Source organism: Clostridium sp. AF34-13, from assembly GCF_003477845.1.
In the GTDB taxonomy this organism is placed as follows: Bacteria; Bacillota; Clostridia; order Lachnospirales; family Lachnospiraceae; genus Butyribacter; species Butyribacter intestini.
Genome location: NZ_QUEB01000010.1, coordinates 57672 through 143953, shown reverse-complemented (window position 1 = coordinate 143953; position 86282 = coordinate 57672). Strand labels below are relative to the sequence as shown.

Genomic DNA, 86282 nt, shown 5'->3' with positions numbered 1-86282 from the left:
CTTTTGTCTATTTTATACAAAGAGATTTTTTTGATGATAAATCTTGTTCTTTTTATTATTGATTATCTTCTCATTTTCAATTTGAAAAGCATACGATAAGAGGACTGGAAAAGATGAAGATATTTATGACCGTAACATTTATAATACAACTTACATTAGCAAAAGCAAAAATAGAGTCAGGGATAACCAATGGACTTGCAAGATACACTGCATAATGTGAAAATAACATATATAAACAGCAGCCACAGCGAAAATAATTCACAATAAAAAAGGCTTGCAGACTTTGTATCTGCAAACCTTTTTATTTTTATTTATATTTTCCTGCAATATCAATTCTGGTAAGTGCCTTTTTAAGTGCAAGCTCCGCACGAAGCATATCTACGGCAGGTTCGCCGCTCTTAAGCCTGCGCTCTGCTCTTGTCTTTGCTTCATTTGCCCTGTTTACATCTATCTCGTCAGGCCACTCGCAGGATTCGGCAAGGATCGTTACCTTGTCTTTTGTGATTTTTACAAATCCGTCATGAAGTGCCGCTTCTTTGTCACCGTCTGACTTCTTTATGCGAAGCACACCCGGTTCAAGAATAGCCGTAAGCGGAATGTGTCCGGCGAGTACACCGATTTCACCCTCCGTTGTCTTCATTTCCACCATATCGATGTCTCCGTCAAAGAAAACTCTGGTAGGTGATATAATCTGAAGATTAAACTTCTTTTCAGCCATAATACACCTCCCGAACTATTTAGAATTCATTCTCTCAACAACTTCATCTATAGTTCCTGCATTGAGGAAAAGATTTTCAGGTATATCATCATGTTTTCCTTCAAGGATTTCCTGAAATCCTCTTATAGTTTCTGCTACAGGTACATATTTACCGGGAAGTCCGGTAAACTGCTCTGCTACATGGAATGGCTGAGAAAGGAATCTCTGAATCTTTCTTGCTCTGTTTACGACAATCTTGTCGTCCTCTGAAAGTTCGTCCATACCTAGGATTGCAATAATATCTTGTAATTCTTTGTATTTCTGTAATATTTCCTGTACTCCACGGGCAACTTTGTAATGCTCCTCACCGACAATATGCGGATCAAGTATGCGCGATGTTGATTCAAGCGGATCTACCGCAGGGTAAATTCCAAGCTCAACGATTGAACGCGAAAGTACCGTTGTGGCATCAAGATGTGTGAATGTGTTTGCCGGAGCCGGATCAGTAAGGTCATCGGCAGGTACATATACCGCCTGAACTGATGTGATGGAACCTTTCTTTGTAGATGTGATACGCTCCTGCAAAGCACCCATCTCCGTCTGAAGTGTAGGCTGATAACCTACGGCACTAGGCATACGGCCGAGAAGTGCTGAAACTTCTGAACCAGCCTGTGTGAAACGGAAAATGTTGTCGATAAACAAAAGTACATCTTTTCCCGATCTGTCTCGGAAATTTTCTGCCATCGTAAGTCCCGTAAGAGCAACTCTCATACGCGCTCCAGGTGGCTCGTTCATCTGACCGAATACCATTGTTGTCTTGTCGATAACCCCTGACTCGATCATTTCGTAATAGAGATCATTTCCCTCTCTTGTACGCTCTCCTACACCGGTGAATACTGAATATCCACCATGCTCCTGAGCGATATTTGTGATAAGCTCCTGTATAAGTACAGTCTTACCAACTCCTGCACCACCGAAAAGACCGATTTTTCCACCTTTCTGATATGGGCAGAGAAGGTCAACGACTTTGATTCCTGTCTCAAGGATTTCTGTCTGTGTTGACTGCTCCTCAAAAGCAGGTGCTTTTCTGTGAATAGGGTCATATTCAACACCTTCCGGTGTCGGTTTTTCATCTATAGGATTGCCAAGTACATTGAACATTCGTCCAAGTGTCTTTTCACCGACCGGAACTGATATAGGACCACCGGTAGCAATAGCTTCCATTCCTCGTACCAGTCCGTCTGTCGGACCCATGGCAATACAGCGAACAGTATCATCACCAAGATGCTGCGCTACTTCTACTACAAGTTCTTCACTGTCTTTGAGAGGAACTTTGATAGCGTCATTGATTTCAGGAAGTTTTCCTTCTGAAAATCTGACATCGAGAACGGCACCGATGATCTGTGTAAGTTTACCTGTATTTAATTCTGCCATCTCTTTTTCCCTTCTTAAAATTTATTATCTTTCGGACAATATCCAATATTTATTTAGATTTTGACCGAAAAGTTTTGCAGTTTTTTCAGCAATATTTTTTAAATCAGTTATTTATATATAATTTGACAGATAAGTTTGAACGCTAAAGTCAAATTTACAAATAATCAACAACCATAATCAATCAACTTGACATAATTTAAGAAATAGCCGATGCACCTGCAATAATCTCCGTAAGCTCCTGAGTGATAGATGCCTGTCTTGCTCTGTTATATTTAAGTGACAGGTCACTTATCATGTCCTCCGCATTACTTGTCGCTGAATCCATCGCCTGCATACGGGCACCGTTTTCGCTGGCGTGTGCCTCCACAAGTCCTCCATATATAAGACTGTTTATATATTTTGGAATTATGGCATCGAGTGCCTCCTCAGGTTCCGGCTCATAATTCATAAGCGTAAGCTTGTCTAACGGACTCTGGTCTTCTTCCTGCTCAGATACTATATCCTCTGCATCAATAGGAAGAAGTTTCATAAGTGTTGGAATCTGAACAACAGTATTTTTAAAGATAGTGTAGGCGATATAAATCTCACCTATCTCACCCTTGACAAACTTGCCAAGTACATCTTTTCCAATGCCTGTCGCATCACTGTAAAGCGGCTCGTTCATAGCCTCCGAATAATCGCCTGCTATCTCGTAGCCCTGACGCATAAGGGTATCTCTGCCCTTTGTTCCAACAGCATATATAAGTGTATTTTCTTTTTTAAAGCGTTCATCATGTGTCACAAGTTTTACTACATTTGAATTGTAACCGCCTGCAAGTCCCCTGTTTGATGTAATAACAATAACAGCCTTTTTGTCTGACTCGCTTTTCTTTAAAAACGGATGTGACAACTGGCCTGACCTTGCTATCATATCGGCAACAGTCTCATACATCGTATCAAAATACGGCTTTGACAACTCTGCTCCGACTTTCGCCTTTTGCAGTTTTACAGATGATACAAGCTTCATAGCCTTTGTAATCTGCCCTGTACTCTGGACACTTTCCTTACGCCTTTTTATATCTCTCATTGAGGCCATATTATCACACCTCTCTATCTGTTCTTAACGAACTCTGCCTTGAATTTTTCGATTGCCTGAACAAATCTTTCTTCCATATCTTTTGAAAGTTCACCGGTCTCTTTTATCGTACCCGGAACTTCAGGATACTTCTCATCGATGAACTGTAAAAGACCTTTTTCAAAGTCGGCAATATCTTCAAGTTCAATATCTATGAGATATTTATGTGTTGCCGCATAAATACTGATAAATTCATGCTCAACAGACATAGGATTGTAGTTGTCCTGTTTTAATACCTCACGGATTCTCTCTCCCTGTGCAAGCTGTGCTTTTGTCTCAGGGTCAAGGTCTGAACTAAACTGCGAGAATGCTGCAAGTTCTCTGTACTGAGCAAGCTCGATACGGATAGAACCTGAAATCTTCTTCATGGCTTTTATCTGTGCAGCTCCACCTACTCGTGAAACTGAAAGACCGGCATTTACGGCAGGACGGAAACCTGAGTTGAACATCTCTGTCTCAAGATATATCTGTCCGTCTGTTATTGAGATAACATTTGTAGGAATGTATGCTGATACATCACCTGCCTGTGTCTCAATGATAGGAAGTGCTGTAAGTGAACCTCCTCCAAGCTTGTCTGAAAGGCGTGCTGCTCTCTCAAGAAGTCTTGAGTGAAGATAGAATACATCGCCCGGATATGCCTCTCGTCCAGGTGGACGCTTTAAGAGCAATGCAAGTGTACGGTATGCTGCTGCGTGCTTTGTAAGGTCATCATAGATTACAAGTACATCCTCGCCATTTTCCATCCATTCTTCACCGATGGCACATCCTGAATATGGTGCAATATACTGTAATGGTGCAAGTTCGCTGGCTGTTGATGCAACTACTGTCGTATAGTCCATCGCACCGAACTCTTCAAGTTTATTTACAAGTGCCGCAACTGTTGATGCTTTCTGACCTATGGCAACATAAATACACTTAACACCCTGACCTTTCTGATTGATGATGGTATCAATGGCTATCGCCGTCTTACCTGTCTGGCGGTCGCCTATGATAAGCTCACGCTGTCCTCTTCCGATAGGAACCATCGAGTCAATCGCCTTGATACCTGTCTGAAGCGGTGTATCTACCGATTTTCTTGAGATAACACCTGATGCAACTCTCTCAATCGGTCTTGTTTTTGTTGTCTTTATCGGACCTTTGCCATCTATAGGCTGTCCGAGAGAATTTACTACTCGTCCGAGCATTTCATCACCAACCGGCACCTCGACAACTCGTCCTGTAGTCTTTACTATATCGCCCTCGTTGATATTTTTATGGTCACCTAAGAGTACGGCTCCGACATTGTCTTCCTCAAGGTTTAAAACCATGCCGTAAATTTCATTTGGAAATTCCAGCAACTCGCCCTCCATAGCCTTTGCAAGACCATGAATACGCGTAATACCATCGGCAACCTGTATAACAGTACCCGTATCTGCGACTTCAAATTTGGTACTGTACTGTTTAATCTGTTCTTTGATAACCGAACTGATTTCTTCAGGTTTCAAATTCATGATACTCTCGCACCTTCTTTCGATTTAATTTAGTTTGACAAACGGACTTTTGACAATTCTCTTGCCATAGTCTCAAGTTTTGTCTTTACGCTGCTGTCCACGATCCTGTCACCGATGCGTATAACCATACCGCCTATAAGTGACTCATCCACACTGTACTTTGCAATTATCTTTTTGTACTGTGTAGTTGTAAGCAGCTTGTCTTCAACCGCCTTTTTCTGTGCTTCACTAAGCTCTACGGCGGATTTAATCTCAGCAGTTCCTATTTTTTCTGCTTCATGTACTCTCTCAACAAAATAGTTCAAGATTTCTTCTATCTTTGAAAATCTTCCCTTTTCCACGATGACCGTAAGGAAACCGACCATATCATCAGACACTTTGTCTTTGAAAGCACTTTCTATCATGGCTTTCTTTTCTTCAACGGGAATTCTAGGATAGCCTATTATCTTTATATACTCTTCGTTTTCTTTCAGCACATCAAGTACAGCTTCCACTTCCTCGAGATGGCTTTCAAGCTTATCTTCCTCAGCCGCCACCTCAAAAAGTGCGTCACCGTAAGTTTTGGATATTAGCTTAGCCATGTCTCTTCACCCATCTCTTCCAATGTATCTGCGATAAGCTGTGACTGTTTTTCTTCATCAAGAGAAGATGCCACTATCTTTTCAGCCATAACTGTTGCAACAGATACCATTTCTTTCTTAACATCATCCTTAACCTTAGACTTTTCAAGTTCTATGTCATGATTTGCCCTGTCAACAATCCTTGCAGCTTCTGCCTTAGCCTCGTCCACTATCTCGTTTTCTCTCTTGACAGCGTTCTTTCTCGTCTGGCTCAAAATCTGTTCTGCTTCTTTATCAACAGCCTTAAGTTTTTCATCATATTCTGCCTTAAATTCAATGGCATCCTGTTTTTCTTTTGCTGCTTTTTCAAGCTGTTCTTTTATATATGCCTGTCTCTTTTCAAGAAGATCCCTTGCAGGATTGAAAAGAAGATGTGACAAAAGAAGAAACATTGCGAACATTGCAAGTATTGTGATAGCCGAATCCACAAGAAGCTGTGGGTCAAGACCAAATATATAATCTCCAAGTCCGTCACCTGCTAAAGCAACCTTTACCAAACCATTCACTTTACAGCCTCCTTTCTATTTTAACTCTTTCCAGTTCCTTCGCTTTCCCGAAAAAACTCCCTTCTTGAACTATCGTTCAAGAAGTATCCTTCGCTTTCAGCTCAGTCTATTTAAGTTTGCCATAAAGAGGGTTAGCAAATAAGAGAATAAGGGCAACTACGAGTCCGTAAAGACCTGTTGTCTCTGCTACCGCCTGTCCTAAAAGCATTGTTGACATGATGTCACCTTTTGCTCCCGGATTGCGTCCTACTGCTGATGCACCATAACCTGCTGCGATACCCTGACCTACACCAGGTCCGATACCTGCGATAACTGCAAGACCTGCACCGATTGCAGAGCCCATTAAAACTAAACCTTCGTTTGTAATATTCATTGTTCTTCCTCCTCAAAATAAATATAATAATTGTTATGCGTCTTCTCCTATCGCATCTGCGACAAAGCACATAGTCAGCATACAGAATACATATGTCTGAATGCATCCTGAGAATACATCAAGATATACATGCAATGCTGCCGGCCATACCAAAGTAAGCACTTTTGGCAACAAACCATAGATAAGTCCCATCATTACGGTACCTGACAGGATGTTTCCGAAAAGTCGGAGAGACATCGATACAGGTGTTGAAAATTCACTGATAAGATTCATTGGGAAAAATAAGAAAATCGGTTCAAACAAACCTTTTATCTTGCCCATCTTCTGGTACTTAAATCCATTGTACTGAATCATCACCCATGTAATAACGGCGAGCGGAAATGTCACACCAAAATCCGCTGTCGGCGGTCTTAAGCCTAACAATCCTGATAAGTTGCATGTAAGTATAAACAAAAACAAGGCACTTACATAATTTCTAAACTTCACGGCATTTCTAGCTCCCATTGAGCTTGCAACCATTCCATCAAGTTTTTCAACTATCAGTTCGACCACATTTAAAAACGGACCGGGTGCTTCTTTGGGATCTGCTTTCTTAATCGCATGGTTTGCAAACAAGGCAAAAACAAGCAGAAATGCCATGACGATTATCATTGATATATGCGTCGTCGTAAGATAGACTTCGTGTCCGAGAAACATAAATTTCTTGTCAGTATATCCTCTGATAAAGAAGTCTACTTCACCGCCTGCCAGCAGTGCCTTACTGTTTACCCATGACATATTTAAGATGTCACTTCCCACATTCTCATCCTCCTTCTTTATTTTTTATGACTATCTTAGTCATTACAACTATAGTCATGAAAATATATTTTTATGTTCAATGCACAACTCAACACCTTTTATCATAAATTCACGCAATTTTTTTGCATATAATGCTGAATACCTATGCATTTTATATCACGCAGGCAAATGAACAAAAATAACAAATATACTCTCATCACCATAGTTTCTTATATGTCAGTTCTCATCCCACTCTTTTGACACTGGCAATAAAACGGTGCACATACGGCTGCATATAAGCAGTCATCTTCACACCCATAAGCCCTAATACAACACCTATAGGATGCACATAACTGTACCATATCATCGACACCATAAGAACTGCCACCATTATAAATGTTCTCTGAAATGCAGATTTTAATGTATGTTTTCTTGCATTTTCCGGGTCCATGTCAAGTGCTATGTCAAGATGTTTATACATATGGTATATTATCCCTGCTGCCGCAAATGCCCCAGCCAGAACACCACAAACAGCCGCTGGTTTGTTTTCTGCTATAAAAGCAAGCATAACCAAAACCGGCAGCGACCATATAAACACTCCTATAATCATTTCTTTTAAAATCTTTTTCGCTTCTCGCATATTTTTATTTTTCTACCTTTTCCTATCTCTATTCCAGCTTCCATCTATATTTATCATTATATTCATTAACACTCTGTATTGCAAAACTTTTGTTTCACATATTTATATTTAGCTCAAAAATTCTGTCGTGTCTTATGTTCCGGATACCTCTTTTTCTTGCCCTCCATAACATCTGAAAAATCCTCGTCCGGATGTGTATTTCTATAATTTTTCAAATCTTCCATATATTGAAGCTTTTCATTTTCTTTCTTTTTATCTGATGCATAAAATGATTTTGTAACCATATATACACTTCTAAATCCCGAGCCAATGCCAAGCACAAGCAAAATAGGGAATATAATATCTATACCCGTCAGCCTGTTCAACCACACACCTAAAGCTCCGCACAAGAAAATCGGAACCATCATAACTATTCCTAACTGCGTAACCATCATCATGCTTTTTAAAACTTTTCGACTATCTTCTTTCAAAATCTTCCTCCATAATCTACATATCAAGCCTTGGCATTAGTTGGGTCAAAATAAATTTTGACCCCAACATCATAATATATCTATATATCTCTTATATTATTTCTACATATGTTTTATTATAAGTTATCATTAGACAAAAGTCCACCCACAAGGTAAATTTTATCACTTAATCGGTAACAGTTCAGCCATAAAAAGATAATTGGCAATACAATGAGCTTGTTCATTGTATTGTTAAGTAGCTTTTTATGGTAGAATAGCCTTTCATTTCTGAAATGAGGGCAAAGCCCTCGCGAGCACGCTCAGATGGAACAAATTTATTTGTTCCATCCTCACTTTGCTTTCGCGTAAATAAACAAAAGCTGCAAAGCAGCGACTGACAGCTCGCTGGCAGGTTTATGAATGTAAGAAATGCAAGGCTGAACTGTTACCTTAATCGTAACAGTTCAGCCCTGAAAAGAGAATTCATCTCTGAAATCAAGCCAACACCCCTATGACCTTGCTCGGATTACCTTTTACTTCTCGAACTCAGTCATATGCTCCCTGAATCTCAACGGAAGATTTCCCGTTTGCAATTTTTTATTTTCTCTCTCCTTGACAGCTATATTTTCAAAAAATACTTTCCATAAGTCTGAGTATTCCTCTTCCGTCTCATTCAGTTCTTTAAGCCGTTGTTCCTCATTCTCACTTAATAGTCTTACTTCCCACTTTCCTCCTGCTTCATGGAAAACTGCCTTGTGATGCCTTGCATCATATATAATAAACCACTCACTGTTAAACCTGTCCGCAAAATGATTTGCTAAATGTGCCACAATATCGTGTTTTGGCTCTATCACACTTAAAAGAAGCGGTGGTTTGTGTATAACTTCCTTAAATCTCAACACCTCAATATACCGATACGCTTCATTTTGGACACTGCGTACAAGCGTAAACATATCCGCAACCTCCTGAAACTGAACCGCCATGACAACCTTTGCCCCAAGAGTAAATCCATATGTGATAAACTGATATATCACATCTCCCCTGCCGGCATCTCCGCTCACTATTGCTTTCATGACATACTCATATGCTTCATGCGAAATCTTTTCCTTAATCGCATCAAGAACAGAATTCATCTTCTTTATGGAACTCTCCACATCTATATAATCCGCAAACAGCTCCATGCTATACATATAATCAGCAGACTGCGGCTGAATTTTAATATACTTATGACCATACCCTGATATACCTGCTTCATATATGGCACTAAAAATGCCCACTTCATCATCCGCACACCTGTATATGCGTACCCTCTTATCTCCCATAATGATTACGGCTCTCCTTTCTACCTAAGTTGGAAATCATCAAACAGTGTAAGCTGCTTATAAGTAATATCCGCCCCAAAACCTCTCATCACATCGCCCTCATTAGTAACAAGACTCCTCGTAATATAATCTTCATCCACTTTAAGAAAATCATACATCATCTTTCCGTTGCAGGTTATAAAAAATACGGCACGCTTTAAAACAACACCTATTGTCTTTAACGAATTAAAGTCAAGACTTCCCGACTTTCTCGCACGGACTATGCGCCCTGCCGACTTGACTCCTATCCCCGGTACTCTGAGAAGAGTGTTGTAATCTGCTTTATTTATCTCTACCGGAAAATCCTCCAGATGTCCTAATGCCCAGTCACACTTAGGGTCTAAGAAAGTATTAAAAAACTGTCTTTTTTCAGATAAAAGTTCATTTGCCTCAAAGCCATAATATCTCAGGAGCCAGTCTGCCTGATAAAGTCTGTGTTCTCTGCGAAGCGGCGGTCCTACCGCCTGTGCCGGAAGTGTACTGTCATTATTTACATTGATAAATGCAGAGTAGAATACCCTCTTTAAATCAAACCTTTTATAAAGTGCTTCAGATACAGACATTATCTCGTAATCACTCTCACCTGTCGCTCCAATTATCATCTGTGTGCTCTGTCCTGCCGGAACAAACCCTCTGCTTATATCAGTCTTGTTCCACATGGTAAGTGCATTTGTGCCGGTCTTATGTTCCTGCATAGACAAAATATCCGTTTTTTCAATCTGCTTTTCCGACTTTCTGCCTTTAAAATCTGCATTTAATATTGCATTTTTTCCTGTGTCCATCGATAAGTTATATGTTTTGTCATTACTGCTTTTATGAATGTTTTTCTGTTCTTCAAATCTATCATTTCTCCCACCTATTAAACTGCTATCAGGTGTAATCTTATGTTCCTCAATCTCCATACTCCGTCCCAAACGCTTTGATGTGTACCAGTACGCACTCCTATTGCCGCCTTTCATCCCTAACATTTCCCTGCTCTGTGCCATACCCGACTGTATCTGACGCATCGGTGTAAGTATGTTTTTTCTGCTCTTGTTCGGAGCAAGTTCTTTAAGACCTGCCTCTGTCGGAAGTTCAAGATTGACACTCATCCTGTCTGCATACCAGCCCGCAAGTTCAACAAGCTCCTGTGAAGCTCCCGGAATAGCCTTGCAATGTATATAGCCATTAAAATGGTGTACTACCCTAAGGTCATGAAGCGTTTTACAGATAAGTTCCATCGTATAATCAGGAGAATATAAGATACCCGAACTCAAAAACAATCCCTCTATATAATTTCTCCTGTAAAACTCCATTGTAAGCCTGCACACCTCCTCAGGTGTAAAAGAAGTCCTCGGAACATCATTTGATACACGATTTATACAATATCTGCAATTATAAATGCACTCATTTGTAAACAATATCTTAAGCAACGACACGCATCTTCCATCTGCCGCAAAGCTGTGGCAGATACCACACGACATTGCATTTCCTATCTCACCCTTGATGCCGTCACGCTGCACTCCGCTCGAAGTACAGGCAACATCATACTTTGCCGCATCTGATAATATCTGTAATTTCTTCATAAGATTTGTATCACTCTCAAAAACCATGTAACCGACCGCCTTTCTCGAACTTTAGTTCCCGAACATTTGTTTATATTTTATCATCACATAGCTTAACTGTCAATCACCATTTATTACCATTATGACTATATCTATATTTCAAGCGGATATTCACAATCCGCTGTGCTGCCTGCTTACAACACTATCACAACATATCAAAATGTACTTTTGCCTCTCCTGATATCAAAAAGTATCCCCACCACTTACTTCTCTATGCAATAAATGTTAGGGACTTTATTAATAGTGTCAAACATTTTGTAACAGTTCAGCCTTGCATTTCTTACATTCATAAACCTGCCAGCAAGCTGTCAGCCGCTGCTTTCCAGCTTTTGTTAATTTCATGCAATAAATGAAAGGCTATTCTACCATAAAAAGGTACTTAACAATACAATGAACAAGCTCATTGTATTGCCAATTATCTTTTTATGGCTGAACTGTTACAACTTTTTTTTGACATATCACACATATATACTGTAGAATACCATAGAAAAGTAAGTAACAGTTCTAATAAACATAACACTTGCAAAATCTTGACAGATTTACAAGATTGTAATGATATAGCAAATAATATAAGCAGACATTCCGTCGTCGCCAGCACTTGGGCAATGTTTTTTATTGACCTATGTACTGCTGCGAACGACGGCATAGCGAGAGCGTGCCTGCGTTATTATTGTTATATCATTACAATCAGCACAACTTTCAACTGATTTTGTAAGCACAACAAACTTTAGGGGGGACATCATGAAAAAGAAACTATTGTCAAAACTGCTCGTCTGCACACTTGCCTTACAAAGTGCATTTGCATCGACTGTATCTATGCCTGCAAACACCAAAAAGGCATCTGCCGCACTGACCGGAAAAAGTCCGTTCACAAGCTCCACTTATACACATAATGATAATTTTAGCGGATATAATATATATCACGGAATTGATGTTTCTAAATACAACAATAACAACGGCACTATTGATTGGAACAAAGTCAAAAAAGCCGGAGTTGACTTCGTAATTGTAAGAGTAGGCTACAGAGGTTACGGAAAATCAGGCACTCTCTGTACTGATCCTTTCTATAAAACAAATATAGAAGGTGCTCTTGCCGCCGGCATAAAGGTCGGTGTTTACTATTTTACCGAAGCACTCACGACAGCCGAAGCTAAGGAAGAGGCCAAATTCTGTATAGATAAGATTAAAGATTACGATATTACACTGCCGGTTGCCATCGACTATGAATATCCGACCGACGGCTCCAAACCGGTCGGCAGAATGTATGATGCCAAGTTAAGCAAATCCGCTGCAACAGCTAATGTAAAAGCATTTTGTGCCGCCGTTAAGGATGCCGGATATACACCTCTTGTCTACGCAAACAAGAGCGACTTTTCAAGCCTTATTGACGGTGCTTCAATAGGCAAATCATATAAAGTATGGCTTGCAAATTACACTACAAAAACAACTTATGCAAACAAATATGAATACTGGCAGTACACAAGCTCAGGAAAAGTCAATGGTATAACAGGAAAAGTTGACTGTAACTTCTGGTACACAAAGAGTAAACTTGATGACACAAGCTCAACACCCGCTCCGGCAGCAACAAACACACCAAAGCCAACTGCTTCTCCAACGGTCAAACCGACTGCTAAGCCTACCGCAAAACCTACTGTCAAGCCAACGGTTAAACCGACAGCAAAACCGACAGCAAAACCTACTGCTAAAGCAACGGCAAAGCCGACTGCTAAACCTGCCGGCACCAAAATGACAGCACCAAAGAATTTCAGAGCTGTTTCCGGCACAAAAGCAATCACTTTAAAATGGACAAAAAGCAGTAATGCTGCCGGATACCAGATATTTAGAAAAAACTTTTACGATGGCAGCTACAAAAATGTTAAAATAATATCAAATGTAAATACGACAACTTATAAAGACACAAAAGTAACAAACGGGCATGAATATTATTATAAAATAAGAAGCATAAACAAAACCGCTTCTGATACTACATACAGCAATTATGCTTCACTCACGGCTTCCGCTTCAAAGAGTCGTGCAGGCATAACGCAAGCAAAACACAAACTATTGAAAAAACCTTCGGCACAGTCAGATGCCTTTAGAACGCTACCTAAAAATTCAATAGTTGAATATCTCGGTAAAACGGTTTACAAAAACAATACAACATTTATCCATGTAAATTATTATATTAAAGGCAAAAAAAACAGTGTTTATCTTCCCGCCGATGCAAAACTTAAATATTATAAGGGCGGCACCGCTAAACAGGCAGCTAAACTTTACAATAATTTAAGTTCACTGACAAAGCCAAAAGTAAAAATACCTAAAGGTTCGTATCTGGCTGTGCTCAAAACTCAAAAGGCGGGTAAAGTCAAGTTTTATAAAGTAAGATATTCTGACACAAAGAAATCTTATGTGGGATATGTTAATGCAAAGTATGTGAAGTAAAATTGAAGATAAGATTATCTGAAAATATTCTAAAGAATAAAAAATTTTATTATAAAAAAGAGCAAAACCAGCGTTTTGCTCCTGCAAGAATTGCTTCGCAATTTTTGTTGGCACCGCATTGCGTTACAAGCATTTTCCTATGCATTAAAAATAAGAGAGTGCAATACTAAAAATTGTTGCACTCTCTTTTATATTTTTTAATATTAATGTTTTTTATAAATTACATATCAGTTTATTTATAATCAAACTTAAATACCGTAACTGACATAGGCGGAAGATTTAACTCTATTGAGTATTCTTTTTTCTCACACTCAATCTTTTCTGCTTTTACTACCTTTTTAACATTCACGCCTGTTCCGCCAAACTTCTCATCATCTGATGAAAGTATCTTTGTATATTCACCTGCACAAGGCACTCCTGTACGATATTCCTCATACTGCACCGGTGTAAAGTTGCAAATAAACAAAAGCTGCTCTTTCGCAGAACTTCCACGACGCACAAAACTTACAGTGCTCATATTAGCATTATCACAACTCATCCACTCAAATCCGATAGGCTCACAGTCATTTACATACATGGCATCATATTTTTCATAAAGTTTGTTAAGCTCTCTTACATATGCCTGCATCTTCTGGTGCATATCGTAGTCAAGAAGTTCCCAGTCAAGACTTCGCTTCTCGCTCCACTCCCTGAACTGTGCAAATTCCTGTCCCATAAAAAGAAGTTTCTTTCCCGGATGACCATACATAAATCCATATGCCGTGCGGAGATTTGCAAATTTGTCCTCGTACTCACCCGGCATCTTTTCTATCATTGAACCTTTTCCGTGAACAACTTCATCATGAGAGAGAACCTGAATAAAGTTTTCACTGTATGCGTACTGCATACTAAATGTAAGTTTTCCATGATTGTTTGCCCTGAAATAAGGATCAAGCTTCATATATTCAAGGAAGTCGTTCATCCATCCCATATTCCACTTGAACAGAAATCCAAGTCCATTCATTGAAACAGGTGATGTAACACCCGCCCATGCCGTTGACTCTTCGGCTATTATCTCTGTTCCCGGACACTGTTTTTCAAACTGCTCGTTCATATGTCTGAAAAGATTTATGGCATCATAATTTTCATTGCCACCCTTTTCATTTGGAAGCCACTCGCCGTCATCCTTTCCATAATCAAGATAAAGCATTGATGCAACCGCATCAACTCTAAGACCGTCTACATGGAACTCCTTGAGCCAGAAAAGTCCGTTTGCGATAAGGAAGTTTTCGACTTCCCTCTTGCCATAATTGAAGATATAAGTTCCCCAGTGCGGATGCTCTCCTCTCCTCGGATCAGGATGCTCATAAAGCGGCTGTCCATCAAATCTTCCCAGACCATGCTCGTCCTTTGGAAAATGTGCAGGAACCCAGTCAAGAATTACATGAATACCTTTTTCATGCATATAATCAACAAAATACATGAAGTCTCTCGGCGAACCATATCTTCTTGTAGGTGCATAATAACCTGTCACCTGGTATCCCCATGAGCCATCAAACGGATGCTCGGCAATTCCCATAAGCTCGACATGAGTATATCCCATCTTCTTAACATACTCTGCAAGCATAGGTGCCATCTCACGATAAGTATAAAATCCATCTTCCGTACCGTCATCTTTCTTGTGCCATGAACCGATATGAACTTCGTATATAGCCATAGGCTCTTTGCGAAGCGTATTTCTGTCCTTCTTTTCACGCTCACGCATCCATTTAGTATCATTCCACTTAAATCCGCTTATGTCTGCGACTACAGATGCGTTTGCCGGACGAAGTTCAGAACAGTTTGCATACGGATCTGCTTTCATCAGAACTTCACCTGTTCTTGTAAGTATCTGGTATTTATAAATTGCTCCCGGCTCAACACCCGGAATAAACAGTTCATAAACACCTGAAACCTGAAGTGTTCTCATATGATGTAGCCTGCCATCCCACATATTAAAACTTCCTGCCACACTTACCGCCCTGGCATGAGGTGCCCATACCGCAAAGTATGTTCCTTTCACACCATTTATCGTCATAGGATGTGCACCAAGTTTTTTGTATATCTCGTAATGCTTACCCTCCGCAAAATAATATAAATCTTCATCACCAATCTGCGGTTCAAAACAATATGGATCTACATATTCTATAACATCATTCTCAGAATATTGAACCTTTACCTTATATGGTGCTCTGTAGTTTTTTCTCGGAATATATTTTCCAAAAAAACCTGAACCCTCACCAATTTCCTCTAACTCAAGTTCATTTTTCCCTGACATATCGGTTATAAAAACTCTTTCAGCTTCAGGTCTGTAGACCGTAAGAACCTGACCTCTGCCAAAGCTGTGCAATCCCAGTAAATTATGTGGTGCATTATGTCTTCCCTCAAGCAGCTCATCATATTCAACCCAGTTAATCCACTGGTCCATTTTTTCCTGCATACGCTTTCCCCCGAATCTTTTTAACATGAACAGCCATATATGGCTGTCCATGTTATTATTTTTAATTTACATTTGCAAAACACTTTAAATATCTAAACTTTTTAATATTCTGCTGCATTTTTAAATGCCGTTTAATAATATTGAGATCAAAAAGCATTTTACCCTTTTATTATGATGTTTGGGACCAAAAAGCATTTTGACCCTTGCATCTTGTTGTTTAATTAGATAAGGTCATCAACAGCCTTTGCCATCTGCTCTGACTTCTTATCCGCATCTTCAAGAGATGTTCCGACAACTCCATAGTAGAATTTAATCTTTGGCTCTGTTCCTGATGGTCTTACACACATCCATACATTGTCTTCCATATCAAAGTAAAGTACATTTGACTTAGGAAGTCCCGTAGGTTTAACCTCACCTGTTGCAAGGTCTGTAATAGTATCAGCCTGGTAATCTCTGAATGAAAGTACCTTGTGTCCGTTAATCTCCTTAGGAGGATTTTTACGAAGGTCTGACATAATCTCCTGAATTTTTGCAAGTCCCTCGATACCTTTCATAGTAACGGCCTTCACTCCGTCCTTGCAATATCCGTATCTCTCGTACATTGCAATCATGGCATCCCAGAGTGTCATATTCTTTGTCTTGTAATAAGCTGCTGCCTCACAGAGAGCCATAGTCGCAACGATAGCATCCTTATCCCTTGCATGAGTACCGATAAGACAGCCATAACTCTCCTCAAATCCAAAGAGATATGTACCCTTGCCTGTTGTCTCAAAATTAAGTATCTGCTGTCCGATATACTTAAATCCTGTAAGAACTTCAATAAGGTCTACACCGTAATATTTCGCAATCTCATCTGCAAGATTTGATGTAACGATAGTTTTGATAAGCTTTCCGTCCTCTGGAAGTCCCTTTGTCTCCTTAATCTGTGAAATCTCATAATCAGCGAGAAGGCAGCCTGACATATTTCCGGTAAGAGTGATATACTCGCCTGATTTTGTATCTTTTACATAAACACCAAGTCTGTCCGCATCGGGGTCAGTTGCAAGAACAAGGTCTGCATCCTTTTCTTTTGCAAGTTTGAGTGCAAGTTCAAATGCCTCTGCTGCCTCAGGGTTTGGATAACTTACTGTCGGGAAGTCTCCGTCAGGAAGTTCCTGCTCAGGTACAACATAAACATTCTTAAATCCAAGTTCCTCAAGGACACGCCTTGCAGGAATATTTCCAGTGCCATGAAGTGGAGTGTAAACAATCTTAAGCTTGTCCCCCATCTCCTTAATGCTGTCCCAATGGATAACCTGTTTTTTAAGTTCTTCAATATATTTGTCATCAATATCTTTGCCAATCTGCTGATACAATCCCTGTTTAACGGCATCGTCTTTTGACATTGTCTTGACTGTGTTGTAATCCGTAACTGCCTTAACCTCGTCCATTATACCTGTGTCATGAGGTGGTGTAATCTGTGCTCCATCCTCCCAGTACACCTTGTAACCATTGTACTCAGGTGGATTGTGGCTTGCGGTAACATTGATACCTGCTACGCATTTAAGCTCTCTTACAGCATACGAAAGTTCAGGTGTAGGTCTGAGTGACTCAAATACATATGCTTTAATTCCATTGGCTGCAAGGCAGAGTGCTGCTTCATCTGCAAACTCAGGTGACATATGGCGTGAATCGTATGCGATAGCAACGCCCTGTGACTGTTTTCCTGCTTTTATAATATAATTTGCAAGTCCCTGTGTAGCCTTGCGGACTGTATAAATGTTCATACGGTTTGTACCTGCACCTATAACACCTCTGAGTCCGGCTGTACCAAACTCAAGTTCCTGATAAAAACGCTCCTTAATCTCGTTATCATCATCTGCAATAGCCTTAAGTTCAGCTTTTGTCTCCTCGTCGAAATAAGGGTTTGCAAGCCATGACTCATAAATCTCTTTGTAATCCATCTTGTATATCCTCCTCTTTCTGCTCTTTTATTTGAAATTATATATTTGATGCCGGGGTCAAAATATCTTTTGACCCCGACTGATGCAATGGTCCGCTGTCGCTTTTGACCTTTGCATCATACATTTATGATACTGCAAAATCTGTCATATAGAGTTTGCTTTGTATCTGTTTAGTAAAATTTTAAAAACAATTTTATTTATCTGCATCCTCGATAAGTTCTGAAAATGAAAGTTTTACATTTTTGTCATCATCAAGAATATCCACCGAATAACTTTTTGTCACATAACCACTTTTACTCAATGTAATAGTCTGTGAACCTATAACCTTTGTAAATTTACACGGAACTATGCCTTTATAAACATTGTCCAGATAAACCTCCGCACCCTCAGGTGCCGTCACCGATATGGTATGGTTGCTGTCTATCTTTTTAGTTTTAGTCTTACTCTTGCTCGTCGCTGCCGCAGTCGCCTGGGGTTCTGTCGTTTCAGACGATGCCGTGCTCTGCGGAGCACTCGTTGCCGCTGACGCCGTATCAGAGGTTTCCAGACTTATATTTATAGTCTTGCTTGCCTCTGCAACAGTAAGCTTTCCATTATATGTACTGTATCCGTTAAGGCTTGCGGAAACTGAATAAGTCCCATAATTAAGTGCTATTGGTTTGCTGTAATCAATCTTAGTACCATTTATATACAAATCTGCACCTATCGGGTCAATATTAAACTTAATGCTTCCTACATTTTTTATACTATTTCTGTAGTCGCTAAAATCAAGAGTGCTCTCTTTATTATTTTTTATACTGACTGTCTTTGACGCTTTTGCAGTTCCTTTGTTCAGGGTAACCCTGTAATTGCCGCAGCTCACTGTTATAAGCATATTATTTGTCACCGGTAAAATTATGTCATCATCAATATTTATCATACCACCGATGAAATCCTTATAATTTAACAGCCTCAAATAGCCATGTCCCTCTGTCCTTATAACAGAATAGACCTTATACCCTATCCCACGCACCGTAAGTTCATCAGCCTCACTAAGCTCCACCATTTCAATAGCCTTGTTACCCGATGTGCCAAAATATGTCTGTTCTGAATACTGATATAATTCATCGGCAACTTCCATTGATGACTCAGATGTATCAAAAGAAAACTTGTCCACATTTTTATACTCCCATGCGTCCTCAGGCACTTCCATAGATACAAGCTTGGCATCGCTTGTCCTATAGGTAGTCTTCATGATCATTCCCTGTTCAAGTTCATCCCCGTAAATATCCTGCTTATACTTATCCTTAATCTCTGCCGTATCATCATAATTTATGATAGTGTCAACATCTGTGTCAATCTCCCTTACCGAAAGCTGTTTCAGTTCCTTGTCAACACTCGTGATAACCCCTGTAAAAGACTGTGCAGCCATAGGCTTAGCCGTATCCTGCACTTTGTTTTGTGAATCGCTTTTATTTGCACATCCACACATCATTACCACCAAAAATACAAGGCACACACACCGTTTAATAAAACCGGTCCCTATTTTCTTGTGCATCTTAAAATGCCCCTCCTAATCAAAAAGTCACTGCACAGTCATAAGACTAATACACTAATCCTTATTTCTGAACAACTTGTTTTACTCAAACCCAAATTGTCGTATGAAAAATACTGCATCAGCGGCATTTTTCATACTGTACTATTTGATTATAACTCAAAACCACTTAAAAAAAAAGTCAAACTCTTAAATCTTTTATCTTAGCGATAAATTTTTGTCTGTCAGGTTCCTGTGCCCTTATTTTTTCAAGTTTTTCATAATTTTTTTCGGAAATCCATGTCTTTTTTCCATTATAATAAAAATTAACCAGTTTCCAATACTTTTCAGGATAGAGTAACAGTGCATGCAAAACTTCCATTTCACCGGGTTCAGGCTCTCTTTTTTTAATATATTCCTCAACGATAGAAACTCCAAGCTCACAGTTCCATCCGTTTTTCTCCATAATTTTTCTAATCCAGTCATATAAATCTGTCATTTGAAGTCCCACCGCAGATTTTTCAAAATTTGATGTTATTATATTTTCCCTGCTAAAAAAAATATTATGATAATTATAACTTCCATGAATTATCCTGTTTTCACTTATTGTCTTCTCACATAACTCATCTATGCCGCATCTTTGTATATATTCCAAAGCCTCTACTCCCTGCTCATAAAACTCTCTAAACGAATTGAGTATGCTTATCTCCATATGATTTTTCTGTTTTTTTGCCTTGATATAACTGTTCACACGCTTCATTTCATTATTATGTTTCTTAAACAAAGAAACTATATCTATTCTTGATGTATTAAATTTTGCCTCAGATTCATCAGGCAGTCTCATACATCTATGTAAATATGCAAGATGCCCCGCCGCCATACGGACCTCACTTTTATCTCTCACATCACAATCCTGTGCCTGAAACCATCTTCTTACGACCCACTTCCCGCCACACGAATCCTCGCTTATATATTTCTCTAAATTATTTTTCAAAGCAAAATCAGCAAATTCATAGCCATTTTTATAGAGACATTCTTTTACACTCTCCTCAAACAAAATCCTCATCTCATCCCTAAGATATGGTTTTACAACATAAAATTCATCCCCACTTTCTACAACCACTGAACCCCTCACGCGTCTTTTTGCCTTTATATCAAGCTCATACTGTTTAAGCACTTCGTCAACTTTTTCATCCATTCCCATAAAAAACACCTCCATAACATACCTTGACTTATATACATTTGTATCTTATTCAAGTTATGCTATGGAGGTTTAAAATAGAACTTTTTACAGTCGTCATATCAATCGGATATTCGCAATCCGCTCTGCGGCTTGCTCATAACACTATATTTTATCCTTCAATCGCAATATATTTCTTTTCTTCAACTTCCTTTTCAGGCTCTTTCTTTGGAACAGTGAGTTTCAAAATACCATGTTTAAACTCAGCCTTGACATCTTCCTGTTTGACACCCTCACCAACATAGAAACTTCTCTGGCAGGCACCTGCATAACGCTCTTTGCGGATATATTTACCGCTGTCTTTTTCTTTCTCGTCTTTATCAAGACCTTTTGCGGCACTGATTGTCAAATAGCCATCCTCAATAGAAGCATTTATCTCATCTTTAGTAAATCCCGGCAAGTCAACTTCAAGCTCATAACTGTCTTTTTTCTCTTTAATATCAGTTTTCATAATCCTGCTTGCTTTCTTACCATATAATTTCTTTTCCGTGTTTTTCATGCTCTTATCGAAATCATAAAACGGGAATTCATCAAACCAATCATCAAACAAATTTTCTCCAAAAATACTAGGCATTAACATAAGTCATCTCTCCTTTTTCATATATGCTTTGTTACCTTGTTTCATGGAACCGGGAGGAGCAAAGCAGACATTCGCAATCCGCTTTCGCTACTTGCTCATGAACGCAGTCGCTTTGCGACCTGTCAGTGAAAGTTTTTAATCTCAATCTCCAAATCCGATTGTCTGATTGAAATCTTATTTCTTTTCTTCTTTTTGTTCCCTTCCTTTGTTCTGATTATGTTATAGCACTTTTATTAGCACTCGTCAATAGCGAGTGCTAATAATTTTGTGAACTTTTTGTGTTCTTTGTTCTGTTTATTTAGATTTTACAGCTATAACGCAAGCTCTATCACTGATACAAGAAGAACCGCAAGGCAGGCTGCGACCGCAACCGTCAAAAGACTTTTCCTTTTATATGCAAAGAATACTCCGACCACCGTTCCTGCTATTCCCGAAATCAAATCTGCCGTTGAATAGATTATTGCCGGAAATGTCATCGCACCAAGCACCGCATACGGCACATACGCAAGAAATGATTTGATAAATCTGTTCTCAATCTTTCCCGTAAAAACCGTGAGCGGAATTGCCCTGATAAGATATGTAACCCCTGCCATCACTATAAGATATATAAAAAATGTCTGTGTGTTCATTTATTTTCCTCATTTCTCCACATACTTTTATGGATATAAAATCATTTTTCGTTTTCAACATTACTTCTTCACAAATCTTTACTAAATATATCAGATATTTAATTTCCTTCCTCCTCATCAATCGGATAAAGCCACGCACCGACTGCCGATGCAGCTACCGCACATATTATTATAACAAAGCCTGACGAAACTTTATTTAACACCGGAACCCATCTGAACATACAGCTTAATACCACGGCAATTATTATTACTTTCAGAAAACGACTGTCGTCCCTTGCCGCCGGAAGAATTATCGCAAGGAACATTCCATATATTGCAATACCCAGTGCGTCACTTATAACTGCCGGAAGTATGCCGCCAAGCAGTGCACCAAACGCTGTTCCCGCTATCCAGCCGATGTATGAAACCGATATAATCCCAAGCATATAATATTTGCTTACGGTCTTGTTTCTGCTGACTGAAACCGCAAATATCTCGTCCGTCACGCAAAAACTTACTGCCATTCGTGTCGGCTTTTTAAAGGTGTCATCCACCTTTTGTGCAAGTGACAGTGACATAAGTGCATATCGTATATTTATAACAAGCTGCGTAAGTGCCATCTCGACAAGACCACCGCACGCAGCCATTATCTCAACACCGGCAAACTGTCCCGCCGATGTTACATTTGCAACCGATATAAGTATCGCCTGCCACGGTGTAAGCCCTGCCGAAACTGCCATTATTCCAAATGCAAAACTCACCGACAGATAACCAAGTGCTATCGGTATTCCGTCCTGTACTCCTCTTTTTATATCTTTCTTTTTATCTGATGCTTCATTTTCCATTTTTTCCTCATTTCCATATAGATACATCACTTTGTAAAACTTGTTTTCTGATATATCCAAACAATGTATTTATACGATTTTTCTTTTATATTTTCAGCCGTTTTCGCATAACGGTTTTTATCATATCTGATTAAAAATCTTATATTTTATAACCGCAAATGCTTCTCTCACAAAACTGTTGGGTATCGTAATCGGCTTAGTCTTTGCACTTGCACCGCTCACATCTGTGTAACCCATCTTTTTTGCTATGCATTTTGCCCTATAAATATGAAAATCATTGCTGACAATAACAGTCTTTTTTTCTTTGCTGCCAATAAGCTCAGCCGAAAATTTCAGATTTTCATTTGTATTTTTTGACCGGTCCTCAAGTATTATCCTGTCACTTTTTATTCCGTTTTTGACAAGATAATCAGACATTGCTTTAGCCTCCGTTATTTCCTCGCCTTTACCCTGACCACCCGAAACAACAACCTTTGTCCCCTCATTTTCATTAAGATAATCAAGTGCCACATCAAGACGGTATTTGAGGTTTAAAGTAACTCTTGTCCCATTCACCCTCGCACCGAGAACCACTATATAATCCGCATTTTTCTCCGGTTTCTGAACCGCATTTTTAATTATAGCACTTTCTGCAACACCGAAAGCACCTAGAAATAATATCACACATACAATCAATGCCACTGACACCGCCTTAGGCAGATGCAGTCTGCCGTTGTGACACATCCTCGAAGCTGTTCCAGCCGCCGAAAGCACCACGCCGAGAAGCAGCCAGAAATATGTAAATGAATTATTCAAACCGATAATGAACGCATAAGCGCCAAAATACACCACGGATGCAATCCCAAGCACCCATAATACAAAAGCTAAAACCATAAAAAACTCCATTCCTGCCCGCTTTTCAGGGCATCTCAAATTTGTGCGTAAACACAAATCCTGTGTGTAAAAATGTCAAGCGACTATTCGCAATCCGCTTTGCTACCTGATAGTTTTAAACTGTACGACCGCATACGCTTTGCCCTCTTCATCATCAAGCGAAACAAAAGTCTCATTTTCCTGCTCACATATCACCGGAACAATAACATCACCAAGAAGTGCCTGTTTCTTATACTCGACACGGAGTTCTTTAACAGACTTAAGTTCAATCTGGTTCATCGCCATCCTCACATACTGTCCGTTATTTACATGGTGGTTTGTGTCAAGCTGTGACTCCTGCACCACAAACTCCCTGCCTTTCACACCGCCCTCCGGCACTTTAATCTTTCTCGGTGCATAATCCATTTCAAGTGGCTCATGTGTACCATAGACATCCCCTATCTCAGGCGTAACTATCATAGGTCTGTTTTTCTTTAAATCCATAAGCACCCAGAGTGAATTTGCAATAGCAACCCTGCTGCCGTCCTCCTTTGTAATAAGAAAATTTCTGTGACCGAACATCTTTTCATATCCAAATGACTGCGTACCAATTATAATATTTTCGCCCATCCTCGGATATTCATCAATAACTATCTGCCATGAATTAAGAATCCACGCAATCTGCCTTTCCTTATGAAAATTAAGACCGACTCCCAAATCCTCGGACTGAAAATTCGTGCAGTCCTGCATATAATTTATAATACCGTCAAGCGTAAGCCTTGCGTCACTGTCAACCTCACTATATCTTACTCTGCTGTTAAAAGTGTACATATCATCCCAATCCTTTCTGTCAAATCATATCGTTTTATAAACATCTTTACTATTATACTCCTTATGACACAAATTTTCATTTACTTTTTTATGACAATACCAAAAAGATAGTAACAGTTCAGCCAAAAAAACAAGCCAATAATACATCGAGCAAGCTCGTGTATTATTGACTTATCTTTTTTTGGCTGAACTGTTACAAAAGAGATGCAATTTGTAAATTCATACAAACTACATCCCTTTTATTACACTGCTTACCTTATACAAAAAATTATTTCTTAAGCTTCATTTTTCTGCTGAATCCTGTTTTTTTATTAAACAGCTTTTTATACTTTTTATATTTTGACTTTGGTACTTTTATAACAGCTTTTTTGTATATGCCCTTAAATACATTCTTTCCAACACTCTTAAGCACTGATGATTTTACTGTTATATTTTTAAGCTTTTTGCTTCCGGTAAAAGCATTTTTACCAATTGTTGTAACATTTTTACCAATAGTTACTTTCTTCAAAGTCTTTTTGTTTTTTAATGCATTTCCGGCAACAGACTTAACCTTATAAGAAAATTTTCCTATCTTTACAGTGTCCGGTACAGATATTGAAGCTTTATTTTTAATCGGTTTAACAAACTGAACTTCTCCACCTGTTATCTTATTTTTAACAACTTTTCCAGGTTTTGTAACCTTAAAATATGCATTATATTTTGTAAGTTTCTTTACAATTCCCTTTTTCAACAGCTTAACCTTACTGCCTGCACTTGGATTACCACCCGGCTTTGTTGTCGGTTTTGCTGTTGGTTTTGCTGTTACACCTGGTGTCTTTGTTGGTGTTGTCGTCGGCTTTACAAGCGGTTTCTCAGTCACCTCCGGTGCAGGAGTTTTTGTTGCTTCTGCTTCTTTTTGCTTCCACTTAGCATAGACACTTATATCCTGTGCATTTCCCGATGCAATCTCTGAAATTCTTGAGATAATATCAAATTTTGAAGATGTGTACCAGCCTTCAAATGTATAACCGTCTTTTGTCGGCTCCTTAAGTTTTATCCTGTCTGCTGTTGTATAAGTCGATGGGTTTTCAGAATTATTTACACCACCATTCAAAATATAATTTATCAAAAATCTTCCATAATTTATGGTCGTATATTGATATGCATAATTATTATATGTGTACATTTCATTTGAGGCACCCTGAACATGAGCAAGCACTGCTACTTTTCCATTATCATCTGCCCAATCCCGCTTTATGTTTACCTTAAACATTTTTGCACTTCCCGGTTCCAGATTTGAAACATCTCTTTCTCCATATGACTCTGTCACATCATTTGCGTTGTATAGTTTAAGTTTCGCTGAATCCTTTCTATTGCCTTCATTCTTAACCTCGACAAGCATATATGGATAAGCACCCGAATCGCACATCTGTGTTCTTACAACAAAGTCACTATTTCCTAAAGTCATCTCTGTGCCGTTGTTATCCTTTGTCTTTTCCTCTATCTCTTTTGGCTCATTATTAATATTCGGTGAAGTTGTCGCTTCCTCTGTTTGTGCCGGTTCCATCGAAATCAAATTATCTCCTGAGGCGGCAGTATCCTCCGGCACTGACGAAACTATATTTGCCGAAACTTTCCAGTCTCCATATTCTGCAGCATTTGTACCTGACAATTCAAGTGTAATGTTCTTTTCGTTACCCGGCTCTATATCAACCGTATAATATTTTGACTTCTGTGCCACTTCTTTTCCGTCTGCATCATTTACATTTACCTCAACATACGAAATCTTTTTATTTCCATCATTCTTAAGTTTTAAAGTTACCGGAAGTTCCTCTCCCATCAAAGAATTATTCAGATCATAACTGGCCTCTTCCACATTCAGATCATAGTAATCCGTCACTTCAAAAGCATCTATCTCTGAATCTGTAACACCTCTGTCACCCTCGGTATCATAATCATCCGATGATGCAACGATAAAATCTTTATCTGCTATTGTAAATGCCGATACATTTCTCAGCCAGCGTTCTTCCTGTGTAACCTGAACAGCATCTCCATATGTACCATCTGCCGTTTTATATCTTACAAAAATCTCTGTTCCATTTTCAGTATTCTTCGCATAATAAATACCTCTGTCAGTTATAGCATATACTCCGTCATAACTTCCCATATCATCAACGATACCATTAACTGTACCATCATCTTTCAGATACGAAAGATTGCTGTTTGATGCAATCGTAAATGTTTCTTTTCCATCATTCTTGTATCCATAATCTACAGTTACCGCATTTCCTGTGCAAACACTGGTGTTTTCCTGACTATCACCATCCGTATATGATTTTATTTCCTGCTCATCCGTAGAAAGGTCATTATCTGAATCCACACCATATACGCAGGTTATCTTATTGTCTTTAATACCTGCTGCAAGGGATGTAACTGAGTTGAGGTTTCCTGCTGCTTTCTTTACATTCCAGTTTTTTGTTGCCGAAGCATCATTTATGGTGCAGTTTGAGATATTTATATAGTTCTTATCTGTTCCTGTTCCAAAGTAATCGCCCTCCATGTTAGCAGCACTGCACACATATATCTTACCGTCATTAACAATAATATCAGCATTATAATCAAATGCACCGTCTGTTTTTATCTTTCCATAATCAATCCACTGATTATTTTCAGTATCATATTTTTTCACATGAAGTTCAACATTCTTCCATATTGATTTAAGAATACTGTCTTTTTCTTCATCTGTTGAAGCTGAAGCATAACTTTTTAATATATTGGTATCAACAGATGACTCCTGATAAACCATATAATAGTTCTTGCCATCAGTATATAATTTCTGATTCATCTCACTGACCGCTGTCGAAGAATCACTTTCATCCTGGTCTACTTTTTTTGCGTTCGACCACGAACCTGTATTTCCATCGGCAGTATATGTCTGATAATACAGTTTAGGTGCTGTATAATCCGTACCATTTACATTTTCACGCACCGTATATACATTTAAAGCATCTTTTCCATTTGATGACACAACCGGTTCTGCCGCCGGATTAACTCCCGAAGCAATTACTGTTTTGTCACCTTTAGAAACAGCCTTTATCTTTATTTTATCTGCATTTTTTGAAAGTTTATAATTTGTCAAGTCATATAATTGTGAAAAATCTGTCATGCCATCAGATATTTTCTTAACTGACTGTGCCGACTTTTTATCTTCTCTTGTCCATAAATGGAATGTTCCTTTTGCAATGTCATATTTTGGTTCAAACCATGCAACTCTTGCATATATTCCTATCGAACTGCTAAGATCAAGATATGTAAATCCAGGCTCCTCGCTCAAACTTGCTATAACAAGTTTTGTCTCGAGTCCTGCCGAGCCATACACTCCACCATTGAGATATTTAAATCCCACGCCTGCATTTGCCTCAAGAGATGGTTTTAATGTTAGTGACGAATCTCCCTCAAGTTTATTTTCATTAAAATCATATGTTATGGTATCCGCAAAATCCGCTTCAATTGCTCCTGTTATTCCTATAGTTACCGGTATAACCCATACAACAAACTGCCAGTCAAACTCTGCTGATGCCTCAGCCGTCACGCACAGATAACCTGTTCCTGACGATAATGTTCCGTCACTATTTACGCCTGCCTCTGCATATCCGCTTGCCGTCACCTCTACGCCTTTATCAAAACCTGCCATTCCCATGACGCCTTTTTTCTTCTGCTTCTTTTTCAACTGTGCTATGGCAGTCTTCATATTTGTTGAAGCAAACTTTGCCGCTTTAACCTGATTAAGCATTTTTTTGTAATTTTCAAACAGGGCATTATCATCAAAAGTTTCATCATCGACATTAAAACCTATATGGATAGTATCTTCAGACACTTTATAATCCAATGGTATTGAAGGAAAACCAAAATTTAATTCCGTCCCGCCAAATATAGGCACTTTGTCGCTAACAGTTATCTTATTCTCATTTCCAAAACTAAGCTCTGTATGCTCAGTATAATTTGGATTTTCCGCTATCTCAAGCCTAAGCGAAGTTGATATTTGATTTCCATCATTATCATACACGGTTATAAATACTCCCGTACCTACCGAAAAATCATTAATACTTATATCATTGAACTCACCTGTGGTACTGCTTGCAATTTCTTTATCTCCACTTTCCGTTCTCTGAAAAAGTTTATATGATGCTACTGTTTCTGCATCATTGCAAACAGCGGCATCAATAGAAAACTTCCAGCCTGCCGTTCCTTTATTAACCTTTTTATATGTATCAACCAGGTCTACTTTTCCAGCCCCTCTTTTATATACGGCTGACTGTAACCTGTGTGCGTCTAAAGTTGCCGCTTTAATCGTAATCTTTCCTGTGCTCTCATCACCAATACTATATTTAGCATTGTAATCATAATAATTATTACACTTAACAGATATATCATAATTTCCCGTACCCGGATTATCTATTTTAATGGTTCCATAATCACTTGTCGTATATGTACTTCCGCCTATACTAACCGCTGCCCCCGGAACAATCTCTCCATACTGATTCATGACAACAAGTTCATATTGTCCCTTAGGTACATCATCTTCACCGTCATCTGTAGGTTCCCCTCCTGAACAACCTGTTAAGACCAAAGAAGTTGCGACCAACACACACAACAATTTCTTTTTAAACCTTTTCCCAAACTCCATTTACAAAACTCCTTTCTTTTCTCTTCACTAACTGGTATTTACGAAACCGGCATAATCTGTGATTAATTGTACCTATATAACACAAACTATAATCAGTTTCACCATCACTTTACTATTATACTCCTTATGACACAAATTTTCATTTACTTTTTCATGTACTGTTTTCAATTACTAATGCTGATTTTTATCTTTGATTATATTTCAGAATTTCTGTTTTGATTTTTAATGTAAAAATGTATCAATTAGTAATTATTCGTTGTACTAGTGTACTGGCATATCACAATATTTTATCCTGCATAAAGCACTCAAAAATGTATGATGGATTTTCATAATATACGCTGCTGTTATAATCGTCTATCTTGTCACTTATAAAAGAATGATAAACCTCCATAAGTGCATCTACAACACTGATATTTTTTTCACTTGCTACACTCTTTATCAGCCGCTTATAGACTTTTCCTATATCCCAGTGAGACGGAATAGCATATTCACATTCACCGACATTATCGAAATTACCCTGTTTAATATCAGCCTCCCGAATAAAATCATCACTTACCTGTTCGATATTATCGCTGTGATAAACATCCGCCAAATCATATCTTTTTGCCCATCTCTGTGCCTGTTCCTTTATCACAGTGCAATAAAATCCCGTACCAAAATCCTTTGTATTTCTTCCTTTACGGATTTCAAGATGCTCCACCGGCATATACCCACCATGATAAACCGTCATCACCGCCATAACCAAACCTCCATAATCTTTTAATATTTTCTTGAAATAAACTCCCATGCCTCATCAGAATTGCGAAATATTTTCACCTTTTCGCCATAAGAATTTAACTCCTTAAACAAATCCTTTTTCATATCATCAAATTCCAACACCCACTTAATATTATACCTCAAAAAATTCAAAGTCGGCTTTGTATTATAGTGTTCTTTCCCTATTCTTTGTTTTATCCACCGTTTGAATACCCGAAACAATCTTACAGAAGTTTTTTCGTCCAAAACAATAATATAATCACAAATTTCAAAGCTTTCTTTAAGGCATTTCCTTGGTGTTCCTTCTACGATCCATTCATCCTTACTGATGATTTTATTAAAATATAAATCCCGCTCATCAGGTGTTCGTTTTCTATCTCCATCCGGAGTTCTGTCCCAGACAATATTGTCCTTTTCATAATGCGGCACATTATATTTCTTGGATATTTTTCCTGCCAGTGTTGTTTTTCCACTTGCCACCGAACCTATAATATCTATTTTCATTATAACAGTACCACCTTTCCAAAATCACCCGCCATTGTATTAAAATTTTTTTAACCCATTTATAAACTCAGGCAATACCGTCTGGTCTGCATCAAATTCAAATTCCAAAGAATGTGTCATATGGACGCCATATATTTTCCCTTTTACAGCAAAATGACCGCAAGCATCCATTTCAAAAGATATTTTGCTCCCATAACTTATATCTTTAAATTCTAATTTATCACACTTGAATTGATAAAACAGTTCCATTTGCCTGACAAACTGTTCCCACTTACTGCGGTCACATTCATAATCAGCCAGTCCCGAAAAATTCCCCGAAACAACTTTTATCTGAAATGAACAATTATATGGATTGCCACTTACAGCATCCTCACTGTTATATCTATAATTTATTATTTCAATAGAATTACCTGCGTACTCAAATCCACTATTCATAAAAACTTTCCCATTCTTAATATTATTAAAAAACCGGATATTTTTCCCATTCTGTCATCTTCTTTATCTCCTTTACAATCCACTAAACTCTCTTAAACCCAAGATACCTTGTCCCCTGATAACTTAATACACCCTCATCTCCTTCAATCAAAAGACCATACTCTGAATCTTCAACAGAAAACTCTATTCTCTCACCGCTTTTTGTCTGAAATGTTATGTAATAATCTGTAGATGAAGTTGTTCTGTAACCATGCGCTCCCGAAAAATCATTTGCATTTGCATACCTGTGACTTGAAACATCTGCCCTCTTTGCAATCACTGTCGCAGGAACATTTATTAAAGGGGAGTGATTATTTCTATTCCATTGCACTACAACTTTCACCACGACATAGCCTATCACTCCAAAAAAACATATAAAAAACAACACGACCAAAATATCAAATGATGTGTCAAACATCGCATCAGATTCATAAAACATACCTAATATCTCCTCTCCCCAATCAATTCTATATTATTCTCATGATAACATTACATTTAACTATATGCAACAAAATAACCCCTTTCAATCGTATATTCCCCAAAATCAATCCAACTGATAATGTAACAGTTCATCTTTCCATTTCCTACATTCATAAACCTGCCAACCGCTGCCATGTCATTTTTTGTTCATTTCTCCAATAAACAGGAAAACAGTGGCTATAATGTTTAGCAAGTGGCATTTTCAAACTCGCCGGCACTTATGCACCGTATTTTGGTACATTAGTACCGCTGCGTGTTTGTATAGCGCAAGCGTGCCACCTAAGAACATATATAGCCCCTGTTTTCCGTTATTCCTACTACTTAACTGTTACATATATTGCGACATATAAAGCTCATAATAAGCCCCTTTATTTTCAAGAAGTTCATCATGACTTCCAGCCTCCACGATGCCGCCCTTATCTATATACATGATAGTGTCGGCATTTTTTATAGTGGAAAGTCTGTGTGCTATGATAAATGAAGTTCTTCCTTCAAGAAGATTGTTAAGACCTTCCTGAAGTACGATTTCCGTTTCCGTATCAATACTTGAAGTAGCTTCGTCAAGTATAAGGATTGCGGGGTCTGCAAGCAATGCCCTCGCAAATGAGATAAGCTGTCTCTGTCCGACTGAGAGTCTGCTTCCTCTCTCATTTACCTGAGTATTATAACCGTCCTCCATCTCCATAATAAAGTCATGTGCACATACCGTCTTTGCCGCCTTTATTACTTCTTCATCCGTTGCAGTCTTATTTCCGTACCTTATGTTATCCATAATAGTTCCTGAAAATATAAAACTGTCCTGCATCATCACACCCATCTGTGTTCTGAGCGAATGTATTTTTACCTTTGATATGTCAATTCCATCTATAAGAACTTTTCCGCTGTCAACATTGTAAAAACGGCTCAAAAGATTTACGATTGTTGTCTTTCCTGCTCCCGTTGGTCCGACTATCGCTATCGTCTGTCCCTGTTTTACATCAAAACTTACATCTTTAAGAATAGGTACTCCATCCTCATAGCTGAATTTTACATTTTCAAATGATACATCACCCTTTATCGGAGGCATATCCGTTGCGTCAGGTGCGTCCTTAACTTCCACCGGCTCATCTATTGTCTCAAATATTCTTTCAAGATATGAGATTGCAGTTAAAAGGCTGTTATAAAAACTTGCAATAGTATTTATAGGTGCCCAAAATCTGCTTATATAAGCCGTAAATGCGATAAGTACACCGACTGTGACGCCCGACTGTCCGCCGTTTATAATACACGAAACACCAACTACATATATAAATGATGTTGTTATCGTTGATATAAGGTCAACCATAGGACCCATAGCAAAGTTATAATATACCGCCTTAAGCCATGCATTTCTGTAGGACATACTGAGGTCATTAAATATGTCCATGTTTTTTTCTTCTCTTACAAAAGCCTGTGTAACCCTGATTCCGTTAATACTCTCTGCTATGTAAGCATTTAAGTTTGACTGCTTGTTGCTCTGAACCTGCCATGCATGGCTCTGTCTCCGTTTCAAAAACACTACATATATGACAAGCACCGGAAGTCCGCAGAGACATATAAGTGTAAGTTTAGGACTCATTGCAAACATAAATATCAATATAAATATAAGATTGCAAAGGTCGGTTATCGTATTTATAATACCGTTTGAAAGAAGGTCACTAAGGTTGTTTACATAATTTACTACCCTTACCTGAATTTTTCCGTGCGGTCTTTCATCATAATAACTAAAAGGAAGTTCCTGAAGATGTTTAAAAATATCTTCTCTTATTGTATGTATTATGTCCTGACCGACTTTAGTTGTCACATCTATCTTTATCCTTGTGCTTATTACCGAATAGAGAACGATAACACCGGCAAGTGCCGTGAGCATCACAATTGATTTTATATCTTTATCAGGTATATACTTATCCATTTCAATCTGCAAAAACTTCGGAAGAAACATTCCAAGTCCCGATGAGGAAAGCATAAGCACAAGCACAAAAAGCATTTTTCCTTTATAAGGCCTGATATAATCAACAAGTCTTTTAAGCTGCTTAATATCAAATTTCTGCTCTACTACTTCGTCAACATCGTATTTATTTCTAGCCATCTATTTCACCCCCTGTTCTCTCATTTTAGCTGCCATTGGATACTGGTGGTAATAAACCGTCGCATAATATCCGTTTTTTGCAACAAGCTCCTCATGTGTTCCCTGCTCAATAATCCTGCCCTGGTCAAGCACGAGTATCTTATCCGCATCTTTAATAGAAGAAATTCTGTATGCGATTATAAATGTCGTGCAGGCATGATTTATATTTTCAAGCTGTCTCTGAATATAACTCTCCGTTTCCATATCAACAGCCGATGTTGTATCGTCAAGAATAAGGATTGACGGATCTTTAAGTAATGCTCTTGCAAGCGAAATTCTCTGCTTCTGACCGCCTGAAAGACCTACTCCACGCTCACCTACGATAGTGTCGTATCCGTCAGGAAGATTTTTAATAAATAAATTTGCATCCGCCATCTTTGCAACACGCTTTACATCCTCAAAGCTGCAATCCGGTCTTCCGTATGCGATATTTCCCTCGATTGTATCTGAAAAGAGAAATACATCCTGCATTGCAATACCGATATTTTCCCTGAGTTCATACATATCCATGTCTTTAACATTTACACCATCAACATAGACACTTCCCTCTGTCGCATCAAAGAAACGGCACAAAAGGTTCATCACCGTAGACTTTCCTGCACCTGTAGTTCCTATTATTCCGACAGTTTCACCTTTCTTAACATCAAAATTTATATCGTGAAGAATGTCCTCATCATCTGCCTGATACGAAACATGCTCAAATTTGACATTTCCATCAAGTTTCTTGCGGTGTATAGGATTAAGCGGCTTCTTAACATCCGGCTCAGCGATATATGTATTGTAGATTTTTTCAACAGAAGTCGTAAATCTCTGCATATCATTGATAAGCCAGCCCGCCATACGAAGCGGCATTGTGAGCATCCAGAGATAACCATTCACTGCAACAAGGTCACCCATTGTCATCTGACCGTTCACAACCATAATACCGCCGACAAGCATAAGTACCAATGTAAGAATATTTGAGAAAAGTTCAAACAGCGGCACATATTTTTTCCAAACATTTGCCGCGCCAAGCTCAGAATCCCTGTACTTATCATTCTCAACGGCAAACTTTTCCATCTCATAATCTTCTTTTGCAAAAGCCTTAACAACCCTGTTTCCACTTACATTTTCCTGAACAAAAGTATTAAGACTTGAAAACGCATTACGGCAGTTTCTAAAAGCAGGCTTAACACTCTTTGCCTGAAAATATGTGGTAAGTGCCGTAAGCGGGAGCACGAGCACCATGCAGAGAGCCATTTTCAGATTTGTCGCAAAAATCATGATAAGAGCTATCACAAAATACAAGACATATTCATATGTAACATATATTACATACGCAACAAAATGTCTGATAGCATCCATATCACCGGTCTGGCGGCTCATCAGGTCACCTGTTCTGTTCTTGTTGTAAAAAGCAAAATCCTCCTGAAGAAGTTTTCTGTAAACAGTGTCACGCATACTGTAAAGAACATTCTGCGAACTCGTCTCAAAAAGCACCTGCGAAAAAAATCTGCATATTCCTCTTATTATAATAGTAACAATAAGCACGATAATAAGATTTTTAAGCATACCGTACTGTTCATGCTGAATAACTCTGTCAACGATAAGTTTTGAAACATACGGACTCACCAAAGCACAAGCCGCAACAATAGTAGTCAGCACAATGCCCCAAAACATACGCCAGCGGTATTTCTTCAGAAACGAATAAAACCATTTCATCGGTGTCATTTTTCTTGTCCTCCTTTTTCTGTTCATGTACTCTTTTTCTTCTGTTTTTCGTAATTGTTAATGCTTACACCTAGTGTGCTGACCTATTCATATTTAGCTAAATAACAACATGCCAGTACACTAGTGTATTGCCAACTCTGTCATTTGCACATAGCTTTATATCTAATATCAAGTTTGCCGGTAAACAATAACTTACGAAAGTTTCTACAGTATAGCACAGCAGACATATAGATAATATAATAAACATATAAAAAAATTGCATAAACCTATCATATATCAAAATCATATAATACTATTTTAAGCCGCAAAGATACTATTTTGCTTTATTTTTTGCTATCTTTATCACAGACTTATATTATTGAAAAAATCGTTTATATGTTATATAATATCTGCAAACAAAATCAGTGCAAACTAACATTTTCACACCTCATTATTTTTAGTATTATGATGCACGGAGCAACAACATATAGAAATATAACAATTCGTGACAGCAATTTAGGTAAAGAATATTTTCCCAAACATCATATCACTTCTGATAAAACGGCATAACACCAAAGAACGGAGAATCACTATGGAAAAAAACATTAAAAATCTTTATGAATACTGCGATGGACTTAACTCACCTATAGAGGCCTTTTTGCATACCTCGATACCGGACAACTTCCCAATCCTCCCACACTGGCACTATTTTTTTGAAATTATTCATATATTAAACGGAAATGTAGAAGTTACCTGCAATGAAAATGTTTATAATCTTACTCCGGGCGACATTATTATCTTCTGTCCGAAACATATACATTCAATTTATGAAACACCAGCCGAAGCCAGTGCCCCAACAACTGAAACAGATATTTTAACTTTCAGTAATTTATTTGCAAACAGTCCTTCTGGCAATAAATATGTGTCAAACAATAATATTTCCATCGCCAAAAAAGGTCTTTCTTTAAGTAAAAAAGCCTGTTTAAGTCCGCTTTCAACCGATGAAATACATCCTAAGATTGACAAAAAACACGGTTCTATCCAGCCTGTTCCCGACAAAACAATATTATCGAAAAGCTGTAATATACGCTATCAGGTATTAAAATTTGACCTTAACTTTCTTCATATATCAGGCAACTACAAATCAAGATTTTTAAATATGATGAATGTTGCTTATGAACAAAATCCGGAAAATATATTTTTTTCAAAAGAGGATTTAAAAAACTATCAGATTTACGAACTCTTTGAACAATGCATTGAAGAAATAAAAACAAGACAATATGGATACGATACACTCATCGGCACAAATATCGCAAAACTCCTTACATATCTGAGCCGTATATGGATATCAAAAGGCATAGCTGTAGACGAGAAAATACTCTGTGCATCAGCCCCTGACAATCCATTTGACAACATCACGGAATATATTGACCGACATTACAATGAGCAGCTTCAAGTAAAAGAACTAGCAAAGATGTGTAATATGAGTTACTCAAACTTTGCCCGTTCATTCAGACAGCTTTATAACCAGTCATGCAAGGAATATATAGAATTTATACGGCTTAATCGTGTAGCAGACCTGCTTATATATACCGACCTTGACTTAAATTATATAAGTCAGGAAACAGGATTTTCGGATTGCAGCCATCTGATACGCTCGTTTAAACAGTGGAAAGGAATGACCCCTAAGGTCTGGAGGAGAGAATATGGAAATTCATGAGAGATTATGATATACTTGTCTAGTTAGTTGTCCCACCTATACCTGGCAACAGGCATAGGTGTTTAAATGAATAAATCATATCTTTTTGCCTATGCCACATTATATCATATGCAAAAAGGTTATGCAATATACATATACCAGAAACGAGGCACATTATGAACTACTTAAAAAATTTTTACGGTCATCTCAGTACAATTCTACACCACAAAAATCTTGTAAGACATTACTGCTTTAAAGCAGGTCTTTACAAGCAAGGGATCATGCACGACTGGTCTAAATATAATCCGATAGAATTTTTTGCAGGTGTAAAATATTATCAGGGTGGCAAAAGAAGCCCAAACTTTGCTGAAAAAGAAGATAAAAAATATTCTTCAGCATGGCTTCACCACAAAGGACGCAACAAACATCATTTTGAATACTGGATAGATTTCGCAATAAACCCAAGAGACGGTCTTGTCGGTATGCCTATGCCTACAAGATATGTACTCGAAATGTTCTGTGACCGGATTTCCGCAAGCAAAAACTATAATCGTGACACCTACAATGACTCTTTCCCATTGGCATACTATAACAAAAATAAAGATTATTATGTAATGCATCCTAACACACGGGAATTGCTCGAAAAACTGCTGTCTATGCTTGCTGATGAGGGCGAAGAAGCAACTTTTAAGTACATTAGGGAAAATATTGACTGGAAGAAATCGAATAAGTATTGAAATTAAAACAGTAAAAATGAGAAATATTTTTTGAAGAAAAGTAAAAATATTAAAAGTAAAAAATTAAAATTTAGAAAAAATCGGGGAATAATAATTTATTAGTTAAAGGTGGATATGTTGTTATCCACCTTATAAGCAAAAATTAAAGCATAAAGTCTGTCATGTCGTTATCTTTACCCCAAAAATCTTTTTCAAGCCATTTTTCCTGTCTGCTTTTAAAGACAATAACCGAGTCAAGATTTTTATCTATATGAGGTTTTAATTCATTTTGCATTTTCGTTAATTGAACTTTTGAAATCTCACCTTCAAATACCGAATTTTGTATATGTGACAGATATTTTTTACATATCTTAAAAACAGACCTCCATCTTTTTGCCCCTTTATCTTCTAGACTTATATCATATACCAAAACTACATACATTTTTTACCACCATATTTTAAACCCTTCATATTCTTTTTCTCCAATTATGTGCTTTATCAATTTATATAATTCTAGACGAATTAAATATTGATAAGAAACCTGTCGTCCTAATTCCTTATGTTTAATTGTCTTTTTTAATGAATTTTCAAGTTCCTTCACAATCAGCTTTGATGCTTCTTTTTTCAAATGTAAAAAATTTAACTCCTGCGTAAAACTTTCTTCTGTAATCTGTTGTCTATTTAACAATGAAAAAATCAATCTGTCACCTATTAAAGGTTTAAAAACTTCAGATATATCTAGACACAACGAATAACGTCTTACACCAGGCTCATGCAAATAACTGATTGTCGGATTTAACTGTGTATGATAAACCTCGCTCAATGTTTTTGAATAAATCAATGAATTTACATATGATATCAACGAATTTATCATATTATCAGGTGGGTGCATTACTCTTTTTTCAAACTTTATTTCCTGATTTACTATAACATTCCATGCCGCATAATATTGTTGTCTTATATTTCCCTCAATACCCATAAGTTCATTTATCGTATTTGTCTTTTCAATCTGTTTCCGCAGTCCATCTATTTCATTCATCCATTTTGAAACATCTTTACCTCTGCCATTATAATATCTTAAATTTCTATATATATTGAAAGTTGCCGCATCTATGATTTTTTGAGCAATTTTCAGTCTTTTCACACTATCCTGATAGTACTCCACCTGATTAACCAATAACTGTCCGGCAAGCAATGATTCTCTCGGATAATAACTTCCCGTATAAAAATTATAATAATTAAAAAAGTGAATCGGAATACCATACTGAGAAATATAATTTAAAAACGCTGTATTAAATGACATTTCTGACATAACATAAATATCTGAAATCCGCTCTATAGGAATATCTCTTTTTTCTCCCTCATATGTGCGAAATTGCAATGTATTATCTTTTCTTTTAATTTCACCATCATTGTAAACATAAAAACTTTGCTTCATAGACACACTCCCCTCAAATTAAACACAAATCACGATATGCACATTTTGAACACAACTTTGTTTTCTTCATAATTGGCGGTCTTTTTTCCTTTTTAATTTTAACAATATCTTCAATTACAAATTGTAGCTGATTTTCGTCATCTTTTGATAATTCAACCATAACATTTTCTTTTAACAATGGATAATCAATTTTTGCCTTTAATCCATCTACTCCACGCTTTTTTAAATAATACAGATAATATTTAACTTGCCATATTCCTGCCTGCTCTATTGACTTACTTTTTTTAATCTCATGTAACTCACGATGTTCTTTTATAAAATCTATATTAATCTCTCCATTAATCTGAATGTGTTTCTCACTTCTTCCATAACTTGTCTCATCCAAAATCTTTCCAAGCTGCACATCCTCATTACCTGATTCCATATTAATTTCATGACAAAAATACCACAATTTACGCTTACACACAAAATAATAATAAATCATTACTCCTGTTATTCTTTCTTCCATACATTTTTCTCCTTCCATGCTTAATATTTGGCAGTTGATATTCCACTATGTTTCTATTAAATTGGTAATGGTGCAAAAAATTCAGTTGCAGAAGCCATAGGCTTTACATTCCATTATGTTTCTATTAAATCTTTGTTGAGTGTGAAGAAATCCTTTTTGTTGAGTTCTTTACATTACAATATGTATCTATTAATCCAAAAGTAAAATTATCCGAATATCTTTCGTGACTCAACTTTACATCCCATTATGTTCCTATTAAATCTCGTTTACCCGTGCAGATGATTTATCAGAAAAAACATACATTTACATCCCATTATGTTCCTATTAAATCTGCGTTTAAAACTCTTGCTATGTCCCGTGCCACACTCTTTACATCCCATTATGTTCCTATTAAATCTACAAGTAAAATTATATTGTTTATAGTTTTTCTTACTTTACATCCCATTATGTTCCTATTAAATCTCTTCTTGTGCAGATTTTAAATCAATAGTAAGTTTTCTTTACATCCCATTATGTTCCTATTAAATCAGTGATAGGTAAAATCTTTCGCCAGCCAAAACAAATCTTTACATCCCATTATGTTCCTATTAAATCGTTTAACTCATCAACAGATAAGCCAAAGTTATTGACCTTTACATCCCATTATGTTCCTATTAAATCAGGATTACAGTTAGTAGACCTTTTAACAGGTCTGCCTTTACATCCCATTATGTTCCTATTAAATCGGTGTTTCTTATGAAGCATTAACTACAATTAAATTCTTTACATCCCATTATGTTCCTATTAAATCAAGTTTTGAAGTTGTTGCATCAATCTTTGAGATACTTTACATCCCATTATGTTCCTATTAAATCTACAACGATAACACAGGGCTAGGTCTATTAAATACTTTACATCCCATTATGTTCCTATTAAATCACCGTCAACAGCAACTCTAAAATTTAAAGGACGAACTTTACATCCCATTATGTTCCTATTAAATCTTAACTCATCTACAGATAAATTAAAGTTATTCAACTTTACATCCCATTATGTTCCTATTAAATCCGAGTGCTCCGGTCGGATTTCTGAGTGAAAAGGCTTCTTTACATCCCATTATGTTCCTATTAAATCCGTAACACTTGCATCATGTACCAGTCAGGCAAATGGCTTTACATCCCATTATGTTCCTATTAAATCTGTCGGCTGACTCGAATATATTCGACTTTAACATCCTTTACATCCCATTATGTTCCTATTAAATCTTTGTCTGCCGCTTTTTGCAACCCTGTTATAGAGTTCTTTACATCCCATTATGTTCCTATTAAATCTTAATTCTTGCATCAACTATCTGTTGAATATCAGCCTTTACATCCCATTATGTTCCTATTAAATCTCCTGTCTGCTAACTCTGATATACTCCACCTTAACATCTTTACATCCCATTATGTTCCTATTAAATCCTAGCTGAAGTGCTATGTTATTTCTTAAACAATTTACTTTACATCCCATTATGTTCCTATTAAATCTCTCTACTGATTAAAGATGTGTATTGACCGCTACACTTTACATCCCATTATGTTCCTATTAAATCGAGATGACGCCGATAAAAACGATCAAAAAACATTTCTTTACATCCCATTATGTTCCTATTAAATCAAAACAAGTACAAGATTGTGTATAGTGCAAATGGCTTTACATCCCATTATGTTCCTATTAAATCAAACATTCTTGAAGCAAATGAGTATTTTTTGAAAAGCTTTACATCCCATTATGTTCCTATTAAATCTGTTTCGTTTTTTTCTTCTAAAAACACCTTTTCAATCTTTACATCCCATTATGTTCCTATTAAATCCGCCTTATCAAAGGCTTTTTCTAATTCTGTATTTTCCTTTACATCCCATTATGTTCCTATTAAATCTTAACTCATCTACAGATAAATCGAAATTATCGAGCGGCTTTACATCCCATTATGTTCCTATTAAATCCCATACCTATATAATACTCTATTTTCTACGATTTTCAACCTCCTTTTTGTCTACCCCCGAAAAAACAAGTCAAGTAGATGTTCGCAATCTGCTCAATTACTTGCTCACAACGCTTCTCACACCACACGAATCAATGGATTGTCAACTCTCCCACAAAAATGCACTTTCTTAGGTCGACAATAGCACAGCAATCATTTCTAAACTACTATATCTCTTAGTACCTTTTGCACTTCAACAGATTGTATTAACATACGCATTTTCATAATTCCTGATTTGATATTTGGTTGTCCACATCTGATACTGTCTTTATGTTCTGAAATGCAACAATCCTTATGCCAACATTCCCCCATTTCTTTTCCTTTTATCGACCACATTTCATTTTCTGTTAATTCCCCAGCTAATGATTTCATTACCCTTTCCGTAGAAAACCTCTTAAATCCTGCTAAGTATTTTAAAGTTTTCTCGTCTTGTATTTTCGATAAATTAATATGGTGATTTTCTATTGTTTTCAGTATTTCCATACGCATCTTTACCTTATCCTTTTTACCAGTCCCTGTCCATTCCACAAGTTTATCAAAAGTTAAAATCAAATATTCAAAGCAAATCATATCAAGTATTACAATGTGGCTATCCGATTTGGCAGCATATGTTCTGAGTAATCTGTATTTATTCCGAATATCCTGATTATCAACCACATAGTCAAATGCAATATAATATATATTATTATCATTAGCATCTATATGTGATACTGCATCTAATATCCCCTGATTGCTCCCTTTGCTTTCTACCTCTAATTCGCCACCAAAGAAAAGCTCATTTGCCAACTGCCAAAAATATAATCCTGCACCTGTATCCTCTGTCCATAAATATTTCATTTTATTCCCCATTTCTACACACACTATAACTCATCTTGAAGTGTTATTTTATTGTCATCAAGCTGCAATATTTTAAAACTTTTATCTGATACATTCAAGCCATCACAATTTCTTGAAAAAAGCATATACTGATTAGAAAACTCAAAATTAATAAATCTTCTTATATCATCGTCAATCAGAATGTCTGCATTATCAATAACAATAAAACAATCCCTGCATTTTTTCAGATTTTCTTTCATATTCTCTGATTTGTAATTAAACAATTTTATTGCATTATATTCCTCTGTCAACTTAAGATCCTCAAGTATTTCATATAACACTGTTTTCCCTGTTCCACTGTCTCCGCCAACCAGTGTTATTCTATCATCAAAAAATAATTCATACGAAAATGGAGCTGCTTTAAATGAAATATTTTTATAAATCATCTTTTTCCCTCCTCTCATATTCCTTACTCCACCATGCACTATATCCTGCACTCCCTGTCACAATCTCATCACCATTAAACCTGATTTTTGTATTATCCGAAACATAAACAAAACTTGGTCTTGACATATATATCTTAATATTATCCATCTCAAATATTATTTTTAGTACATTAGGTCCACATTCCTCTACACATACAACTTTATCCGGATGTTTTATAATATTTAACAAAGTTTTGCATCCTGATGATAAATTTCTGATTGTTCCCAAACCGAACTTTGTCTGAATATGCTTGTCTGGTGTTAATACAGCATCATCCGCCTGCTTGATAAGATTTATATCTCTTTCTGTCATCTCCTCATTACAGGTGTTTAAATTAAAGTAGAGGTCGTTTTGTATTATCCAGTCCTCACAATTTTTCTTATCTGTATATATATCTATCATTTATATCCCTCCATTTTATTCTGTCATATAATCAATCGGATATTCACAATCTGCTCTGCTACTTCCTTGATAGTGTTAAAGTATGTTTCCCTCTCTCTCCGTTTTCGATAACCCGATACCTTTTCCCGTCTCCTCATCAAAATCGTACACAAAATCTGTACGATGTATATCCGTTTTTTCGATAACGCCTTCTATACCTTCCTTTGAATATTTATTATATATAGTTACACTTAAAGTCAATTCATCAAGCTTTGTTTTTAATATTTCTTTGGCTTCTCTCCCTAAATGTCTATCGTATATTTCACTCTGATACTTTTCTATTAAATCCTCATTTTCATTGTAAATTTTATCAGGCATCACAGACACACTCTCTATCATTCTGAATTTTTTCTTACCATCCATTTTACTCAGTTCGTTCACAGATAGTTTCTGAAAATATTCAAGATATGCTTCTATTTCTTTATAATATTCAGTATTTACTATTTTTTCCGTATCGTAAACTTCGTTGATATAATTTATTTTCTGTTCTTCAGTAAATAGCTGATTCTCATAATCGCCCATACATTCCCAAGAACGCTCAAATAAATCCCGATAATATATTCCTGTGTTGTTAATTCTGTTTTTTACTTGTCTTTTTGCATTTTCTGTTTTATAAATTTTTATATTAGGTTTTGACGGAATATATCTACCTTTTCTATTGCAGCGTCCCATACGCTGTAACAAACTGTCTGCGGTACACATTTCCGTATAAAGTATATCAAAGTCTATATCCAGACTCGCCTCTACAATCTGTGTTGTCACCCATATACCTATGCTTTCTCTGTTTTCCGAAAACTGCATTATATTTTTTTCAAGCATTTTTCTGTGTTTTTTAATATATCTTGCATGTAACGAATATACATTGTCCGTATATTCTTCCAACAAACGATATGTTTCTTGTGCTTTTTTTACAGTGTTGCATATAACAAGCACTTTTTTTGTTTTTGATTCCTCTGCGATTTCTTCCAGATTAAATTCCTGTTCATATAACTTTATCATATGTCTCTGCATCACATTTTCTGCCGAAAAATCTTCAAAACAATATGTCTCATTTTTTATCAATCCATATTTGTTCATAAAATCAAGCAATACCGGTGGGAGTGTTGCTGTCATAATAGCAAATTTTCCTCCCATCTGTGAAATCGTTTTTAAACCATATATAAGTGCCGCAACAATTCTTGGTTCATATGACTGTATTTCATCTATTATAACCTTTGAATATTTCAATGTTGCTGCCATTATTTCTGTTCCCAATGCTTTATACACAAATAAAAACAACTGGTCTACAGTAGATATTGTTAATGGTGCACTAAACATTTTTGTCTTTTCAAACTTTTCTTTTGCAGACTTTTCCTCCGCATCTTTCTCCTGTTCATCAGCAGATTCCTCTATATACTTTTGCAAACTCTCAGAGTGAAGCAACGCAGCATCTTTAAAATTATATTCCTCCCGTATTCTTTTATATATTGCATTTGAAGACACTTTAAGCGGCAATGTATAAAACCCCTTTTCTCCGTTAAGCCAATATAAGGCTGCTTCTGTTTTTCCCGAACCTGTAGGTGCGATTATGACAACATTGCTGTCCGCTTTTTCTCTCATATACTTCTGAACCGCTCTCATATTTTTTCCATATCTTTTATCAATATTATTTATCAGTATCTTCTTTTCAAAATCAACCTTTTCCTCGGATTCAATTTTTCCACTGCTTACTGTCCAGTCAAATTTATTTAGCATTCCTTTTATAAGCATATATTCTTGCCATATATCCTCATTTATCACAACATTAGGATATGCTTTTGAGTTGACAAAAAGGAGTTCCCTGCCTCGATTTCTCATACTGGTTTTCCATTCACTTGCTTTGCAAAATTCATTAAAACAATCTTTAAAATATTTTTCTGAAAACTCTCTTATTTCACACGCTTCAAACTCATCATCCCTTGTATGATGATAATAAACTGCCGTTACAAGGCATTTAAAATCTTCCTTTGTTATGTCATCAAATTCTTTTTGCAATTTTTCAAAAGATAAAGTCAAAGCACTAAGAAACCCATGCGGAACCTGTGTTATATTTTTATACTTTCCATCTCCCCCATCAGATAGCTTTGCCTGAAAAACAAGATTTGCCTTTCCAACATCATGATATTTACACGCAATATAAATAAGATTTTTTTCCTTTTCAGTAAAATATTTTCCATACTGTTCAAAAAATTTTTCCGCACATTCAACAGTCTCGTCTAAGTGTTCCCTAAGTGTTTTTTGTTCTTCGTAAACATCGTTAATGATATTGTTCTTCTCATTTTCCAATGCCGCAATCTCAGCTTTTGAAAGTATGTCAGCCATTTCTTCTATTAAATCTGAATACACTTTCTCAACTTTCTCTTTTTCATTATATTTTAATATGTGCTTTTTTGATTTAGCGTAAAAATTCATTTTCATCCCCCTAAATTTTTCATCCCAAAATGTATCTATTATATTTTCTTTAGGCAAATGCGACAACTGTTTCTCCGCCCTCATAATCATCTACATAGGCATCAAAAACTGTTTCTCCCTTTGGGAAATAATATGCCTTTACTTTTCCACCATCTTTTTTCCATCTTCTTACACCCTTTATAATCTCATATTCTTTTGTAAGTGTATAGGTCGTTGCTGATTTAATATCACCTTCCTCAAAACACTCAACTGGTATATAAATATCCATCTTAGGCTCTGCTTCTTCTTCCTGATGAATATTGACAATATCAACACTTTCAATATCCAGCAAATCTTCATATCTTCCTAATGCAGGATATTTTTTCGGTGATAAAAGGGACTTATAGATTATATCAAAATCTTCATCATTTTCCGGTGCAATATGTATAACCATTCTATTTTCGCAAACAAGTTCCACATTTGCAATTCCTTTAAAAACACCATACTCCTTATCTTTGTCTTTCACGCATATCTGATGCCTGCCCGCTTCATATTTACTGCCTGCGTTAAAAGAATATCTTGTATAAAGTTCTGAAACTGTTCCCTGATTACATCCCTGGATACTTATTCTCAATCTATGCAACTCCGTAAATCCGCATATGGCATGAACCATTCCTGATACCGTAGAATATGGCGGTAAGGGATATGTTTCTTTAATAATAAAACTGCTCGGTTTACGATAATTTGCAAGTGTCTGATAACACTGAAGTCTTATCGCTCTACTAATTGCTTTCTCCATAATATTTATCAACTTCCTTTTTCAACTGCTCAAATGCTTTTCCTATTGTATCAGCATTTAATTTTTCACGAATCTCCGTATCATTTTCAAATGTATCTGCTGCAACTCCTACAACAGTATTCGCTTTAATATCTTCACTCTGAGCTACTATCTCTGCCAGTCTTTTTACACCTAACTTATTATTGTCAAGTTTAACCTGATTTTCAAAGAAAGGATTTTTTCTCTCATAGCATCCTCCTATTATAAATAGAGGGCTCATATTTTCTCGTCTTCCTTTAATATCACGATAGAGATACTCAATTCCGTCTAATAATGTTTTAACCCTGTCACTTTTTTTCTCCTGCGAAATAGATATTTCTCCGTCCACTCCAACACAATCTAAATCTATTGATACCGTATATGTATAGTATGAACGCTGAATTTCACTCTGTGCAATCGCATTATCCAGACCAGCCCTCTTAGCCATTCCCATATTTGTAAGAAATTCCAAATCACTCTGATATGGCTCAAGAGCAATCGCATTACTAAGTCTTGCTACCGCACTTCTGGTTGATGCTCCGCCTTTCTCTCCTTTTCCGTCTTCCTTAGATGTTGTTTTCATATATCCAAAAAGGTCGATTTCGGGATAATCTTCAATTGTCGCTGACGGTGCGAACTGCACAACACCACTTTTTCCGTCAACAGGTGTATTATCCCACTTTAACTGCCTTACAAGGCTGTATCTCATAGCCTGTCTTGAAATATATGAATACTGCTCATAATTTCCTCTTGTCATTTTTTTAAGTGTAGTTATATTTCCGATGCCCTCTCCATAATTAGCACTTTCTGCTAAAAAAATCATAGTAATTGTTAAGCCTTTATTATCCATTTTCGTTTTCCTCCTTACTTACATGATGACTTCCTTTTAACCCTAAAACAAACGCATATCCATATTGATTGAATTTATCTCTATCCTGTAACATATCAACAAAACCATTTGGCACATCAAGTCTGCTTGATGTATATAATCTAATAATAACATCCATAAATCTTTCCGTATTACCTACCGAAAGTGCATTTGTCAGTCTGTAAATCGTTCCTCTTATGCACTCATCAGAAACAACTCCTTTTGCGGCTAAAATTGCTTTTCTCAATTCATATCCGCTATTTCTCATAGACCATACATTCATTTTCTTATTACCTCCTTCATCTTGTACAATCATAAATGTCCTGACCTGAATCTTAAATACAAGCACTGCCCTGCTCAAAATACTTTCTGTTTCAATACTTGCCTTTATAAGCCTGTTTATAAGCCTGTACTGATTATTATAACTTATCAGATTTTCAATCGAGCTTTCATACACATTTAAAAAGTCATTTTTTATCTTCACATTTGGATGTTCTGATAATTTTTCTAAATATTCCATTATCTTCTTATCTTTAAGAATATTTAGAATATCTTTGTGTAATATATTGAAAGTATATCTGTCTTTTTCATTTGTTCCTCTTAGTATCACAGGTATATTGTTAAGCTCTCTAATCTTTAATTTAAATACAGTATTTAAAGTCCTTGCAACCCATGTAGCGTACTTTTCTCCGATATGCTTTGCATTTTCTTTCAGTACTACCGTTCCCATTTTATTAGAATCTATTAATGCCTTAAGACTACAATCTATATTTTGAAAAACAAACTTATTTCCAACCAGACGAAATCCCAAAGGAACAAGTGCATACAGATAAGCACATAAAGGACATATATACGCATCAACTTTGCAGTTCCAAAATGCCGAACGCTTTCTTGAGAGGTCATCTGCCATATCATTCATAAAGGCAATTGAAATCTTTTCTTTACTGTCTATCATCGTATTACATTCAATACAATATTCCTTAGATTTTTCATGTGATTTTTGCAGATAATCTTTTAAAGGTTTTGAAAAATCTTTTTCAAACATCTCACGCATATCTTTTGCCGCATTTGCCCTAAGCAAAAAACTCTTGCCATTCCAAAAACGATTTATGTAGTTGTAAATTACACTTTTCATACAAAAAGTTTCCCTGCACAATGGCTGTTCCAAAAAATCTTCAAGTTCTGACAATCTTTTCAGAATCTCATCAGACTCCATTTTCATATTTATTTTTTTACTTTTAAGATTTTCATACACTTCCGGATTTTCAATTTTGTCACGAATATTTGCAAAACCACTTTTGTAACTACTCGACGTCATCTTATCTGTAATGTATTTCAAGTCATCTTTTACATTGTTGTTTTTTTCTATACCATCTCCTTTTTCTATAACTCCTCTGCACTTTTCAATTCTATTTATAATTTCCTGATATGTACACATTGGACCATAAATTTCTACAAATGCCTTAAAGTACATATCTGTCCAGTCTGCATTTAATGCAAACTCACGACTTATGCAGAGTACTTGTTCTTCTTCATCAATCCAAAAATCCTCACCTTTTCTTGCCTTGAAAACATGAAGCATATTATACATTCCTACAATACCTGCATTTTTCAGGAAATCACCTTTTGTAATCTTGATTGGCTCCAAATATTTCACTCCCCTCTACATAACGATTTCAAATTTACCATGCCCTTCTGACCTTCTGCACCCTAACCCTGCCATATACAAAAAGTTCAAAAGTTCAGGTGTCCCAGTCAATTTATAAATCCCTATATTAGCATCTATCATATGTTCAAATACACACTGAACAACCTTTTTTCCTTTTATTGGAACAATTGAAAAACCATCTGTTGAAATCGGTACATCAAGTTTTTTCAGCATAAAATCAACATTTTCTCTCAAAACTTCTCCAAATTCATCATCTTCATAAGTGTAATAAATATCGGAATTGTCGTCAGAATTATGTCTTCTGACAATAAGAGAACTCAACATTTTCACAACAATCTCTGAATCCCTTATTTCCTTTCGTTTTTGTGCAACGATAGACACAAGTTTTATAGAATTACACTTCATGGGATAACTTTTTCCATACATAGTCTTGAAAGACTTGAGCATCTGTATGCTTTCCGCAAGATCAGCGTCACTAAAGAACACCTCAAAACAAGGCATCCCTAGTGAGATCTGTTCTTTTTGAAACTTTGCATTTGGAAGATAATATGAAAATGTATAACTTTTCATGACAGATTTGCTCTTGTCGTAAAGACTCATATGAAATTGTTCTGAATAGTTCAATGTTGCCTCTTTAAAAAAACTAATCATGAGTGATTCCAAACTTTTTGGCAAAAATTGTTTTTCCAAACTAAAAGTTAATTTGAACTGGTTCATTTTTTCACCCCTTTCTATAATCCATAATTATTTCTTCAATCATTTCAACTCTGATTATTTGAATGATTGAGTTTAGTATATCACTTTTACATCAAAAGTCAATAATTAAATATAATTTATTTGGATGAATATTTATTCGACACAAAATAAAATTAATCCTTACACTCTTTTTTCTTTACAATCTTTTTCTTTTCACCTATACTTAATATACATTTTGGGATGTAAAAAATAAATTATATTTAATTATTTCAATTTTAATAGCTACATTATGGAAATCATTCACTTCCCTATAAAAAAAGCATCTCTCCTAGTGCTGATATACCCCTCTAAAGCAACAGATTTTATATCTAATCCGTCTACTTTAGAAGTATCATGTCAACACAAAGAAAAGATGCTTTTTCCATTTATATTTTTCCAAATATTACTATACTGATATCAAAAAACATTTTAACACAAACAAACACATAACAGTTTGCTACATTGTCACGCAATTTTCTTCTATAATATGCTCAATCTCCTCAACACTTTTCTGCGTTGCAAGTGAAATCTGTTCCAATGTAAACTTATTTTTATACATATTTATAATAATCGTTTCATTGGTTCTTTTCATTCCTCTGGCTTCTCCCCTCGCTTCTCCTCTCGCCTCTGCTCTTTCTTCTATTCCTAAACTTAAATTACACATCACACTCACATCCTCTCTTAATTTTGTATCAACCGGAATATTATATTCTTTTTCAAGAATATCAAATTTCTGTGCCTCTGGCAGTTCATTTGATAGTAATGTACATATCAAACGATGTAATTCATATTTTTCTTCATATTCCGGCAATGTATTGGTTATACCTATCAACACAATGTTTATCAGATCAAGATTCCCCTTCCAATCATATGGCTCTAAAATCTCATCTTTTGCAAGATGTATATGCGACATGCTATTGTACTTCATATTCATACATATCCATATGCTAAACACCTGATTTATATCATCATAATTTGAATTCACAAAATCTCTTTCTTTTTGTGATGATATCAATCTGCTCACATAAAAGATTGCCCTATTTAATATTTCATATGCTGACGGTTCATCTTTTTGACATTCTACATTTATTATAATCTTCGACAAATTGTTTTGGGACTTATCCGGCAGCGGCATTCTTACATAAAATATAATATCAAACCTTATCATCCCCTCATTTATTTCATTATCTTCTGTATTAAATCCTTTTATCTTCTCACCGGATACATATTCTGCATTTGTCATACCAGGTTCAATAGGTACTACTCCTATTTCAGGTTCTCCTTCAATATACTTTACAACATCTTTCGGATTCATACCTTTAAATGCACCAACAGTTTTTACTAATATATTTGCTAATATACTCTTTTGTGCAATCAGCTTCTTTGCATACGCATCATATTGTGCCTTATCATCTGCTGCACTCAGCACATTTTTTATTTCTGTATTCAACTTTTCATTCCCCCTCTTATCTTTTTGCATATCACCTCTTATATACCTTATACTCATATTCTTTGATACAATTATATTAAAGATACACTACAAACGCAACTAAATTAATTTTAATATTAATACCTAAAATTTAAATCCATTTATCCCTTATATCAGGATTGTTTAATCCCAAATTTTATGCTAAACTATTCATTACATTTGTTGTCTGACACCTACACACAGCAAATGCAGCAAGTTTTACACAATAATATGTCCCACAGCAATAACGCAACGGTATTTTTATTCTCAACAACATTTGCTTTGACATAACTATATTTACACAAAAACAGCAGAACGAGGTTTTTTATGACTAGATTAAAAGAATTTCTTTTCAAATACAAACACGCAATTATTATTTTATATATGCCGATTTATCTTTTATGGTTTACAAGTCTCGAGAAGAGAACCAATGTGCATTTCACCGACATTCATTGCAAGATTGATGATTATATACCATTTTGTGAAGTTTTTATAATTCCTTATCTTTTATGGTTTTTATATGTCGCAGTCAGTTTAATATATCTTTTCTTTCAGACAAAGCATCTCGACGATTTTTATAGATGCTGTGCCGTGCTGCTGCTAGGAATGACAACCTCACTTCTCATTTATACGATTTTTCCAAATCAGCAGACAATGCGGCCTAAAACCTTTGACCACAGCAATATTTTTACTACTATCATTGACATACTTTACCGAACCGACACGGATACAAATGTTTTTCCAAGCATCCATGTGTTCAACTCGATTGCAATCCATTTTGGCATAAGCCGCAGCTATTATTTTAGAAATGTCGATGATGTTAATATTGTTAAGAACGACAAAAAAAGAAAAGCGATTAAAATCATCAGACTTTCATCGCTTATACTTTGTATTCTTATCTGCATATCAACGCTGACACTTAAACAGCACTCATTTTTAGACCTTGTCGGCGGTTGTGTATTATTTGCTTTTTATTACACGATTATTTATATCAGACCTTTCAGGCAGACTAAGCTTTCAACAGATTGCTAAGCTCGGCGAACTGTTCAAGACTTAATGCCTCTCCTCTGACCGTTGCAGGAAGTCCCATTTTTTCTAATGCTGTGACAACCTGTTCTTTATTTACACTTAGATTTGAAGCATTATTTAATCCGTTCTGAAGTGTTTTTCTTCTCTGATTAAATGATGCTCTTATTATTTTAAACATAAATGCTTCGTCTTTTACATCAACCGGTCTTTCCGCATGGCAGGTAAGCCTTATAACCGCAGATCCGACATTTGGACGCGGCATAAAACAATTTGCCGGAACATTAGCGACTATCTCCGCTTTTGAATAAAACTGTACGGCAAGCGACAATGCACCATAATCTTTTGTTCCCGGTCCTGACTGCATCCTGTCTGCGACCTCTTTCTGCACCATGACCGTTATGCTTTCAAGCGGCACATGACTTTCAAATAATCCCATTATGATAGGTGTTGTTATATAATATGGAAGATTTGCAACAACCTTTATCGGCTTGCCGCCGTTATGCTCCTTTGCCACTTTTGCAATGTCAAGTTTAAGTATATCCTCATTTACAACCGTGACATTGTCATAAGCAGACAATGTATCTGCAAGTATGGGTATGAGATTGTCATCTATCTCAACCGCCATGACTTCTCTTGCGTTCTCACACAGATATTGCGTCATCGTACCTATTCCGGGTCCTATTTCAAGTACAAAATCATCTTTTGTTATCCCTGCCTCACTTATTATCCTCTCTAAAACATGAGTGTCTATAAGAAAGTTCTGACCAAATTTCTTCTGAAATCTGAAATTGTATTTCTGTAATATTTCTATTGTATTTTGTGGTATTCCAAGTGTTGCCATATTTCCTCATTTCCGTGCTGTTGCACACTAATTATTTTATCCGGTACATCTTCACCGCATTTTCGCAAGTAGTTTTTATGATTTTCTCAGCCGAAATCCCCTTAAGTTCGGAAATACATTCCACCACATACTTAAGATACGATGAGTCATTCCTCTTTCCACGATGAGGTTCAGGGGTCAGATATGGGCAATCTGTTTCAAGCACAATACGCTCAAGTGGTGTCATTTTCACTACTTCTTTGAGTTTTTTGCTGTTTTTAAATGTAACTACTCCGCCAATTCCAAGATAATATCCCATATCAAGATAAATCTGTGCCATCTCCGGACTGTAAGAAAAACAATGGATAACTCCGTTAAGCTCATCCCCGTGATGTGCTTTCATTATATCGAGTGTATCTGCTGCCGCATCCCTGCTGTGAATAATAATCGGCATATCAAGTTCATAGGCAAGGTCAAGCTGTCTTGCAAACCATTTCTTCTGAACTTCTCGTTCCGGCTCGTCATAGTGATAATCAAGTCCTATCTCGCCTATCGCCACGATTTTTTTATCAGCCGCAAGACTTTTAAGCCACTCCATATGGCTCTCGTCAAGTCTCTCTACATCCTCCGGATGGATACCGACCGCACCGTACATAAAATCATATTTCTTAACTATCTCAAATGTCTTTTTTGTCGATGCAACACTTGCACCAACATTTACAACTGTCCCAACTCCTTTATTTTTTAATGAAAAAAGCAATTCTTCCCTGTCCTCATCAAAGCTCTCATCATCATAATGAGCGTGTGTATCAAAAATCATATATCCTCTTTTCCGTGCTGTTTTTTTGCACATGATAGCGTTTCATTTAAAACTCTTAATAAACCTGTTAAAGTTTATTATATTTTTCTATCAAATAAACATTATTCACATATAAAAATCTTCTGTCAAAAGCAGATTTTACCCTAAATTCTGTCTGCAGCAAAAGCTGTCAAAAAAATCCACCATACCAATATTATGCTTAGTATAGCGGATTTTTTACTAAATTACAATTTTTAAAATATTATAAATAGAACACAATCATGTCTATCAAAAATACCGGAATAAGACAGCTTATTGACCAAAGCATATATCCGAAGAATGACGGCATCTTGATACCGTTTTCCTCGGCAATCGAGCGAACCATAAAGTTCGGTGCATTTCCGATATATGTGTTTGCTCCCATGAATACTGCACCTGACGAAATCGCCATAAGAAGTATTTTTGGAACAAATCCTCCCGTAACCTGTATTCCGTCTTTAAATCCAAGTGAAAGTGCTGTCTTAAAGAATACAAGGTATGTCGGTGTATTATCAAGAAAACTTGACAAAAATCCTGTTATCCAGAAGAACTGCCACGGCTTTGTCACTCCTAGTTCCCCGCCCTTTACTTCAAGAATAAGAAGTGTAGGTATCATTGTAATAAATATACCTATGAAAAGAACGGCAACTTCCTCGATGGCATCCCATGTAAAATGGTTATCCTCCCTGATACCCTTGTCCGTAGTCTTGTAAGAAAGCAAAGCTGCGGCAAGTATTATGATAACTTCTAGGAATGATGCATATCCAAACTCTACCTCGCCATATATATGAATATTCTTTGCAAAAAATGGACTTATCTGCGGAAGAACTCCGCTCAATATAACAGCTCCAACTATCATTGCAAGGAAGATTATATTCTTTGCACCTGAAAGACGGATAGGTGTTTTATTTTCAAGCACTTCCGGTTTAAGACCGTCAGCAATATCTTTCTTATATGCATTTGTATCAACTACAAAAAATAGTGCTAAAAGAAGTACAATATTTAATAACAATATCGGAATGAGGTGCAAACTCCAGAAGAAATCAACACCATTCATAAATCCCATCAAAAGCGGTGGGTCACCGACCGGTGTAAGGCATCCTCCGATATTTGATACAAGGAAAATAAAGAATACTATTATCTGTACTTTTCTTTTACGCCATTTATTTGCTCTGATTATAGGTCTTATCATAAGCATACTTGCTCCTGTCGTACCAATCCAGCTCGACAAAAGCGTACCGATAAGAAGCATCAAAATATTTACTTTAGGTGTACCTACAAGATCGCCCTCAAGTGCTATATTTCCTGCCACGCAGAACAGACCAAACAGCAACACTATAAATGTAATATAATCTCCAAAAATAACTTCGAGAAATTCTTCAAATGTTTTACTTCCGCCATAACCTATGGCAAATGGTATCAAAAACGCAAGTGACCAAAAGATTACTGCTACCGCTTTATATTTTTCCCATAACTCCCCGATAACCAACGGGCATATCGCTATACAAAGAAGCATTCCGACAAACGGAATACAATACGCAAGCGACAGACTGTTTCCAAGCTCCTGCTCAGCTCCCTTTTCTGCTGCAAATGACACAGCCGGATTGACGGCAGCCGCAAGAAGAAGCATTGATACAATAGCCAAAAAGCTGTTTTTTACTGTTTTCATACTCTTACGCCTCCTGTGTAAAATAACACTGTTTCTACTTATTAGAATATAACACTATTCGCATACCGAGTTATTATAGTACAGAGGTCATAAAAAATCAATAAATGTTTTAGATATTTTTTATTGTTTTGATGATTGACGCTCCCTTTTGTGCGTCTTTTCATATGCCGGCAGGCTCATTCTGAAAAATCTTCTTGCAAGACATTTTGCATTGAACGGTATCAGCGGATAGAGATATCCCTCTCCTAATAGTGTATGTGTCATAAGAAGTGATGCTATAAGAAGTACCGTTCCTGCTATAAATCCATATACACCAAATATACTTGTCAATATCAGCAGTATCACTCTATGAAATTTGACTGCATAGGTGAGTTCCATATTGCTCTGCGTATAATTTGCTACCGCAACAAATGCCATGTAGAGCATTATTTCCGGATTAAACCATCCTGAGTCTACCGTATAATCACCAAATACGATACCGGCAACGATACTAAGTGGTGTTGTGAGCATATTCGGGGTGTTGACCGCTGCCATTTTCAATCCGTCTATTGCAAATTCAAGTATAAGGAACTGAAATACAGGTGCCACATTTATATCATCACGGATTAATATAAATTCAAACGGCTTTGGCACCCATTCCGGATTTTCGATAAGGAGCAGGAAAACAGGTGTGATAAAAACAGCAAGTATATTTGTCACCATTCTTGTAAGCCTTAAGTATGTTCCCGTTACAGGTGGAAAATAATAATCATTTGCGTCTTCGATTATCCCAAACAGTGATGTAGGCAATATCATAACGGCAGGTGAGTTATCGACAAGTATTACAATACTTCCCTCCAAAATACTTGCCGCCGCCGTATCAGGTCTTTCCGTATATTTGTACTTTGGAAACGGGTTTATCCATTTTCCCGGAAAAAGCATCTCCGCAAGGCTTTCCTGATTCATTGTAAGTGCATCAACATCCATTGAATTTATGCTGTCCATGACTTTTTTTACATCTTTTTCATTTACCCTGCCGTACATATATCCGACAGCAATATCCGTCCTTGAACTTCTGCCTACTCTCGCAAATTTAAACATAAGGTTTTTATCTCTTATTCGTCTCCTGATAAGTGCCATATTCGGTATAAGTGCCTCGATAAATCCATCCCTTGACCCCCTTAAAACCTTATCCTTTTCAGGTTCTTCCACACTTCGTCCCGGATATTCCCTAAGGTCGAGAGCAAGAATCCCTTCGTACCCTTCTATCATCATACAGGTGAGTCCTGCAAGGAAATTATCTATAAAATCCTGTTCTTTATCAATCTCAATAATATCGACGAACGGTGTACTTTTACTTATAAAACCTGCTAAATTCTCAGGCATATCCTCCTCTTTTATCGAATAAAAAAACTGCATAAGTTTTTCTATCGTATCTCCGGGCAGAAATCCGTCCACTGAATAAATAGAAACTTTTCTGCCTCCAATCCGAACCTCACGGTGAAGCAGATCAAAATTTTCATCAAGTTTAAAAAGATTGCTTATCTCCTGCTGACGCATTTTGAAATCACTTCCAAAAATAATGGAGCTTTTTTGTTTTGTATTATCTGTACTGTTTTGCTGCGTACCACTATTCATTTCCGACTGCCTCCGATTTGTTACTGTTCGCATTTGCGATATTTGCAAGCAACTTCAATATATTTTTCAATATATCTGATTTTTAACACTATTAAACAAGCAGAAAAGCGAATTGCAAATATCCGCCTGACTATGAACAATGGTTATTGTTTGCAGAAAACAGTAAAATATACATATGCTATGCAGCACATCACAAAGAATAGTATTGATGGACTTGACGAGACTGACAATGATTATATATATTATTATTCAGTTAAATTTGTGAATTAAAGATTTTCAAAAAATATTACACCTTAATCCCCTAGGAGCCGCCCTATGTCAATCACTACATACGACCAGAAACTTTTCGCCGATGCCTGCCAAAAAATTGTTGCCAAAGAGCGTGAAACAAACGGTATCGGCACTCTAAAAGAAAAAACAATGCACGCAGTACTTAAAAACTTTTATGAGCCTGACATTTCACATCAGGAGATAAAAGTTGGCCGCTTTGTTGCGGATATTTTGCGTGATGATGAGATTATAGAGATACAGACAAGAAGTTTCAATGCAATGCGTAAGAAACTCAGTGTTTTTTTAGAAAAATATCCTGTTACCATTGTCTATCCCATCCCACACAACAAGTGGCTTTACTGGATAGACGAGGACACGGGAGAAGTCTCTAAAAAGCGTAAATCACCTAAAACCGGAACTTTTTTTGATGCTTTTATAGAGCTGTATAAGATAAGTATGTTTTTGTCAAACCCTAATCTGCACATCTGTCTTGTCCTTGTTGATATGGAGGAATACCGACTTTTAAACGGCTGGAACGAGACAAGAAAAAAAGGCTCATCACGCTACGACCGCATACCTGTCGCACTCCATGATGAACTCTATATAGGCGGTGGCAAGGACTATGCCCTGCTGCTGCCTCATAACCTCCCGGAAACATTCACCTCAAAAGACCTTGCCAAATGTGCAAAAATCCCCCTCCGCCTTGCACAAACTACACTTACCGTCCTGAAACGAACCGGTGCAGTCGAAGAAATCGGAAAAAACGGGCGGTGTATCTTATATAAAAGATAGGACCTTGCGAAAATATTCAATAATCTAATATATTTACTCCACCCCGTTTATTACCGGATTTTTCTTTATCCCGATAAGCAGTGGTATTACCATTATGACCCATGCAATAGGCTCAGCCCATATAATTGCCCAATATCCGAGTACCGGGGTCAAAAATGTTGCCACAAGCACTTTACATATAAGCTCAAATGAACTTGATACAACAGGTGTCACACTGTCCCCGATTCCCTGCATTGCATTTCTAAGGATACATATGACTGCCGGTATAAAATAGAGCAGCGTGTCAACTCTGAGATAAAGCGTTGCCGTGTCTATCACCTGCTGCTGTTTTGTCGCAGTTATCATCTCAACCATGTACGGCACAACAGTATATGACAAAAGCACCATAAATGCACACCATATCCATGTGACTATCGTTACCTGCCATATTCCTTTCTTTATCCTGTCTGTTTTCTTTGCCCCCATATTCTGACCGCAGAATGTTGCCATCGTTGTTCCAAACACGGTAAACGGCAGCATGAAAAACTCTGAAATCTTTCTCGCCGCAGTATGTGCGACTATATAGTTCGCATTGTTGAGAGAGTTTATCGCTCCCTGAAGTGCAACAGAACCTATATTAATAAGCGAACTCATAAATCCCATTGAACAGCCTATCGCAAACATTGATTTTACAAGTCCTTTTTCAAGTTTTATATCTTTTATCCCAAAGTGAAGTACGGGATATTTCTTAAGCATATACACGAAACAGCACACAAATGACATTATCTGTGACAGGATTGTTGCAAATGCTGCACCTTCAACTCCCCACTTAAATCCACAAACGAACAAAATATCAAGACCTATATTAACAAATGTGGAAATTATCAGAAAAATAAGTGGGGTTATCGAGTCACCTATCGCCCTGAACAGCCCGGCACAGACATTGTAGAGCATCGCACCGGTCATTCCTAAAAGGATTATTCTGAAATATCTGTAAGCACCGTCTATCAGATTTTTGGGAGTGTTGAGAAATTCAAGTATGTTCCTTAAAAATCCCACACTGAGCACCGTAAACACAAACGACACCGCTATTCCAAGCACAAATGTTGCAGCTACTGCCTTTTTTATCGCTTTTTCGTCCTTTGCGCCATAACTTCTCGCAACGATTATCGCAAATCCGTTTGTCATACCGAGCAGAAATCCTATTATCATATTGTTGAGTGAGCTTGTAGCACCCACAGACGCAAGTGCGTTTTCCCCTAGAAACTGTCCTACTATCCTCGTATCAGCAAGACTGTAGAATAACTGAAATATATTTCCTATCGCAATAGGAATTGCAAATCCCATTATAAGCGGCAATGTTTTTCCTTTTGTCAAATCTTTCATCTTAATTCAAACCTCATTTCCATACTTCTGTATCACTTTTTGCGGACCGGAAATCATTTTAACACACTTTTCACTAAAGTAAACATTTTTATGGCTGAACTGTTACTATTGTACGAATATTTCTTTAATCAATTTATTCCATAATTATCTGTTTTGTGGTAAAATAGATATATGCATTTACAAATCAGACTCTATTAAGCATTTAATAACATACAACCATGATTGGAGGGACATCAGTGTGAAAAATCCGATTTTTTACACACAAGATTTGTGTCTGTGCACACTTGGCACAAACTTGATATGCAAAAAATGTGTGCAGAAATGAGGGTTATTATGAAATCTATCAAGACTAAAATTATTGCAGCAGTTATATTCTGCTCACTCCTTTCAACTGTTATATGCGGTGGAATAAGCATTGTAAATTCTTCTAAAACATCTGTTGAAGATTCAAAGAGACAGATGGAGATTGCCTGCATTACCCAGACAGATAAATTAAATAAAACCATGCAGAATGTTGAAAATTCCGTAAACATGGTTTACAGCATGGCAAAAGCCAAAATTGACAACACTGCGATATTTTGCAGCAGTGCACGCTATGTAAATGAATACACAAAGAAAATGCTTCCTATACTTATGGAGTCTGCCGAGGACACCCCCGGTGCCCTTTCTGCTTATATCAGATACAATCCCGAATTTACCGAGCCTACAAGCGGATTATTTCTCACCAGAGATGACGAAAAAAGCAGCTTTAACAGTGTAACTCCTACAGATTTTTCTATGTATGACCAAGACGATACTGAACATGTAGGCTGGTATTATATCCCTGTCAAAAACAAAAAAGCAACATGGATGTCTCCTTACATGAATTCCAACATAAATGTTTACATGATATCATATGTTGTACCTATCTATGTTGACGGAAAATCTATTGGTATTGTAGGTATGGATATTAATTTCAATACATTTACTGATACCGTAGATTCATCTAAAATATTTAAAACAGGATATTCTTTTCTTACAGACAGCGACGGAAATATAACATACCACAACAAAATTGATGTGGGCACTAATCTTCAAAAGACAGACAATGGTACAAATCTGCTTGTAAGTGCTCTAAAAGATCCAAAAAAAGAACAGACATTGATTTCATACTCATATAAAAACACATCAAAGGTAATGTATTATAAAACTTTACAAAATGGTATGAAGTACATTCTTACCGCTCCAAAAAGCGAGTTAAATGCCCAATCTGCTGCTCTATCAAAACAGATTGCAGGCGGAGCCGTTACCGCTATGATTATTACTGTTATCATAGGATTTATCATAGGCACGGCAATCACAAAACCTATCAAACAAATCGACGGCATAGTACAGGATACCGCTGACTTTAATTTCAAGAGCAATCCCGCATCTCAAAAGCTTTATAAACACAAAGATGAAGCAGGACATATGGCACTATCCATTCACGAAATGCGTAAAAATCTTCGCAATATGATATCAACCATAAAGCAGGTACAATCAGATATAAAAAGTACCTCTGACCAGCTCACTGAAATAACCGACAAAATACATACAATGAGCAATTCTAACAATGATACAACACGCGAGATTGCTGCCGCAATGCAGGAAAGTGCTGCTACCATGGAGACTGTAAATGAAACTGTCGGCGAGATAAGACAGCACGCTGCAGACATTGAACAACACTCAGTCAACGGAAAAGAAACAGCACAGACAATAAAGAAAAGAGCTCATGGTCTTGAACAAAAAACAAAACTTGCAACAGATAAAACCGTTGATATATATGAAAATGTCAGACAGAAGATGGACAAGGCTATGATACAGGCTAAATCAGTTGAAAAGATAAACCAGTTTACCCAGACTATCCTTGAAATCTCAGAACAAACGAACCTGCTTGCCCTCAATGCTTCGATTGAAGCTGCAAGAGCCGGTGAAGCCGGAAAGGGATTTGCCGTTGTCGCAAATGAAATTGGTAATCTTGCAGCTCAGACAACTGCAACAGTCAGCAACATCGAAACTATCATCAGTGAAGTAAACACCGCCGTATCTGACCTTACACAATGTTTACAGGAAAGTACTGATTTTCTTAACGGAACAGTTTTAAATGATTACAAAGACTTTACCACTGTTGCCAAACAGTACAATAGCGATGCCTCTGTTTTTGACGACAGCATGACAGCCATAAACGACCAGATAGATATACTTTTAAATTCCATTGTCAATATTGCCGATTCGGTAAATACGGTAAATATAACAGTATCAGAAACGGCGGAGGGCATTAATGATATTGCCGAAAAAACATCAGAACTCTCCACAGTAGTTGACGACAATGAATCACTTGTAAATACTAACAAAGAAAATACCGATAAATTAGACAGCGTATTATCTATGTTCAAACATTGATATTTAACACATTCTTTTAATGGAGGTTGGTATTAAATGGGTAAAATATACACTATACTAATATACTTAATGATAATTCCAATATTGGTCTGTATAAAAAACATTAAAAAATTTCACAACGACATTTCATCTTCCATTACAAGATGTCTTGTCTTTGCAATATTTACCATCCTGGGAAATGGCTTATTTACACTGAATATAAACGAAACCATATCGTATCTTGCAATGGCATTATATCTTTTTGCATATGATCTAATGCTTATTTACATACTACAATACTCACAGCAATATACTAATGTTTTCAGTGAAGTCAGACCTTTTAGATCCGGATGCTTTATTCTTGCTTTTGCAGATGGTATATCTTTGTTTTTAAATGCTTTTTTTCATCATGTCTTTACATTAAAACTTACAACTTATGGCAATCTTTTAATCTATCGCATTGATAAAAGATATGCTGCATATTATCTGCATTATATCTTTGCTTATTTTATTGTGCTGATGTTTATCGCAGCACTGATAGTTAAGATTGCCGAAATACCACATTTCTACCGCAAGAAGTACTACCCTATCATATTGGTCATGAGTGTCATCATAATATTAAACCTTATATACACAATATCAGGTTTTCCTATAGACTTGTCACTCCCGTTTTTTCTATTAGCAGCATTTCTTATATGTTATTTTACATTTTACCATACACCAAATGAGCTGATAGACAAAACGCTTTCTATAGTAGTCACTGAAATTAACAACTCCGTAATCTGTTTTGACATTGACAGCAAATGTGTTTACGCAAACGACAGTGCACGCAGACTCTTTAATTTAGATTCAGATGACGGTTCAACCGAAAATATAAGCAAATATGCACAAAAACTGATTGAAGAAAACATAATAGACAACAAAGATTATTTCACCTGGAGTGAAAAAAGAATGTTAGGTGACGAGGAACATCATTTCGATGTCGAATTCAGAAAACTCCATGATTCACACAAAAATTATATTGGTTTCTTTATCAGCCTTATAGATGTAACCGAAAAGTATATAGCATACAACAAAGAGCGTTACCTTGCAACTCATGACAGACTTACCGGAATATACAACAGCTCATATTTCAGCGAGAAAGTATCAGAACTTCTCAAGCGTGATCCTGATACTCCCCGCCTTATTCTTTGTTCAAACATCAAAGATTTTAAGCTGGTAAATGACTTATTCGGACTTGAAAAGGGTAATGAAGTCTTAAAAATGCTTGCAGAGCTTCTTAAAACAACTTGCAGCAATGGCACTCTTTACGGAAGAACAGGCGGTGATAAATTTGCAATATGTATCCCTAAAGACCGTTTTAAAGAGGAAGATTTGCTCAATGCAATACACACACTGAGCAAATCTTTTAACAACACGCTTTATCACCTGCACATATATGTCGGTGTATATGAAATAACAGATTGTAACGAAGATGTCTCTATTATGTGTGACAAAGCAAATATCGCCATAAAAACACTTCACGAAACATATGATAAATGTATTGCTTATTACAACGACAGTATATTTAACGACACTCTGCTTGAAAAACGCCTTGTAGGAGAATTTGATACTGCGCTTGCTGAAAAACAATTCTGTATGTACCTGCAGCCGCAGATGACACCTGAAGGACAAATGCTTGGTGCCGAAGCTCTTGTACGCTGGCAGCATCCGAACAGAGGACTTATATTCCCAGGAGATTTTATTAATGTCTTTGAACGAACGGGACTTATATACCGCCTCGACAAATATGTCTGGGAACTCGCCGTACAAAAACTTTCAGAATGGCAGAAACATGGAAAAAATGAACTTTATATTTCAATAAATATTTCTGCAAAAGATTTTTATTACATGGATGTTTACAAAACCATAACAACACTTGTTGAAAAATATGGCATCATACCTAAAACACTTAAACTTGAAATTACTGAAACCGCCATAATGACCGGTATATCAGGTGAACTTGAAATCCTTGAACAATTCAGAAACTATGGTTTCCAAGTCGAAATTGATGATTTTGGAAGCGGTTATTCATCTTTAAATACCTTAAAAGATATGGATGTCGATGTACTTAAAATAGACATGGGATTTTTAAGAACAACAAAACCTGACAGAATAAAACGAAGTATGTCAATACTAAACAACATTATAGACCTTTCAAAAACACTTGGTCTTTCAGTTATTACAGAAGGTGTGGAAACTAAAGAACAGGTCACGGCACTTACCAAAATGGGCTGTCGCATTTATCAGGGATATTATTTTTCAAAACCTATTCCTATTGAAGATTTTGAAAATACCTATTTAAAGTAAAAAAGTCTGGACTATTACTCATATGATTTTTTACTCAAAAAGAAAGAGTCAGTAAATCTGCTGACTCTTTCTTTATTGTAACTATACTTCCTACATTCCGGTAAACTTACTCATAATCCTTTACATTTGAGCTGTCTACCTTTTCAAATGGCACCCATACATATTTCTTATCCTTTGTAACTCCCTTAAATCCTGATAAATCTCCGCCATTCGCAAGATCTATGGCAGCCTTTACAGCCATTTCTCCCTGACCGGTAGCGGACTGATATACCGTAAATGCCATATCACCTGACTCAATAGCCTTACAGCCATCAGATGTTGCATCAATTCCTAAAATCTTTATATCGCTAATCCCCTCATCCTTGCACGCCTGTATAATACCTGTCGCCATTGTGTCATTGTTGCAGGCAACAGCATCACATTTCTGACCTGTTTTCAAAAACAGCTTAAACATATCTTCAGCCTTGACATTATCCCATTCTGCCGTGTCCTCAAACACAAAGTTTACTGTTTTTCCCGATGCCCTCAAAGCATTTTTCAAAGCCTCTGTTCTCGGTTTTGTTGCCGCATGGGAAAGTGCACCTTTAAATATTGCCACATTTATTTCATCTGATGACTTAAATTCATTAAGTATATATTCAGCCTGATATTTTCCTGCGTCTTCTTCATTTGAACCCACATAAACATATTTTCCTGCATCAAGCTTGTCGTCCTCAGGACAAGTATTGAAAAATACAATAGGAATATCCCCCGCAAGTGCTTCAACCTCAAACGCCGTATCTATATCAACAAGACCACATATTATCGCGTCATACTTCTCAGATACAGCCTTCTTTATGTCACTTACCTGAGTTTCAATGGAATTCTTTTCATCCACAACTTCAACCTGTGCACCACTTTTTTCTGCTAATTCTTTAGCCTTCTGTGCAAATGCTCCTCTAAAATCATCTGCCTGTGATACAGATATAAAAATCTTCATTCCATCTGCATTTATATCACCGCTTTTTGAATCGTTTTTACATCCGCTCAAGCAACATATCATTAATGAAATACATATAGCCAAACTTACAATCTTCTTCATGAGTTATACCTCCTTTACCTATATCCGAAATTGTTGAACCTGATTTTCAAGCTGTACTGCAGACATGGCAAGATTTTCTGCCTCATCTTCAACCGCTTCACTATTCTTTGAAATGTTCTTAGCCTGCTGAAGCATTGATTCTGAAGTTGCAAGTATTTCGTCTGAACTTGCCGCCTGTTCTTCTGAGATTGCCGCAACATTTGTTGCAACCTCATCTACCTCATTTATCTTGCCTGCCATTTCGCTTATCAATGCACCGGTATCCTGTATATTTTTAAATATAACATCAAATGTATCAACTGCCGTATGTATAAGACCTGCACTGCCTGATATATCCTGTGCACTGCCTGATGCCTGTCTTACCGCATCTCCAACAAGATTATTAATCTCTGTTATAAGTGCCGTAATATTTGCAACCGATTCTGTACTATTATTTGCCAGCTTTCCTATCTCAGATGCAACAACCGCAAAGCCTTTTCCTGCTTCGCCTGCTCGTGCCGCTTCTATAGAGGCATTTAGCGATAACAGATTTGTCTCATCCGCAATCTCACCAATAAGATTAATAATCTGCACAATTTCACCTGATGCATTTCCAACCTTATTTACAGCAGCTTCAAGATTATGTATCGACTCCTCTATACTCTCAAGAGCACTGCTTACACGCTCCATATCCTGTCTGCCTTTTTCAGATATTGCTACAGTTTCATTCATCTTTTGTTTAACCAAGCTACTGTCCTCTTTTGTATCAGATGCAACTCCTGCAAGCTGTGTTGCATTTTCCGCAATCTCATTTACAGAGAGAGAAAGCTGGTCAACCGTTGTGTTCAGCTCACCCATGGATTGTGACTGTATTGATGCCGCCGAATTCATCTCACTTGAAACTTCTTTGCTGGAATCCGCCTGTTCTTTAAGTTTTCCGGAAATGCTTCCCATTTCTTTTATCATCTGTTTCATATTTTCTATAAATTTCTTTACACTGTATCCCATAACAGCAATCTCATCATTGCCCTTTACATCCATTGTTACAGTGAAATCTCCTGATGACATCTGAGTAATAATCTTTGTCATCTTCTTTACCGGCTTGATAACAATGTGTGTCACACGCTCAATAAGCACGCATAACAGAAGTATGCACACAACGCTTATAACTATCATTACCATACGAAGATGAGCAATATCTGACATTATAACACTCCTTGGTATATAAGAAATAAGCAGCCAGTCCGTTCCGTCAACCTCTTTAAAAACAGTCATATTTCCGTCAAGCGTTGTAGAATCATATTTTTTTGCCGTCACCTTCTTGGCAAGTTGTTTATAATAGTCACTCTGTTTTCCATCACCAATTTTCTGTGATATAAGCTCACTGTCTCTGTTAGCTATTATTACCCCGGTATTCTTGTCAACAAGTACCGCTTCTGCGTGTTTCATCTCTATAAATGAATTAACGATAATCGCAACACGGTCAAGTGTCATATCGGCAGAAATAACACTCACATTTCCAGATCCATCATTTATCATAGCCGATGCACTGATAACATTTTCTCCCTTAGAATTTTTGTATGCTGAACCCACCTTAGGATTAACCCTTGTAAGTCCTTCTTTGTACCACACGCTTCCTGTTACATCACTCTCAGACTTATCCGACTCAGAAGCCTTCATCAGCTTCCCGTTTGAATCAGCTATATATATTCCACCCGGATAATTCTCATCAAATCCATAATAACCATCAAGAATATTCTGCATTTCCTCATTATCAGGTTTCAACTGTTCAATAGTCTTCTTTGCCGACTTAATACCTGCAATATTTTTATTAAGCCATGACTCAATTTCATTTGCCTGATTATCTACCGAAGATTCCAAAAGATTCTCTGAATAATTTCCAATTATCCCTGATGACATCTCATAGGCAACAAGTACCAGCACAACTACAATCGCAACCATAACCGGAATTATTATCCCAAGTAGTTTTGCCTTAATTGACATATTTCTTTTTTTCTTCATAACAATCCTCCATTCCTTTATAAATGTACTCTCGGTATGTTCTTAACAAAAAATTCCGAGAGTACATCACATAATCTTCAATCAAATCAATCAAATTTGACAAAATATATTTAATTTATACCAATTATAACATTTTTTACATAATATTTATATCTGTTTTTTAACACTTTTTACATAATATTTATATCTGTTTTTTAACGCTTTTTACATAATATTTATATCTGTTTTTTAACGCTTTTTAATAAAACACACACACTTGTTCCTGTATTCCAAATATCCCGCTGCAATTCATTACTGCGTTTTGAATATTGAAAATTTTTCTGCTATATTTAACTGAAAATCATTGATACATTGCGGGCATTTTCTATACATATAAAAATCCCAGACCTGAACAGTCCGGGATTTTTAATCTATTTAATATTTCAAACTCAAATACTTACTTTAAATATCATAAAGCCTTTTTGACAGCCGCCATAAGCTCATCATATGTATCAAATGCTTCAAGGTCAGGATTTTCTGCCTTAATGCTGTCAGGACTCTTGAAAAGAAATCCTGCTTTACTTGCACGAATCATACCGAGGTCATTGTGACTGTCACCGCTTGCGATAGTCTCATAACCGATAGACTGAAGTGCCTTAACTGTTGTAAGTTTCGACTGCTCACAACGCATCTTAAATCCTGTAATCTCTCCGTCATCCGCAACCTCAAGTGAATTACAGAAAATTGTAGGCCAGCCGAGTTTCTTCATAAGCGGGCTTGCAAACTGTGTAAATGTATCACTGATGATGATAACCTGTGTGATAGAACGAAGCTCATCCAAAAACTCTTTTGCTCCAGGTATAGGATCAATCTTTGCAATAGTGTTCTGAATTTCTTTAAGACCAAGACCATGCTCTTTTAAAATCCCGAGTCTGTAGTTCATGAGCTTGTCATAATCAGGCTCGTCTCTTGTTGTTCTCTTAAGCTCCGGAATCCCAGTCTCCTCAGCAAATGCTATCCAGATTTCCGGTACAAGAACTCCCTCTAAGTCTAAACATACAATATTCATCTCAACCATCCTCTTTTCTCTTTATATCTGTTCTTTAAGTAACTGGACCGGCGGGATTCGAACCCGCGGGATGCAGGAGTCAAAGTCCTGTGCCTTACCGCTTGGCGACGGCCCATCATATATGCCATTTACATTTGTTATGCAAACCACAGTTTATCATAAACTATATAAAAAGTCTCCGCAAATTATTCTTAAATATTGCAACTCTCCTATATAGTAAAAAATCCTTGTAAACTACAAGGAAATCAAAGGTGGATAGAGGGATTCGAACCCTCGGCCTCCAGAGCCACAATCTGGCGCGCTAACCAACTGCGCTATACCCACCATATAAAATTAAAACGTGCCAGGAGGGATTCGAACCCCCGACCCACGGCTTAGAAGGCCGTTGCTCTATCCAACTGAGCTACTGACACATGCAAAGCGGGTGATGGGAATCGAACCCACGTATCCAGCTTGGAAGGCTGGTGTTCTACCATTGAACTACACCCGCACATTTGGAAACAAATGTGTTTCCCGCTTTATTTATTTAATGCGTCACCAGTCGGGGTGACAGGATTCGAACCTGCGACCCCCTGATCCCAAATCAGGTACTCTAGCCAAACTGAGCCACACCCCGAGTTGTTTGCTTTCTCGCTTTCGCCTTACTCGCTAACCGCTTTCCCGTGACGCAAGATATATATTACATTATGTTGCACTGTTTGTCAACAACTTTTTTCAAATTTTTTAATTTTTTTTTGTAACAGTTCACCTATAAAAAGATAATTGGCAATACAATGAGCTTGTTCATTGTATTTTCAAATGCTGAACTGTTACTTTATTCACCTAAGAATTCGGGGAGGCACTTCTGCCTCCCCGCTTTATCCATTATCTGATAATCCTTAATTTACTCTGACTTGTTCCTGCACTATTTGTTGCAAAAGCTCTCAGATGTGTCCTGTACGGATACCTTCTAATCTTAAATATATAGCGGTATCTGTGCATTCTCTTAGAATAACCGCTGTTTTTTCTTCTTGTATATCTGTGTTTTCCGATTCTTAATACTACTCTCGGACACTTTTCTCTTGTAAGCACGATTATCTTTGTGGTTCTCGTCGTAAGTCTTCCATATATATTTGGCGTACTTGGTTTTCCAAGCACAACTTTCCACTTACGCATCGCCTTTATTGATTTGCCATGCCCTGTCCTTATCGTGGCATAAATTCCTGTTCCTACAGCAACACGCTTTTTCAGCTTAAATTTAAACTTGCCACTTGAACCTGTCTTTCTGACATATACTATACCATCCACAAACACATATACCGTAGTTTTACCTTTTGCCCATCTTCCTGTCACATAAGAACTCTTATTTGTCACCTTGCCTATATGAAGATTAGTATTTCTGTGCTTCTTGTAAACATCATATGCTGAGCTTACGGTTTTACTCTTAGATACACCTGTCCTTACTTTGCCTTTTACCTTGTCCTGTGCATATATCGTGATAGTCTCCTTAGCGTGCAGCCTCGGTGATGTTATTCTGTAATAACCATCCGCATCCGCTTTTGCTTTATAGCTTTTTTTGCCACGCTTCAATATAACTGTACACTTTCCACTATCCGGCACTTTTCCGAATACATATCGGTCAGAACTTGAAACCGTGTAGATAGTCGGTTTATTCGGTGCACTCTTTGAAACCTTTTTATTTCTGACATGGCTCACTCTGCTAAGTTTATCAACCGAATATACAGATACATTTGTTCCTGAATACTGATTAGGAATAGCTATCGTATAGTCTCCATTGCTTTTTATGACAACATTAACTTTCTTTATCTTAAGTTTCTTATCGTAACCGTTACACTTCTTATAATAAGAAGAACCTATTGCCTTTGAAACATACACATTTTTGCCAATAACCGCATAAACCTTGACATTGCTGTCATTTGTATTTCCTTTTATCTCATAACCGTTATTTTTAACAGATGTAATCTTAGGGCTGTTTGGTCCATTTCTCTTGACGGTAACACTCGTGCTCTTGCTCTTGTCACCACTCTTATCGGAAACATATACCGTAATCTTTTTCCCTGCATTTTGAACCGGTATCTTAACAGTAAACTTTCCTTTGACATTTACTGATGCCTTATAAACTTTAGAACCAATCTTAACATTTACCGTAAGGTTTGGATACGCAGTACCTGTAACCTCATCATCAATATTTGTAACTGTTCCTACTACCGGTGCTATAAGTGAAGTCGGATAAATATTGGTAATCGCAACTTTCTCAATTACTGATTTTCCGTTTCCACTCTCAACATAAACTGAATAGACACCGTTTTCTGACACACTGAAAGTATCTGAATCCATTGTTATAGCACCACCACTTGCCGGTGTCAGATTCCATACCTCAGAGTCCTTATCATAGTCCCCTTTAACATACTTTTTGACGGTTATTCCTGATTTTGCATTTGCCACAACTCTTACCGGAACACTGCTCTTTGTATCTGACTTGCTTGTCTCCGATACGACAACTGACGGTATCATATCATCCTGTTTATTTTGTACACCTGTATTACAATTATAATAATTGAAATAACCTATTGTATCATAAACACCTTTACACCAGTTCTTTGCAAGCAGCAGACTCTCACCTGACTTTCCACTTTCCATAAGGAATTTATAATTGTCCGGAAGATTAAGCTGCCAGTTCTGTGAAATATTTAATTTAAGATCACTTATCTGTGCCTTTTCCTTCATGTACTCCTCTATAACATCCTGAAGATTGTCATGTGAACTCTGAAGTATATTGTCATTTACGCCTGCATTTGCATCACACTGCATATGTGGTGTAATCTTGTCCGTCACAAGCACGATATTCTGGTCATCACTTATAGGATTGCCATTGTAGGTCATCGAAGTAATCCTGTTTGTGTCATTTAAATAACTTCCGTTCACATCATATCTCGGTGCAACACTTGGATCAATCGTATATTCTATACCGCTGCACTGAAAAAACTCACTCCAGTCGCCAAGATAAGGTTCCTGTACCAACGAATTTCCACCGGTTTTATTTATATAATCTGACAATATGATATTGTTCCACTTAGTATCCTTTGAAGTTCCCGTAGTCTGATATATAGATGCTGCCCACTCCAGCCATTCTTTAAGCTGTTTTCCGGTCATTGAATATATATATACATACCTGTGGTAGTTCGCAATAGTATCAAGATTACCCTCCATCAGTTTGCCTGAAATATCAGCATAATCTCCTCCACTTTCTCCACCATACTTCGTGTATCTCGCCAACGAGACTATTGGCCAGTTTCCGTACTTTGATTTATTGGCTTCAACAAACCGTGCCGCATAGTCAAGCTGTGCCTCGTGAACCGTCTGGATTATCTCATTGCTCTCAAGCAATGCTGAATAATTATTCCATCTGTCTCCGTTTGCAATAGTTCCTATCTCCGTATTACAATATGTCTTAAGAACACTATCCCATTTTGACATAGTCCCGGTAATAGCTTCATCACAAGAAGTGTCTTTCTTTGTTTTTCTTATCTCATACTTAGAGTCACCGACTACTATCTTTCCTGTCTCATCTCTCTTGAGATTTAAATCAACAACTCCGATGCCACGACAACTGTCCTGAACCATGATAAGTCTTTTTCCATTTACAAGACCTGTCTTAAGGTCAACATTTGGCAGCGAGTAATGTGCATCACTTGAAGATCCGGTTGGAAAATCTATATGTTCATGTCCTGCAAGCACTAAATCTATATCACTTACCGTTGTGAGCATATAAGCCATATCCCCGGCTTTTTTCTTCGGATTGTCTGTTCCAAAACCGGAATGAGCCAGTGCAATTACTATATCTGCCCCTTTTTTCTTAAGTGCATCCGCCTGCTTCTTGGCATTCTCAAGGATATCTTCCGTCACGAGTTTTCCTTTATATTTCTCTGTCTTGCTCGAAAGCGATGGTACCGTTTCACCCAATATACCAACTTTTACAGTCATTACCTGACCTTCATCATTAGTAATGTTTTTTTCGATTATCTTATTCTCAACACCAAATATACTCTTATTATCCGCAGCACTATAAACATTTGATAACACACAGGATTGTTCAAGACCTGATGTTTCAAGCTGATTTACCAGATAATCATATCCATAATCAAAGTCATGGTTTCCAAGTGTGATAGCATCATAACCTATCATTGTCATAGCATTATAAACCGGCTGCAATGCCTCAGGCTCATGATTATATATGTAATCTGTAGTAAAATCATACACACTGTCACCAAGGTCAAATGTGAGATAATTTCCTGTTCCAACCTCATTTCTCGCCTTTTTAACAAGCGTATATGCCTTATTAAGACCTCTGTTCACTTCTTTCGCCGACTGATAATCATAATTGACCACCTGACCATGAATGTCTGTAGTAAATATAACTCTCATATCCGCATCCATAGCTGCAGCAGATGCATTGTTTGTCGGCTCCGGACTGCTTGTCAGAACTATATCAGCAGCCTTTGCTTTCTTTGTCATTCCCGATATACTGTTACTTAAAGCTGTAACATTCATTGATGTTATTGAAATTGCAAAACTTAAAAATAAGCTTATTTGTTTTCTCAACCTCATAAATTACCTCTTTCTTATCCTGTTTTCACCCTATTTTTCTATATTACCGCAAATTTGTGTTAATAATGTGTTACCATATATTCTCGGATTGGCCCAAACTTCCGGCAGTCACACCATTATTAAACCTAAATTCGCAGCGTCCGGTATAACAACTACGGGCGCTGCGAATATTTTAACAATATTAATATCCTTTACTCTTAAGATAGATATAAGTACGCTCACTGTTCTTATCATCTATATACTCAAAGTAATGATTGTGATTTTTCTCATCATCCGGCAAAAGTGCAAAATCTTTATTTATGCAGTCTTCTATATTATCTATAAGCTCTTCTTTCTCATATGCGTGTCGTCCAAACAACTCATTTTCCATATCAATATAGCTTCCATGAGCATTATTATAATGGTCAAGGTCGAACTGATAGAAAATTACCGGTTTCTTCTGATAATAAACATCCCAGCATACACTTGAATAATCTGTTATAAGTAAATGACATTTTTTCATAATCTCATTTAATGGCTCCTGTCCAAATGGAACCAATGTTATTCTCTCACCCGTTTTTTTGAAGTTCTTAAGGTATCCTGCAAACTTTGGATGAATGTAGAATATCATCCTTGCATCATTCTTCTCCAATATAGCGTCAAGTCGCTCGCTCTGAAGAAGACTTGAATAATTCTTGTAATATTCACTCTTCAAGAAATCTTCATCACTTACCTCCTCAAGCCATGAACGCCATGTCGGCATAAGAAGTATAAGTTTATCATCTTTTGTCGAAGTATCCTCAAGAACATCCCATCTTGTAAATCCCGTAATAGGCGATTTTGCCTCGGAATAATCAAGATATTTTACTACTATATCCTGCTCAAACTGTGAAGTTGTCGCAAAATAAGTCATAGGACTGCTTCCCTTTCTTCCAAACAGTGGTCCGACCTGTTTAAGAGCCGTAACTCCATGCTGGAGAAAGAATATAGGTCGTTTGTCAATCTTTGACCTGATAAGGCTCGTCTTGCATCTCCATGCGTAAAGATGCGTTCTGGAGTCCGATGCAACATACAATACGGCGGCAAGTACATATAAAACATGTTTCAGGCTCATAAACTGTATTATATGGTCATCATATTCTTTAATCTTCTCATAATCAGGAGCTTTCTTATCTATTACATAATAAATATTTTTCTTCTCCTCATCCGAGAGATTTTCCATACAATATTTAAAGAAATAATATCCGTTGTCCTGTGCCATCGAACAGAATTTCTCATATACAAGCCATATCTTCTTTCTCTTTAATAAAGGCTTAAACAATACATATATTCCGCTCGCAACTATCTCTTTAACTTTCGTCGAATACGCATCATATTCTGAATCCTGACGATAGAGGAATGCAAGACAGCCTCCCTTTGTATAATAAGGGAATGTCATATGCCCCTCGCCTGCTGAATACTGTCTGTTTGTAATATAAAATTTATCTTTCCAGTAATTATTTACAAATCTTGCCCTTATCTCATTTTCAAAGCCATGTTTGTCAGCAAGTATTCTTAAATCCCAATAAAGCTCTCTTAAGTTCATCTCATCAAAATTGATGTATGCGGTAATGAAATAATGAACATCATTTTCCCTTATATCGTATTTGACCGGAATATCATAAGTAAGTGCACTTCTGTATCTTAGCACAACATCCTTAATCTTAAGACCGTCCTGCTTCCTCATCTTCATATATACGATACAGGTGTTTTTGCTGGACTTAATCTTTTTAATCTTCGCCTGTGTGTACTCATCAACAATCTTCTCCGGTCTGCGGAGCGTGATTGAAATCGTTCTGTCTCCGTTTCTTGAATATGGAATAACAGCCACTTTTCCCTCTTCATAGAAGCGTATGCTGTCCGGATCTCCGACTTTTTCTATTATGCACGGAGCAAGATATGCATCCGGCTTATCATACTTTTCTGCCCCTGCATCTGCTTTTTTAGCAATTTCAGGACAATAGAATGTTCCGATAAATTTTTCTTCGGACTCCATATCCACAAATTCGGCTGCAAGCTGGTATCTTCCGACCGGCGACATTTTTTCATTCCATTTTTTGAAATCTTCGTGGATAACTCCGCTCTTTCTCTCTTCGTCTGAAAGTTCTCTCATACACAAGATAGAATAATCTTTCTCAAGAAGCATAAAGCTGAGTGGTACAAAACGCTCTTTATTTCTTACGGTTAATGTAATCCCATTTTCACCGCTTTCTATATCTGACTCAACCGGTATTCTCTCAGTATTTCTTGTACCACAACCCTCCGCTGCAATATAAAACTCTCTGAGATACGGTGTCTGAACCTTTAAGTTAGGGAAAGTTCTCTTAAGTTCTCTCTCCTGCAGTCTTGCAATGACAGATTTAACACCAAGCTTATACAAAAACTCTTCCCAGTAGGTTCTCGGTGTTGTATTTGTGATTATGACATAATCAAAGTCATAATTGTAATCATCATACAGTATGCAACTAACCTTTTTTCTAAACCACTTCTTCTCAAACTGTACAATATCGTTATCCTTTGAAAACTGTTTGATAACTTCAAAGTCACCTTTTGTCGATGCTTTCTGAGGATGTATGATTCTTCTGGGTTTCTGTCTATTTTCTGAATAATCCTCAACTATCATACCTTCTTCCTTGCCGTATAATACAAGGTCGAGCATTTTAGCAGGTGCATCGAGCGAATCATATTTGATGAACTTCTCGCAATAATCTCCATCATCATAGCTTGCACCGAGTATCTTTTCAGATACAAGCCATTCCTTTAAATCTTCGAGTTCATAAAGTTTTACAAAAGGAAGTTCTTTTATATCAAAATAAGTTCCTCTGTCTGACATATATTTATCATAGTCATACATATAGAGGATAATAGGCTTTCTCGTAACTGAAAAATCAAAGAATACACTCGAATAATCCGTTATAAGTGCATCAACACTATTTAAAAATTCGTATTTATCGACCTCAGCCGGAAAGCTCTTAATATGTTTATAATCTCCAAGCTGTATGCTGTTTTTAAGTATCGGATGGAAGTTTACATATAAAACCTGATTATCCTTGAGGTTTTTATCAAGGTACTGCATCATCTTCGTTACTTCTCTGCCGTAAGCATTCTGATTTACTGAATGATTGCTCGTACCGCGCCATGTAGGCATATATGCATATATGACCTTGTCCTCAAGACCAAGCTGCTTTCTAACCTCTTCCGCCTTTTCCTTATCCATAAAGATACTGTTTCTCGGATAACCGCTGAGTGCAACTTTTCCCGTATATAAAGGATTGAGATTGTAATCCTCCATAATCGCATTTTTGGTGAACTCATTTGGATGCATAAGATAAGTAGCCTGCAAGAAGTTATGCTGAACATTATACATTGACTCGATACCCTTACGCATCTGCTTTCCAAGAGTCTTTAACGGTGTTCCGTGCCAGGTCTGAAGATAAACCTGCTCATCCTTTTTTATAAAATACACCGGAAACGAACTGTTATTAATAAGATATTTTGCTGTTGCAAGTACCTTTAAATATTTATAAGAAGTAATACTTACAAGCTTAACCGGAATGTTATTTGCTTCAATAAATTTCTTGTGCGTCTCATAGTCCTGTGGATTTGTACTATAATAAATCTCATATTTGTCCGCATCTTCCCTCGATAAAAGTTCCTTTAAAATATAAAACGGAGAATCTGAGATTGTCGAACCATGAAACGACTCAAACAATATCCTGTTCTCCACAACAGGACAGTGCTTATAATAGCTGCCATAAAAAAACTTCATTTTTGGTGCTCTTTTCAGTATTCTTCTGGCATTGTTTTTCAACACATGGTAACCGCTTACCATTTTTGCCCTCGCCTTATTTATAAACATCTTAAAAATCCTTTCTAAACACTTGTAAGGGACTGTCGTCACCAACAGTCCCACCTTTTAATTCAGGCGGATATTCGCAATCCGCTCTGCTGTCTGCTCATAACACTATTAGCTGCTAGTGTTAAAATATTTAGGTTTATCAGTCCTCTTTTTTCTGACCATTAATACCTAAATCTTTTTTTATCTTTGATGTAGAAATTCCCTCTGTTCGTGGCAGATACACAACCTCACAATAATCTTTAAGGAAGTCAAACTTGCCTTCCCAGTCATGTCCCATAACAAACACATCTATATCATTATCTACAACATCTGAAATTTTCTGTTCCCATGTATTTTCAGGAATAACTTTATCGACATATCTTATCGCTTCAAGAATCTGCTTTCTATCCTCATATGAGTAATATGCCTTCTTATTCTTTATGGCATTGAACTCATCTGTTGAAAGTACAACTATAAGATAATCACCAAGTTCTTTCGCTCTTCTTAATATGTTTATATGCCCTACATGAAGCAGGTCAAATGTTCCGTAAGTTATTACTTTTTTCATCTTTACCCTCCAGTATGATACAGTTGTAAAACATCCATATTTTTTTATACTATACTATTTTCTTTAACTCGTCAATGAATTTTTCCATCTCAGCCATCGTTCCTATTGATATACGAAGATAGTTTCTTATGCGTTCACCCGAAAAATGTCTTACAAAAATATGTTTTTCACGAAGTTTATCAAAAATCACTTCCGCATCCACCGTACTGTGTTTTGCAAAGATAAAGTTTGTCTTTGAGTCACCAAAAGTAAAACCGAGTGCCTTAAGCTCTCTTTTAGTCCACTCCCTTGTCTCGATTATCTGATTTTTGGTTGCCTGGAAATAATCCTCATCCTCAATAGCCGCAACACCTAAAGCAACTGAAAGTCTTGTCATTGGATAACTGTTATATGAAAATCTCACATCATTCATGGCCTTGATAAGTTCAGGATTGCCCATGGCATAGCCTATTCTCATACCTGCCATTGAACGGGATTTTGAAAAAGTCTGAACAATAAGCACATTATCGTACTCTTTTGTCAAATATAAGGCAGACTCTCCGCAAAAATCAACATAAGCTTCATCTATTATAACAACAACATCACGATTATGTTCTATAACATCTCTCAGGAAACTCTCATTCTGCACGATACCTGTTGGTGCATTTGGATTTGCGATAACAACTCCGCCGTTTTCCTTATAATAATCTGCTGCCACAAGATTGAAATCATCATCTAAAGCCGGTCTTTCAAACGGAATATTAAAAAGTGTTGCCCACACATCATAAAATGAATATGTTATATCCGGGAAAAGTATCGGTTTTTTGCTGTTAAAAAATGTCATAAACGCTATCGCAAGCACATCATCAGAACCCACACCGACAAACACCTGGTCCGCTCCAACCTCATATCTTTTTGCTATCGCATTTACGAGAAGTGACGAATCAGGATCCGGATAAAGCCTGAGTGTATCAAGTGCGAAATTTGTCAGCACATCCCTTGCCTTCGGTGATGGTGGATATGGATTTTCGTTAGTGTTTAACTTTATCATATCACTAAGCTGTGGCTGCTCTCCCGGTACATATGGGTCTATAGTTCTTAAATTATCTTTCCAACTGCTCATGGTAATCCTCCGTCTGATTTACTGTCTTATCGGCTTTTCGCCGTTTTTATATAAAATTTTATTTAAATTTTTATTTTTCAGCCGCTCATTCTGTTTTATACGATTTCTTGTTTATATTTTTACTTTTAAACCATTTATTTTTTAATGAAAAATTTAGCTGTGTTTTTATTTTTTCAGCGGCTTGTTTATTTCAATCCATAACTCTGTGCCAGCTTCTCAAATGCCGCAAACGACCTTTCTATCATCGCCTTTTCCACACAGTAAGCAATCCTTACATATCCCGGACACATAAATGAACTTCCCGGAACTATCAAAAGATTAAACTCTTTTGCCTTTGTCGCAAATGCCACATCATCAGGCTCTGCCGTTTTCATCCAGAGATAGAAAGCACCCTGTGGCTTTACACACTCAAAGCCAAGTGATGTAAGTTTATCATACAAAAGTGTACGATTTGTGTCGTAAATTGAAATATCAGTGCTCGCATCAAGGCATTTCTTTATAACAAGCTGCTGAAGTGACGGTGCATTTACAAATCCTAAAATCCTGTTTGCAACATTTGCCGCCGCAATAAGATTTTCAAAATCGTCTGCTTCATCAGGAATAACAAGATAACCGATACGCTCTCCCGGAAGTGACAATGACTTACTGTATGAATACCCAACAATAGCATTATCATAATATTTTGTAAGATATGGAACTTCGACCCCATCGTATGCAAGCTCTCTGTAAGGCTCGTCAGCTATAAGATAAATCGCCGTTCCGTATTCTTTCTGCTTATCCTCAAGGACTTTTGCAAGCTCCTTTATCGTCTTCTCCGAATATACAACTCCCGTAGGATTATTTGGATTGTTTATGATAACCGCCTTTGTCTTAGGTGTTATCTTTTCCGCAAATTCTTTTATATTTGGCTGAAATGATGGTGGATTAGGAGAAACCGCAACTATCTTTCCATCAAAGTTTGCCACATAATTATTGTACTCTCCAAAATACGGTGCAAATGCGATAACCTCATCCTCCGGGTCTATTATAGACTTAAGAATAACATTAAGACCTCCTGCCGCACCTACCGTCATCAAAATATTTTTCTGGGAAAAATGTGTGTCAAACCTTTTATTAAGTGACTGTGCTATAGCTTCTCTTACATCCTCAAAACCAGAATTATTCATATATCCATGTAAACGGTTTGGATCCTCGTTAGATGCAATATCAATAATTGCTTCATTCACTTCTTTAGGTGGAAGTGTGCTCGGATTACCCAAACTGAAATCATATACATTTTCTGCTCCATATTTTGCTGCCATTTTCTTTCCTTCCTCAAACATGGCACGGATTACAGAACTTCCTTCAACATATTTAACCATCTTTTTTGCTATCATTTCAAACCTCATTTCTATACTTAACTGCATTTAGTCCAATGTAAAATCCACTCATAAATTCATAGGCTGAAAACTAATGTGTTTGCGAGTGAACAATAACACACTTCCCTCTAAGTATAGCACTCTTATATGGCATATGCTAGATTTTTTTGTAATAGATTTTGCTGTTTGGTAACAGTTCAGCCATAAAAAGATAATTGGCAATACAATGAGCTTGTTCATTGTATTGTTAAGTACCTTTTTATGGTAGAATAGCCTTTCATTTCTGAAATGAGTAAACATAAGCTGCAAAGCAGCGACTGACAGCTCGCTGGCAGGTTTATGAATGTAAGAAATGCAAGGCTGAACTGTTACGCTGTTTGACGATACCCAAAATACAAGAATAGACACAGCGAAAATAATTCTCATAATATGCATATTGCAAATCATTTTTACATATGCTATAATGTCGTTAGACAAAAGGAAGTTATGTTCCATAGCGAACACAAAACAAAACCCCCGATGCTGCTACATCGGGGGTTTTTATTCCTATTTTTTGCGTGGAAGGCTTAATACCACAGGCTAGTTACCAATTATTTGTCACCATCTAACCATTTGATAATGTAATGACAAATCACACCACCCATGACAGTAACAAATATGGAAGTTATGCGCTCCATAGCAAACACCTCCTTTCCTTGCCGGTATAGGAGATGGCAACGAATTTGTTCTATCATATAAATTTACAAATTACTACAAAATAAAATCAGTATTTTTTCAAAAAAAGTGCTTGCATTTGCATAAACATTCTGATATAATCTGATTGTTGTCGAGTTCGAGTTGAAAAAAGACAATATATGCGCTTCTAGCTCAGTTGGCAGAGCACCTGACTCTTAATCAGGGTGTCCAGGGTTCGAACCCCTGGAGGCGCATTGCAACATATTCTATTTCTTAGGTTCCACGAAAGTGGAATCTTTTTTATTGTATAGGAAAATGCTCGTAAAGCAGTGGGGCACCAGGAGCAAAAAACATCATAAAATAACACCACATAAAAACTATCCCACTATTATTATGTCATATCAAAAAAACGCCACAACGGGCGTTTTTCAATTTAACTTTATTTTCAAAATATGATGCAGGGTGCAAAAAACATTTTGACCCCTGCATATTAATATCATTTATACAATTTTTCTTCTCTTTAACAATACAAGTCCAACACCGATAAACACAATTCCTGCTGCTCCGGCATATCTTGTATCAAAATCCTGTCCTGTTTTCGGAGCTTTATAGCTGCCTGTATGATAATTAACCGGTGCTTTTCCCGACCTTTTAAGAGCCTGTACAGACTTTGAACTTCCTGACTTAGTACCGCTCGTACCACTGCCGCTTTTACTCTTATTGCCTGTTGACTTTTTCTTGTTCGTAGTTTTTTTTGCAGTCGTCTTTTTCTTCTTTGATTTGCTGTCACTTGAACCCGATTTGTCAGCTATCGCTATAATAGTAGTATCCCCCGAAACCGAGTCTATTGTCAATACTCCACTGTCGTATGAATATCCGCCTGAAACTTTCTTTCCGTCTACGGCAACTGAAACTTTTGAACTTTTAAGTTTATATCCGTCATTTGCAGTAAGCTTGACAGAAAAAGATGTTCCTGCCTTTACATTGCTTTCACCCTTGCTCGCCGTAACACCATAAAAGTCATACGAAACCTTATATGTGGATTCTCCACTAGAACCGCCTTTACCCTTAGCTGTGATAACAGTATTTCCATAAACTTCATCTATGGTAAGAACACCGTTTTCATATGTATATCCATCAGTAAGCGTTGCACCGTTCATCGTAACCGTAACACTGTCAGGAAGTGTATATCCATCCTGAGGAGTAAGCGTGATGCTCATTGAACTTCCCTGATTTACAGTTGTTTCCTGTGATGATGCCGTAAGTCCCGTGAGATTATATGTAACTGAATATGTATCATTTTCATCAGCAGATGCAAAACCTGCTCCGTACATACATAATGCCATAACGACAACCAAAACCATTACCTTTTTTATCAATTTCATACTATCCTCATTTCTGCACACTTTTTATATCCGTTAAGTTTGTGTCAAATGTGCACAGACACAAATCTTGTGAGTTAAATTTTTTCACATTAATCTCAATTTCTTTTTGCAATAACAAAAAGTCTTCCGTTTTTTTCTACGCTGTTACAAGTAGACAAAGTTATAAGCTTATCCCCATATTTCATTTTAACCCCTGTATCATAAACTTCCAGACTTTTAATCTTTTCTTTAAAGTTGTCAAATTCCTTCTCACTGGCTGCATTAAGAAAATCATAATATTTAAAAGTATCTGCAGACTCATCCGTTATCTTGGAAAGCCCTACAGCCACAATCTGATAATCATATCTTTTATACAAAGTATCAAATGACATAGTCTTGTGTTTCTCATAATATGACTTATCGAGATAATATTGGAGCGTTCCAAAAATCGAACCGTTTTTCATATTATGTCCATACAATATAACATTGTCATCCGGTTTAAAAACATCATTGCGGGCATCGGCAAAAACTGCTCCCGACTCGTCATTCTCACCGTCAAAATTATGGTCAAGATAAAACTCCTGATATACGGTACTTTGAACCACCGGATAATTTATCTGTGTGCCATTCACCACAAGCCATCCGACAAGGTCTGAGTTTGTCTTATACAGATTTCTGTACTCCGGAAGTATTTTTGATGTATCAATCCCGTTTCCATTGTCACTCGAAGCTTCTTTTAGCTGCTGAAGTTTTCTAATCTCAATAGCACTTTTATAACTCTGGTACTCACCAAATCCAAATACCAAAATAAGCAAAACTCCGATAAGCACAAACAAAATTCCTACCTGTTTTCTCTTTTTGCTGTTTTTTTTATGCTTTTTCTTTTCTTTATGCATATTTTTCTTCATACAAATATACCCTCTAAAAAAAATGTCAAGGATATTCACAATCCACGCAGACACATAAAATCAGTATAAACTATATTCTGACATTTTTCAATAAAATCCAAGCAGATATTCACAATCCTCTCTGTTGCCTGTTACTGTTAAACCTACTGTGTGACCGGCAACGATTACAGTGTTAAGCTCTTTTACAGTCCACATACCGCTTTATAAGATTTTCAAGTTCTATATAGCCTATCGGCTTTGAAATATAATCGTCAAATCCCTCTGACAGATACATACTCTTTGCTCCAAGAACCGCATTTGCAGTCATCGCTATGACCGGAGTATCTTTATTAGGTGAATTTTCCATTTTTCTTATAAGTTTTAATGTCTCTATCCCGTCCATTCCTGGCATCATATGATCAAGAAGAACAAGGTCATACCTGTTGTTTTTCATAAGTTCAAGGCACATCTCTCCGCTGCTTGCAACCTCCACATTTATATCAGTGACACGAAGCAGTTCTTTTACAACTATCCTGTTTGTCTCAACATCATCGACAACAAGAATTTTTGCATCAGGTGCACTTATATGTGTATCCTCATGTTTTTCCCTGTTTTGCAGCTTCAAAACATTTTCACCGTTCTTCTCATGCACTATCCTTTGCAATATCTGGACTTCAAAAACGGAACCTTTTCCAAATTCACTCTTCACACTTATCTCTCCACCCATAAGCCTTACGAGTTTTCTTGTGATGGCAAGACCAAGTCCGTTCCCCTCTATCGTATGATTTCGCTGTTCTTCCGCTCTCTCAAACGGTGAAAAAATCCTTTCAATATCTTTCTTTTTTATACCACGCCCGGTATCTCTTATCTCAAATATCAGCATTATACTCTCCTTATCAGCCTTTTCCCAGCCGACACCAAGCGTAATCTGACCCTTATCCGTATATTTAACGGCATTGTTCATGATATTGATGATAACCTGCTTAATTCTCAAAACATCACCATGCAGATACATTGGAATATCCTTTGCCATATCAAGCCGGAACTTAAGCCCCTTTTCCCTGATTTTCAAAGAAACAAGATTGATTATATCATTGATTACAAACTTAAGATTATAATCCTCTGCAACTATATTTGTCTTACCCACCTCAAGCTTAGACAGATCAAGAATATCATTTATAATACCGAGCAATGTCTGTCCCGCATTTTTTATGTACGAAGCATACTTTGAAACCGTCTCAGAGTCAGACTCTCTCAAAATCATCTCATTCATTCCCAGCACCGTATTTAACGGTGTCCTTATCTCATGACTCATCTGTGCAAGGAAATTTGACTTTGCATTATTTGCATCATCTGCACTCTTTCTTGCTGCCTCAGCACTTTTCCTTGCCGCCTCAAGAGCTTCAATAGTCTTTATCTTATCTGTAAGATCATCAATGATAATAATATATCCCATTGTCTCGCCGTACTCATCAGATATCTGGTTTATATCAAGCCGGCAGTGAGCACCATTCGCCCTGCACCTTACATCTATCTTATTAGAATACCCACCATATTTAAGTTTTTCATTTCCCATTTCAAAAAGATCTGTAAACAAAACATTCTCACAATTTTGTTCTGAAATTTTCAGAAAATCCGTCGCACTTTTATTGACAATCCTAAGTTTCTTATTGTAATCATATATAAGAATCGGCGATTTGACCGAATAGTAAACAAACTCTGATACATTTTCCAGCTTAACTTTATTTTTATTTATAAAAAGATAAATTCTGTAAAGAAGCAACACCCCAAATAACTGTGACAGTGTGCTTCCCGGAAAAGCATTAAATCCAAACACCGGCATTATCGTATCAAGCAGCATACCGGCAACAATAACACTCTCGCAAAACAACAGGCGTTTACCTACGATACGCTCCCACTTGCGCTCTCCGTTTTTTTTCATAAAACCACTGAGTGCAAACAAGCCTATAGCACACACAATACAATATATATCATATAATGTGTTCCATATTCCCGGAACAAACACATATGTCATACCTATTGCAGACATATGATATACAGTATTGCTTTTCTGCATTAAAAACGGATATAGCAGAATTGCCGAAAAAGCAAAGCCTTTTATCGCACTTATCCACAATCTCTTTTGTCCACACCATCTTGCAATGACTAACATAGCACATATCATATACATAAATGTGCCAACCATACCCGCACACCGCCAGTAATATGCACGAAGCGGATCTGTCTGAATCCATATAAATCCAAAACAGAAACTCCAAATAGAACTTCCTATACATACAAGTGCAAAAAGAATATTATTTATTTCTAATTTTTCCCTACTACGCAAAACACTCGCTGACATTATCGTAGTACAGACAAAAAAACCGAACATCACATACGATAGTATTCTGCCCATATCGCTCAACTCCTCTACATTGGCTGTCCCGTTCACACCTATTATGCATCCGTCAGCCTAAAATGCACTTTACCGTCACTATCTTTTAAAAGTACATTATCATATTTACAAAATTTAATCAGGCAGACTTGGAATAAGTTCAACATAAACCTGATCAAACTCCTTTCTAAGTTCTGCTCTGATGTCATTACGAAGCTGCAAAAGAATTTTTGTATTTATCAGATCATTGTGACTTTTAAAATAAATCTCAACCCATGTTTTTCTTCCAGTCTGAATAACATCAAGAAATTCAATATCACAATACACCTTGTCCATATGCTTTTCCGCAACAAATCTTATACTATCCATTATATCCTGTTCGGGGGCAAAAAGCACCAGATTTTTCAGATTTACAAAAATCATTTTCACCGGTTCTATAAGAAGGAAACAAGCCATCACTATGGCAACCACAGGATCGACATAATATGCAATCCATGCAAACTGCGTTTTCTTAACAAGTATCTGTATAAAAAAAGCAACCGCCACACCAAAGCTTGAGATAACATCCAGTTTCCATATGTAAATCTCCGCCTGAATCGTTAGAGAAGCGTATTTTCTGCTGAAATAGTACATTAAAATATAGATTATAAGACACCCCGCACATACCGCAAGCTCAAAAACAGCGATACTCCCGCCATCAACATGCCTGCCCCCGTGAAAAATCGTATAGAGATTGTCCCACACGAGCTGAATCGTTATAACAAGCAAAACGCTGTATTTGATAACTACAAAGAGAGACTCCACCTGCGAAAATCCATACGGTCTTTTTTCCGTGACCGGCTTATACAAAAGAGGTACGAGCACCATAAACGGTCCTATCATTATCAAATCTGTAACATCAAAAATACAATCCATCAAAAGCGAATGTGATTTTGTATAATATGCCATAAATCCTTCTGACAGCATAAACAAAATACTTCCTATTAAAGAGATATTCATGATAATCTTTTCGTATCTCATTTT

64 protein-coding genes, 6 tRNA genes and 1 CRISPR repeat array (1 of these 71 only partly in view) are annotated in these 86282 nt (G+C 36.9%); of the genes, 8 read left to right on the top strand and 62 right to left on the bottom strand.

Annotated features, from left to right (window positions below; translation table 11 throughout):
- Positions 1 to 307: 307 nt before the first annotated feature.
- The 12 genes from atpC to DWZ63_RS09985 form a co-directional block, all read right to left on the bottom strand.
- Positions 308 to 718 carry an ATP synthase F1 subunit epsilon gene (gene atpC, locus DWZ63_RS10040; RefSeq protein WP_022013162.1) on the bottom strand — a complete coding sequence of 137 codons (411 nt, stop codon included), beginning with the start codon at positions 716 to 718 and terminating at the stop codon, positions 308 to 310.
- Positions 719 to 733: 15 nt separating this feature from the next.
- Positions 734 to 2131, bottom strand: coding sequence for a F0F1 ATP synthase subunit beta (gene atpD, locus DWZ63_RS10035; protein WP_118499745.1), 1398 nt, complete (start codon positions 2129 to 2131; stop codon positions 734 to 736).
- 196 nt (positions 2132 to 2327) lie between these two features.
- Positions 2328 to 3206, bottom strand: coding sequence for an ATP synthase F1 subunit gamma (atpG, locus tag DWZ63_RS10030; RefSeq protein ID WP_055946468.1), 879 nt, complete (start codon positions 3204 to 3206; stop codon positions 2328 to 2330).
- A 14-nt stretch (positions 3207 to 3220) separates the two neighbouring features.
- Positions 3221 to 4735 carry a F0F1 ATP synthase subunit alpha gene (atpA, locus tag DWZ63_RS10025; RefSeq protein WP_022013165.1) on the bottom strand — a complete coding sequence of 505 codons (1515 nt, stop codon included), beginning with the start codon at positions 4733 to 4735 and terminating at the stop codon, positions 3221 to 3223.
- 29 nt (positions 4736 to 4764) lie between these two features.
- Complete coding sequence (locus tag DWZ63_RS10020; protein ID WP_022013166.1) at positions 4765 to 5316, bottom strand: F0F1 ATP synthase subunit delta; 552 nt, start codon at positions 5314 to 5316, stop codon at positions 4765 to 4767.
- Positions 5304 to 5861, bottom strand: coding sequence for a F0F1 ATP synthase subunit B (gene atpF / locus DWZ63_RS10015; protein ID WP_022013167.1), 558 nt, complete (start codon positions 5859 to 5861; stop codon positions 5304 to 5306). The genes DWZ63_RS10020 and atpF overlap by 13 nt, the downstream gene beginning before the upstream one ends.
- A gap of 106 nt (positions 5862 to 5967) precedes the next feature.
- The gene (atpE, locus tag DWZ63_RS10010) at positions 5968 to 6234 is read right to left on the bottom strand and encodes an ATP synthase F0 subunit C (RefSeq protein ID WP_022013168.1); all 267 of its coding nucleotides are present in this window, start codon (positions 6232 to 6234) and stop codon (positions 5968 to 5970) included.
- Between the two features lie 33 nt (positions 6235 to 6267).
- On the bottom strand, positions 6268 to 7032 hold the full coding sequence (gene atpB / locus DWZ63_RS10005; RefSeq protein WP_022013169.1) for a F0F1 ATP synthase subunit A: 765 nt from the start codon (positions 7030 to 7032) through the stop codon (positions 6268 to 6270).
- A gap of 223 nt (positions 7033 to 7255) precedes the next feature.
- Entirely contained in the window at positions 7256 to 7651 is a 396-nt protein-coding gene (locus DWZ63_RS10000) for an ATP synthase subunit I (RefSeq protein WP_118499744.1), read from the bottom strand.
- A 113-nt stretch (positions 7652 to 7764) separates the two neighbouring features.
- The gene (locus DWZ63_RS09995; RefSeq protein WP_022013171.1) at positions 7765 to 8121 is read right to left on the bottom strand and encodes an AtpZ/AtpI family protein; all 357 of its coding nucleotides are present in this window, start codon (positions 8119 to 8121) and stop codon (positions 7765 to 7767) included.
- Between the two features lie 512 nt (positions 8122 to 8633).
- Complete coding sequence (locus DWZ63_RS09990; protein WP_118499743.1) at positions 8634 to 9422, bottom strand: TIGR03915 family putative DNA repair protein; 789 nt, start codon at positions 9420 to 9422, stop codon at positions 8634 to 8636.
- A gap of 20 nt (positions 9423 to 9442) precedes the next feature.
- Complete coding sequence (locus tag DWZ63_RS09985) at positions 9443 to 11053, bottom strand: putative DNA modification/repair radical SAM protein (RefSeq protein WP_118499742.1); 1611 nt, start codon at positions 11051 to 11053, stop codon at positions 9443 to 9445.
- A gap of 753 nt (positions 11054 to 11806) precedes the next feature.
- Here DWZ63_RS09985 and DWZ63_RS16130 point away from each other — a divergent pair.
- Positions 11807 to 13507: a GH25 family lysozyme gene (locus DWZ63_RS16130; RefSeq protein WP_118499741.1), complete on the top strand. Its 1701-nt coding sequence runs from the start codon at positions 11807 to 11809 to the stop codon at positions 13505 to 13507.
- 232 nt (positions 13508 to 13739) lie between these two features.
- Here DWZ63_RS16130 and glgB read toward each other — a convergent pair whose 3' ends face one another.
- The 16 genes from glgB to DWZ63_RS09900 all read right to left on the bottom strand — a co-directional run bounded on the left by glgB (position 13740) and on the right by DWZ63_RS09900 (position 35113).
- Complete coding sequence (gene glgB, locus DWZ63_RS09975; protein WP_118499740.1) at positions 13740 to 15965, bottom strand: 1,4-alpha-glucan branching protein GlgB; 2226 nt, start codon at positions 15963 to 15965, stop codon at positions 13740 to 13742.
- A 221-nt stretch (positions 15966 to 16186) separates the two neighbouring features.
- Complete coding sequence (locus DWZ63_RS09970) at positions 16187 to 17908, bottom strand: phospho-sugar mutase (RefSeq protein ID WP_022013176.1); 1722 nt, start codon at positions 17906 to 17908, stop codon at positions 16187 to 16189.
- A gap of 193 nt (positions 17909 to 18101) precedes the next feature.
- On the bottom strand, positions 18102 to 19445 hold the full coding sequence (locus DWZ63_RS09965; protein WP_118499739.1) for a PEGA domain-containing protein: 1344 nt from the start codon (positions 19443 to 19445) through the stop codon (positions 18102 to 18104).
- A gap of 178 nt (positions 19446 to 19623) precedes the next feature.
- Complete coding sequence (locus DWZ63_RS09960) at positions 19624 to 20625, bottom strand: hypothetical protein (RefSeq protein WP_118499738.1); 1002 nt, start codon at positions 20623 to 20625, stop codon at positions 19624 to 19626.
- A gap of 148 nt (positions 20626 to 20773) precedes the next feature.
- The gene (locus DWZ63_RS09955) at positions 20774 to 21241 is read right to left on the bottom strand and encodes an Hsp20/alpha crystallin family protein (protein WP_022013179.1); all 468 of its coding nucleotides are present in this window, start codon (positions 21239 to 21241) and stop codon (positions 20774 to 20776) included.
- Positions 21242 to 21552: 311 nt separating this feature from the next.
- Positions 21553 to 21870: an AzlD domain-containing protein gene (locus DWZ63_RS09950; RefSeq protein WP_022013180.1), complete on the bottom strand. Its 318-nt coding sequence runs from the start codon at positions 21868 to 21870 to the stop codon at positions 21553 to 21555.
- Between the two features lie 98 nt (positions 21871 to 21968).
- Positions 21969 to 22694, bottom strand: coding sequence for an AzlC family ABC transporter permease (locus DWZ63_RS09945; protein ID WP_055946448.1), 726 nt, complete (start codon positions 22692 to 22694; stop codon positions 21969 to 21971).
- Positions 22695 to 22814: 120 nt separating this feature from the next.
- Positions 22815 to 23567: a YdcF family protein gene (locus DWZ63_RS09940; RefSeq protein WP_022013181.1), complete on the bottom strand. Its 753-nt coding sequence runs from the start codon at positions 23565 to 23567 to the stop codon at positions 22815 to 22817.
- A 102-nt stretch (positions 23568 to 23669) separates the two neighbouring features.
- Complete coding sequence (locus tag DWZ63_RS09935; RefSeq protein WP_118499737.1) at positions 23670 to 24377, bottom strand: acyl-ACP thioesterase domain-containing protein; 708 nt, start codon at positions 24375 to 24377, stop codon at positions 23670 to 23672.
- A gap of 268 nt (positions 24378 to 24645) precedes the next feature.
- Positions 24646 to 29043 (bottom strand): InlB B-repeat-containing protein, encoded by a 4398-nt coding sequence (locus tag DWZ63_RS15975; protein WP_118499736.1) that lies wholly within the window; start codon positions 29041 to 29043, stop codon positions 24646 to 24648.
- 277 nt (positions 29044 to 29320) lie between these two features.
- Positions 29321 to 29782: a DUF3990 domain-containing protein gene (locus DWZ63_RS09925; RefSeq protein ID WP_118499750.1), complete on the bottom strand. Its 462-nt coding sequence runs from the start codon at positions 29780 to 29782 to the stop codon at positions 29321 to 29323.
- Positions 29783 to 29802: 20 nt separating this feature from the next.
- Entirely contained in the window at positions 29803 to 30303 is a 501-nt protein-coding gene (locus DWZ63_RS09920; protein ID WP_118499735.1) for a DNA topology modulation protein FlaR, read from the bottom strand.
- Positions 30304 to 30342: 39 nt separating this feature from the next.
- Complete coding sequence (locus DWZ63_RS09915; protein ID WP_118499734.1) at positions 30343 to 30738, bottom strand: hypothetical protein; 396 nt, start codon at positions 30736 to 30738, stop codon at positions 30343 to 30345.
- 82 nt (positions 30739 to 30820) lie between these two features.
- Positions 30821 to 31216 (bottom strand): DUF2500 domain-containing protein, encoded by a 396-nt coding sequence (locus DWZ63_RS09910; RefSeq protein ID WP_118499733.1) that lies wholly within the window; start codon positions 31214 to 31216, stop codon positions 30821 to 30823.
- Positions 31217 to 31585: 369 nt separating this feature from the next.
- Positions 31586 to 33364 carry an ABC transporter ATP-binding protein gene (locus DWZ63_RS09905; protein WP_118499732.1) on the bottom strand — a complete coding sequence of 593 codons (1779 nt, stop codon included), beginning with the start codon at positions 33362 to 33364 and terminating at the stop codon, positions 31586 to 31588.
- Complete coding sequence (locus DWZ63_RS09900) at positions 33365 to 35113, bottom strand: ABC transporter ATP-binding protein (RefSeq protein ID WP_055946425.1); 1749 nt, start codon at positions 35111 to 35113, stop codon at positions 33365 to 33367.
- Between the two features lie 571 nt (positions 35114 to 35684).
- Between DWZ63_RS09900 and DWZ63_RS09895 the strand changes: the two genes are divergently transcribed.
- Positions 35685 to 36812, top strand: a complete 1128-nt coding sequence (locus DWZ63_RS09895) for an AraC family transcriptional regulator (RefSeq protein ID WP_118499731.1) — start codon at positions 35685 to 35687, stop codon at positions 36810 to 36812.
- 155 nt (positions 36813 to 36967) lie between these two features.
- A complete protein-coding gene (locus DWZ63_RS09890) occupies positions 36968 to 37528 on the top strand; it encodes a DUF5662 family protein (protein ID WP_118499730.1) in 561 nt (186 codons plus the stop codon).
- Positions 37529 to 37670: 142 nt separating this feature from the next.
- On the opposite strand, the gene cas2 is transcribed toward DWZ63_RS09890, so the two are convergent.
- From cas2 to DWZ63_RS09830, 12 genes are all read right to left on the bottom strand, one after another.
- A complete protein-coding gene (cas2, locus tag DWZ63_RS09885) occupies positions 37671 to 37949 on the bottom strand; it encodes a CRISPR-associated endonuclease Cas2 (protein ID WP_055946415.1) in 279 nt (92 codons plus the stop codon).
- Between the two features lie 3 nt (positions 37950 to 37952).
- On the bottom strand, positions 37953 to 38945 hold the full coding sequence (cas1b, locus tag DWZ63_RS09880; protein ID WP_118499729.1) for a type I-B CRISPR-associated endonuclease Cas1b: 993 nt from the start codon (positions 38943 to 38945) through the stop codon (positions 37953 to 37955).
- A 13-nt stretch (positions 38946 to 38958) separates the two neighbouring features.
- Complete coding sequence (gene cas4, locus DWZ63_RS09875) at positions 38959 to 39453, bottom strand: CRISPR-associated protein Cas4 (protein ID WP_118499728.1); 495 nt, start codon at positions 39451 to 39453, stop codon at positions 38959 to 38961.
- A 33-nt stretch (positions 39454 to 39486) separates the two neighbouring features.
- A CRISPR array of direct repeats spans positions 39487 to 41420; the repeat unit is 30 nt; unit sequence CTTTACATCCCATTATGTTCCTATTAAATC.
- 197 nt (positions 41421 to 41617) lie between these two features.
- On the bottom strand, positions 41618 to 42295 hold the full coding sequence (locus DWZ63_RS09870; RefSeq protein WP_118499727.1) for a hypothetical protein: 678 nt from the start codon (positions 42293 to 42295) through the stop codon (positions 41618 to 41620).
- A gap of 23 nt (positions 42296 to 42318) precedes the next feature.
- Positions 42319 to 42720 (bottom strand): hypothetical protein, encoded by a 402-nt coding sequence (locus DWZ63_RS09865; protein ID WP_055946407.1) that lies wholly within the window; start codon positions 42718 to 42720, stop codon positions 42319 to 42321.
- Positions 42710 to 43162: a DUF4869 domain-containing protein gene (locus DWZ63_RS09860; protein ID WP_055946403.1), complete on the bottom strand. Its 453-nt coding sequence runs from the start codon at positions 43160 to 43162 to the stop codon at positions 42710 to 42712. The genes DWZ63_RS09865 and DWZ63_RS09860 overlap by 11 nt, the downstream gene beginning before the upstream one ends.
- 75 nt (positions 43163 to 43237) lie before the next feature.
- Positions 43238 to 45631 (bottom strand): CRISPR-associated helicase/endonuclease Cas3, encoded by a 2394-nt coding sequence (locus DWZ63_RS09855; RefSeq protein WP_055946400.1) that lies wholly within the window; start codon positions 45629 to 45631, stop codon positions 43238 to 43240.
- 49 nt (positions 45632 to 45680) lie between these two features.
- Entirely contained in the window at positions 45681 to 46409 is a 729-nt protein-coding gene (gene cas5 / locus DWZ63_RS09850; protein ID WP_243020578.1) for a CRISPR-associated protein Cas5, read from the bottom strand.
- On the bottom strand, positions 46393 to 47277 hold the full coding sequence (gene cas7i / locus DWZ63_RS09845) for a type I-B CRISPR-associated protein Cas7/Cst2/DevR (protein ID WP_055946398.1): 885 nt from the start codon (positions 47275 to 47277) through the stop codon (positions 46393 to 46395). Before cas7i ends, cas5 begins: the two co-directional genes overlap by 17 nt.
- A complete protein-coding gene (locus DWZ63_RS09840) occupies positions 47270 to 48943 on the bottom strand; it encodes a Cas8a1 family CRISPR/Cas system-associated protein (RefSeq protein WP_243020576.1) in 1674 nt (557 codons plus the stop codon). Before DWZ63_RS09840 ends, cas7i begins: the two co-directional genes overlap by 8 nt.
- A gap of 15 nt (positions 48944 to 48958) precedes the next feature.
- Entirely contained in the window at positions 48959 to 49588 is a 630-nt protein-coding gene (cas6, locus tag DWZ63_RS09835; RefSeq protein WP_243020573.1) for a CRISPR-associated endoribonuclease Cas6, read from the bottom strand.
- A 568-nt stretch (positions 49589 to 50156) separates the two neighbouring features.
- Complete coding sequence (locus tag DWZ63_RS09830) at positions 50157 to 51149, bottom strand: hypothetical protein (RefSeq protein WP_055946588.1); 993 nt, start codon at positions 51147 to 51149, stop codon at positions 50157 to 50159.
- Positions 51150 to 51494: 345 nt separating this feature from the next.
- Here DWZ63_RS09830 and DWZ63_RS09825 point away from each other — a divergent pair, with 345 nt between their 5' ends.
- The gene (locus tag DWZ63_RS09825) at positions 51495 to 52199 is read left to right on the top strand and encodes a phosphatase PAP2 family protein (RefSeq protein ID WP_118499725.1); all 705 of its coding nucleotides are present in this window, start codon (positions 51495 to 51497) and stop codon (positions 52197 to 52199) included.
- Here DWZ63_RS09825 and rsmA read toward each other — a convergent pair.
- The 4 genes from rsmA to DWZ63_RS09805 form a co-directional block, all read right to left on the bottom strand.
- Positions 52177 to 53037, bottom strand: a complete 861-nt coding sequence (rsmA, locus tag DWZ63_RS09820) for a 16S rRNA (adenine(1518)-N(6)/adenine(1519)-N(6))-dimethyltransferase RsmA (protein ID WP_022013908.1) — start codon at positions 53035 to 53037, stop codon at positions 52177 to 52179. The genes DWZ63_RS09825 and rsmA overlap by 23 nt on opposite strands.
- 31 nt (positions 53038 to 53068) lie before the next feature.
- Positions 53069 to 53836 carry a TatD family hydrolase gene (locus DWZ63_RS09815; protein ID WP_118499724.1) on the bottom strand — a complete coding sequence of 256 codons (768 nt, stop codon included), beginning with the start codon at positions 53834 to 53836 and terminating at the stop codon, positions 53069 to 53071.
- A 241-nt stretch (positions 53837 to 54077) separates the two neighbouring features.
- Complete coding sequence (locus DWZ63_RS09810; RefSeq protein ID WP_118499723.1) at positions 54078 to 55523, bottom strand: sodium:proton antiporter; 1446 nt, start codon at positions 55521 to 55523, stop codon at positions 54078 to 54080.
- Positions 55524 to 55643: 120 nt separating this feature from the next.
- Positions 55644 to 57140 (bottom strand): spore germination protein, encoded by a 1497-nt coding sequence (locus DWZ63_RS09805; RefSeq protein WP_243020571.1) that lies wholly within the window; start codon positions 57138 to 57140, stop codon positions 55644 to 55646.
- Between the two features lie 315 nt (positions 57141 to 57455).
- Between DWZ63_RS09805 and DWZ63_RS09800 the strand changes: the two genes are divergently transcribed.
- Positions 57456 to 58202 (top strand): hypothetical protein, encoded by a 747-nt coding sequence (locus DWZ63_RS09800; RefSeq protein WP_022013905.1) that lies wholly within the window; start codon positions 57456 to 57458, stop codon positions 58200 to 58202.
- A gap of 33 nt (positions 58203 to 58235) precedes the next feature.
- On the opposite strand, the gene DWZ63_RS09795 is transcribed toward DWZ63_RS09800, so the two are convergent.
- Positions 58236 to 59567, bottom strand: coding sequence for an MATE family efflux transporter (locus tag DWZ63_RS09795; protein ID WP_118499722.1), 1332 nt, complete (start codon positions 59565 to 59567; stop codon positions 58236 to 58238).
- 333 nt (positions 59568 to 59900) lie between these two features.
- Here DWZ63_RS09795 and DWZ63_RS09790 point away from each other — a divergent pair, with 333 nt between their 5' ends.
- Both DWZ63_RS09790 and DWZ63_RS09785 read left to right on the top strand, forming a co-directional pair.
- Positions 59901 to 61988 carry a methyl-accepting chemotaxis protein gene (locus tag DWZ63_RS09790; protein WP_055946381.1) on the top strand — a complete coding sequence of 696 codons (2088 nt, stop codon included), beginning with the start codon at positions 59901 to 59903 and terminating at the stop codon, positions 61986 to 61988.
- A gap of 363 nt (positions 61989 to 62351) precedes the next feature.
- The gene (locus DWZ63_RS09785; protein WP_172794188.1) at positions 62352 to 64316 is read left to right on the top strand and encodes an EAL domain-containing protein; all 1965 of its coding nucleotides are present in this window, start codon (positions 62352 to 62354) and stop codon (positions 64314 to 64316) included.
- A 106-nt stretch (positions 64317 to 64422) separates the two neighbouring features.
- Here the strand turns inward: DWZ63_RS09785 and DWZ63_RS09780 are convergent, their stop codons facing one another.
- From DWZ63_RS09780 to DWZ63_RS09720, 13 genes are all read right to left on the bottom strand, one after another.
- The gene (locus tag DWZ63_RS09780; RefSeq protein ID WP_055946374.1) at positions 64423 to 65397 is read right to left on the bottom strand and encodes a sugar ABC transporter substrate-binding protein; all 975 of its coding nucleotides are present in this window, start codon (positions 65395 to 65397) and stop codon (positions 64423 to 64425) included.
- Between the two features lie 18 nt (positions 65398 to 65415).
- A complete protein-coding gene (locus DWZ63_RS09775) occupies positions 65416 to 67398 on the bottom strand; it encodes a methyl-accepting chemotaxis protein (RefSeq protein ID WP_118499721.1) in 1983 nt (660 codons plus the stop codon).
- A gap of 448 nt (positions 67399 to 67846) precedes the next feature.
- A complete protein-coding gene (gene thrH / locus DWZ63_RS09770) occupies positions 67847 to 68446 on the bottom strand; it encodes a bifunctional phosphoserine phosphatase/homoserine phosphotransferase ThrH (protein ID WP_022013899.1) in 600 nt (199 codons plus the stop codon).
- 42 nt (positions 68447 to 68488) lie between these two features.
- Positions 68489 to 68561, bottom strand: a tRNA-Gln gene (locus DWZ63_RS09765).
- 135 nt (positions 68562 to 68696) lie between these two features.
- Positions 68697 to 68770 (bottom strand) — tRNA-His (locus DWZ63_RS09760).
- 15 nt (positions 68771 to 68785) lie between these two features.
- Positions 68786 to 68859, bottom strand: a tRNA-Arg gene (locus tag DWZ63_RS09755).
- Positions 68860 to 68865: 6 nt separating this feature from the next.
- Positions 68866 to 68936, bottom strand: a tRNA-Gly gene (locus DWZ63_RS09750).
- Positions 68937 to 68987: 51 nt separating this feature from the next.
- Positions 68988 to 69062, bottom strand: a tRNA-Pro gene (locus DWZ63_RS09745).
- A gap of 248 nt (positions 69063 to 69310) precedes the next feature.
- Positions 69311 to 73054, bottom strand: coding sequence for an Ig-like domain-containing protein (locus DWZ63_RS09740; protein ID WP_118499720.1), 3744 nt, complete (start codon positions 73052 to 73054; stop codon positions 69311 to 69313).
- 181 nt (positions 73055 to 73235) lie between these two features.
- The gene (locus tag DWZ63_RS09735) at positions 73236 to 76931 is read right to left on the bottom strand and encodes a CDP-glycerol glycerophosphotransferase family protein (RefSeq protein ID WP_243020569.1); all 3696 of its coding nucleotides are present in this window, start codon (positions 76929 to 76931) and stop codon (positions 73236 to 73238) included.
- Positions 76932 to 77070: 139 nt separating this feature from the next.
- Positions 77071 to 77478 (bottom strand): glycerol-3-phosphate cytidylyltransferase, encoded by a 408-nt coding sequence (tagD, locus tag DWZ63_RS09730; protein ID WP_022013563.1) that lies wholly within the window; start codon positions 77476 to 77478, stop codon positions 77071 to 77073.
- 49 nt (positions 77479 to 77527) lie between these two features.
- Positions 77528 to 78580 (bottom strand): histidinol-phosphate transaminase, encoded by a 1053-nt coding sequence (hisC, locus tag DWZ63_RS09725; RefSeq protein WP_118499719.1) that lies wholly within the window; start codon positions 78578 to 78580, stop codon positions 77528 to 77530.
- 185 nt (positions 78581 to 78765) lie between these two features.
- The gene (locus DWZ63_RS09720; protein WP_055946361.1) at positions 78766 to 79956 is read right to left on the bottom strand and encodes a pyridoxal phosphate-dependent aminotransferase; all 1191 of its coding nucleotides are present in this window, start codon (positions 79954 to 79956) and stop codon (positions 78766 to 78768) included.
- 838 nt (positions 79957 to 80794) lie between these two features.
- Here DWZ63_RS09720 and DWZ63_RS09710 point away from each other — a divergent pair.
- A tRNA-Lys gene (locus DWZ63_RS09710) sits at positions 80795 to 80867 on the top strand.
- Between the two features lie 246 nt (positions 80868 to 81113).
- Here the strand turns inward: DWZ63_RS09710 and DWZ63_RS09705 are convergent.
- The 4 genes from DWZ63_RS09705 to DWZ63_RS09690 form a co-directional block, all read right to left on the bottom strand.
- Positions 81114 to 81998: an LPXTG cell wall anchor domain-containing protein gene (locus tag DWZ63_RS09705; protein WP_055946356.1), complete on the bottom strand. Its 885-nt coding sequence runs from the start codon at positions 81996 to 81998 to the stop codon at positions 81114 to 81116.
- Between the two features lie 95 nt (positions 81999 to 82093).
- A complete protein-coding gene (gene srtB, locus DWZ63_RS09700; protein WP_055946353.1) occupies positions 82094 to 82885 on the bottom strand; it encodes a class B sortase in 792 nt (263 codons plus the stop codon).
- 172 nt (positions 82886 to 83057) lie between these two features.
- A complete protein-coding gene (locus tag DWZ63_RS09695; protein ID WP_055946350.1) occupies positions 83058 to 85280 on the bottom strand; it encodes an ATP-binding protein in 2223 nt (740 codons plus the stop codon).
- A gap of 114 nt (positions 85281 to 85394) precedes the next feature.
- Positions 85395 to 86282: the 3' portion of a cation transporter gene (locus DWZ63_RS09690; protein ID WP_243020567.1), read on the bottom strand. 27 nt of this gene lie beyond the right edge of the window; only the last 888 of its 915 coding nucleotides appear in the window; the start codon falls outside the window, past its right edge — the gene reads right to left on this strand; its stop codon occupies positions 85395 to 85397.

Bases quoted from the DNA above. Each gene is read 5' to 3' on its own strand.
- atpG (WP_055946468.1), bottom strand. From the start codon at position 3,206: ATGGCCTCAATGAGAGATATAAAAAGGCGTAAGGAAAGTGTCCAGAGT.
- DWZ63_RS09965 (WP_118499739.1), bottom strand. From the start codon at position 19,445: ATGCACAAGAAAATAGGGACCGGTTTTATTAAACGGTGTGTGTGCCTT.
- DWZ63_RS09925 (WP_118499750.1), bottom strand. From the start codon at position 29,782: ATGGCGGTGATGACGGTTTATCATGGTGGGTATATGCCGGTGGAGCAT.
- DWZ63_RS09890 (WP_118499730.1), top strand. From the start codon at position 36,968: ATGAACTACTTAAAAAATTTTTACGGTCATCTCAGTACAATTCTACAC.
- DWZ63_RS09945 (WP_055946448.1), bottom strand. From the start codon at position 22,694: ATGGAAAATGAAGCATCAGATAAAAAGAAAGATATAAAAAGAGGAGTA.
- hisC (WP_118499719.1), bottom strand. From the start codon at position 78,580: ATGAGCAGTTGGAAAGATAATTTAAGAACTATAGACCCATATGTACCG.
- DWZ63_RS09695 (WP_055946350.1), bottom strand. From the start codon at position 85,280: ATGGGCAGAATACTATCGTATGTGATGTTCGGTTTTTTTGTCTGTACT.
- DWZ63_RS09825 (WP_118499725.1), top strand. From the start codon at position 51,495: ATGACTAGATTAAAAGAATTTCTTTTCAAATACAAACACGCAATTATT.
- DWZ63_RS09780 (WP_055946374.1), bottom strand. From the start codon at position 65,397: ATGAAGAAGATTGTAAGTTTGGCTATATGTATTTCATTAATGATATGT.
- thrH (WP_022013899.1), bottom strand. From the start codon at position 68,446: ATGAATATTGTATGTTTAGACTTAGAGGGAGTTCTTGTACCGGAAATC.
- DWZ63_RS09735 (WP_243020569.1), bottom strand. From the start codon at position 76,931: ATGTTTATAAATAAGGCGAGGGCAAAAATGGTAAGCGGTTACCATGTG.
- DWZ63_RS09775 (WP_118499721.1), bottom strand. From the start codon at position 67,398: ATGAAGAAAAAAAGAAATATGTCAATTAAGGCAAAACTACTTGGGATA.
- DWZ63_RS09870 (WP_118499727.1), bottom strand. From the start codon at position 42,295: ATGAAATATTTATGGACAGAGGATACAGGTGCAGGATTATATTTTTGG.
- atpD (WP_118499745.1), bottom strand. From the start codon at position 2,131: ATGGCAGAATTAAATACAGGTAAACTTACACAGATCATCGGTGCCGTT.
- DWZ63_RS09860 (WP_055946403.1), bottom strand. From the start codon at position 43,162: ATGATAGATATATATACAGATAAGAAAAATTGTGAGGACTGGATAATA.
- DWZ63_RS09955 (WP_022013179.1), bottom strand. From the start codon at position 21,241: ATGTTAATGCCTAGTATTTTTGGAGAAAATTTGTTTGATGATTGGTTT.
- DWZ63_RS09810 (WP_118499723.1), bottom strand. From the start codon at position 55,523: ATGAAAACAGTAAAAAACAGCTTTTTGGCTATTGTATCAATGCTTCTT.
- atpA (WP_022013165.1), bottom strand. From the start codon at position 4,735: ATGAATTTGAAACCTGAAGAAATCAGTTCGGTTATCAAAGAACAGATT.
- DWZ63_RS15975 (WP_118499736.1), bottom strand. From the start codon at position 29,043: ATGGAGTTTGGGAAAAGGTTTAAAAAGAAATTGTTGTGTGTGTTGGTC.
- DWZ63_RS09900 (WP_055946425.1), bottom strand. From the start codon at position 35,113: ATGACACCGATGAAATGGTTTTATTCGTTTCTGAAGAAATACCGCTGG.
- glgB (WP_118499740.1), bottom strand. From the start codon at position 15,965: ATGCAGGAAAAAATGGACCAGTGGATTAACTGGGTTGAATATGATGAG.
- DWZ63_RS09720 (WP_055946361.1), bottom strand. From the start codon at position 79,956: ATGATAGCAAAAAAGATGGTTAAATATGTTGAAGGAAGTTCTGTAATC.
- cas1b (WP_118499729.1), bottom strand. From the start codon at position 38,945: ATGAAGCAAAGTTTTTATGTTTACAATGATGGTGAAATTAAAAGAAAA.
- DWZ63_RS09915 (WP_118499734.1), bottom strand. From the start codon at position 30,738: ATGAATAGTGGATTTGAGTACGCAGGTAATTCTATTGAAATAATAAAT.
- DWZ63_RS09910 (WP_118499733.1), bottom strand. From the start codon at position 31,216: ATGTTTTATGAATCTGATGCGATGTTTGACACATCATTTGATATTTTG.
- DWZ63_RS09800 (WP_022013905.1), top strand. From the start codon at position 57,456: ATGTCAATCACTACATACGACCAGAAACTTTTCGCCGATGCCTGCCAA.
- atpC (WP_022013162.1), bottom strand. From the start codon at position 718: ATGGCTGAAAAGAAGTTTAATCTTCAGATTATATCACCTACCAGAGTT.
- DWZ63_RS09940 (WP_022013181.1), bottom strand. From the start codon at position 23,567: ATGGTTTTAGCTTTTGTATTATGGGTGCTTGGGATTGCATCCGTGGTG.
- DWZ63_RS09990 (WP_118499743.1), bottom strand. From the start codon at position 9,422: ATGGGAGATAAGAGGGTACGCATATACAGGTGTGCGGATGATGAAGTG.
- DWZ63_RS09905 (WP_118499732.1), bottom strand. From the start codon at position 33,364: ATGGCTAGAAATAAATACGATGTTGACGAAGTAGTAGAGCAGAAATTT.
- DWZ63_RS10000 (WP_118499744.1), bottom strand. From the start codon at position 7,651: ATGCGAGAAGCGAAAAAGATTTTAAAAGAAATGATTATAGGAGTGTTT.
- srtB (WP_055946353.1), bottom strand. From the start codon at position 82,885: ATGAAGAAAAATATGCATAAAGAAAAGAAAAAGCATAAAAAAAACAGC.
- DWZ63_RS09895 (WP_118499731.1), top strand. From the start codon at position 35,685: ATGGAAAAAAACATTAAAAATCTTTATGAATACTGCGATGGACTTAAC.
- DWZ63_RS09865 (WP_055946407.1), bottom strand. From the start codon at position 42,720: ATGATTTATAAAAATATTTCATTTAAAGCAGCTCCATTTTCGTATGAA.
- DWZ63_RS09970 (WP_022013176.1), bottom strand. From the start codon at position 17,908: ATGGATTACAAAGAGATTTATGAGTCATGGCTTGCAAACCCTTATTTC.
- DWZ63_RS10020 (WP_022013166.1), bottom strand. From the start codon at position 5,316: ATGGCTAAGCTAATATCCAAAACTTACGGTGACGCACTTTTTGAGGTG.
- DWZ63_RS09935 (WP_118499737.1), bottom strand. From the start codon at position 24,377: ATGTACACTTTTAACAGCAGAGTAAGATATAGTGAGGTTGACAGTGAC.
- atpE (WP_022013168.1), bottom strand. From the start codon at position 6,234: ATGAATATTACAAACGAAGGTTTAGTTTTAATGGGCTCTGCAATCGGT.
- DWZ63_RS09790 (WP_055946381.1), top strand. From the start codon at position 59,901: ATGAAATCTATCAAGACTAAAATTATTGCAGCAGTTATATTCTGCTCA.
- DWZ63_RS09950 (WP_022013180.1), bottom strand. From the start codon at position 21,870: ATGAACACACAGACATTTTTTATATATCTTATAGTGATGGCAGGGGTT.
- cas4 (WP_118499728.1), bottom strand. From the start codon at position 39,453: ATGGAAGAAAGAATAACAGGAGTAATGATTTATTATTATTTTGTGTGT.
- DWZ63_RS09985 (WP_118499742.1), bottom strand. From the start codon at position 11,053: ATGGTTTTTGAGAGTGATACAAATCTTATGAAGAAATTACAGATATTA.
- cas2 (WP_055946415.1), bottom strand. From the start codon at position 37,949: ATGTATGTAGTTTTGGTATATGATATAAGTCTAGAAGATAAAGGGGCA.
- cas7i (WP_055946398.1), bottom strand. From the start codon at position 47,277: ATGGATAATAAAGGCTTAACAATTACTATGATTTTTTTAGCAGAAAGT.
- cas5 (WP_243020578.1), bottom strand. From the start codon at position 46,409: ATGGAGAAAGCAATTAGTAGAGCGATAAGACTTCAGTGTTATCAGACA.
- DWZ63_RS09705 (WP_055946356.1), bottom strand. From the start codon at position 81,998: ATGAAATTGATAAAAAAGGTAATGGTTTTGGTTGTCGTTATGGCATTA.
- DWZ63_RS09815 (WP_118499724.1), bottom strand. From the start codon at position 53,836: ATGATTTTTGATACACACGCTCATTATGATGATGAGAGCTTTGATGAG.
- DWZ63_RS09805 (WP_243020571.1), bottom strand. From the start codon at position 57,140: ATGAATAGTGGTACGCAGCAAAACAGTACAGATAATACAAAACAAAAA.
- rsmA (WP_022013908.1), bottom strand. From the start codon at position 53,037: ATGGCAACACTTGGAATACCACAAAATACAATAGAAATATTACAGAAA.
- DWZ63_RS09920 (WP_118499735.1), bottom strand. From the start codon at position 30,303: ATGAAAATAGATATTATAGGTTCGGTGGCAAGTGGAAAAACAACACTG.
- DWZ63_RS09795 (WP_118499722.1), bottom strand. From the start codon at position 59,567: ATGAAAGATTTGACAAAAGGAAAAACATTGCCGCTTATAATGGGATTT.
- DWZ63_RS09740 (WP_118499720.1), bottom strand. From the start codon at position 73,054: ATGAGGTTGAGAAAACAAATAAGCTTATTTTTAAGTTTTGCAATTTCA.
- DWZ63_RS16130 (WP_118499741.1), top strand. From the start codon at position 11,807: ATGAAAAAGAAACTATTGTCAAAACTGCTCGTCTGCACACTTGCCTTA.
- DWZ63_RS09960 (WP_118499738.1), bottom strand. From the start codon at position 20,625: ATGGGAATGGATGAAAAAGTTGACGAAGTGCTTAAACAGTATGAGCTT.
- tagD (WP_022013563.1), bottom strand. From the start codon at position 77,478: ATGAAAAAAGTAATAACTTACGGAACATTTGACCTGCTTCATGTAGGG.
- DWZ63_RS09855 (WP_055946400.1), bottom strand. From the start codon at position 45,631: ATGAATTTTTACGCTAAATCAAAAAAGCACATATTAAAATATAATGAA.